The following is a 112720-nucleotide window of genomic DNA, read 5'->3' on the forward strand; positions in this document are numbered from 1 at the left end:
GATCTCTACCTTGCGCCTAGCACGGACAGGGCCGCGACATAGCGAGTGGCAGGGGGAAACACAAGCGGCAGCGGCTCGATGGGTCGCGCAAGAGTGATACGGACCGCTGGTTCACTCGCGGCGCAAGCGGCACTTTGTTCCCGCCCATGCGTTTCAGCGGATATGCAAATCGGGAGAACGAGATGTCGAACATACCCATGGAAAACACCGGCCCGATCCTGCCCGACACCGAAGCGGAAGAACTCGCGGCGAAGCACGGCATCAGCGTGGAGGAAGCCAAGCGCCACATCCAGGACAACGGGCACGATAACGCCAGCAAGGATGGCGCGGCAGAAGCCGCCAAACTCGGCAAGACCAGTTGATATACGCTGTCAAACGCGGTGAACCCTTCCGGATCGCCGCGTTTGGCCATGCGTTGTTGGTCTTGACGCGCGCCTGGGCAGCCAGCGATTACTCTCGGTCCAGCACGCCCGGCCGCAGCGCCATCGATCCAGATCGAACGCGATTCTGAACACGACACGAGAAGATTGGAGCGGGTAGAGGGAATCGAACCCTCGTATTCAGCTTGGAAGGCTGCTGCTCTACCATTGAGCTATACCCGCGCCGGGTGGGTGAATGGTGGAGGGAGTTGGATTTGAACCAACGTAGGCTAAGCCAACGGATTTACAGTCCGTCCCCTTTAACCACTCGGGCATCCCTCCAGGTCACCCTGCGCCCTTTCGGAGCGCGGAAAGCTGCGGGAAGTCCCGTTCGCTTCGAGCGGCGTTATGGCGACAGGGCGTTCCCATGTCAACATGCTGATACCAGCCGAATGACGGGAGTTTCGTGCCGCCGCTTTGCGGCGAACGCGATCTCCGATACATCCCCCTCATGACCGATCATCCCAAAAGCCACACCCCGAAGGACTCGCATTATGCGCGGCTGCGCCGAGCGCATCGCGATCAGGCGGGGGGCGCCGCGCCGCAAGCAACGCGGCCGCAGAAACCGCAGCACGCGGGCAAGCCGACACCCGCCGATCGAGTGCGGCTCTACGGCATCCACACGGTGCAGGCGGCCCTCGCCAATCCGCGCCGCCGTCTGATGCAACTTCACGTGACGCGCAACGCGCTGAACCGGCTGGAACTCGACGAGGCGTCTCCGCCCTGCCCGATCGAGATCGTCGAACCCCGTTTTCTCGACCAGGAACTCGGCTCCGACGCCGTCCATCAGGGCGTGCTTTTGGAGACGGCGCCGCTGCAGGCGGCGCGCCTGACTGATCTGGCGGAAACGGATCTCGTGCTCGTCCTCGATCAGGTGACCGACCCGCATAATGTCGGCGCGATCCTGCGCTCGGCGGTGGCCTTCGGCGCGGGCGCCGTCGTCACGACGTCGCGCCATTCGCCGCAGGAGTCGGGCGTCCTCGCGAAGTCCGCGTCTGGAGCGCTGGAACTCATCGCCTATGTGCAGGTGACGAACCTCGCAGATGCACTTGAGGACCTGAAGGCGCGCGGCTTTCGCACGATCGGCCTTGATTCGGCGGGTGAGGCTGAACTGGAACCGGCGCTCGACGGCGGCAGGCTGGCACTCGTGCTGGGTTCCGAGGGCAAGGGTCTCCGGCAGAAGACGCGCGATACGGTGGATGTGCTCGCGCGGCTCGAGGTGCCCGGGGCCATACGCTCCCTCAACGTCTCGAACGCCGCGGCGGTATCGCTCTACGCCGCACGCCGACACCTCGCGAAATGACGGCCTAGCCGCTATCCGTCTCGCTCCGACGAGCGATCGCCATCGCGTACACCTCGGCAAGTGATGAGAACACCGGTGCGGTATCGCATCTCGGTGCCGACGCGGTCAGGCGGGTCCGCATCCGGTCGAGAAGCAGCAACTCGAATCGAAGCTCGCGCGACAGGCGGGCGACCTTGGCGACCTGCCGCTCGATCCGCACCTCCGTCATTTCGCGTTGCCGCTTCATGCGTCGTCGCCCTTCCCGTCGGGTCCTTCGGCGCAAGGCCAGAAATCTCTGGCCTTGCCAGCATTTGCTGTCATAGGCCACATGGGCGTAGCAAGCCCGCCTTGGAGGGCATGTCCTGCGATCCGATCAAGGGAGGGGTGATGGGATTTCTTCTGACCTTCAGCCGAGCCGTCGATAAGCTCAGCGCCGGTTTTGCCGTGATTGCGGACTACCTTGTGCTGATCGCAGTCCTGATCAGCGCCGGCAACGCGCTTCTTCGCTACACGCTGAACATGAGTTCCAACGGATTGCTGGAAATCCAATGGTACATGTTCGCCGGAATGGTCCTCCTCGGCGCATCCTATACGCTTCGTCTCAACGAACACGTTCGGGTCGACCTGATCTATTCCGTACTGAGCACCAGAGCGCGACTCCTGGTCGACATATTCGGCTTCATCGTGCTGTTCCTGCCCGTCATCGGCTATCTCTTCTCGCTGACCCTTCCGTTCTTCTGGCGCTCGTTCGTCAGTGGCGAGGTTTCGATGAACGCGGGCGGCCTGATCCTATGGCCTGCGAAGGCGACGCTGCCCCTCGGCTTCGGCCTTCTGTTCCTCCAGGGCCTGTCCGAACTCATCAAGCGGTTCGCGGCGCTGGCAGGCCTCATCACGATCGAAACGAAGTACGAAAAACCGTTGCAGTAAGCGGTACGGCGGGGGAAATCGCGAATGTTTGAATACGGGCCGATGCCGCCGCTGATGTTCGGCGGGATGATCGTCTTTCTCATCATGGGTTTTCCGGTCGCCTTCTCCCTGGCGGCTGTCGGACTCCTGTTCGGCGCGCTCGGCGTCTACTTCGAGCACTTCAGTCCGGCGCTGCTCAACGCGCTGCCGCTGCGCTTCTACGGCGTGATTTCCAACGATCTCCTGCTGGCTATTCCGTTCTTCACCTTCATGGGCGCCATCCTGGAGCGTTGCGGGCTCGCGGAGGATCTTCTGGAGGGCTCCGGCCAGCTCTTCGGGCCGACGCCCGGCGGTCTCGCCTACGCGGTCATCCTGGTCGGCGCGGTGCTCGGCGCGATCACGGGAACGGTGGCCGCTTCCGTCATTGCCATGGGGGTGGTCTCGCTGCCCGTCATGATGCGTTACGGCTACGACATGCGTCTGGCGACGGGCGTCATCGCCGCGTCGGGCACGATCACGCAGGTCATCCCGCCGTCGCTCGTCCTGATCATCCTCGCCGACCAGCTCGGCCGTTCGGTCGGCGACATGTATGCCGGCGCGATCGGGCCTTCGCTCCTGCAGATCCTTCTGTTCCTCGGCTTCATCTTCGTGATGTCGAAGCTGCAGCCGCACAAGATGCCGCCGCTGCCGCCTGAAGCCCGCACCAAGAGTGGCCGGGAACTCTGGTGGCAGGTGGCCAAGGGCATGGTGCCCTCGCTGGCGCTGATCTTTCTCGTTCTCGGCACCATGTTCCTCGGCCTCGCCACCCCGACGGAAGCGGGCGCCATGGGATCGGTCGGTGCGATCCTGCTGGCCGCCCTGCATCGGCGCCTGAGCTGGACCCTGACCCGTCAGGCGATGGCGACGACGATGCGCCTGACCGCAATGGTGGTGTTCATCCTGATCGGCTCCACCGTGTTCAGCCTGGTGTTCCAGGGCATGGATGGCGGGCACTGGATCCAGTACCTCCTGTCCCACATCCCGGGCGGAGTGGTCGGCTTCCTGCTCTTCGTCAACATCTTCATTTTCTTCGTCGCGTTCTTCCTCGATTTCTTCGAGATCGCCTTCATCATCGTGCCGCTGCTGGCGCCGGCCGCGCATGCGCTGGGCATCGATCTCGTATGGTTCGGCGTCCTTCTCTGCGTGAACATGCAGACGGCGTTCATGCACCCCCCGTTCGGCTTCGCGCTCTTCTACCTGCGCGGTATCGCGCCGGCCAACGTGAAGAGTTCGGACATCTACCTCGGTGCGATTCCCTGGCTCGGCCTCCAGCTGATCCTCGTCGCCATCCTGATCCTGTGGCCGCAGTCCGTGACCTATTTCCTCAAGGAAGAGCGAGTGGTCGACCCCTCGACCATTCAGCTCAACGTCCCGATGCCGGGCTCGGCCGCCCCGACCTCGGGCGTGAGCGCGCCCCCCTCCTTCGGGATGCCGGCCGCCCCCTCGTTCGGCGCCCCGCCGGCGCCCAGCTTCGGCGCCCCCCCTCCTCCGAGCTTCGGCGCGCCGCCGGCCCCCGCCTCGCCGGCACCGCCAAGCTTCGGCGCGACGACTCCGCAGCAATAGCGACAGCAAAAGGCCGGCGGATCGCTCCGCCGGCCTTCTTCTTACGATGGTTCGTGGTGTCTACTTACCGGCGGCCTGCTGCGTATAGACGTAGGTGTCGTAGGAGTATTCCGCGACGCGGAACCACTCGTAACTCTCCGTCCTGAACTTGGACCAGGGATCGTAGATCGCCTTCCATTTCGGATTGCTCTCGGACAACGAAGCATACAGCTTCATCGCCGAATCGAAGGATGCATCCAGAATGTCGCGCGGCAGCGGGCGCAGCTGCACCCCCTTGCCGACCAGCGAACGGATGGCCTGCATGTTCTTCGCGTCGTAGAGCGCCAGCATGTTGATGTTGGCGGCTTTGGCCGCCGTGTCCAGCGCCGCCTTGTAGGGCGCCGGAAGCTCGTCGTACTTCGCCTTGTTGAACAGGAAGTGGATCGTCAGCCCGCCTTCCCAGAACGCCGGATAGTAGTAGTACGGCGCCACCTGATAGAAGCCGAGTTTCTCGTCGTCGTAGGGTCCGATCCATTCCGTCGCGTCGATCGTGCCCCGCTCCAGCGCCGGGTAGATGTCGCCGCCGGCAAGCTGCTGCGGAACGACGCCGAGCGGCTCGAGGACGCGGCCCGCAAGGCCCGCGATGCGCATCTTGAGGCCCTGCAGGTCCGCGACGGAGTTGATCTCCCGCCGAAACCAGCCGCCCATCTGGACGCCCGTGTTGCCGCCCGGAAGTCCCTTGACGTTGTAGCCCGACAGGAACTCGTCGAACGCCTCGTTGCCGCCGCCATGGTAGAGCCAGGCGTTCTGCTGGCGGGCGTTCAGGCCGAAGGGGATCGTTGCCCCGATCGCGAAGGTCGGATCCTTTCCGACGTAGTAGTAGCAAGCGGTGTGCGCCGCCTCGACCGTCCCGTCCTGCACGGCGTCGAGCGCCTGCAGACCGGGCACGAGTTCGCCGGCGGGGAACACGTCGATCGTGAACTTGCCGCCGGTGATCTCCGAGATCGCCGTGGAGAGCGTCTTGGCGCCGCCGAAGATCGTGTCGAGCGTGTTGGGAAAGCTCGACGTGAGCCGCCAGCGAATGCTCGGCATCTCCTGCGCTATGGCAGGTGCCGCAAGCACCGTACTGGCCGCCGCGCCGCCTGTGACGGCGCCTGCCTTCAAAATGAACTTCCTGCGATCCACGCGATCCCCTCCCATTCGCCTCAAAGCGAAACACGAGCATAGGAAACCACGCGGACATCGGGCGCAAGCGACCGCGGCCGCAAACGAAAAGGCCGGCTCGCAGGGAACCGGCCTTCCACCATCACATGATCTTGAACGTCAGCGGCCCGCGGCCTGCTGGCTGTAGTTGTACGTATCGTTGGTGTACTCGGCGACCCGGAACCACTCGTAGACCTGGGTCCGGAACTGGCTCCAAGGATCGTACATCGCCTTCCACTTCGGATTGGAAGCCGAGAGCTTGGCGTAGAGATCCTGCGAGGAAGCCAAGGCCGCGTCGAGCACGTCTCGCGGCAGCGGGCGAAGCTGCACGCCCTTGCCGACCAACGAGCGGATCGCGCGCATGTTCTTCACGTCGTAGTCGGCGAGCATGCGCGTGTTGCAGACCGCCGCCGCGTTCTCGAGCGCCGCCTTGTAGGCGTCCGGCAGCTCGTCGAACTTCTCCTGGTTGAAGATGTAATGCACTGTCGGACCCGCCTCCCAGAAGGCCGGGTAATAGTAGTACGGCGCGACCTGGTAGAAGCCGAGCTTCTCGTCGTCGTAGGGTCCGACGAACTCGGTCGCGTCCAGGGTCCCGCGCTCCAAGGCAGGATAGACGTCGCCGCCCGCGAGCTGCTGCGCCACGACGCCAAGCGGCGCGAGAACCTGCCCCGCGATGCCCGCGATGCGCATCTTCAGGCCCTTGAGGTCGTTCAGCGAGTTGATTTCCTTGCGGAACCAGCCGCCCATCTGGGTTCCGGTGTTCCCGCCAGGATGAGCGACGACACCGTATGGCGTCAGGAAGTCGTTGATGGCTTCGTTGCCACCGCCGTTATAGAGCCAGGCGTTCTGCTGGCGCGCGTTCAGGCCGAAGGGAATCGAGCTGCCGATCGCGAAGGTCGGATCCTTTCCGACGTAGTAGTAGAGAACGGTATGGGCCGCCTCGACCGTCCCGTCCTGCGTCGCATCGAGCGCCTGCAGCCCAGGGACCAGTTCGCCAGCCGGGAACACATCGATCGTGAACTTGCCGTCGGTGAGCTTGGAGACGATGTCGGAGAACAGGCGCGAGGAGCCGAACAGGGTGTCGAGCGTGTTCGGGAAGCTCGACGTCATCCGCCAGCGCATCGTCGGTGCGCTCTGTGCCAGAGCGGGAGACGCAAGCCCGGCGCCCACGACGCTGCCACCAGCGACGACCCCGGCCTGACGAATGAATTGACGACGATCCATCGGGTTCCTCCCACAGTTCTCACCCGAACCCTATGCCTCGAAATTGCCGGCCGCGAAAGCATCGCGCAATGCTTTTATAGGCCGCCGTCACCCCACCCGGAGCCAACCGAAAAATGCGGATGCGAGCGGGTCCGTCGTGTGCTAGATCGGCACCCGGGCCGGCTTAGCTCAGCGGTAGAGCAGCGGTTTTGTAAACCGAAGGTCGGGGGTTCAATCCCCTCAGCCGGCACCATCGCGATGTTCCCGTCATTCGCCTCAGCCCTTCGCCTTTTCGCCGACGAACGCTCCCTAGGGTTCAGCGCAGCAGCGTCTCCACGCTCACCCCGAAGTAGGCGGCGAGAGCTCTCAAGGATTTAGGGGGCACGGAAAGTCGCCCTCCTTCGATCGCAGACACCAATGCGGGCGGCACCTTTGCCCCGTCCGCGACGTCTTCGATCGTCTTTCCATCGGTGACACGCAGGCGTGCGAGATTGTCGGCTAGAGGCATTCCGTTTCCCGACTAGGGTGATCGTTCCAGCCGATCTCTAGGGCGAGCGTCCCGGCGCGTATAGCCCCGGCTGCAGCGCGCAAGACGCCTCAGCGCGACGGACCGCGCAGGCTTTCCGTGATCGACTTGAGGAGCCCGTCGTATGGCTCACGAAGCGCTGTGGGATAGCGGACGGAAACGGAATGGGTCAGTGCGCCACGGAAGATGTAGCGTTCGTAGAAGATCCGACCGTCAGCCAGAAATCCGGACACGACCGCCCAGTTCTGCCCGGTCTTCTGGTAGGTGACCTGGTCGAGCCCCTTACGCCACTGCACGAGCTCGCGAGGGGTCGACCAGTCCCCGTTCTCGATCGCATACACGACGAGTTCGGCCCCCTCGTCCGAGCGCCAGACCTGTCCTTCGGGGGACGGTGGGTCGATGCGCGGGAACGCGCGCGCCGGAAAGGTGGCGGAGGTCCCATATGTCGGATTGGTGTAGGTGTAGGCGTTGGCAGGAGAGGACGCGAAAAGGCTCGCGGCGATGAAGAGGGTGCCGAGGCTCGGGAACGCGCGGGCCGCGTTGCGTGAAAGCAGTGTGGTCATCGTCGTCTCCACCTTCGGGTTTCTGCAAACCTGGCCTCATGGCGGGCGGACCCGAACCCACGAATTCGGATGTCGCCTCCGCCGCGCTGCCGAAACGAGCAACGCGCTTCGATCGGTAGACCGGAAGCCGAAGCCTTGATGCAAAAAGCAGGCGTCGGAACGCGTCTCGCTGCCTCATCTGGCATCGTCATCCTCCGGCGGGTCGCTCACCTCGCTTTCGACACTGACGGATAGTCGCTGGTAGACGCCGAGGCCGACGAGAAGCAGGACGCCCACGAACAGCAGCAGCGTCGGATAGAGCATCAGCGGCATCGCCTCCTTGCCCGCCTGGAACACCGTCACGACAGCCTCCAGAAGGACGGCGATGACGATGGTCGAGATGAACTTGGTCAGGCTACGCCGCGCCTCGCCGGCGCTGCGCATTTCCCGACCGCGGATCGCCTCTTCCTCCAGTAGATACTTGCCGACGTCGAAGACTGCGATGGCGATGACGGTGAAGCCCACAGCCTCAAGAAGCGACGATCCGACATCGAGGTCGGCCGCGTTGTAGCTCTTCCAGACGCCGTCGACGGCGTAGACGATCAGCCCGCAGGCCAGCAGCATCAATATGAGGCTGGCGAGCCCAAAGGCCGCCCGGGTGAAGAGATCGAACGCGCGCATGCCACCGGACCAGAAAATACCGTCGTCCGCAATCTGCGCCCGATAAGGCGAACGGCAAGGGCGGGCCGGCGTCAAGCGCCTACCCGCCGTTGGGCCTTACTCCTTCACCGCGCCGGTCATCGACGACACGTAGTAGTCGACGAAGAACGAGTAGAGGATCACGACCGGCAACGACCCGATCAACGCGCCTGCCATCAGCGAGCCCCATTCGTAGACGTCGCCGCGTACGAGCTCGGTCAGCACGCCGACCGGCACCGTCTTGTTCTCCGAGGACTGGATGAAGGTCAGCGCGTAGATGAACTCGTTCCAGGCCAGCGTGAAGGCGAAGATGCCGGCCGAGATCAGCCCCGGAACCGCCAGCGGCAGCACGACCTTCGTCAGGATCTGCCAGCGCGAGGCGCCGTCCACCAGCGCGCTCTCCTCCAGCTCGAAGGGGATCGAGCGGAAGTAGCCCATCAGGAGCCAGGTGCAGAACGGGATGAGGAAGGTCGGGTAGGTCAGGATCAGCGCCAGCCGCGAGTCGAACATCCCGAGTTGAAACACGATGAAGGCCAGCGGAATGAAGAGGATCGACGGCGGGATGAGGTAGGCAAGGAACACCATTAGGCCCGTGGCCCGCGCGCCGGTGAACCGCACCCGCTCGATCGCGTAGGCCGCGAAGACCGAAGCCGCGAGCGCGATCACCGTGGAGCACACCGCGACGATCACCGTGTTCCAGAGCCAGCCGGGATAGGAGGTTTCCCAGAGCAGGTACTTGATGTGGTCGAGCGTCGGCCCGACCACCCAGAACGGGCTGTAGACCGAGTAGTTGGTCAGCTGGTCGTTCGGCTTCACCGCCGTGATCGCCATCCAGTAGAACGGGAAGAGCAGCACGAAGATGAAGACGGCGAGCGGCAGGTAGATCACGAGGATCTTGCGCGCCAGCGTATCGTGGTGGGACATGCCGACGACGTCGTCGGTAAGGTGCCCGGCGGTTTCGGTGGTGTTGGCGGTCATTGCTGGTCTCCTCAATCCGTTCCGCCCTGCTGCCACTTGCGGCGCTGAAGGCCGAAGAAGCTGAACAGGATCGCCGCCAGCAGGAACGGCACCATGGCGACCGCGATAGCCGCGCCTTCACCGAGCGCACCGCCGGGAATGCCGCGCTGGAACGACAGCGTCGCCATCAGGTGCGTCGCGTTCACCGGGCCGCCCTTGGTCAGGACGTAGATCAGCTGGAAGTCGGTGAAGGTGAACAGCACCGAGAAGGTCATCACCACGGCGATGATGGGGGTGAGCAGCGGCAGCGTGATGCGCCGGAAGCGCTGCCACGACGTCGCGCCGTCGAGCGCGGCCGCCTCGTGCAGCGAGACGGGGATGGTCTGGAGACCGGCGAGGAGCGAGATTGCGACGAAAGGGATGCCGCGCCAGACGTTGGCGGCGATCACCGAGAGCCGCGCGTTGGTGGCGTCGCCGAGGAAGTTGATCGGCGCATCGATCACGCCCCACTGCATCAGTACCCAGGAGATGATCGAGAACTGCGAATCGAAGATCCACCAGAAGGCGAGCGCCGACAGGACCGTCGGCACGACCCACGGCAGGAGGATGATCGCACGGAAGAAGGTCTTGAAGGGCAGGCTCTCGTTCAGGATGATCGCGAGCCAGAGGCCCAGGGCGAACTTCAGGATCGAGGCCACGGCCGTGTAGACGACCGTGTTGAAGACCGAGAGCCAGAAGACCTTGTCTTCCATCAGGTACTGGTAGTTCTCCAGCCCGATGAAGATGCCGGGCCGCCCGATCCGCGTATCGGTAAAGCCGAGCCACACGCCGAGACCCAGCGGATAGGTCAGGAAGCAGAGCAGGAAGACGGCCGCCGGCAGCATGAACAGGAAGCCGAGCCCGTTCCGACTTTGCGACAGGCGTTCGAAAAAGGACGGTTTGGGCGGCAGTTCGCCCGCCGTGAGGCTGGACATGGCAAATCCCGATCGCGCGAGGGTGCAGGAGCCGCGTCCGCCGGCATGGCGGACGCGGCGACGGGTCGGGCCTAGACGCGGTAGTAGCGGTTGGCGCGACGCTCGGCGTTCTTGATCGCGTCTTCCGGCGAGGACTGGCCGGTCACGGCTTCGGCATACATGTCGACCAGCACGTAGTCGGCCATGACGCCGGCCGATGCCGCGCCGAGCGGTCCTGCATAGCCGTTCGGCCGCAGGCTCGCCGAGGCCTTGGCATAGGCCGCATGGATCGGGTTCGAAGTCCAGACCGGGTTGCTCTCGTACGCCTTCAGCGGCTGGCAGCAGTAGGCGCTGGCGCCCTGGATCCAGGCGTTCATGTTGTCCGGCTGGTACAGGAACTGGAGGTAGGCCTTGGCGGCTTCCGGGAACTTCGTGTGCTTGAAGATCGAGATCGTGGACGCCTGGTGCAGCTCCACCGACTGGCCGACGGGGCCGATCGGCAGGTTCACCGAGCGCATGTCGTCGGCGATCTCCTTCATCGCCGGATCCTTCAGCGCGGCGTAGTAGACCGACACGCCGTTCGCCGTCAGCGACACCTGGCCGGCGAGGAAGGCGCGGTTGTTGTTGACGTCCTGCCAGCTCTCGGTGCCTGGGATGAAGGTCTTGTAGAGCTCCATTGCATACTTGACGGACTCGAGCGTCTCCGGGCTGTTGATGGTGACGGTGCCGTTCTCGTCGACCATCCGGCCGCCGTGGCTCCAGAGCAGCCAGTGGGCGTAGTTGTTGCCGTCGCCGACAGCCTTGCCGTGCGGGAAGCCGGCCGGCGTGCCCTTGGCCTTCAGCGCCTTGCAAAGCTCGAGGAAGCCGGCGGTGTCCTTCGGAAATTCCTGGAAGCCGGCCGCCTTCATGTGGCTGTCGCGGTAGACCACGGCGTTGCCGATGGCGCACAGCGGCAGGGCGATGAAGCTGTCGCCGCGCCGCGCGTAGGATTCGAGGCCTGGATACCAGCCGCCGTTCGCCGCGCCGATCGAGGTGCCGAGATCGGTCACGTCGACGAGCTTGTCCGGATACTGCTGCGGGTCGTCGAACCAGCTCATCACCATGTCGGGGCCCGAGCCGACATTGGCGGCGACGGCCGCCTTCGGACGCACGTCCTCCCAGCTTTCCTTGTCGACGCGCACCTGGACGCCGGTCGCGTCCGTGAACTTCTTGGTGTTGGCGAGGAACGCCTCCTCCTCGGCCGGCACGAACGGCACCCAGCGCAGGAGGCGCAGCGACGCTCCGGCCTCCGGGGTGAAGGTCGGCGCGGCGCCTTGCGCGAAGGCCGGGCCCATGCCGAAGCGGCCGCCCAGCGCGGCGCCGGCGACGATGCCGGCGGTGCCGGCGAGAATCTGTCTACGATTGATCACGGTGTTCCTCCTCAAGGTCGGGGCATTTTATGGTTTCGCGCTGGTCGTGCCCCGTTGCCGCCGCGCCGATACGCCGAACGCTAGAGCCGCTGGCCCGTGGCGGCGTCGAACAGGTGGACCGCTTCCGGATCGATCGAGACGTTGAGCATCTCGCCGGGCCGCAGCGTCACCCGCTCGCGGAAGACGCAGGTCACGGACGTCTTGCCGAGTTCGCCGAGCACCTGGCTTTCGAAGCCGGTCGGCTCGATCACCACGACCTTGATCGCGATCGGGCCGCCGAGGCTGATCGCCTCCGGCCGCACGCCGTAGACGAGGTCCCGCCCCCGCGCCGCCACATGCCGCCCGCTGACCGGCAGCACGACGCCGTCGGAGGTGACGAAGCGGGTCGGGTCGTTCGCGTCGAGACGGCCATGCAGCATGTTCATCGCCGGCGAGCCGATGAAACCGGCCACGAAGAGATTGTTCGGGCGGTCGTAGAGCTCCAGCGGCGCGCCGATCTGCTCGACGACGCCGTCGTGCATGACCACGATCTTGTCGGCCATGGTCATGGCCTCGATCTGGTCGTGCGTCACGTAGACCGTCGTCGTGGTCAGCCGCTGGTGGAGGTTCTTGATCTCCGTGCGCATCGACACGCGCAGCTTGGCGTCGAGGTTTGACAGGGGTTCGTCGAACAGGAAGACCTGCGGATCGCGCACGATGGCGCGCCCCATGGCCACGCGCTGGCGCTGGCCGCCCGAAAGCTGGCGCGGGTAGCGGTCGAGGAGGTGGCTGAGCCCGAGGATCTCGGCCGCCGGCTTCACGCGGCTCTCGATCTCGGTGCGCGATGCGTTCTTCAGCGCCAGCGAGAAGGCCATGTTGTCGGCCACCGTCATGTGCGGGTAGAGCGCGTAGTTCTGGAACACCATGGCGATGTCCCGATCCTTCGGCGGCACGTCGTTGACGACGCGGCTGCCGATGCGGATCTGCCCGCTCGTCACGTGTTCCAGCCCGGCCAACATGCGCAGGAGCGTGGACTTGCCGCAGCCCGACGGGCCGACCAGGATCACGAACTCGCCGTCCTCGATCTGGATGTCCACGCCCTTGATGACGGGGTGCGAGCCGAACGACTTGCGAAGGTCGACGATATCGACTGACGCCATGATGTTTCCTCCCGAAGGCCGGGGCCCGGGCGCGGCTTGTTCCGCCGCTTCGCCCGGGGCCGGGACCCTGATTGTTCCGTTTCGGGCGGGAAACCGCCCGTCGATGTCGTCGGCCCGACCGGGCCGCCCTGGTCTCAGCCGCGCCCGACGAAGGGCATCTTGGTCGCCATGATCGTCATAGTCAGAACGTTCGCCTCGAGCGGCAGCGCCGCCATATGCACCACGGCAGCGCCGACATGCGCAGGGTCCATGGTCGGCTCGGAGGCGATCCGCCCGTCGGCCTGCATCACGCCGGCCGACATGGCGGCGGTCATGTCGCTGGCGGCGTTGCCAATATCGATCTGGCCGCACGCGATGTCGTACTTGCGCCCGTCGAGGGCGGTGGACTTCGTCAGCCCGGCGATCGCATGCTTGGTGGCCGTGTAGGGCGCCGAGTTCGGCCGCGGCGTGGTGGCGGAGATCGAACCGTTGTTGATGATGCGCCCGCCGCGCGGCTCCTGCGCCTTCATCAGCCTGAACGCGGCCTGCGTGCAGAGGAACGCGCCGGTGAGGTTGGCCGACACGACGTTGCTCCACTGCTCGAAGCTGAGATCTTCCAGCGGGATCGCGGGAGCCACGGAGCCGGCATTGTTGACGAGGAGGTCCAGCCGCCCGAACCGCTCGCGGATCCCCTCGAAGAGAGCCGCCACCGACGCGGGATCGCCGATGTCGGCTACCATCGCGACGGTGCCCTGCCCCAGTTCGTTCGCCGTCGTTTCCAGCACCTCCTGTCGGCGCCCGCAGATCACCACCGTCCAGCCCGCGGACGCCAGAGCCTTCGAGATCGCCTTGCCGACTCCAGTTCCGCCGCCCGTCACGAGGGCGATCCGGCTTAGTTCTTCCGTCATGTCCGGACGCTCCCACCGAGCTCATCCTCGATATGCGCGCGCACGATCTCCTCGAAGGAGTCCTCGACCGTGAAACCGAGATCGCGCGCCCGCTTCGCCTCGATGTCCGGCGCCCAGCCATCGACGATGCGGATGATCGTCTCGTCCGGCACGCGCTTGACCAGCGCCAAGGCGCCCTCGCCCGCAACTGCCCGCAGCGCCTCGAGTTCGTCGGCGACGGTTGCCGAGAGGCCGGGCATGTTAAGGTTGCGGCGCGGGCCGATCCGTGAGGTGTCCATGGTCGCGGCGTGCAGGAAGAAGCCCACGGCCGCACGTGGACTGGCGAAGTAGTGGCGCACCGTGTCAGCCACCGGCAGTACGGCTTCCTTGCCCGACATCGGCTCGCGCAGGATGTTGGAGAAGAAGCCGGACGCTGCCTTGTTGGGCGCGCCGGGCCGCACGCAGATCGTGGGCAGCCGGAGGCCCACGCCGTCGAGGAAACCGCGCCGCGTGTAGTCGGCCAGAAGCAGTTCGCCGATCGCCTTTTGCGTGCCGTAGCTTGTCAGCGGCGTCAGGGCGAAATCCTCGGGCACACGATCAGCGAAGGGTGCCCCGAAGACCGCGATGGACGAGGCGAAGACGACCCGTGGCGTGTAGCCGGAGCGGGCGTGCTCGTGCCGGATCGCCTCGAACAGATCGCGCGTCCCGTCGAGATTGATCGTATAGCCCTTGTCGAAGTCCGCCTCGGCCTCGCCCGAGACGATGGCGGCAAGGTGGAACACGACGTCCGGCCGTTCGGCGATCAGCGGTTCGGTTGCCTTGGCAGCCGAAACGTCGATCGCCTGCGTCTTGACGTCGGCGATCCCGCCCGTGGGCCCCTTCGGCTCCACGACGTCCACCAGAACAAGGCGTTCCACGGCCTTGCCCCCGAGCGCACCGTCCCCGGCGATCCGCTCCGCGAGCTTCCGCCCGATCATCCCGGCCGCGCCGATGATGAGCACCTTCATGCGTCGTCTCCCTCCCAGTGTCGTCGGCCCCGCCTCCTCGCGGCGACCGACGCCTAGCCCGTAAGCCGGGACTTTTCTCCCATTGCGGCGACAGGTGGCAGGCCCATCACGCGCAGCGTCGTCTCGTAGATCCTCTGGATGTGCACGTCGAACGCGCGCACCGTCGCCTCGCGGTCACGCCCCTCGAGCGCCCGCACGATCTCCGCATGGTCGGCATGGCTGCGCGCGATCGCGCCCGGTTCAGACACCGCCCGATGCCGCTGCTGCATCATGTAGCCGAACAGGTCGCCGACGAATTCCGCGAGGACGGGATTGGCGCAGCGGCGGTAGATCGCCAGGTGAAACTCGCGATCCATCACGAGGAAGCGCACCGGATCCTCCAGCGCGCTTGCCTGCATCGCCAGCGACTGGCGCAGGAAGCGCAACGTTTCGTCGTCGATCCGCTCGGCAGCGTCGCCCACCACCACGCGCTCGTTGAGCAGCCGCGCCGCATGCACGTCGTCCAGCCCGTAGCTGTTGATGAGACGCGCCTCTCGCGAGCGCCGGAACTCGGGGCCTACATCTTCGGAACGCACCCGAGTCCGTGCCCCGTGCAACACTGCCAGCAGCCCCTTCGCCGCCAGGATCTGCACCCCGCCGCGCACCGACTCCCGGCTCACCTGCAAGGCCGCGGCGAGATCGCGCTCGCTCGGCAGATCGTCGCCGACCTGGAAAATGCCGGAGGCGATCAGCATCGCGATCTTCTCGGCCACCACGTCCCGAACGTTCCGCCGCACGATCGCCTCGCGCAGTTCAGGAGCGTTCTCCAGGACGAATTCCGATAATGACATTGAGCCCCCCGCCCACTGGCACGGCCAGCGGACCAGTTGAGCCTTTCAGTCGCGTAATTGTCTGTCAATTGGCCGAGCGTGCTGCATCGCGATACTCGGGGTTGTGTGGAAGCGTCCGAATTCGGCGAAGCCCTTGCGATCGTTCACCCAAGCCGTCATTGGGAAGGCCATCGTTTCGGCGGAGGAGACCTCCGCACCGCAGACCATCGGAAAGGGCGTGCCATGAGCGCCGCAACGGACATCGCAGCGTCCGCCTCGAAAGGCGATTCGGATAACCCGAAGGGGTTCGCCGCCCGACGGACGTTTGCGATCATCTCGCACCCCGACGCCGGCAAGACGACGCTGACGGAAAAGCTGTTGCTTGCGGGCGGCGCGATCAACATGGCGGGCGCCGTCAAGGCGCGCGGCGAGAACCGGCGCGCACGCTCCGACTGGATGGAGATCGAGCAGTCGCGCGGCATCTCCGTCACCTCCTCGGTGATGACTTTCGAGCGCGAGGGGATCACGTTCAACCTCCTCGACACGCCCGGCCACAGCGACTTTTCCGAAGACACCTACCGGACCCTGACGGCCGTCGACAGCGCCATCATGGTGGTGGACGTCGCCAAGGGCATCGAGAGCCAGACGCGCAAGCTCTTCGAGATCTGCCGCCTGCGCGACATTCCCATCATCACCTTCGCCAACAAGGTGGACCGCGAAGGTCGGAGCGCCTTCGAGGTCATGGACGAGATCGAGGAGGCACTGCAGCTTAGCGTCTCGCCGCAGGTCTGGCCGGTCGGCATGGGCTCCGACTTCCACGGCTGCTACGATCTGGCCACCGACGAGTTCCTGTATTCCTCCCTGCGCGCGGGGGGGCCCTGCGACAGTGTCAAGCAGATGACGGGCATCGAGGACCCGGCGCTGGACGCGATGGTGCCCGAGCACGTTTTGACCCGCTTCCGCGAAGAGGCCGAACTCGCGCGTGAAGGTTACGCTCCCTTCGACGCCGACGACTATCGGCAGGGACATCTGACGCCGGTCGTCTTCGGCAGCGCGCTGCGCGACTTCTCGGTCGATCAGCTGCTGCGCATCGTCTCGCGCTTCGCGCCCCCGCCGCGCTCGCAGCCTTCGGACAAGGGACCCGTCGATCCCCGCGGCAACACCGTCTCGGCCTTCGTGTTCAAGGTCCAGGCGAACATGGACCCGAACCACCGCGACCGCGTCGCCTTCGTCCGCTTCTGCTCCGGCCACTTCAAGCGCGGCATGAAGCTGAACCACGTGCGCTCGGGCAAGCCGCTGGCGGTCAACAACCCGATCTACTTCTTCGCGCAGGAGCGCGACCTCGCCGAGGAAGCCTTCGCCGGCGACGTGATCGGCATCCCGAACCACGGCACCCTGCGCGTCGGCGACACGCTGACGGAGGGCGAGACCTTCCGTTTCACCGGCCTGCCCTCGTTCGCGCCCGAGGTCATGCGTCGCGTTCGCCTTGAAGACACCATGCGGATGAAGCAGTTGCGCCGAGCTCTTGAGGATCTGGCTGAAGAAGGACTCGTCCAGGTGTTCAAGCCGATGATCGGCTCGAACTGGATCGTCGGCGTCGTCGGTCCGCTGCAGCTCGACGTCCTCGCCTCGCGCATCAAGCAGGAATACAAGACGGACATCGGCTTCGAGCCAGTGCCCTATTCCACCGCACGCTGGATCTCGTCGGCGGACGAGAAGAAGCTCAAGACCTTCATCGACGAGAACAAGATGGCGGTGGCGGAGGACCGGGACGGGCGTCCCGTCTTTCTGCCCAAGGGCGACTGGGAACTTCGCTATGCCCGGGAACGCAACCCGGACCTGCGTTTCGACGAGACGCGCGAGCTTGTTGCGACCTGACGGGGAAGGACACAGCGTTCACTGGCGGTAACGGTTGCGTTGCAGCAGAAGCGGCGCACATAAGGGATCACGTTTACAGGAGGTCCCCCATGACAGACGTCGCCGTTCTCGTCGGATCGCTGCGCCGCGATTCGATCAACCGCAAGCTGGCCGTCGCCCTGGGCAAGCTCGCCGCACCGCGCCTGAACTTCCGCATCGTCGATCTCTCCGACGTGCCGATGTACAACGACGACCTCATCCAGAATCTGCCGGAGCCGGTCGCACGCATGAAGCGGGAGATCGAGACCGCCGACGCGGTCATGTTCGTGACGCCCGAATACAACCGCTCCTTCCCGGCCGTCCTGAAGAACGCGATCGACTGGGGCACCCGCCCCTACGGCAAGAACTCGTTCAGCGCCAAGCCCGGCGGCCTCGTCGGCACCTCTCCGGGCGCGACGGGGACCGCAGCCGGACAGAACCATCTGAAGGGTGTCCTCAACGTCGTGGACGTCGTGCTTATGGGTCAGCCCGAGGTCTACCTCACCTGGAAGGCCGACGACTTCGCCGAGGACGGAACGGTCCGCAACGACCACACCCGCGAGTTTCTCCAGCGCTACATCGAACGGTTCGTGAAATGGATCGAGCGCACCTCCGAGCCGAAGACAACGGCTCAGGCCGACGCCAACGGTACGAACTGAAGGGTCGGGGCCTCCGGCTCATTCGAGGTCGGAGGCGCTGATCCGCTGGATGCCTCGACGGGCGAACTCGGCGAACGTGCGCTCCAGCGAGCCGTCGAGATCGATCCCGCGGCAGGCATCTTCCACGACGAACACGGGCCAACCGGCATCCGCCGCGTCGAAGGCCGTCCAGGCGACGCAGAAATCGGTGGCGAGGCCGCAGATGAAGACGCGCTGCGTGCCGCGCTCGCGCAGATAGCCGGCAAGACCCGTCGCGGTCGCTCGGTCTGCCTCGCGAAACCCGGAGTAGCTGTCGATCCCCGGTTGGTAGCCTTTGCGAAGGATGGCCTGGGCATGCGGCACGCGGAGACCGGGATGAAACTCTGCGCCAGCCGTGCCTTGGACGCAGTGATCGGGCCACAGCACCTGGGAACCATAGGCCACGTCGATCGCGGTGAAAGGGTCCGCGCGATGCGTGCTGGCGAAGGAAATGTGCCCCGCGGGGTGCCAGTCCTGCGTCATCGCGACGATCGCGAAGCGCGGGGCGATCTCGTTGACCACAGGAACCACAGCGTCGCCATCGGCCACCGCGAGCGATCCGCCCGGACAGAAGTCGTTCTGGACGTCCACCACGACCAGGGCGTCATGTCCCCCGATGACCTGCCGCATGCGATCGGTTCCTCTTCGCGTTTCCGGTTCCTCAGGTGTACGGGCAGCCGGGGGTCCTTGCCAAGGAACGGCGCGAGCGGCGCGTCGTTGAACGGGTGAATGGAAGGAGGCAGGACCGTGGATTCAGGACTTCTGATACCGATCGTCATGGCGACGACCCTGGCTGCGTCCGGAGCGGGGCTCGACGCGTTGCGTTGGGAAAGCCGGGTGCTCGTGATCTTCTCCTCCGCCGCTGGCGAACGAGAAGCCGCTCGGCAGCTGACCTATTTGACGGGCCGTGAACGCGATCTTGCCGAGCGTCGATTGACGGTGATCACGGTCCGAGACGACGAGGTGCGCGTGTTGTCAGGACAGGACGCGCCGGACGTCACGGCGGCCGATCTCCGTGGGAAGACCGGCGTCGGCGGCGTCGCCTTCGCCGCCGCGCTGATCGGTCTCGACGGCGGCACGAAATGGACGTCGACCGACCCGACGCCGCTCGACGACATCAACGCGGTGATCGATGCGATGCCGATGCGGCGTGCGGGAACCGATCGCTAAGACGCGGCTCAGCCCGACTTCCCGCCCTCCTTTTCCTCGAGGCGCTTCAGCTTGTCGAACTGCTTGGCGATATCCTTGCTGACGGGCTGCGGCTTCAGGTCGACCCCGGCGGACAGGCGCGCGGCAATGTGCTCGAGAACGGTGATGCGCGCGTAGCGCTTGTCGTTCGCGGGCACGACGAGCCAGGGCGCGCAGGCGGTCGACGTCCGCTCCAGCATTTCGTTCGCCGCATCCTCGTAATCCGACCAACGTTCGCGGTTTCGGAAATCCTCGTACGACAGCTTCCACCGCTTGAGCGGATCTTCCATGCGATCCTTGAACCGCTTCAGCTGCTCGTCCGGCGAAATGTAGAGGAAGACCTTGGTCATGCGCGTGCCGGAATCGGTCAGCAGCTTCTCGAAGCCGTTGATCTCGTCGTAGGCCCGCCCCCATTCGGCGGGCTTGGCGAACCCTTCGACCCGTTCGACGAGGACGCGGCCGTACCACGACCGGTCGAAGACGCAGATTTCGCCTTTGCCCGGCAGGCGCTGCCAGAACCGCGAGAGATAGTGGTGGCGCAGGTCCTCGGGCGAAGGTGCGGCAATCGGCCAGACTTTGAAGCCACGCGGGTCCATCACGGCCGCCATGCGTCGGATCGTGCCCCCCTTACCGGCCGCGTCCCAGCCCTCGAACACACAGACGGCCGCGTCGCCCGTATGGAGATAGGCCTGATGGATCTCCATGAAACGCACCTGAACCGCATTCAGCCGGGCGTCGTATTCGTCGCGGTCGATGGTCGTGCGCAAGTCGAGCCGGCCGAGCGGCCGGCGGGCGTTGCGATCGTCGCTTTCCTGATGGGCCATTCGTCACTCCCGTTGCCCGCGATCGCGCAACGTAAAGGGCGAGATCGTTGGCGACACATTGAACCACCTCGGGGCGCGTGAGGATCGGAGATCGCGATCGTGCGTTTCGACCGTGTCCCGGCTCCCGCCGCCATGAGTGTTGCGTAATATGCTTCAGTCCGTCGACCTCGACACCCGCGTCTCGGCTGCCGAGACGATCACGCCCCTGCATCCGGTCGGTGCGACCGCCATCCGCCTCTTGGATCGCAGACGCGACGATGCCCCATCGCCCCTCGTCTTCGTGGCGCAGTCGGCCCGGCGTGCCGCCGACATCGCCGCGATCCTCCGGGCCATGGAGCCGCAGAGGAAGATCGCCTATTTCCCTCCCTGGGATTGCCTCCCCTATGACGGACTGTCGCCGTCCCGCGCGGTGATGGGGCAGCGCATGGGTGTGCTTCGGTGGCTCACCGACAAGGGCAATCTGCCCGAGATCGTCGTGACGACCGCGGAAGCCCTCCTGCACCGCGTGCCCCCGCGCAGCATCTGGAAGACACTGCATCGCGAGTTCCGCGCCGGCGACGCGTTCGATGCGGACGCGATGCGGCCGTTCCTCCAGACCCTCGGCTACCTCTTCGATGATCGGGTGGACGAACCCGGCGAGGCCGCGATCCGAGGCCGCGTCGTGGATTTCTTTCCGGCCGGTGGTGAGCTGCCATGCCGGATCGAGCACGAGGACGGACGCATCACCTCGATCCGCTCGTACGATCCCCTCACCCAACGCACGATCGACGAGATCGAATGCCTCATCGTCGATCCAGCAAGCGAAGTCGTCGGGGACGAGACCGCGCCGGAACCCGTGACCGAAGCGCGCTTGGCACGCAGCCGCCGCAAGCTCGAGACCGTCTTCGATTATCTCGGCGAAACGTCCATCCTCTTGGAAGACGACGCGGACAGTCGCGCCACCGACTTCCTCGAAGCCGTGAATGCGGCTTTCGCGGAAACGCGGGACAGCGCCGACGCGAAGGCGAAGGCGACCATTCCAACACCTCAGAAGATTCTTCTGGGCGAGGCGGAATGGGCGGAAGCCATCGCCGCCCGTCTGGATGCCGTTATCGTCGATGCCGCGGACGACCGGCCCAACGCATCGGCTCATCTGCCGAACTTCGCCGCTGAACCCGCGCCCTGGTCCGCTCTTCGCGCCTTTCTCGGCGAAGGCGGCGAGCCGATGCGCCTGGTTCTTGCCGCTGGCTCGCGGCCGCTCCTGAATGAGTGGCATCGCCGCGCAAGGCGCAATCTCGGGGGTGACTGGGAACGCGCGAGCGAGTGGCAGACCGTCGACACGTCGCCCGCCGGCAGCCGCTGGTCGATGCTCCTGCCGATCGCCGAAGGGTTTGTCCTGCGCGATCTGGGCATCGTGGTCGTGACGCCGTCGGATCTCGGTGGAAGGCGCGAGACCCGTACCTCGGAGCAGGCCTCCGCCGCCTTGCTCGGACATATCGACGACTACGAGATCGGCGACGCCGTGGTGCACATCGACCATGGCGTCGGCATCCTGCGCGGGCTGGAAACGATCGAACGCGACGGGCGCACCCACGATGCCTTGCGCCTCGATTACGCCGACGACGCCTCGTTGCTCGTGCCGGTCGACGAGATCGGCGCGCTTTGGCGTTACGGAGCCGATCCCGGGGATCTGAAGCTGGACCGGCTGAAGGGCGAAGGCTGGATCAACCGGCGCAACGACCTGCTTCAACGCGTGCAGGACACGGCGCGTGGCATGGTCGACCTGATGAGCGTCCGGCGCAAGGCGAAGGCTCCTGCGTTTAAACCCGAACGCCGCACCTTCGACCGGTTCTGCACGGGCTTTCCGCATGCCCTGTCGCCCGATCAGTCCGCAGCGGTGGAGGCGGTGCTTGCGGACCTCGCCTCGGGCCGGCCGATGGATCGTCTCGTTTGCGGCGATGTCGGTTACGGCAAGACCGAGGTCGGCCTGCGTGCCGCAGCGGCCGCGATCTCGGCCGGGCGGCAGGCCGCCATCATCGCGCCGACCACCGTTCTCGCCCAACAGCACACGCGCACGGCGTCGCGCCGTTTTCGAGCGATGGGCGTCGAGGTCGCGCACTTGTCGCGCCTCACCTCGCCGGACGAAGCCAAGCGCATCAAGGCCGGGCTTGAGAGCGGCGACATTCGGCTCGTCGTCGGCACACATGCCCTGTGCGGCGACGGGATCGTCTTCGACGACCTGGCCCTCGTCGTGATCGACGAGGAGCAGAGGTTCGGAGCCAAACACAAGGCGCGGCTGAGAGAGATGGCGGACGGCGGCCATGTCCTGACCATGACGGCCACGCCGATCCCCCGTACGCTCCAGGCGAGTTTCGTCGGCCTCAACGACATCAGCGTCATCGCAACCCCACCGATCCTGCGACGACCCATCCGCACAGTGCTCCAGCCTTTCGCGGACGATGTCGTGCGCGAGGCGCTCCTTCGCGAGAAGCGGCGACAGGGGCAGAGCTTCGTTGTCTGCCCGCGGGTCGAGGACATCGAGCCGATGGCGGAGCGGTTGCAGACGCTCGTGCCCGAACTCGACGTCGCCGTCGTTCACGGGAAGCTGCCGGTCGAAAAAATCGACGAGGTCATGCTGCGCTTCGGCGATGGCGGCGGTGACGTGCTTCTGGCCACCAACATCATCGAGAGCGGGCTGGACGTGCCGGCCGCGAACACAATGATCGTCTGGCGTCCCGACCGGTTCGGCCTCGCCCAGTTGCACCAGTTGCGAGGACGGGTCGGTCGCGGTTCGCGCCGCGGCACGGCCTACCTCCTGACCGATGCCGAAACCGAACTCGCGGAGACGACGGCGCAGCGTCTGCGCACCCTCGAAAGCCTATCGGATCTTGGGGCCGGGTTCGCCATCAGCACGCGCGACCTCGATCTGCGCGGGGCCGGTGAATTGCTCGGAGAGGAACAGGCAGGCCATCTTCAGCTGGTCGGTCTCAGCCTCTACCGCCATCTCATCGAGCGCGCCCTGGCAGTCGCCGAGGGCAAGCCGGTCGCAGACGACTGGACACCCGACGTCGTTCTGGGTGCCAGCGGCTCCATTCCGGCCGACTACGTGCCGGACCCCGCAGCCCGCATCAATCTCTACACCCGGATCGATCGGCTGCGAGAGCGCTCCGCGCTCGAACTCCTGGTGGAAGAGATCGACGATCGCTTCGGCTCCATACCGGCCGAGACCAAGGTGCTCCTGAAGGTCGCCGAGCTTCGTCTGCGGTGCCGCGAGCTTGGGGTCCAGAAGCTCGCCTCCGGTCCCAAGGGTACCGCTGCCACGTTCCGCACGAAGGCGGACGCCGCGCGCTACGAGGGCGCCAAGCTACCGCTTGGGTGGAAATGGACGGACACCAAGCTCGTGACACCGAAGGGCGGCGAGACGATCGCAGAACGCTTCGTCGCCGCACGGGCGCTGCTGGATGCTATCGACCAGCCTGCAACGTAGTGGCCAAAAAAAGGGGCGGCACAGAGGCCGCCCAGTTTGGCTGGAGTATCAGGTCCATGAAAAACCCGATGCCCCTTAATTGGTCGCGGGGACCGATGGTTGCGACGAACCTTACCAAAATTTAAGTCGCGGGACATTCAGCGGTTTTCGCTCGCGGTCGCAACCAAGCTTTCGCGGCGACGTTTAGTCGGCGCCGCGCCCGTCGATCGAGGCGTGTTTCGTCGCGGCACCTTGTTTGTGGATGTAAGGAGAACGAGATGTTCCGCGAGAAGCCTTCGGCCTACGATCGGATGACCGACGCAATCGGCAATCTCGGCGAGCGGCTTTCGGACCTCGAGGCGCAGATCGTGGAGAGGATCCACCCGCGTCCCTCCAAGGCCGAGCGTCTCCGCCGCGCTGTCGAACGCGAGATGAACCGGCTCTATTCCTCCGCCGATCCGTCCTATTCGCGTTACCTGCCGAGCTTCCTCACCGGCTGGTCGCTGCCGTCCGCCGAGGACGCACGCTCGGGTCTTCATCAGGCGCGCCGTTCGCTATCCGACGGTGCGCACGAGGTCGGAGATCAGGTGTCCGGCCTGAGCCGTTACCTGCCGTCCACGTCATCCTTCCTGCCGTCCTGGGGTCACCAGGCGAGCTTCCGCTCGGGCCGCGGCTATCAGCGAAGCAAGGACTACCTGCGCGACAATCCGAACGTCTCGACGGCATTGATCGCCGGCGGCGCGATCCTGGCGATCGGCGGCGCCATCTACATCACCAAGAAGATCGCCGATCACGCCGAGGAGCCGGACTTCGACACCGTGCGCAAGGACGGTGACATCGAGATCCGCGACTACGACGCCCTCGTCGTCGCTGAAACGATCAAGACCGGATACCATGAGAAGGCCCGCCGTCGCGGCTTCGAGAGCCTCTACGACTACATTGCCTCGAACAACCGTTCGGGCAAGAAGATCGCGATGACCGTGCCGGTTCTTCAGCAGCTTTCGGAAGGCGAAGGTCGCACCAAGGGCTGGGCAATCCGCTTCATCATGCCGAAGAAGTACACGAAGGCGAGCCTGCCGACGCCGAATTCGAACGACGTCACGATCCATGAGGTGCCGGCCAAGCGCATGGTCGCGATCCGCTTCAGCGGCAACTTCACGGCGACGGCCGCCTCCAAGAAGCTGATGGCGCTGTACAACTATATCTCGGACGAAAACCTGAAGCAGAAGGGCGATCCGATCTACGCCTTCTACGACGCGCCCTGGACGCCTGGCTTCCTGAAGCGCAACGAGATCCTGATCGAGGTCGAACGGTAAGCTCCGCCCGAGGCCACGACGACGAAGGGCGTCCGCATCAGCGGGCGCCCTTTTTCTGTGCGGGAACTAGACGCGGATGACATAGGTCTTGCGAGTGGTTTCCACCACGCGCCAGGTTCCGCGAAAGCCCGGCTGGATCACCACCGCGTCGCCTGGGCGAAGTGTCCGAGCCTCGCCGTTCTCCTCCGTCAGCACGGAGTGCCCTTCGAGGATCTGGCAGAACTCCCACTCGTCGTAGGAGACGCGCCATTCCCCGGGCGTCGATTCCCATATGCCGGCATAGAGGCCTCCCTCCTGCTCATCGATGTTCCACGTTCGATGCACGGGATCGCCCGCGAGCACCTTCTCCGGAAGAGGTCGTGCCACCTCGGGCGCGACGTCGTCGGTTTGCAAGACGATGGCTTTCGACATCTGGCAAGGCTCCCTGCCGCTCCGGCTTGCGCCCTTCTAGCGACAATCCCCTGGATCAGAAAGATGCGGTAACTCGGCACCGTTTTTGCGGTATCTTGTAACCACATTTCTAAGGCACTGTTTTTGTTGGCTTTCTGTCGCGATATAGGGTTTCGATTGCCACAGCTGTGCCTTGCCGATCCGTTCTCACCTGTGTATGAACGCCGCCAAGGAGTGCGGTTCCGTCCGCGCTTTTATCGCCGCGGGTAGGTTTCTTTCCGTTCCGCGCATCGAACGACCCAAGGATAACCTCATGAAGACTTTCTCGCAGAAGTCCGAGACGGTGGAAAAGAAGTGGATCGTCATCGACGCCGAAGGGCTCGTTGTCGGTCGCCTCGCCTCCCTCGTCGCGCTTCGCCTTCGCGGCAAGCACAAGCCCTCCTTCACCCCGCATGTCGATGATGGCGACAACGTCATCATCGTGAACGCCGACAAGGTCGTGTTCACGGGCAAGAAGTACCAGGACAAGACCTACTACTGGCACACCGGCTATGCCGGCGGCATCAAGGAGCGCAAGGCGCGCGAGATCCTCGAGGGTCGCTTCCCCGAGCGCGTGCTCGAGAAGGCCGTCGAGCGCATGCTGCCCCGTGGTCCTCTCGGCCGTCGCCAGCTCAAGAACCTGCGCGTCTATGCCGGTGCCGAGCACCCGCACACCGCCCAGTCGCCGGAGGCGTTCGACGTCAAGGCGCTGAACTCCAAGAACGCGAGGGCTGCATAATGGCCGATCTCAATTCGCTGCAGGATCTTGGCGCCGCGAACGTCGCCGAGACCTCCGCTCCGGTGCATGTCCAGAAGCTCGACGCCCATGGCCGTGCCTATGCGACCGGCAAGCGCAAGGACGCGGTCGCCCGCGTCTGGGTCAAGCCGGGCTCCGGCAAGATCACGGTCAACGACAAGAACTACGTCGACTACTTCGCCCGTCCGGTTCTCCAGATGGTGCTGCAGCAGCCGATCGTCGCGGCGAGCCGCGACGGCCAGTTCGACATCGTCGTGACCGTTGCCGGTGGCGGCCTTTCGGGTCAGGCCGGCGCCGTCCGTCACGGCATCTCGCGCGCCCTCACCTACTACGAGCCGGGCCTGCGCTCGGTGCTCAAGAAGGGCGGCTTCCTGACGCGCGACTCGCGTACCGTCGAGCGCAAGAAGTACGGCCGCGCCAAGGCCCGTCGTTCGTTCCAGTTCTCGAAGCGTTAATCGCTTCCTCGTCTGGACCGCGTTTCGGAGGGCCCCGGGAAAACCGGGGCCCTTTTTCGTTCTTCAAGCCGTCGCGGTTTCCTCCTATCTGTCGCGCCGATACGGGAGACAGTTTCATGGCCGGCCAGTCCATCGACCACGCCTTCACCGCCCAGGCCCTTCTTGGTGCTGCAGACGATCCGACGTATGCGGGCGCGCTTTCCTTCATGCGGCGGCGGTTCTCGAAGGACGTATCCGGCTCCGACGTCACGGTGTGGGGCATCCCGTTCGACGCCTCGGTCTCCAACAGGCCGGGCACACGCTTCGGCCCGCAAGCGCTGCGCCGCGCGTCCGCGATCTTCGACAACGATCCGCAATACCCGTTCCATGCCGACCTCTTCGAGACCTTGAGTGTCGTGGATCATGGCGACTGCCTTCTCGACTATCGGCTGCCCGAGCGCGCGCACATGGCGATGCGAGCGCAAGCCGAAGCACTGCTGGCGAAGACCGGTTTCCTGCTGACTCTGGGCGGCGACCATTCGATCACCTTTCCCCTGCTGCAGGCGCACGCTGCCCGCCACGGCAAGCTCAGCCTCGTCCACTTCGACGCTCACCAGGATACCTGGCCGCTGGCTTCCGACACGCACGGACGTCCGCGCGTCGATCACGGCTCGTTCCTTTCGGCTGCGCTGCGCGAGGAACTCATCGACCCCGCCACCTCGATCCAGATCGGCATCCGCACCCACGCTCCGGAAACGGGTGGGCTCGAGATCCTGCACGGTTACGAGGTCGAAGACATGTCCTCGGTCGAGATCGCCAAGCGTATCCACGAGCGGACGGCAGGCTCGAACTGCTACCTGACCTTCGATATCGACTGCCTAGACGTCGCCTTCGCGCCCGGCACCGGAACGCCCGTCGCCGGCGGTCCCAGCAGCGCCAAGATGCTGGCGGTGCTCCATCATCTGAAGGACCTGCAGATCGTGGGCGCCGACGTCGTGGAGGTCTCGCCGCCCTACGATCATGCCGACATCACGGCGGTAGCGGGCGCGACGATCGCGATGTACGTCCTCGGCATCCTGGCCGAGAAGAAGGCGCGCTGAGCTCGGCGTGCCTCATCCATTCCAACGACGGAGCGCAGCATGAAGCCCCGCATTTTCATCGACGGCGAGCACGGCACCACGGGTCTCCAGATCCGCTCCCGTATGGAGGGGCGCAGCGACGTCGAACTCCTGTCGATCCCGGAGGCCGAGCGGCGCAACGAGGCGATGCGCGAGGACCTTCTCAACAGCGCCGATATTGCCATCCTTTGCCTGCCGGACGACGCGGCGCGGCAGGCGGTCGCCCTGCTGTCCGGCAACCGGCAAGTACGCATCATCGACACCTCGACCGCGCACCGCACCGCTGACGGATGGGCCTACGGTTTCGCGGAGCTCACGCGCGACCAGCCCGACGCGATCCGCGCCGCGCGCCTCGTTGGCAATCCCGGCTGCTATCCGACTGGCGCGATCGCGCTCCTTCGCCCTCTGCGGGACACCGGGCTTCTGCCGGACGGCCAGACGGTCACGGTCAACGCCGTGTCGGGATACACCGGCGGCGGAAAGCAGATGATCGCGCAGATGGAGGACGCGACGCGCGATGACGTGATCACCGCGCCGCACTTCCTCTACGGCCTCGACCTCGATCACAAGCATCTGCCGGAGATGCGCGTCTACGGCCGCCTGCCGCGCGATCCGTTGTTCGCTCCCTCGGTCGGCAAGTTTCCGCAGGGCATGATCGTGCAGGTCCCGTTGCTGCTCGATGGCACGACCACGGCCGAGGCGCTGCACACGGCGCTGACGGAACATTATGCAGGCAGCGACATCGTTACCGTCACGTCGCTCGCGGAAAGCGCGTCGCTGAAGCGCATCGACGCGACGGAGCTGGCGGGCACCGACCGCATGAAGCTCCATGTCTTCGGCTCGAAGGATGAGGAGCGTGCCAACCTTGTCGCGGTGCTCGACAACCTGGGCAAGGGCGCCTCGGGCGCAGCCGTCCAGAACATGGATCTAATGCTGTCCGCCTGACGCCCCGTCAGGCCGGTGAGGCCACGGGATAGCGACCGAACAGCCCGCGGGCGTGGAACACCGCGCCCGCCAGCACCACAAGCGCGCCGGCCTGATGCATCAGTGCGGCGTCGATCGGCACGTGCAGCAGAAGTGTCGTGATGCCGATCGCCGCCTGCGCGAGAACCGCGGCGGCAAGCCACGTCGCGCCGCGTGCATGACGAGAGCCCGAGGCGATGCGCCGTGCGGCGATCGCATGGCCGATCGCCACCGTGAGCAGAGCATAGGCGCCGAGCCGGTGGACGAACTGCACCGTCATAGGGTTCTCGAAGAAATTGCGCCAAGTGGGCGACATCGCAAGAAGATTGGCCGGGATGACCTGCCCGTCCATGAGCGGCCAGGTGTTGTAGCTGAGGCCCGCGTTGAGGCCCGCGACCAGTCCGCCGAGATAGATCTGGACCAGCACCATGGCGACGATCAGGAACCCGACCAGATAGGAGCTTTGCGTCGGCGCGGGTTCGGTCGGTCGGTTCACGAGGCCCCGCGCGATCCAGAGCGTCGCCGTCAGGATGAAGCAGGCCATCGTAAGGTGCACCGCCAGCCGGTACTGGCTGACATCAGTGCGCTCCACCAGCCCGGAGGCGACCATCCACCAGCCGATCGCCCCCTGGAGGCCGCCGAGCGCCAGCAGTCCGACGAGCCGAGGCTTCAGCCAGGGTTCGATCCGCCCCGTGAGCCAGAAGAACAGGAGAGGCAGCGCGAAGGCGATGCCGACCGAGCGGGCCAGGAAGCGGTGGGACCACTCCCACCAGTAGATCGTCTTGAAGTCCGAGAGCGCCATGCCCCGGTTGATCTGCTGGTACTGAGGGATCTGGCGGTAGAGGTCGAACTCTTCCTGCCACTCCGCCTCGGACAAAGGCGGCACGACCCCGTGGATCGGCTTCCATTCGGTGATCGAAAGGCCCGACTCCGTCAGCCGTGTCGCACCGCCGACGATGACGAGCGCCATGACCATGGCCGCGATGACGTAGAGCCAGACGCGGATGGCGCGCCGATTGTCGGCGGCGCGGGGGGATATGGCGGTCGCGTGGGTGATGCTGGTCATGGTGCCCGCTGGCCGCACGAGGCGCTCCGCCTTCGTGCCGCCCCTTCCCTGAGTGGCGTTGCGGCGAAAGGCCCACCAGGGCGGGCTTCGCCACGCTTCGAAGGGTGGTTTGTTACGAAGCGTCGGGAATGGCAAGGTTCATATTGTCCTACCGGCTTGCCGTGCGCGGCGGAACTTGCGAGGACGGGTTAGTTCCGTCCGATCGAGAAGCGCATGCCCGTTCGTATCAAGAAGCTCATCGGCGTCTTCGTCCTGCTCGCGCTGGTCGTCGTCTATGCCGTCTTCGCAACGGCATTCGCCTCGCTATATCTGGGCGACTCGCCCGGCTGGGTTCACCTCGCCTACTTCCTCGTGACCGGCTTGTTCTGGATCGTGCCGGCGATGTTCGTCATCAGCTGGATGCAGCGCGAACCGAAGGGCAGGCTCTAGGAGGCGAGCTGTCGCCCATCGGCCAGGATCATGTCGGTGAGCCCTGCCTCGCGAAGCCGCCCGACGCCGGCCGCGATCGCGTCGTCGTCCTCGGCTTCGACCGCGACCACCAGTGCAGCGTCCGGCGTCAGCAGGGTCTTGAGCGTGTCGTGCGGGAGACCCGCGGAAAAGATCAGCACCACGTCGTAGTTGCGTTCGATGAACTCGAGGACGTTGCGGCGCTCCATCGCGAAGAAGGCCGCTTCTCCGACGGTCGTGCGCCCGGCCCCGAACGCTTCGGCCTTGGTCGCGAAGTCCCGCCGCGCGATCTCGGCGAAGGTGGCGTCTCCAGCGATCATGTCGGATATTCCGAGCGCATCCCGTTCCACGCCCATGGCGCGCGCGGCGAGTTGCCGTTCGCTGAGATCCACCAAGGCGCCCTGCTTCCCGCGAAGCGCCAGCCGTCGGACGATCTCGACTGCGGCCGGTCGCTCGTCGGTCCCGATCGGGACGATAACGACGCGACTGATCTCGCTGGCGAGGATGCCGCCGATCAGTTCGTCGGCGGGCGTGATGTCGAACGCGCGGGAAGACACACGGGGTTCGACCGCCTCGCGTGCTGTCGGCTCTACGCAGTCCCGTGTGCGCGCCGTCGCTACGCGTTCCGGCGTGGCGACCTCGGATCGGCGGCGCATGGCGCCCAGCACCGCATAGAGCGAGGACCCGAGAAACCCGAAGGCGGCGGAGCCTGCCACGATCGGCCAGATGTTGGGGCGGTACTCGGTTTCGCTGAGGGCGGTCGACACCGCCGGCATCGAGGGCACGGCGCTTACGGAAGGTTGCGGGCCTTCCTCTGCCTGTCCCGCCACACGCCGAGCCTCCTCCAGAGCAGCCAGCGTCTGCCGCGCGGCCTCCGCATCCGCCTGCGCCCCAGTAACGCGAGCCTGCGCTGATGCCTGCTCGCCGCTGGCAGCTTCGCCTTCCGAGACCCGTCGCTCCAGACGACCGACCTCGCGACGCTGCGTGGCGATGCGACGCTCCAACGCGGCTGCGAGACGCGAGCGCGCCGCGCTCGTTTCCTCGTCGAGATCGGCGAGGCGAAGGCGAACCGTCGCCATGCGCGGATGTCCGTCGAGAAGCGTGCGGGAGAGGTCGGCCACTTGCAGGGCGGCTGCCTCGCGACGCGCGACGGCATCGCGCCAGCCGAGCCATTCCTCGCTTGTCCGGATGCCGGCAGGAGCGTCCGAGGGCGCGGCATTGCCGAGGTTGCGCGCGAAGCGGTCGAGGTCCTGCAGATCGCGCCGGGCGCTATCCGCCGCCCGGCGGTCGGCGTCGAGCGTCGATCGACTTCCGGCGTTCAGTTGAGCGGAACCGCGTTGCGCTTCTGCAAGCCGCGCTTCCGCGGCCGAAAGCGCTCCTTGAGCTTTCGAGATGGAATCATCCAGTGCCTGAACGGTGGATGCCGACCGCGCCGGCGCTGGAACGATCGCAGTCGCCTGGACTGGGCCCAGGCGATCGGTCAGCTGGTTTGCGAGGCTCCATGCTCGTCTGCGAGCGTCGTCCGCGTCGTGATCCTCGGCCCACACCACCACCGTGCCGTCGGGCGAACGTTCGGCTCCGACGTCGGGACGCAGGGCTGAAGATTGGTCGATGAGATGGATCCATACGGCGAGGACGCCGGACCGTTCCGGGCGGGTTTGCGCCGCCTCGGTCGCGAGCACGCCCTGCAGCATCGCCTCGTCCCAAACTGCGGACGCGCCGGATGCGGCCGATATTCGGATCGTCGCGCGATGGGACGGCGGGACGAGCGTTCCCGCGAGGAAAGCGGCCAGCCCCAGCGCGGCGGTGGATCCAAGGATGCGAGCACGATTCGACCAAAGCAGGCGCATCACGCCTGTCGGCCGTTCGATCCGTGCCGCTGCATCCGTCATCCGTGTCTCCATGCGAGGCGGAACGGACCGGCCGCCCGTCCCTCCCTCAGAGACACAGGATAAGCGCGGCGGTCTTCGCGGCAATCCAACATGGGTTTTACGGTTAATTAACCACGTTATCGCTAGGTTTTCGCAGGAATTGCGCTGGTGCCCTTCCCATATCGTCAGGCCTCCGGAGACCCACATGCGAGTCGCACGCGCAGCCATCGTGGCGCTCACGGCGAGCCTGCTGACCGGTTGCGTCACCACGCCGCCACCGCCGCAGGCCTTCCATGCGGCCCTCAATCAGGAATACCGGCTGGATGCCGGAGACCGGCTCCGCGTCACCGTGTTCGAGCAGGATAGCCTGTCCGCGATCTACGCCGTCGACAAGGCGGGCTACCTCTCCTTGCCGCTGATCGGCTCCGTGCCGGCGCGCGGCAAGACGCCAGAGGAGGTGCGGGTCGCCGTGGCCAGCGCGCTGCGCAACGGCTACCTGCGCGATCCCGATGTCTCCGTTCAGGTCGAACAGTACCGCCCCTTCTTCGTCATGGGTGAAGTGACCACGGGCGGCCAGTATTCCTACGTGCCCGGCATGACGGTGCAGAATGCCGTGGCGATCGCCGGCGGCTTCTCCCCGCGGGCGGAAAAGCGGACGGCGGACATCACGCGGCAGGTCAACGGAAAGGTGATCACCGGGCGTGTCGTCCTGTCCGACCCGGTACTCCCCGGGGATACGATCACCGTGCGCGAGCGTCTGTTCTGACGGCCGCCGCATTTTCCCGGCGATCCTTCGAATGATAGACGTCGTTGTGAACCTTCATTAGCCTATAGATGGGAGGGTCCAGTTCGGACGCGGCGCAGTTCCGCGACGAATGACAAGGACCTCCGGGATGCTGGCTAAGCGAAGCGAACAGGCACTTTTCGCTCGGGAAGCGATTCGCACCTTCCAACCCGACCAGCAGCCTCGCCTCGTCGAGACCAGTGTGCTCAACCCCCATGCACGGCGGATCGCCGAGCAGTTCAATAAGAACGTCCTGTCTCCACGCCTTCTGTCGGGGCTTTTCGGCCTCTGCGAGCTGTTCACGCTGCTGTTGATCGGGTTCGGAGCCTTTGCCGCCTTCGGGCAAATGAACGATGCCCTGCTCGTTCTGCCGCTCGCGGGACCGGCAGTCGCGGTGCTTGCGCTGCTGCACGGCTACGAACCGTCGCAGCTGCGTTCGCAACGTCGCCAACCCGCTCGCATCGCCCTTGCGCTTGCGGCTGGTCTGTTGGTCAGCGTGGCATGTGCCGGATATGCAGGCGTGCTCGACGCCGACCTTGCGGTGTGTCTTGCGGTTTATGCGGCCATTTCCATGGGGGCCCTCACGCTCGGTCGGCGTGTGCTCGCGCGCCGCATCCGGCACTGGAGCCGCACCGGCCGTCTGGAGCGCCGCGTGGTTCTCGTCGGCGGCGGTGGGGCAGCGGAGCAGTTCATCCGCCAACTCGAAACCTATCCCGACAGCGATATCCGGATCTGCGGTATCTTCGACGACCGTGAGGATGCCCGTTCGCCGCAGCTCGTGGCGGGGTATCCGAAGCTCGGCACCATCGCGGAGCTGACGGAATTCGCGCGCATCGCCAAGATCGACATGCTGGTCGTCACCCTGCCCCTCTCGGCCGAGAAGCGGATACTGACGATCCTCAAGGCGCTGTGGGTGCTGCCCCTGGACATCCGCATCTCCGCGCTGTCGCAGAACCTGCGCTTCCGCTCACGATCCTATTCCTACATGGGCGACGTGCCGATGCTGGACGTGATGGACCGACCGATCGCGGACTGGAACCAGGTCGCAAAGCGCGGCTTCGACATCGTCTTCGGGGTCGCAGCCCTAATCGCCGTGATGCCGATCATGGTGCTGACGGCCATCGCCATCAAGCTGGATACGCCGGGCCCGGTCTTCTTCCGGCAGAAGCGACACGGGTTCAACAACGAGGAGATCCTCGTCTGGAAGTTCCGTTCGCTCCGCCACGACATGGCGGATCCGACGGCACGCAAGCTCGTGACCAAGGGCGATCCCCGCGTGACGCGGGTCGGTCGCTTTATCCGCCGCTCGTCGATCGACGAGTTGCCGCAGCTCTTCAACGTTCTGATCGGCAACCTTTCGCTCGTCGGCCCGCGTCCTCACGCGGTTCACGCGCAGTCGAGCTCCCAGGTCACGTTCACCGAGATCGTGGACGGCTACTTCGGCCGACACAAGGTGAAGCCGGGCATCACCGGCTACGCCCAGCTTCGCGGCTGGCGCGGCGAAATCGACGACGACGTGAAGCTGCAGAAGCGCTTCGAGCACGACCTCTACTATATCGAGAACTGGTCGCTGCTGCTCGACCTCTACATCCTGTTCGCCACGCCCTACAGCCTGATCAACAGCAAGGGCGCCTATTAAGACGCCGCTGCGAATTCCATTGAACCGTCCGTAGCGCCGTTCTCCAACGCGTCCTCCCGTGGCATACCGGAGGGACACGGGAGGAGAAGCGAACGATGAGTGTTCAGGGTTTTGGTGTGCATACGGCCATGTGGTCCATGGAATGGGACCGGGCCGCGGCGGAATTCGCGATCCCGGAAGCGGTGCAATACGGCATCGACTTTCTGGAGATCACGATTCCGGATCCGCGCGTGATCGACGCCGCGCATACGCGCTCGCTTCTGGAAAAGCATGAGGTGGACTGCGTCTGCTCGCTCGGCATGCCGCTCGACCGTCTGCCCACCAACAATCCGGAAGGCGCCTGGGAGTATCTCAAGATCGCGCTCGATCAGTCGAAGGCGATCGGCGCTAAGGCACTGAGCGGCGTCGTCTACGGCGGGATCGGCCAGCGCACGGGCTTTCCGCCGACGCAGGACGAGATCGACGCCACGGCTCGCATCGTTGAGAAAGCGGCCGCCTACGCCAACGACCTCGGCATGCTCTACGGACTCGAAGCCGTGAACCGCTACGAGAATCACATCCTCAACACCGCGCGCCAGGCGGTCGACATGGTGGAACGGGTCGGCGCACCCAACCTCTTCGTTCACCTCGATACCTATCACATGAACATCGAGGAAAAGGGCATCGCCAACGGTATCCTGACCGCACGTGAACACCTGAAATACATCCACCTTTCGGCGAGCGACCGGGGAACGCCGGGCGCCGATACCGTGGCTTGGGATGAGGTCTTCGGCGCCCTTGCCGCCATCGGCTTCAAGGGTGGCATGGCGATGGAAAGCTTCATTACCGTTCCGCCCACGCTAGCGGCGGCGTTGTCGGTGTGGCGCCCCGTGGCGCCGGCGCGCGAGATTGTACTCGGAGAGGGCCTGCCCTTCCTGCGAAACAAGGCGCGCCAGTACGGGCTGATTTCCTAAAACGGGAAGAAGAGACGGAGGCCGTTTGACCTCCGCCCCTCTTTCGTCAGATCGCCGCGACGACGATGATCTCGACGCGGTACTCCGGACCTGCCAGAGCCGACTCACCGGTAGCGCGCGCAGGCGGGTTCGCGGGATCGACCCATGCGTCCCACACCGCGTTCATCGCGCCGAAATCCTTCATGTCGGCGAGCCAGATGGTCGTCGACAGGAGCTTCGACTTGTCCGTGCCGGCCTCGGCCAGCAGTCGGTCGATCTCGGCCAGCACGGTCTGGGTCTGCTGCGTGACGTCATCGCCCGGATTGCCGACCTGGCCGGCAAGATAGACGGTGTTGCCGTGGATCACGGCCGCGCTCATGCGGCGGCCGGGTTCGATGCGACGAATGCTCATGAAACTCTCCGAATCGTTCGGTTCTGCGAGAGCTTCTTAGGACGTGCCGGACCAGTTGGACAGGCGGCGGCGCTCAGCGGCCGGCAAAGCCGCGTACGGCGGAGAATCGTTCGCGAGGCGTCCATCCCCCAGAGCTGGCGCTCTTGTCGTAGAGAGCGTCGAGGTCGTCCACGAGCCCCTGCTCGATCGCCTCGCCGCGCGTGATCAGACCAGCCTCGTAGGCCTCGATGATATCCGTCGTCTTCATGATCCCACCCTTCCTTCATCCAGTTCGCGGAATCCGCAGATCAGGGTTCGGTTCCAACTTTCTTAAGAATTTGAGGCGTCAAAGCGGCGCACCGACGAACGTTCCTGGAACTTCTCGCCCGTCTGCCCCTTGAGATCGGTTCGCCCCACGACAGAATCCGACATGCGCAGAGCCCGCATCGTCGCGGGGTGTAGAAGGAACGGTCGGATCATGCGTCTCCAGTCATTCGCGCTCGCCCTGGCGGCGACGGTTCTCATGTCGCAGTCGGCCCTGGCGGCGCCTGTGGTCGTGTCATCCAAGATCGATACCGAGGGAGGCGTGCTCGGCAACATGATCCTGCTCGTTCTGCAGAATGCTGGCATCGAAACCACCGACCGGATCCAGCTCGGCGGAACGCCCGTGGTGCGAAACGCCATCACCGCGGGTGAGATCGACATCTACCCGGAATACACCGGCAACGCCGCGTTCTTCTTCAACAAGGCCGACGACGCGCTCTGGAAGGATGCCGCGAAGGCCTACGAAGAGGCGAAGAAGCTGGACTACGACGCCAACAAGATCGTTTGGCTGACGCCCTCGCCGGCCAACAACACCTGGGGCATGGCGGCGCGCAAGGACGTCGCCGACGAGAACAAGCTGGTGACGCTCTCGGACTTCGGACGCTGGGTTTCCGGCGGCGGCGGGGCAAAGCTCGCGGCTTCGGCCGAGTTCGTCAATTCAGCTTCGGCGCTGCCGTCGTTCCAGACGGCGTACGGCTTCCAGCTGAAGCCAGACCAGCTTCTGACGCTATCCGGCGGCGACACGGCGGCCACGATCGCCGCTGCCGCTCAGGAGACCAACGGCGTGAACGTCGCAATGGTCTACGGCACCGACGGGGGCATCGCCCCCTCCGGCCTCGTCGTCCTGGAGGACGACAAGAACGTGCAGCCCGTCTATCAACCCGCGCCGATCGTTCGCGAGGCGGTGCTTCAGGCCAATCCGCAGCTGTCCGATCTCCTGAAGCCCGTGTTCGAAGGTCTCGACCTCGTCACGCTGCAGGAGTTGAACGGGCGTGTGCAGGTCGGCGGCGAGCCGGCCAAGGCGGTCGCCGAGGACTACCTGCGCTCGAAGAACCTGATGAAGTAAGGCCGTCAGGCTGCTGACGAGAAACGAAAAGGCCCGGCATCGCTGCCGGGCCTTGTCTTTGTCTACTGGCGGGTTGCCGCCTTTTCCGCCTGCGCTTCGCAGACCTCCACATGCTTTGCCAGTGCCTCGGTCGAGAGCACAGCCGCGATGCTTCGGATGTTGCGCCCCTGCATCTGCGGGAGCTGCTGCACGTTCTGCAGGCGGACGAGGAGTTCGGCTCGGTTCATCGCTGTCTCCTTTTCGCGATGGAGGGTATCGGCCGGCGGCAGACCGCCGGATCGATCAGTGCGCCGTAGCGGTCGCCAGCTGCGGAAGCTCGATGTCGACTTCCAGGGTCGAGATCTGCTCGCCCCGGTCCATCTTCACCTTCACCTTCTCGCGGCTGATCGGCATGTGCTTGGCGATCACGGCGAGGATTTCCTCGCGCAGCACGGCCACGAGATCATTCTGGCCGATCTCCGCGCGCTCGTGCGCCAGGAGGACCTGCAGTCGCTCGCGGGCGGCCGGCGCCGTGGTGGTCGAGCGCCTCTGGAAGAAACCGAACAGGCTCATGCGGCCCTCCGGTTGAAGAACTTCCCGAAGAGGCCCTTCTTGTCGGAGGGAACATTCATCGGAATGGTTTGGCCCATGAGGCGCTTCGCGGCGTCCATGTAGGCGCGAGCCGGCGCGCTGGCGGCGTCGCTCAACGTCACCGGGGTTCCAAGGTTCGAGGCGCGCAAGACTTCCGGGCTCTCCGGCACGATGCCGAGCAGCGGGATCGAAAGAATCTCCAGAACGTCGTCGACCTTCAGCATGTCTCCGCGTTCTGCGCGCGCCGTGTCGTAGCGCGTCAGAAGCAGGTGCTTGTCGATCCGGCCGCCGTTTTCGGCGCGCAGGGTCTTCGAATCGAGGAGGCCGATGATGCGGTCGCTATCGCGAACCGAGGAGACCTCGGGGTTGGTCACGACCACGGCGACATTGGCATGGCGCATCGCCAGCGTCGCGCCGCGCTCGATGCCGGCGGGGCTGTCGCAGATGACCCAGTCGAACATCGACCGGAGCTGGTCCATGACGCGGTCGACGCCGTCCTGCGTGAGATTGTCCTTGTCGCGTGTCTGCGAGGCCGGCAGCAGGCAGAGCGAATCGACGCGCTTGTCGCGGATCAGCGCCTGGTTGAGGTTGGCGTCGCCCTGGACCACGTTGATGAGGTCGTAGACCACGCGGCGCTCGGCGCCCATCACGAGGTCGAGGTTGCGCAGACCGACGTCGAAATCGACGACCACCACCTTCTGGCCGTTCTGTGCCAGAGCGGCGCCGAGCGCGGCTGTTGAGGTCGTCTTTCCGACGCCTCCCTTGCCCGATGTCACCACCATCACTTCAGCCATTGGGGCTCATCCTCTTCCTTGGTTCTTCGTTCCGATCGTCCCGCCGTCGCCGTCATGGCGATCAGTTCGCGAGGGCGACCGTCCTCAGCACGGTATCGTCGAGCCAGACGTGAACTGCCTGACCACGCATCTTGGGGTCGATGTCCTCGGCGGTCTTGTAAAGACCGTCGATCGCGATGAGCTCCGCCTCCAGTTTGCGGCAGAAGATGCGGGCATTGGCGTTGCCTGCCGAGCCCGCCAGCGCACGGCCACGCAGCGCGCCGTAGACGTGGATCGAACCGCCGGCGATCACCTCGGCACCGGAGGAAACGGACCCGAGCACGGTCACGTCGCCTTCCGGAAAGATGATCGACTGGCCCGAGCGGACCGGCTCCTCGATCAGCAGCGAGGGGGTCGTCGCGACATGCGTCGCGCGCACCGCGTCCGGCACCTTGGGGCTCTCGGCCGTCGCCTTGACGTCCAGGCCTTCCCGAGCGGGCGCAGCCCCTGCGGGTGCGTCCGGCACCTCGATGTCGGCGGCGTTGCGGCCACCCTTCATCTCCGGCGGCATGCCGGGCGCCAGGATCGACGGCAGCGCGCCCTCGATGCCCATGACCCGCACGTTGCGCTTGCCGAGCTCCGCGAGAAGATCGGCGAGCTGCTCGCGCGTGATCGGCAGACCAGCCACGTCCAGGACGATCGGACGCCCCAGGAAGAAGCCGGTCGAACGGCGAGCGAGGTCGTCCAGCTGGTGAAGCCAGTCGCCGAAGGGGAGCTCGGGCGACAGCACCAGGGCCAGGAAGGACCGGCCGCGAAGACGGACCGCTTTGCGTGTGGGTAAGGCTTCGGTCATCTTCATTAACGTTTCGTTGCTGGCCGATCTAAACGCCTCAGCCTTAACTGAGGGTTAACTGTCGCAGCACGTGCGAGCCTTGCGTCGGAACCAAAACGAAACGGCCGCCCCTCGGGCGGCCGTCGCGCAGGACCGAAAACCTCGTTGTGGCCTAGAGCGCGCCACCCTCCACCATGAAGTTGTTGGCCGTGCACATCGCCGCGTCGTCCGACGCCAGGAACAGCACCATGCGCGCGACGTAGACCGGCTCGACGGGCACCGGAAGGCACTGGCGCTCGAGCTGGGCATTGAGGCTCTCTTCGGTCACCCAGAGCTCCTTCTGGCGCTCCGTCATGATCCAGCCCGGCACGACCGTATTGACGCGGATCCCATGGGTGCCGAGATCACGCGCGAACGACCGCGTCATGCCGTGCACCGCCGACTTGGCGGTGGTGTAGACCGGCATGCCGCCGCTCGCCTGCATCCAGGAGTTCGAGCCGAAATTGATGATCGAACCACCCTTGGCGGCGATCATGTCCGGCGCCACCGTCTGGATCGCGAAGAACGCATGGCGCAGGTTCGCGGCGATCCGCTCGTCGTAGTAGTCGGGGGTCACCGTCTCCCACCCGTGCCGGTCGTCGCGCGCCGCATTGTTGACGAGGATGTTGGCCGCGCCGACGCGGCCCTTCAGTCGCTCGAACGCCGTCTTGAGCGCGTCGATGTCGCGCAGGTCGCAGGGCTCGAAAGCGACCTCGGGCCCGAACTCGGCAGCCAGCGCCTCGCCGCGTCCGGCGTCGATATCGACGAAACCGACCCGCGAGCCCTGCTCGGCGAAGGCCCGAACCACGTCTCGCCCAATGCCGGACGCGCCGCCGGTGATAAAGGCGGTGCGCCCTTTAAGGCTCGGATAGTTGGCGAAGGTCATGGTCGATTCTTTCAAAAAGCGCTGCGGTTTCGCCTGCGGCTTTGCGCTTCCCCACCGCAACGGGTCAAGCGTTGCGCCGCGATAACGCAGACAAGTTTGCGTTCAAGCGAACACGCCGCGGTGGCGATTGAGCCGCCAGACCGAGAGGTTCAACGCGAACGCGACGCAGACCCAGGCGAGATAGGGCACGAGAATGAGCGCCGCGGTCCCGCTCAAGGGCGCGAAGGCCAGCGCGGTCGCGGCCACCGCCACTGCCAGAAGCCCGATGTCGGCGAGCGCCCAAAGCGGCTTACGCAGGCCGAAGAACAGCCACGACCAAAGGAAATTCAGAACCATCTGAAGCCCGAACAGGGCGAACGGCCCCGCCACCCAGCCGGCGTTGCGCCAGACCAGCCAGCCCGACACGGCGATCATCAGATAAAGGATCGACCAGACGATCGGAAAGGCGCGGTTCGGGGGCGTCCAGCCGGGTTTGCGCAGGCCCGTGTACCACGTCCCCGGCTTGAACAGGATGCCGCTCGAGGCCACTAGGCCCGATAGCGCCAGGAAACCGAGGAGTACCAGACCGTCCAGAAACGTCATGTGCCGAACCCTTTGCCGATTGCGCTTGAGGATAGGGTCCGGTGCCAGCCCTTTCCATTCGCGGCACCGCTCGTTAACTCCTGCCCATCGCCGATCGGGAGCCGCACACCGTTTGCCCAAGCTAGCCTTCATCGTCACCGAGGACTGGTTCTTCGCCTCGCATTTCCTGCCCATGGCCCGAGCGGCCGTCTCGATGGGCCTCGATGTCGTGGTGATCGCGAGGGTCCGTGCCCATGCGCCGGCAATCGAGGTGACCGGCGCGCGCGTGCGCCCGCTGGAGGCCGAGCGGCGGAGCATCAATCCGTTGGCGGCGACCTCCGCCGTCGTCCGGCTGGCGAGAATCCTGCGCGAGGAGCAGCCGGACATCGTCCATTGCATCTCGCTGAAGCCTATCCTCGTCGGCGGCGCTGCCTGCGTGCTCGCGGGTCTGCCCCGCCGCGTCTACGCCCTGACCGGCCTCGGCTTCCTCGGCGCGAAGACGGACCGGACGGGGCGCGCAGCGCGCGCAGCCCTGCGGCGCATCATCCGGGGTCCGCTTTCCTCACCGCAGACGCACTTCGTGTTCGAAAACGAGGACGACCCGAAGCTGCTCGGGCTCGATCCCTGCGCTCCCGATGTCACCATCCTCGGCGGGGCCGGCATTGATCCCGCTGCCTATCCCGCTACGCCGCTACCGTCCGGCAAGAGGCTGCGCGTCGCGGTGGTCTCGCGCATGCTGTGGTCCAAAGGCATCGACACGGCGGTAGACGCCGTTCGCCAGGCACGCGAGCGGGGGGTCGACGTGACGCTTTCACTCTACGGCGCGCCCGACCCTTCGAACCCCAAGGCAATCCCGCTTCAAACCCTTCGGGAGTGGTCGGCGCAGCCCGGCATCACCTGGCATGGCCCGACTGGCTCGGTCGCCACCGTCTGGAACGAACACCATGCTGCCTGCCTGCCGTCGCGCGGCGGCGAAGGCCTGCCCCGCACGCTTCTCGAGTCCGCTGCCTGCGGCCGTCCGTCCCTGACGACCGACGTTCCGGGCTGCCGCACTTTCGTGCGCAACGGGGTGGACGGGCTCGTCGTGCCTGTGGACGACGTCGAGGCGCTGGCCGGTGCCATCGCGCGTCTGGCCGGCGACCGCTCGTTGGTGGACCGCATGGGCATTGAGGCGGCGGCGCGCGTGCGCGATGGGTTCACCGAGGCCGACGTCGCCGCGCAGATACAGGCCGTCTATCGCGATCTCCTGCGTTGACCGTGCCGCGGCTCATCACGTCCCCCGCCGCTGCCGCGCCAAACGTGATGGTGCGATGCGCCAAGTCGCTTGATTTGCCGGCGTGAACGAGTAGCCCTGCATTCCACCCCTTTCACCGACCGCGACCGGCCCTGCGGACATCCATAGCCCCTGGCCCGAAGAGCGCGAACCCGAAGGACACCTATGAGCCAGCCCATCCCCTTCATCGATCTTGCCACGCAGCGCGACCGGATCCGCCCTCGCATCGAGGCGCGGTTCTCGCGCATCATGGACCAGGGCGCCTTCATCATGGGACCCGACGTCGCCGAACTGGAGACCCTGCTCTCGGCCTTCGGCGGCATGGCGCACACGATCGCCTGCGCCTCGGGCACCGACGCGCTGCTGATGCCGCTGATGGCTTGGGGCATCGGCCCCGGCGACGCGGTCTTCGTGCCGAGCTTCACCTTCGCGGCCACGGCCGAAGTCGTCGGCCTGGCGGGCGCATCGCCGGTTTTCGTGGACGTTCTGCCGGGGACGTTCAACATGGACCCCGCGCATCTACGGCGCACGGTCGAGGAGGTGGTCGCCAAAGGCGAGTTGACGCCACGCGCGATCATCGCGGTCGATCTCTTCGGCCAGATCGCGGACTACCCCGCCATCCGCGCCGTGGCCGATGCGTTCGACTTGCGCGTGCTCTCGGACGCAGCACAGGGCTACGGTTCGACGCTGGGTGGCAAGATGGCCGGCCTCTGGGCGGACGCCGTGGCGACGAGCTTCTATCCAGCTAAGCCGCTGGGCTGCTACGGCGACGGCGGCGCGATCCAGACCGACGACGCCGAGCTTGCCGACATTCTCCGCTCGATCCGCATCCACGGCGGCGGCAGCGACAAGTACGACAACGTCCGCCTTGGGCTGACTGCTCGTCTCGATACGTTTCAGGCTGCGGTTCTGATCGAGAAGCTCGCAATCTTCCCGGAGGAGATCGAGGCGCGCATGCGCATCGCCGCGCGCTACAGCGCGGCGCTCGAGGGCATCGTCGCGCCCCAGACGATTGCCGACGATGTCGTGTCGACCTGGGCGCAGTACACGATCCGTGTGCCGGACGGACGCCGCGACGCCTTCATGTCCTCCTTGAAGGAAGCGGGCGTACCGACTGTCATCTACTACGGAAAGCCGCTCCACCGGCAGACCGCCTACAAGCACTGGCCGGTCGGCGGCAACGGACTGCCGGTCACCGACCAGCTCTGCGCCGAGGTCGTCAGCTTACCGATGCACGCCTATCTCGACGAGGCGATGCAGGATCGCGTCATCGCCGCTTCGCTCGCGGCTCTGGCCTGAGACCCCCGCCAGCGCAGACTGGAATTGGAATAATTATCATCTGAATTCAGCATCTTGCGCTGGATAGCTCACGTGATACCACCACCCGTGCGATACATTCCACGGGGGTCAGCGATGAGCGTCGTCACACCGGTCGAAGTGCTGGCCGTCCTCGGACCGGTCAGCGCGGTGGTGGTTCACGAGATGGTCCGCAATCGCGTCTCCGTCGCCGAACTGCGCGAGGCGTTACGCCGTCTCCGACATGGGGAGATGGACGACTTCCAGTCCTATGCCGGTCTCGACAAGCGTACGCGCCGTGTGGTCGATCTCGTCGGTGCGGCCGAGCACCCGGACGCGCGTCCATGAGCGCGCGCACTCCGGCCGAGATCCTGGCCCGCGACCACGAGATCCGGGAGGGAACGGCGCGCCTGTTCGAACGGGCGATGCGTGACAGGCGCACCCCGCCGCTTGCGGCTCTCGAGACCTTGGCCCGCGCGCTCGGCGCGGTCTATCGCGACATCGCCCGAGCCCATCTCGATCCGGCAGGGTGTCCCTGCGGCTGGACGCCGGGCGAAGGTGACCTGCGGGCCTTGATCGAGGCGCTGCGAAACGGTGCGCGGCCCGCCCAACCCGTTCTGCCGAGCCTGCAAGGCATGGAGCCCGTCGGGCGGGCCTGACGACCCTGCCGATGCGGTCCCTGAAATCGCGTTGCGTCGGACGGCTTTCCGGCAGCATGCCCTTCCTTGTCTCGCTGGGTGCCGCACCTTACCGTCTGCCACAGACGAATCCGGCTGCCAGGACACCATGCCCAGATACAACGCCGTCATCGACGCCATCGGCAACACGCCGCTGATCCGCCTTGCCAAGGCCTCGGAGCTGACCGGCTGCGAGATCTACGGCAAGGCCGAGTTCATGAACCCCGGGCAGTCCGTGAAGGATCGCGCCGCGCTCTTCATCATCCGGGACGCCGAGGCGAAGGGTCTGCTGCAGCCCGGCGGGACGATCGTCGAAGGCACGGCAGGCAACACCGGGATCGGCCTCGCGATGGTGGCCGATGCGCTCGGCTACAAGACCGTAATCGTGATCCCCGAGACGCAGAGCCAGGAGAAGAAGGACGCGCTGCGCCTATGGGGCGCCGAGTTGATCGAGGTTCCGGCCGTCCCCTACAAGAACCCGAACAACTACGTGAAGCTGTCCGGGCGGCTCGCCGAGCAACTGGCCGGGACTGCGCCCGGCGGCGCGATCTGGGCCAACCAGTTCGACAACACGGCCAACCGCGACGGGCATGTCGTCACGACCGCCGAGGAGATCTGGCACCAGACCGACGGGCAGGTCGACGGCTTCGTCTGCGCCGTGGGCACCGGCGGAACGCTGGCCGGAACCGCGATGGGTCTCAAGCGCCATTCGGGTCACATCAAGATCGGCATCGCCGACCCGATGGGCGCCGCGCTCTACAGCTACTACACGTCCGGCAAGTTCGCCTCGGAGGGCACGTCGATCACGGAAGGCATCGGCCAGGGGCGCGTGACGGCCAATCTCGAGGGCTTCGCGCCCGACTTCGCCTACCAGATCCCGGACGAGGAGGCGCTGCCGATCATCTTCGACCTGATCGCAGAGGAAGGCCTGTGCCTCGGCGGCTCGTCGGGGGTCAATATTGCGGGCGCGATCCGCATGGCGCGCGAGATGGGGCCGGGCCATACGATCGTGACGATCCTGTGCGACTACGGCAACCGCTACCAGTCGAAGCTCTTCAATCCCGCGTTCCTGCGCGAGAAGAACCTGCCGGTGCCAGGTTGGCTTGAGCGAAAGCCCGCCTTCGCGATCCCCTACGAGGCGGCTTGACCATGGCGCGCACCGAGGCAGCCTATCTCGACGATGCCTATCTTTCGACGCTGGAAGCGCGGGTCCTCGCGCACGAGGGCGAACGCGGGATCGTGGTTGATCGCTGCAATTTCTACCCGGCGGGCGGCGGCCAGCCGGGTGACACCGGCTCGATCGAACTCGGCGACGGGCGGCAGATCGCGGTCACCGACACGCGCTACGGCGAGGACCGTGCCGCCATCGTCCTGCATCTCGGCGACGGCGACCTGCCCGCACCGGGCGAAACGGTGGTGCTGCATGTCGACTGGCCGCGCCGTTACAAGATGATGCGCATGCACACGGCGCTGCACCTCCTGACGGTGGTCTGCCCCTATCCCGTCACCGGCGCGGCGGTCGGCGAGGACGAGAGCCGGCTCGACTTCGACCTGCCGGACGCCGACACGGACAAGGACGAGGTGACGAAGGCTCTCGCCAGGCTCGTCGCGGAGAACCACAAGGTCTTCACGCGCTGGATCACCGACGAGGAGCTGGATGCCAACCCAGGCCTGGTGAAGTCCGCCAACGTGCGCCCGCCGCGCGGCACCGGACGCGTGCGCGTGGTGGCGATCGGCGAGGACGGCGGGGTCGATTCCCAGCCCTGCGGCGGAACGCATGTCGGCGAGACGCAGGAGATCGGCGAGATCCACGTCGCCAAGATCGAAAAGAAGGGGCGTACCAACCGCCGCTTCCGCCTGCGTTTCGGCCGGCTCCCAGCCTGAAACCTCTCTTTGCGAGGCCTCCGATGAGCAGCAACCCGTTCCTGATCTCCGCCGAGCAGCTGGCGGACGAGATCGGCCGCCCCGGCCTTTCGATCGTCGATGCCTCCTGGTATCTGCCGGCGCAGAAGCGCTTCGGGCACCCTGAATTCCTGGCCGGTCATATCCCGGGCGCCGTCTTCTTCGATCAGGACGCGGTGGTGGACCGGACATCGGACCTGCCGCACACCCTGCCCTCCGCCGAGACCTTCGCAGCGGCGGCCGGTGCGCTCGGGATCAGCCACAGCGACACGATCGTGGTCTACGACGGCATGGGACTGTTCAGCGCGCCGCGCGTCTGGTGGATGTTCCGCACCTTCGGCGCCAGAGACGTGCGCATCCTCGACGGCGGCTATCCCGCCTGGATCTCCGGGAGCCGGCCGGTGGAAACGGGCGAGCCCGAGGTGAAGCCCGCGCGGTTCGAGGCGCACTTGGACGCCGCGGCCGTGGCCTCCCTGGAAGAGATGCGCGCCATCGTGAAGGACGGTTCGCGCCAGATCGCGGACGCCCGCCCCGCTGGGCGCTTCTCGGCGGACGTGCCCGAGCCGCGGCCCGGCGTTCGTGGTGGCCATATGCCCGGCGCTCGCTCCCTGCCCGCCTCGGACCTCGCCGCCGATGGTCGCCTGAAGTCGCCCGACGCGCTGCAACGCCTTTTCGAGGAAGCCGGCATCGATACGGACGCACCGATCGTCACCTCCTGCGGCTCGGGCGTGACCGCGGCCACTATCAATTTCGCTCTCGCCTCGCTCCACAAGAGCGACGTGAAGCTCTATGACGGCTCCTGGACCGAATGGGGCTCGCGCCCCGACACGCCTGCCGAAGGCGGACCAGCCGGTAAGCTTCCCCTGAACCGCAGTTCCCGGGACGCTCGCTAGCCTCCTGTTTGCCCGCGTTCGCAGGTGAAGCGGTCCCGCTTCGCCCGGAATTGCTTCAGCCCAAGGACTTGAACCGACCTCCATGCGCATTCTGAGGACCACCGTCACGCAGCTCGTGATGCACCAGCCTCCCGAGCAGCCTTCGCCCGCGCCCCGAAACGGCCGGGCCTACGAGGTCCTGAAGGTTCGCCAGATCCCACTCGCCTACTATCGCTTCCTCTATGCGGCAGTCGGCCGCGGCCATCACTGGACCTCGCGCAATCTCAGCGACGAAGCGCTGGCGCGAGAGATCCACGCGCCCAACGTGCGCATGCGCATCCTCTACTGCGACGGTGCGCCGGCCGGCTGGTTCGAGCTCGACGCCGGTCGCGCGCCGCGCGAGACGCGCCTTGTCCATTTCGGCATCATGCCGGAGTTCCGCGGACAGGGGCTCGCGCGCCACCTTCTCGGCCACGCGATATCGGCCGGCTTCGAGGAGATGCCGAGCGCCTTGACGGTGGAGACCAACACGCTCGATCACCCGGCCGCCCTGCCGCTTTATCGCAAAATGGGCTTTCGCCCGGTTTCCACCCGCGAAGTCACGACGGCCGCCCATGACGACGACTGAACCCGCTCCGAAGCCCGCCGCCGCGCCGAGCCCCAAGCGCGGACGCCGCATCCTGGTGCGCGTGCTGCTCGTGATCGTCGGCGTGGCGCTGGTCGCGTTGGCGCTCGCCTGGGTGTTAGGACCCCGCGAACCCGTGCGATTGACGTCGGACTTCGATCCGGCGGCGATCGGCTCCGATCCCGCGCGCTATCTCGCGGGCGAGGAGGCGAACGTCCCGAACCTTCGGCCCGAGGCGGAAAAGGAGATCGTCTGGGCCTATCCGACCTCGCGAGCCAAGACCCCGCTCGCGATCGTCTACATCCACGGCTTCTCGGCCTCGAAAGGCGAGACCCGGCCGCTGGCCGATCTCGTGGCGCGAGAACTCGGCGCCAACCTCTTCTACACCCGTCTGTCGGGTCATGGGCGCGACGCCGCGGCGATGACGCAGACGAGCGTTGGCGACTGGATCGACGACTACGCCGAGGCGATGGCGATCGGCCGGTCGATCGGCGAGCGCGTCGTCGTCATCGGCACCTCGACGGGCGGCGCATTGGCGACCGTCGGCGCCAGCCGGCCCGAGCTTTCCGAGGGGCTGGCCGCCCTGGTGGAGATCTCGCCGAACTTCGGACTGCGGAACTGGCGCTCGTTCCTGTTGACGGTCCCCTTCGCGCGGGACCTCCTGCCTTACCTCGGTCCCGAAACCTACGGTTCGGATGAGCCGGGAACCGGAGCGAACTCCGTCTGGACCGAGACCTATCCGACGGCGGCACTCCTGCCGATGGCGCGACTTACGGAGATCGCGGACCGACTCGACGTCTCGGCGATCGCGACACCGGCGCTCTTCGTCTACTCGCCGCGCGACGAGGTCGTGCGCCCCGAGCGGACCGAAGCGATCGCATCGCGGTGGGGCGGGCCGCACGAGACGATCCTCGTGGACGACAGCACCGACGCCTCGCAGCACGTGATCGCGGGCGACATCCGCTCGCCTGCGACGACGCAACGTCTGGCCACGCAGATTGCCGACTGGCTCCGCCGGACCCTGCGGCTCTGAACGAGGCAGGTCCCGGCCGGCCGTGAACCGCCTCCGCCGTCAGATCAGGAGATCGGACATGATCTGGTTTTCAGTGATGTCCTGATAGCGGATGCCGGCCTCGGCGAAGCGAGCGAGCAGCGCGTCGAAGTTTGCGGCATGACGGGTCTCGATGCCGAGCAGGATCGAGCCGAAATCGCGTGCCGACTTCTTCAGATACTCGAAGCGCGCAACGTCGTCCTCGGGTCCCAGGAGGTCGAGGAAGTCGCGCAGTGCGCCGGGGCGCTGGGCGAGGCGCAGGATGAAGTACTTCTTCAGGCCTTCGAAGCGCAGCGCGCGCTCCTTGACGTCCGGCAGGCGCTCGAAGTCGAAATTGCCGCCCGACACCACGAGCACGACCGTCTTCCCGCGCACCTCGGGCCCGAGCGCACGCAGGGCGTCGATGGCGAGCGCCCCGGCCGGCTCGACCACGATGCCCTCGACATTGAGCATCTCGATCATCGTCTGACAGATACGGCCCTCTGGGCTAAGCAGCACATGCTCGGGCGTGAACCGGCTGAGGATCTCGAAGGGCAGCGCACCGATCTCGGCCACGGCCGCGCCGTCGACGAACCCGTCGACCTGTTCGAGGCGAACTCGCCGCCCCTCGATCAGGCTGGTGCGCAGGCTCGGCGCGCCGAGCGGTTCCACCAAGCGGATGTCGGGCGAACCCTCGCCCTCGAACACCTTTGTGAGGCCCGAGGCGAGACCACCGCCGCCGACCGGCAGGATCAGCATCTCGGGATGCTCATGTCCGAGCTGGCTCATGATCTCGAGCCCGACCGTCGCCTGGCCTTCCACGATGTCGAGATGATCGAACGGCGGTACCATCGCCGCGCCGCTCTCCTCGGCAAAACGACGGGCGGCGGCGTAGCTCTCGTCGAAGATGTCGCCGACGAGCTCGATCTCGATCGCGTCGCCCCCGAACATGCGCGTCTTGGCGATCTTCTGCTGAGGGGTCGTCACCGGCATGAAGACCCGCCCCTTGAGGCCGAAATGCTTGCAGGCGAAGGCGAAACCCTGCGCATGATTACCGGCCGAGGCGCAGGTGAAGCTGGCCGCCGTCTCGCCGGCTTCGATGCGCTTGCGCATGAAATTGAAGGCGCCGCGGATCTTGTAGGAGCGGACCGGCGTCAGGTCCTCGCGCTTGAGGAAGATGCGCGCGCCGTAGCGGTGGGACAGGTGCTCGTTGAGCTGCAGCGGCGTTTCGGGGAAGAGGTCGCGCAGCGCGGTCAGCGCCGCCTCGACGCCCCTATGGAAATCGGCGTTCGGCATGGGAAATCTTCTATCTCGGAACGGCGCTCGGGCCTGATCGGCGCGCCTGGAACTCATACGGGGCCAAGGCCCTGTCGGACGCGATGGGACGACGCGCATCGAAAGCGCCTGTCGTCTCCGCCGGACGTGCTTTCCGTGACCGTGCTTATCGGGCGGCGGTCAGCGTGAAAGGACGCCGGCGCCGATAATCGAGGAATGGACTCCGCCGATCGAAGCAACAAAGGACATCGCGCGCTCCCTTCCCGGTGGTTTCCGCGACCCGCTCCATGCGGCAACGAAGCGGACTTGTAAAGCCGCACTTGTCCCCTTCCGCCAGTGGCATGCTCGGACTAGAAGCGGACGGTGCTCGGCAGGCGACGCCGGACACGAGGCAGGCGTGGCGAAATGGTATACGCGACGGACTTAAAATCCGTTGTCCCAGTGGCATGCGGGTTCGAGTCCCGCCGCCTGCACCAATGGTTCTTTTGTTCCAATTGGAAAATCTTCGGACCACACGTTCGCTGTTGCGTCAGGTACTCCCAACCCAAAACTCAGACCAAACGCCGGGTGCTATTGGTTAGCCGGCAGTGCGACTTCCCTGCGATCCTTCGTCGTGCGGCAGATGCGTAAGTGTCGCAAGCAATGACCGATCTTTAATTTGTTTTTGCACCGACCGCGTGCTCTTCTCATCACGTGGATGGAACATCGGAGGCGGTTCGAGGAGGATCGGTCATTGGTCGAGATCAAACGCATCCCCTTGTCGTCGTCCATCGTTGCCGATCCCTGGTTGGATCTGCAGGATGAACAGGCGTCGGACATGCTGCAGCATCTGCAAAGCGACAATCTCGCCCTGCGATGCCTGCGCGATGCTCTTTCCGCCGATATCGAACCTACCCCGTTTTCCGAACCGAGGCGTTCCTGAACGACGCGGGACGCGAAAGCGCCCGGCCGTTCGCGACGAACGGGCCGGGCCCAGACGATCAGGCGACGAGCTTAGTTGCGATCTCAGCGATGTGACGGCCCTGGAAGCGGGCGCCATCCAACTCGATCGGGCTCGGTTGACGTGAGCCGTCGCCGTTGGCGATCGTGGTGGCGCCGTACGGCGAACCGCCGACGATCTGGTCCGAGGCCATCTGCCCCTGGAACGAATACGGCAGACCGACGATCACCAGACCATGGTGCAGCAGCGTCTTGTGGACCGAGAGGATGGTCGCCTCGTTGCCGCCATGCTGGGTGGCGGACGACGAGAACGCACCGCCGACCTTGCCGATCAGCTTGCCCTGCGCCCAGAGACCACCGGTCCGATCCCAGAAGGATGCCATCTGCGAAGCCATGTTGCCGTACCGTGTCGGCACGCCGACGATGATCGCGTCGTACTGCGCGAGTTCGTCGGGCTGCGCCTCGGGAAAGTCGTGGTTGGCCTTGAAGCCAGCGGCCTTCACCACTTCGGCTGGCGCGGTCTCCGGCACGCGCTTGATGTCCACCTCGGCGCCCCCCTCGCGCGCGCCCTCTGCCACGGCCTTCGCCATGGTCTCGATGTGGCCGTAGCTCGAATAGTAGAGAACCAGTACCTTCGCCATCGTATCCTCGTGTGCTGCCGGAGACATCCGAGCGGCGTCCGGGCTCGCCGTGCGCTGCACTTAGAGCGCCCGGATCACAGGAATACGAGGGGTGCGCGACGTGACGCACCGTTTACCGATCCGGTGAAGTGCACACCCCCTTCCCTTGGCGGTGGTCCGCCCCAAACCTTCTCCATTGGCGGAGGGGTTCCATGACGGACGCGGCGAAGGTTCATACGGCGGCGATGCTGGCGATCGGAGACGAACTCCTGTCCGGACGCACCAAGGATCGCAACATCGCGCACCTCGCACAGGTCCTCACGCTCGCAGGCCTCGATCTTCGCGAGGTGCGCATCGTTCCCGACGTCGAGGACGAGATCGTCTCGGCGCTCGACGCGCTTCGCAAGCGCTACGATTTCGTCTTCACATCCGGCGGCATCGGACCGACCCACGACGACATCACCGCCGATGCGATCGGCAAGGCGTTCGGGCTGCCGGTCGAGCCGCATCCGGAGGCCGAACGGCTGCTCGCCAGCTATTACGAAGGCCGCTCGCTGCCCTTCACCGAGGCCCGCCAGCGGATGACCCGCATGCCGCGCGGCTCCACGCTGATCGACAACCCCGTATCGGTCGCCCCTGGTTTTCGCATCGGCAATGTCTTCGTGATGGCCGGCGTACCGGGCATCTTCACCGCGATGCTCGACAACGTCCTGCCGACCCTGCCCACGGGACCCGTGATGACGAGCCTTGCCATTGCGTGCCCCGTCGGCGAAGGCGACATCGGCGGGCCGCTCGGACAGATCCAGAAACGGCATCCCGAGACCGCGATCGGGTCCTACCCGAAGTTCGACGGGCATCGCTACACGACCGAACTCGTGGTGCGCTCGCGCAGCGAGGCGGCCCGGGATGCGGCGGCCACGGACATCCGCGCGATGATCGAGGAGTCGACGACGGCGGGCGCTAGGCCTGCCTGACCATCCGGCTTGCCGCCCCGGCCCCGAAGCGATAACGGAAACGTCCCGCCGACGGAGTCGCCCGCCATGTCCACGCCCGAGAAGTCCTTTCCCGTTTCCTGGGAGCAGTTCCATCGCGACGCCCGCGCGCTCGCCTGGCGTCTGGCCGGACAAAGAGCGGAGTGGAAGGCGATCGTCTGCATCACGCGCGGCGGGCTGGTGCCGGCGGCGATCATCGCGCGAGAACTCGGCACGCGGCTGATCGAGACGGTGTGCATCGCCTCCTACCACGAGTACGACACGCAAGGGGAACTGCGCGTGCTCAAGGACATCGCGCCGGCCCTGCGCGAGGACGACGGCGACGGCATCCTGATCGTCGACGACCTGACCGACACCGGCAAGACGGCGGCCCTCGTGCGTGCCATGCTGCCGAAGGCGCATTTCGCCACGGTCTACGCCAAGCCCAAGGGACGGCCGCTGGTCGACACCTTCATCACCGAGGTCAGCCAGGACACCTGGATCTTCTTCCCCTGGGATCTCGGCCTCTCCTTCCAGGCGCCGATCGCCAAGGGCTCGGCGGGCTGAGCCCGTCCGGGGCCGCAGGCTGAGCGTCCGAACCGCTCGCCTGCTTTATCCCCAGCTTCCACACTCGTCCCGTAGCCTTTTTCGCGCCTGCTGGTGCCGTCATCCACGCGCCATTAACGTCGCCCGTGGAACCGGTTCCCTCCGGCCTGCGCACCATCCTGTGGATAAGCGTTTCGCTCGGGAACCGATGGTTCCATCGAGTTTTGAATCGCGAGACACGGATCGTCGGACTTCGTTCCAATTTTAACCATCCGACGAGATGTGGATATCCTACCCCTAGAATTGGTAGTCGCTCGAAAGCGACACACCATATATGGTAGGGTCAACAAATAGAGAATCATCTGCCACGGGCATGTCCGGGTCCGGCATCGACACGTCAGTCGATGAACGGCCTCGCGCGTCCATTCGTGGCGACAGGCACCGGAGAAGACCATGGGCATGAAGATCGATCGCCGGTACACGCGTGCGGACCAAGGCGCCTACGACGCCGTCGAGTTCCGGAAGGCCACGAGCGAAATCCGCAACCCGGACGGCTCGGTCGTGTTCCGGCTGGCGGACATCGACGTCCCCGCGCAGTTCAGCCAGGTCGCCAGCGATATCCTGGCCCAAAAGTATTTCCGCAAGGCGGGTGTGCCGAAGGCCCTTCGCAAGGTGGAGGAGAACGACGTTCCCTCCTGGCTCTGGCGCTCGGTCGCCGACGAAGAGGCTCTTGCCCATCTGCCCGAGGCCGAGCGCACCGGCTCCGAGATGGACGCCCGGCAAGTCTTCGACCGCCTCTCGGGCACCTGGACCTATTGGGGCTGGAAGGGCGGCTACTTCAACTCCGAGGAGGACGCGGGCGCCTTCCGCGACGAGCTGGCCTACATGCTCGCGACCCAGAAGGTCGCGCCAAACTCGCCGCAATGGTTCAACACCGGGCTTCACTGGGCCTACGGCATCGACGGCCCCGGCCAGGGCCACTTCTATGTCGACTACCGGACGGGTGAGCTGACGCGCTCGGCCTCGTCCTACGAGCATCCGCAGCCGCACGCCTGCTTCATCCAGTCCGTGGCCGACGACCTCGTCAACGAGGGCGGCATCATGGACCTGTGGGTGCGCGAGGCGCGCCTCTTCAAGTACGGCTCGGGCACCGGCTCCAACTTCTCGGCGCTTCGCGGCGAAGGCGAGAAGCTCGCCGGCGGCGGCAAGTCGTCCGGCCTCATGAGCTTCCTCAAGATCGGCGACCGCGCGGCGGGCGCGATCAAGTCGGGCGGCACGACGCGTCGCGCCGCCAAGATGGTCGTGGTCGATATCGACCACCCCGACATCGAGAACTACGTGATGTGGAAGGTGCGCGAGGAGGAGAAGGTCGCCGCCCTCGTCACCGGTTCCAAGACCGTCTCCAAGCACCTGAAGAGCATCCTGTCGGCCTGCGTCAACTGCGAGGGCGGCACGGGCGACGAATGCTTCGACCCGAACGTCAACCCGGCTCTCAAGCGCGCGGTGAAGGACGCCAAGCGCGCCCAAGTGCCGGAGAACTACGTCAAGCGCGTCATCCAGTTCGCTCGCCAGGGCTACACGGACATCGACTTCCCCGTCTACAACACGGACTGGGATAGCGAGGCCTACCTCACCGTCGCCGGCCAGAACTCGAACAACTCGGTGCGTGTTTCGGACGAGTTCCTTCAGGCGGTGGAGCAGGACGGCGAGCACAAGCTGATCGGCCGCACCACCGGCAAGGTCACGAAGACCCTCAAGGCGCGCGAGTTGTGGGACCAGATCGGTTACGCCGCCTGGGCCTCGGCCGATCCCGGCATCCAGTTCCACACCACGATCAATGACTGGCACACCTGTGCGGCGGCCGGCGCGATCAACGCGTCGAACCCCTGCTCGGAATACATGTTCCTGGACGACACGGCCTGCAACCTGGCCTCCATGAACCTCCTGCAGTTCCGCGAGCCAAACGGTCGCTTCGACGTCGACGCCTACGAGCACGCCACCCGTCTCTGGACGGTCGTGCTCGAGATCTCGGTGCTGATGGCGCAGTTTCCCTCAAAGGAGATCGCGCAGCGCTCCTACGACTACCGCACGCTCGGCCTCGGCTTCGCCAATATCGGCGGCCTGCTGATGACCGCCGGCATCCCCTACTCCTCGGCCGAAGGCCGGGCGATCTGCGGCGCGCTGTCGGCGATCATGACCGGCGTCTCCTACGCCACCTCGGCCGAGATGGCGCGTGAGCTTGGCCCCTTCCCGGACTACGAGCGCAACGCCGCCGGCATGCTGCGAGTCATCCGCAACCATGCGCGCGCCGCTCAAGGGCTCGCCAACGGCTACGAGGGTCTCGCGGTCGATCCGGTGCCGCTCGACCATGCCTCGATCAAGGACAAGCGCCTCTCGGCCCGCGCCAAGCAAGCCTGGGTCCTGGCGCAGGAGCTCGGCGAGAAGCACGGCTATCGCAACGCGCAGGTCTCGGTGATCGCGCCGACTGGCACGATCGGTCTCGTGATGGACTGCGACACGACGGGCATCGAGCCGGACTTCGCGCTGGTGAAGTTCAAGAAGCTGGCCGGCGGCGGCTACTTCAAGATCATCAACCGCGCCGTGCCGGAGGCTTTGCGCACGCTCGGCTACTCCGAAGCGCAGATCGCCGAGATCGAGGCCTATGCCGTCGGCCACGGCAACCTGAACCAGGCGCCCGCCATCAACCCCGGCTCGCTGCGGGCCAAGGGCTTTGGCGACGAGCAGATCGCGGCGCTGAACGAGGGCCTGAAGAGCGCCTTCGACATCAAGTTCGCCGTCAACAAGTGGACGCTCGGCGAAGCCTTCTGCAAGGACGTGCTCGGCTTCACCGACGAACAGCTCAACGACTTCTCGTTCGAGTTCCTGCCCGCCCTCGGCTTCAGCCGCAAGGACATCGAAGCCGCCAACATCCACGTCTGCGGCGCGATGACCCTCGAAGGCGCGCCGTTCCTGAAGGCCGAGCATCTGCCGGTGTTCGACTGCGCCTCGCCGTGCGGACGGATCGGCAAGCGCTCGCTCTCGGTGGAATCGCACATCCGCATGATGGCGGCTTCGCAGCCCTTCATCTCGGGCGCGATCTCCAAGACCATCAACATGCCGAACGACGCGACGGTGGAGGACTGCAACAGCGCCTACATGCTGTCGTGGAAGCTCGCGCTGAAGGCGAACGCCCTCTACCGCGACGGCTCCAAGCTTTCTCAGCCGCTCAACGCCTCGCTGATCGCGGACGAGGACGACGAGGACGACCTGATCGAGGAGACCGCTGCCGCGATCGCCGCCGCTCCGGCCGCCGTCCAGGCGACGGAGATCGCCGAGCGGATCGTCGAGCGCGTCATCGAGAAGGTGATCCGCGAACGCGAGAAGCTGCCGAACCGCCGCAAGGGCTACACCCAGAAGGCCATCGTCGGCGGTCACAAGGTCTATCTGCGCACCGGCGAGTTCGACGACGGGCGCCTCGGCGAGATCTTCATCGACATGCACAAGGAGGGCGCAGCCTTCCGTGCGATGATGAACAACTTCGCCATCGCCATCTCGCTCGGCCTTCAGTTCGGCGTGCCGCTCGACGAATACGTGGAGGCCTTCACCTTCACGCGCTTCGAGCCGGCCGGCATGGTCCAGGGCAACGAGGCGATCAAGAACGCAACGTCGATCCTCGACTACGTGTTCCGGGAACTCGCGGTGTCCTATCTCGGCCGCCACGACCTCGCCCACGTGCAGCCCGAGGACTTCGGCGCCTCGACGATCGGCCGCGGCGTGGAAGGCGACAAACCGGCGCCCCTGCCGATCTCCAGCGGCATGGTGCGCGGCCAGACGGCGAAGTTCCGCCTCGTCTCGTCCGACGCGCAAGGGTCTGCGGCTCCCGCAGGTCAGGCGAAGCCGGCCGGCGTGTCGGCGGTCGGCCGCCCCGTGACCGTTGCCGCAGCGACGGCTGCGGCACGGGTGCCCGCCACCCTCGGCGGCAGCCAAGCGACGGCGTTCAAGCGCGACTACGAGACGACCCCGCTCGACGAACCAGCCCCCACCGCCGACGCATCGCCGGCCCAGGGCCTGTTCGACAGCCCCCTCGCCTACGCCGCCTCGCCGCGCGACGTGTCCCGCGTCGAAGCGCCCGCGAAGGCGACGAGCGCGGAACGCCGGGCCCAGGCCCTGATGAAAGGCTACACCGGCGATTCCTGCTCCGAGTGCTCGAACTTCACGATGGTCCGAAACGGCACCTGCCTGAAGTGCGACACCTGCGGTTCGACCAGCGGCTGCTCGTAAGCTTGGGTGGCAGGTGGTGACACTATGACGGGCAGTTTGGTTTGCCTCAGGGCTCTCTAGAACACCCATCGTGGCACGTTAGCCCTGCCGCAGTTCTCCGGAGTCCGTAACTCAGGGCTTCTGATCTCGGTCGAGCAGAGCAAGCCTCAGGGCAGAAAAGACGAAAGCAAATGGCCCAGGCGCGCTACGATCCGCCTGGGCCTTTCGATTCCGGGACCGCTTCACCGCATGGGGGTAGAGCCCATGACGCTGCACCGAGGGCAAGCTGAAGCTCGGCAAGACGCCTTAACCTGACCGCTGAATTATTTGTCAGACAGCCCCGACACCGACACGCGAGGCGTTTCACGGTCGGGGCTGCCTGTCATTCGACGCTTGGCGTTTAATCCTCACCATCCCAGCATGTGTCGCTGTCGCCTGATCGCACGAGTAATGGCTTGAATGGTCATCGTGCGCTACGTTCATGGTTTGATCCGGAGGGGCCCATCTCATGAAAACCGTGACCGATAACCAGATCAACGGCGAATTCGGCGAGTCGATGGTTCGGACGCGTGTGCTTTCGATGGGGCAGGTCTTCGAACCGAACGGGCGCCTTGAGACAGGGATCGACGGCATGATCCACCTCCGCGATCCGAAAACCGGAGTGGCGCTCGGCAAGATGATAGGCGTCCAGGTCAAGACGACGGCCGCAGGAGCCTATTCGGGTGAAACGGAGCACGGTTTCGACTATCTGCTGAAGTCCGACGATCTCGCATTCTGGCGAACGACGAATGTGCCAGTCATCATCGTGCTGCTGCGCCGGGCGGACGAAAGCTTTTTCTGGAAGAGCGTGGACGCCGGATTGCCTGGGGAGGAGCGCCGGCTCCGGTTCGACAAGAAGCAGGACCTATTCGACAAGTCGGCGGTTGATCGGATCGCCTCACTATCAATCGATCGCTCCACGCATGGAGCACATCTGCCGCCTCTGCAGTCGGGTGAAGAAGCGCATCTGAACCTCGTCGAGGTTTTGCCTCCGTCCGAGATCTTCGTCGCGACCTCCCCGTTCAAGCACGCCCGACCTGCCATCGCCGAGATGCTTCGACACGACGATCGAGAGTTCGATTGGGTCCTTCGCGGTGGGCGCTTCCTCTCGTTTCGGGATCCTCGAACCAATGCAGCGGCTTGTCTGGTGGATGATGAGAGCGTCGAAGCCGTGGAGACGTCCATCATCGCCGATAGCGAAGATCGGGACGACGAGATCTCCTTCGTCGAACTTCTCAGGCGGACGATGGGCCGCCAACTCGAACCTGACATTGGTTTCGACAAGGACGGGCGTAGCTACTACTTCCGTGCCCCCGAACGTAAGAAGGGCCGTTCCTACGCCTACACGGCAACCAAAAACCAGGCGAAGGCCGACGTCGTCAAAGTGTACGTGGACAAGAAGGACAAGACGCGGATCAGCAGCGTCCGGCATCATGCGTTTATCCCACGCTTCCTGCCGATCGGTGGACGCTGGTTCGTGTCGATCAGTCCTACCTTCGTATTCACCGAAGACGGGTCTCGGACCCACCGGTTCTCATCTACGCTCCTGACCGGCAAGAAGAAGCTTGAGCGCAACGACGCCATTCGCGGACAGTTCGTGATGTGGCGTCACCTCCTAATGGAAAGTGGCAGGCCAACAGCACCGAGTCTCTTCGGGACGGGCAGCGAGGTCGAGCCTGGAAAACTGAGGTTCGCCACGGTGCGTCCGATCGAGATGGAGCGGTCGGTGCCAGAGGAGTCATGGAAGGTCCAGGATCCCAATGCAGATCGGCTGAGATCGAACGAACCGGGGTTGTTCTAATGGACTTCCGCTCGAAGGTTTTGGACGAACCACTGCTTGAGTTCGGTGACAAGCAGATAGCTGTCGATCCACGTTACGGACTGACGGAGTTTGGCCCCCTGCAGCCAGCTCTTGGCGACAGGATACGGATTGGGGTCATCGGCACTGCAGAAACGATGGAAGGTTTCTCAGCTTTTCTCGAGCGCGCCATGGCGGGCATTCCTAACGAAAGCCGCTACGTAAATCTCAATCCAAGCTTCCCCGGTCTGGGAAACAGAAACCCCTTCCGATGCTCGTTCGAGGTGGACAAAGAAGGGTCGCGGGTGCTCCCGAACCGCGACATCAAGACGGTTCTCGCGGTGCCACGGCATGACGATGCGGTCAGATCCGCAGTCGATGTCTTCATCGACCAAGCTCGTTCGCTGCTCGAAGGATCAAGTCGACCGGACGTCATCGTTCTCGCTCTTCCAAAGGCTCTCATCGAGAAGGTCGCAAACGCGAAATTGAGCGATGAGGATGATGGCGAGGACCAAGAGGAACCGAAATCGGCGTCCCCGATCGACTTCAGAGACCTTTTCAAGGCTCGCGCACTGTCCCTCAACGTTCCCACGCAGATCGTCTGGCCGACGCTGTGGGATGACAATGCAACCATAGGACGGAAGTTCAGAGGAACTAGGACGGTGCAGGCGCCCTCGGTACGAGCCTGGAACCTCCTGAACGCGCTGTTCTACAAGGCTGGCAAAGCCCCTTGGCGGCTTCCGGTCAAGGACGATGAGTATCGAACGAGCTATCTTGGGATCGGCTTCTACCGCGACCTCGACGGGCAGCGACTTTGGACAAGCACGGCCCAGATGTTCGACGAACGTGGAAAGGGCATCATCCTGCGTGGAGCGCGTGCCCACACCGACCGCCCAGGCAACCACCCCTATCTCACTCGAGAAGACGCATACGCCTTACTCCGCAAGTCGGCCGACGCGTACCGGATGCAGCATAGGCATTATCCGGCGAGGGTCGTTATCCTCAAGACATCGCGCTTCGAGACCAGCGAAGTCGATGGTTTCGAGGCCGCGCTTGACGAAGTGGGCGTCGACATCTCCGATATGATCTGGGTGCAGGAATCTACGCCGCTGGCGCTCATGAGAGAGGGAGATTACCCAGCACTTCGGGGTAGCTTTGTCGATCTCGGGCGGAGCGCCATTCTCTACAGCCGCGGAAGCGTTCCCTACTACGGCACCTACCCTGGTGCACGTGTGCCCCGACCATTGGAGCTACGTCCTGCCATCGGAAGCGACACGCCGTTGACACAACTCGCCGAGGAGATCCTCGCGCTGACGAAGATGAACTGGAACTCGACGCAGTTCGACCAATCCCTCCCGATCCCCATCCGAGCCGCCCGTCAGGTGGGGCGGATCCTGAAACATGTCAGCTATGGGGACAGAGATCAGAGCGACTATCGCTACTACATCTGAGCTTGACGGGCTGCCTTGGAGGATGGGTTACGTCCGCACCCCGATCGGCCGCTTCGGCGGTCCGCTCTCGTCCGTGCGCGCCGACGATCTCGGTGCCGTGCCCCTCAGAGCGCGGATGGAGCGAACAGATACTGCCGGGTCACGCACCAGAGCACGTTAACCTTCGTACGCGCGGCGACCCCGGCGGCGAAAAGAGCCGCCGCGGCCCCGTCGACGGCACCGTTCCCGCCACCCGCGACCTCGTGCAGGGCGCCGAGAGCCAAGCCACCCCCCGGCAGACGACCATCGATCTCCTGGACACCGAAGGGGAGCGGCAGTCGAACCCGTGCACCCCTCCCTTCCAGGCGCTGGACGCGCCCGCGAAGGTCGTCGAGAACGGATCTATCTGGAACTCTCTGCATCGACTGACTGCGGACCTGATTCCTACGAGCGTCTCGGACGGAGAATATGTTCCCGTTCTGTTCTGAGGGTAGGGTGGAGTCAATCGATGCCGTCAGGTTCTCCACCGTCGTCCGGCATTCCGTGGTCGGCAACCGCAGTCTCAACATGCCTGAACTCGTATTTCACACCGCCCTGCATGAATTGACCCACCTAAGTCACTGACCGCGTTTCGATTTTTCGCACAATCGACATTGCTGCATGAAAGCTGCATGAAATCGCAGGCGGAACGCGCAACGTCGTGCATTGGAGCGAGACTCAGGACTTGAGTGGCAGCATCGTCGATCGCCTCCGCACGGGTCATGCAGGCATGGCCGATCTCGCCGACAAGCTGCACAACCTGTCCAACTGTCTCCTCGTCGATCGCCATCGTAGGCGAACCCGCGTCCTGGCATGCCCATTCATGAGGGGCGTTTCTGACAGCTAGCGCCAACCGCGAGCTAATACGGTGTCAGCCGTACCTGTATCGTTCGACCGGTTTGCGAACTCCCACTGTCGAATGCAGGATGGACCTGGTCCATCGGTGGGAGGTTCGTCCCCCTGCCCGAAAGGCTCCGACAGACATGGTACTCGACGAAACCTACACTCTATCCGACGGCGTCAGGATCCCGAAGCTCGGTCTCGGCACCTGGCGAATCGACGATGCGAAGGTCGCGCAGGCCGTTCGCGATGCGATCCGGATCGGTTACCGACACATCGACACGGCGCAGGCCTACGGCAACGAGCGTGGTGTCGGCGAAGGTGTCCGGACCTCCGGCGTCGCACGCGATGAGATCTTCGTCACGACGAAGGTCGCGGCCGAGATCAAGGATTACGAGAGCGCCCAGGCAAGCATCGACGGCTCGCTCAGGACGCTCGGCCTGGAACACGTAGACCTGATGATCATCCATAGCCCGCAGCCCTGGGCCAGTTTCCGCGACGGCGACCATCGCTTCGAGGGGAACCTGGAGGTCTGGCGGGCCCTGGAGGATGCCCGGCGCGCCGGAAAGCTCCGGGCGATCGGTGTCTCGAACTTCGAAAGGGCTGACCTCGACAACATCATCCAGAACGGCAGTGTGAAGCCGGCGGTCAACCAGATCCTCGCGCATGTCGGGAACACGCCGTTCGATCTCATCGATCGTGCGCGGCGCAACGACATTCTCGTAGAGGCCTATTCGCCCGTCGCCCACGGCAACCTCCTGCGGAATTCCGACATGGCCGCCATGGCGGATCGGTATGGCGTGAGCATCGCGCAGATCTGCATCCGCTACTGCCTCCAGCTCGGCCTTCTTCCTCTGCCGAAGACCGCGAACCCCGATCATATGCGCTCGAACGCGACCCTCGACTTCGAGATCTCCGTGGCCGACATGGAGACCCTGAAGAGCGCCGAAAGCATTCAGGACTACGGGGATGCAGATCACTTTCCGGTCTTCGGCATCAGGTACTGAGCCCGCTTCTCGCGGACCCGGACCCCACCTCCGTCCGGATCGGTCCGACCTACGGCTCCGCTCTTATCCAGCAAGGAGAACACCATGAAATACGTCAAGCTCGGCAGAACCGGTCTGGACGTCTCCCGTCTGTGCCTCGGCTGCATGACCTACGGAGATCCGAAGCGCGGGAACCACGAGTGGACCCTGGACGAGGAGGCGAGCCGTCCCCTCATCCGGCAGGCCGTCGAGGCGGGCGTCAACTTCTTCGACACCGCCAACGGGTACTCCGACGGCACATCCGAGGAGATCGTCGGCCGTGCTCTCAAGGAGTTCACGCGGCGGGAGGAGGTGGTCATCGCCACGAAGGTCTTCCTGCCGATGCGACCGGGCCCGAACGGTGGCGGCCTCAGCCGCAAGGCGATCATGCAGGAGATCGACGCGAGCCTTCGACGCCTCGGCACCGACTACGTCGACCTCTATCAGATCCATCGTTTCGATCCGCAGACACCGATCGAGGAGACGCTCGAGGCGCTCCACGACGTCGTGAAGGCTGGAAAGGCCCGCTACATCGGAGCCTCCTCGATGTACGCCTGGCAGTTCGCGACCATGCTTCACACGGCGGAGGCGAATGGCTGGACGCGGTTCGTCACGATGCAGAACTACGTGAACCTCCTCTACCGCGAGGAGGAACGCGAGATGCTTCCCTTGTGCGAGGCCGCGGGAATCGGTGTCATGCCATGGAGTCCGCTCGCTCGTGGTCGCCTCACCCGCGGCTGGGACGAGGCGACGGGTCGGTCGCGCACGGACAACTTCGCGCATACGCTCTACGACCGGACCGCGGACGCCGATCGCAAGGTCGTCGAGACGGTCGCCGAAGTCGCGTCGGAACGTGGCATTCCCCGCGCACAGGTCGCGCTGGCCTGGGTACTGGCGAAGCCCGTCGTGTCCTCGCCGATCGTCGGCGCGTCGAAGCCGCAGCACCTTCAGGACGCGCTGGCGGCACTGGATGTCATCTTGAGCGAAGCGGAGATCGCCCGTCTCGAGGCTCCATACGTACCGCATGCCATCGTCGGCTTCGGCTGAACCCGGCGTCCTGCAGGACACTTGGAATCGAGCGGCGAGCGGAAAGCGATGATCTCGGCTAACATACGAAGGGGATGGCATCTCCCCTTCAACAGATTTGATGCCGAACGGCCGAAGAAGCAGCGATGATGGACGGTGAGGACGTCTACCGAGCCCGGCTCGCCGACTGCCTTGCTGCGGCGAAGGCTGAACGCTGCCGCAGGTCAAGGAAAGGCACCTCGCGGCTGCCCGCTCCTGGCAGATCCTACTCGATGACGCCGTCGAACTGAGACGGAACGACCGGCCTACCATTGACGTGCCGCCCCCTCGGCCTGACGCAGGCTGACCATCGAGGCCGGTGATCGACGTTGTGACTCGGCGGAAGGCTGACCCATGGCTTCCGAGGTCCCTGAGCGCAGTCTCCTGTCCTCCACCGAGATCCCATTCCTTCCGCAGCGTCCTGAGGATGCGTCCGACGGCTCGCATCGGCTCAAGCCCTGCTTCGATCCCTCGGGGCATCAGCGCTCGGAGCGCTCGATCCGAACCGATACCCGACCCGGCCGATCGAAGATTGCGACATCTCCCTCGGCGTGGCCGAGCACGACGATACCGGGCCAAGGCACCTCGCCCTCGCGATAGTAGACCACGAAGTCGTTCGAACCCCACAGGCCGATGGTGCCGGGTGAGAAGTCCAGCCGACGTTCGCTTCGCGGAAGCGAAATGGGCAGTTTTCCGGTCTTCTCCTGACGGAGGTGATCGCGCATGTCGAGGGTGATCGGCAGGAGGTCGAGAAGGGCCGAGGCGGCCTCGTTGTCCGTGAGAACCGCGTCGACGGTGCCCCAGTCCGACGAGATCGTGATCCTATCCTGGGCGATCGCATAGTCCATCGTAGCCATCGATACCGTCAGGGTCAGTGCGAAGCGAAGCATGATCGATCTCCCGATGCCCGACGGGCGAGGTCCAAACCTCGCCCGCATCCGCTTGTCTCAGTTCTCGGAAAGAGCCGCGGCTCGTTCGGCAAGGCTACCCTGGAAGAACGTATCCAGCCGGTCGAACGGAATGAGATCGACCCGATCGTAGAGATCGACGTGGCCGGCCCCCTTGACCCAGACAAGCTCCTTCGGCTCGGAAGCGAGTTCGTAGGCCTTCTCCGAGAATTCCTTCGAGTGCGCCTGATCGCCCGAGATGAACATCATCGGTCGCCCGATCGTCTCGATGTCGTTGAACGGGTAGAAGTTCATGAACTTCACGTTGGACGTCAGGGTCGGCATCGTGGTGCGCTCCGCAGACGCGCCTTCGGGCGTGAACCGGCCTCGCTCCGTGCGGTAGAAGTCGTAGAACTCGCGCTGGATCGGGTGCGTGTCCGCCGTCAGTTCCAGCGTGGTGCCGCCGGTGACCGCCGTCTCGGCTCCGTCGACTTCGGCCCAACGCTGCTCGGCCGCAGCCGCGATCACGGCCTTACGGTCCTCCACGGACAGCGAGTTCTGCAGGGCGTTCCGGTTGGCGGCGCCCATGTCGTACATCGAGACCGTCGCGATCGACCGGATGCGCGGGTCGATTTTGGCGGCGGAGACGACGAACGAGCCGCTGCCGCAGATACCGATCGCCCCGATCCGGTCACGGTCCACGAAGTCCTGCCTGCCAAGATAGTCGACCGCGGCACTGAAGGCTTCGGCATAGAGTTCTGGCGCCACGGCATTGCGCGGCTCACCACTGCTGCCACCCCAGTACGGCAGGTCGAGCGAGACGGTCACGAAGCCACGCTCCGCCATCTTCGTGGCGTAGAGGTTGGCGCTCTGCTCCTTCACGGCACCCATCGGATGGCCGACGACGATCGCGGCATGGTCGACGCTGCGGTCGAGATCCTTCGGGATGAAGATGTTGCCGGCGACCATCGTCCGGTACTGGGTCTGGAAGGTGATCGGCTGTACCGTCACCGCATCGCTGACATAGAAGTTGGCGGCTCCGTTCGACAGATCCTGCGCTAGGCTCTTCGAAGTCGTGGCGACCGTGGCGAGCCCCATCGCCATCGCGCCGGCGGCGGCCATCCTCAGGAAGCCGCCGAGGGATGCGACGGTGGATCGATCGGTCTGCGTCTGGTCGAGGTTGGTCATTCCTGCTTCTCCGTTCTCGTCGGGCCGGCGTCGACGCCGCCCCTGTCCATGGCTGGAGAGTTAAAGCATCCGGCCGCCGAGGATTATCCACCCGCCCTCGCTTGTCGTCATGAATGTCCTTCATGAGTCGTAACGCGTCCGTGAGAATTCGTGATGAGTTCGTTTGGGAGAGACGTCCCCTCTGGACCCGGAAGATCATAGGGTGCCGGCATCGTCGATGGACCAACCTGACCCATGGCGTGCGGGTATGGCGCCAGCAGGAAACGACCTGCCGGCCTTCATGCACGGTACAGGTGGCGGCGTTCCTCTGGTACGCATGGTCGGATCGCGCTTTGCGTCAAATGTCGGAGTCCGGGCCGTTCGATGCCACGCCAGAACCTGAACGACCTGCTTGCCTTCGTCGCCGTGGCGCGGGAACAGAGCTTCACGCGGGCGGCGGCGAAGACAGGCGTATCCCAGTCCGCCCTCAGCCACACGATCCGGCAACTGGAAGCACGCCTCGGCGTGCGACTTCTCACACGGACCACACGCGCCGTGTCGCCTACGGAAGCCGGCGAGCGCCTCCTTGCCGGCATCGGTCCGCGGTTCGACGAGATCGACGCCCAGATCGAGGCGTTGAGCGAACTCCGCGACAAGCCGGCAGGCACGATCCGCATCGCCGCCGCCGACTATGCGATCGAGCATGTCCTCTGGCCGAAGCTACGGCAGTTCCTTCGGAACTATCCGGACATCTCGGTCGAACTGATCCTCGACAACGGCCTGACCGATATCGTGTCCGAACGCTACGACGCCGGCGTCCGCATGGGAGAGCAGGTCTCGAAGGACATGATCTCGGCCCGGATCGGTCCCGACTTCCGACTGTCGGTCGTCGGATCGCCCTCGTACTTCGAGGGCCGCTCGAGGCCGGCGCACCCCCGCGAACTCGTCGAACACCGCTGCATCAACTTCCGGCTTCCCTCCTCGGGCGGCCTGTACGCCTGGGAGTTCGAGGAGGATGGACGGGAGATCCGGATCCGCGTCGAAGGTCAGTTGGCGTTCAACAACATCTTTCACGCGCTCGACGCCACGCTGGACGGGTTCGGGTTGGCCTACATTCCCGAGGAGATCGTCCTGCCGCTCGTCGCCGAAGGACGGCTGATCCGCGTACTCGAGGACTTCTCGCCGTTCTGGGACGGGTATCACCTGTATTATCCGAGCCGGCGTCAGGCCTCCCCCGCGTTCGTCGCCCTGGTCGAGGCGTTGCGTCACAGAACCTAGGCGCAACCGCCGTCGGCTCTCCTATCACTGCGGGGTATAACGTTTGCCGCATCCAGGCGACCGATCGGGTTGCCAGGCATTGGCACGCGAACCTATCCTGCCGCCACGACCAACCTCAGCCGGCGATCGACGCCGCCCTCCGACGGGTCTCCATCTCGTCTTCCCCGACAAGGCCGAAGATTGTCCGACCGCCCTTCCCTCGCGGCTCCGTTCCGCAGCCTCGACTTTCGCTTTCTCTGGTCTGCAGTCCTCGTCTCGAACCTCGGAGGTCTAATCCAGGCCGTCGGCGCCGGTTGGATGATGGCGACCATCGGTGCGTCCGACGACACGGTCGCGCTCGTGCAGGCCGCCACCACGCTTCCCATCGTCCTCTTCTCGCTCATGGCCGGGGCACTGGCGGACAACTTCGACCGGCGTCGTGTTCTCCTGGCCGCACAGACCCTCATGATGACAGCGTCGGTGATCTTGGCGACGCTCGCGTTCGTCGGCGAGGTGACACCGTGGCTACTTCTCGGTTTCACCTTCATGATCGGTTGCGGGACGGCGCTCCACAACCCGTCCTGGCAGGCGTCGATCGGGGACCTCGTGCCACGGCGCGACATCCCGGCCGCCGTTACGCTCAACAGCATGGCGTTCAACCTCATGCGGAGCATCGGACCGGCCGTCGGCGGCTTCGTGGTCGCCTCCGCCGGAGCGGCCGGTGCCTTCGCGATCAACGCCCTGAGTTACGTTCCGATCATCCTCACGCTGAGACGATGGCAGCATCGCCGGCCCGTTTCCGATCTGCCACGGGAGACGCTGGGCGACGCGATGTTCGCGGGACTGAGCTTCGTCGCCATGTCCCCGAACCTCCTGACCGTCATCCTGCGTTCGGCCTCCTTCGGCATCGGAGCCGTCGCGATTCTCGCGTTGCTCCCGCTCGTGGCCCGCGATCTGGTACAGGGGCAGGCGACCACCTTCGGCCTCCTCCTCGGAAGTTTCGGCATCGGAGGCATCGGAGGCGCACTCCTGAACACGCGGTTGCGGGAGGCGTTCGCGAGCGAGACGATCACCAGGGTCGCCTATATGGGCTTCGCCGTCGGAACCGTCGTCGTCGCCCTGAGCCGGGACGCGTGGCTGAGTTGCCTGGGTCTCGTTCCGGCCGGTGCCTGCTGGGTTCTGGCTCTGTCGCTGTTCAACGTCACGGTGCAGCTCTCCACGCCGCGATGGGTGGTGGGCCGAGCCCTCTCGATCTACCAGATGGCGACCTTCGGAGGCATGGCCGCGGGCAGTTGGGTTTGGGGTATCCTCGCCAGGGACTACGGACCGACCCTCGCACTCCTATGCGCCGGGGGTGTGCTGACCCTCGGAGCCTTCGTCGGGCTGCGGTTCCCGCTGCCACCGCTCGTCTCCCTCGACCTCGATCCGCTCGATCAGTTCAAGGAACCCGAAGTCCGCCTGGATCTGCGTTCGCGTAGCGGTCCGATCATGGTGCTCGTCGACTACGAGATCGCACAGGCGGACGTTCCGGCCTTCCTCGCGACGATGAGCGAGCGCCGACGCGTGCGCATCCGCGACGGAGCACGGCAATGGTCGCTCCTGCGCGATCTCGAGAACCCTGAGATCTGGACCGAGACCTATCACGTCGCGACGTGGGTCGAGTACGTGCGCCACAACACGCGGCGGACCAAGGCCGATGCCGAGATCAACGATCGGCTTCGGGAACTGCATAAGGGGCCCGATCGCCCGCGGGTCCACCGGATGATCGAACGGCAGACCGTCCCACTCCGGGACGACATGCCGATCAAGGAATATCCGGAGGTCTCGTGAAGCCCACCGCTCGTGGGCCGGAGATTTTGCACCGGCGTCCAGTTCGGACACCGGTGCACCGCTGCCTACCCGTCGAGCTTGATGTCGAGGCTCTTGATCAGCGGCTGCCACAGAGCCTTGTCGTCGTCCCACCGTCTCCGGAACGTCTCAGGATCGCTGGCGGGCATGTCGAGCCCGAGTTCTGCGTAGCGGGTCTTCACCAGCGGATCGGTCAGGGCCGTGGCAAGACCTTTGGAAAGCCGATCCACGACTTCGTCCGACGTGCCGCTCGGCACTATCAGGCCGTGCCATGCACCGGCGGTGAAGCCCGGAAGTCCTTGCTCCGCGATAGTCGGGACGTCCGGAAGGACGGCGAGGCGTGCCTCGGAGAAGACCGCCAACGGCCTGACACTACCCCCTTTGATGGCAGGACCGGCCGTTGTGTAGTCGATCACGATGCTGTCGACGACGCCTGCCATGAGGTCGTTGAGGGCCGGCGCCATTCCCTTGTAGGCCACGTGCTTGAGCGGCACCTTCGCGTCGCGGGCCAGACGCTCCATCGCCAGGTGCAGGGGCGTTCCGATACCGGGGCTGGCGTAGAGGAGCGGCTGCGAGGCGGAACCCGCCTTCTCGAGATACTCGGCACCGGTCCGGATCGGAGAGTCCGTGCGAACGCAGAGCAGAAGATTGATCCCCGCGTACAGCCCCACGGGCCGGAAGTCGCGGTCGGGATCGTACTGGAGGTTGCGGTAGACGACCGGATTGATGATCAGCGTACCGTTGTCCGCGCTCGCGACGGTGTAGCCGTCCTTGGGCGATGCCGCCAGCGCCGAGGCGCCGACGGAACTGCCTGCTCCCGGCCGATTGTCGACGATGATCGGCTGGGCCAGCGACGTCGACATCGGACGACCGATGAGACGGGCGATCGCATCCGTCGCGCCGCCGGGCGGGTAGCCGACGATCCAACGGACCGGCTTGTCGGGATAGGCGGCGTGGGCACTCCGTGCGAACGCACAACTGGCCAGACCGGCCACGATGAAGCTCCGCCTCGTCAGACTGAATTCGGTCATCTGCATTCCTCCCGTTTCTGGACGTCGTGGATCGTTCGATCGTGGAATCCGGGCCGAGGCTTCTTAACCCGATCCCGTCCATCGCTCGTCTGCTACCGGCCACCTCGTCGACGACGAAGGCCGCTCTTGGTTCGTCGGTGCCCAACCTTCCCGGAGCGGCCCACCGTCAGGCAAGCAGCCTCAGGAGCGTGGAGATGCTCCCGCAGGTCTCGAGGTCGCGGATCGTCTTCTGTGTGTCGGCGATGGTCGCTTCCGGGAGTGGCCGTGCGGCGGCTACCGCGCAGTCGCGGAACTTGTCGAACAGCTCGTCCCACGTCATCGGGCGATCCGCGCTTCCAGGCACCATGGAGCCGAGGCGCTCCAAGCGGCGCCCGTCGCGGGTCACGACGACGACCTTTCCGTCCGGCAGCTTGGCCGTCCAGTCGTAGCTGCTGTCGGGAACGGGCACGACCTTGCGAGCCAGGGCGAGGACGACGGGATCCTTCAGGGCCTCCGTCGAGAAGTCGGAGATACGCATGCTGCCCTTGGCGAGGGAGAGACCCACGAGGAACGGCAGACTGAACTTGGCGTCGACCAGCGTTCCGGGCGCCTGGCGCTGGTCCAGCGGCGAGCACATGCGCTGCTGGAAGTCTCCGACATGGACGAGGACCTCCTCCACGTCGTCGGGGATCAGTCCATTCTCGCGCATAAGTTCGATGGAGGCGTGGATGTACGTGTGCGCGTTCCCGACGGCGGGCCAGTACTTGTAGAGCATCCCACCGCTGTGGAACTCGCGTCCGAGCCCCTGCAGCATCTTCTCCCGGTCGAACTCGCCCTTGAAGTAGACGCGGAAGTGACCGGCCTCGCCCTCGAACAGGTTCCGGATGCCCGTCATTCCACGCTGGGCGAGAAGCACGGCGGTGACACAGGCCTGCGAGGTGAAGCCCGCGTACATGCCTCGCAGATCGCTTCCGGTGCCGAAGATCAGTTCCATGGTGCCACCGGACTGCATGCTCGCGATGCCCAAGGCATGCGCGGTCTGCTCGACCGACAGCTTCATCACCGACGCTCCTGCCGTGGCAGCCGAGAAGCAGCCCACCACGGTGGAGAGGTTCCAGTCCATGTGCCAGCCGACGTTGCGCCGAAGGCGGATGAACAGCTCCTGTCCGACGGCGACCGCTGCGATCAGTTCCTCGCCGGTCACGTCGCCCTTGAGTTCGGCGAGAGCGAGGACGGTCGGGACGACCGAGCTGTCGGGATGGGCGCCCCACGGCGTCTGGTCGTCGAAGTCGAGGGCGTGAGCGAGCGCCCCGTTCGCGAGGGCCGCGGCCGACGCCGGCACCCGCCCCCCGAACCCGAGGATGGAGCATTCCTCCCTGCCGCCGTTGCCCTGAACGAGTTCGATCAGCGGCCTCACGGCCGGCTCCGTACCGCTTGCCGCGAGGATGACGCCGATCGTGTCGAGTAGGCTCTTCTTCGCGGCATCGACGACGTCGGGCGGGAGATCGGAGAACCGGGTCGTCGCGGCGAAGCGGGCGAGATCGGTGGAGAGGTCGGCGGCAGGCGTCATGGTGCGCATCGTCCTTGGCAGGAAGGTCTTCTTCGATGGATGTCGGGAGGCGGTAGTCAGCCGGCGAAGCGGGGCTCGGGAATGCCGGTCACGCCCAGCCCGCGGATTGCGAAGAGACCACCGGCACCGGCCTGGCGCGGCGGGATGCCCCGCATGGGACGCCCCATGCTCGTGAAGTACAGGACATCGAGGTCCGGGCCGCCGAACGTGATGCTCGTGACGTTGCGTACGGGGACTTCGATCGTTCGGTCGATGGACCCGTCGGGTGCATGGCGGACGATGCGCCCGCCCAGGACCTTCGCGTTCCAGAGAAAGCCCTCCGAATCCACAGTCGCGCCGTCGACCGCTCTCGAGAACCCGCGATCGGACAGGAATTCCCGCTTGTTCGAGACCGCTCCGGTCGCGATGTCGTAGTCGTAGGCCCAGATCACGTTGTGCTCGGAGTCGCCGCAGTAGAAGGTTCGATCGTCGGGGCTCCAACAGGGCGCGTTGGCACAGACGAAGCCCGTGTCGATCTCGTGCATGGTGAGATCGGGATCGAGGCGATAAAGCGAACCGTCGCGGGCCGGACGCCGGGCGATCGTGACGTCGAGCGGATCGAAGTCGTAGCCCATGCTGCCCGCGAAGAATCGACCGGCCCGATCGACCTTTCCGTCGTTGAACCGGTATTCGGAACCGGGTCCGAACGGACCGGCGACCGGCGTCACCTCCTGAGTGTCGAAGTCGTAGAGGGCGAAGCCGCTGGCGAGCGCCAGCACCGCCCCGCCCCGTTCCCGCAGGGCCATCGACCCGACGAAGGTCGGGACGTACCAGGTTCGGACGTCGCTGCCGTCGGCACGGCAGCTCCATACCTCCGCGGACGTGGAGTCGACCCAGTAGACCCGCTGCTCACGAGCATCCCAGATCGGTCCTTCGCCGAGGTCGTTCCTGCAATCGACGAGAAGTCTGATCGTATGCATCGTGGCCCCTCCCGGCCATTCGGCTCGGCGGCGCGAGTCGCCGCGTTCAAAGACAGGCGGTCTGGCCGCCGTCCACGGACACGATGGATCCCGTCATGAAGCTCGCGTCGCTGGTCAGCAGGAAGACGATCACCGCCGCGATCTCTTCGGGCTCGCCCATCCGTCCAATCGGATGGGCGGCCTTGACCCGTTCGACGGCTGCGGGATCCTGCAGCATGTATTCGGTGAAGGGCGTCCGGGTCATCCCCGGCGCGATGGCGTTCACGCGGATGCCGAAGGGTCCGAGTTCCGGCGACATGGACTTGGTGATGCCGGTGACGCCAAACTTCGACGCCACGTAGGGAAGTCGGTTGGCGACGCCCAGGATGCCCGCCCCGGACGAGATGTTGACGATGGCGCGGGGGTAGGAGTCATCCCGTACGACCTGGGCGAACGCCTGGCACATGTTGATCGTGCCGTCGAGATTTACGGCCATCACACGCGTGTAGTTCTCGGGATCGACGTCGAAGACGTTCCCGACACCCTTGATCCCGGCGCAGTTCACCAGGCCATGGATCGCACCGTGCCTCTCGCGGACCTTCCGCATGAGTTCGAGGGATCCGGCGTGGTCGCAGACGTCGAGCTCAACGCCCTCGATGCGATCGCTGTCCTCAAAACCGGCGATCATCCGGTCGACGGACTCGCGGGTCACGTCGGCCGCTACCACGGTCGCTCCCTCCGCGTGCAACCGACGCACGGTCGCGGCACCGATGCCGCTTCCGGCACCCGTGACGACGACCACCTGACCCTCGAAACGCTGCGACATGAAAGCCTCCCACTGCACACATGAGGTCCGTTGGCCGCCCTGCCCTACGGCAACGGCGCCTCCCACGAGACCATCATTATTTGATGTGTGAAAGACACTTTCATATATGCATGATGGCGTCAACGACGATTCGATCGGGGATTACGTCGAAGATCGGAACGCGGATCGCTCATTACGCTGGCGCGTGAGCGCTGACGGCGGAACCGGCCGCGCCATGCGGTGTGCCGTGCCCGTTCTTGAGCCCTTCCGGCAATAGTGACCGGCGACCGGCGCGACTTCTACTACTTGTGGTTACGCGCGTTCTCGCCTTGCAACGGGCTCGGCGGCTGGCAGTATGGAGATCGCCACCACGTCGTCGGAACCCGAATGAAGCTCCTGAGATATCGTGTGAAGAAGTTCAGATCGGTCGACGACAGCGGCTGGATCGAAGCGTCCGACGTGACCGCGCTGATTGGCGAGAACGAGGCCGGGAAGACCAATCTCCTTCTACCGCTCTGGAAGCTGAACCCATCCGGAAACGGGAAGCTGAACCTTCTCGATGACATGCCTAGAGCGCGCTACGCCGAGATGCGTAAGGCACCGGCGGAGCACCAGTTCATCGAGTGCATCTTCGAACTGAACGATCGCGAGCGTGACCTCTGCGAGCGCTGGGGCGCGGATAGGACGAAGACGCAGACCATCCGGGTCGTTCGGGATTTCGCCGGTCGGTATGGCTTCTGGTTCCCGAACTACCAGTTCGAGCCGATCAATGCGTTCGAGACCGCTCGGCTTGTCAAGCTCGAAGAGGATGGAGCGGAGGCCGGGACAGAGGACGCCAAGGGACCATCGCTGTTCGCCATGCTGCGCGCCTACCTACCGAAGTTCGTGTACTATTCGAACTACGGGAATCTCGACGCGCAGATCTACCTTCCGCACGCCGTGGAAAACCTCGCACGCACGGATCTGGGCGCCAGGGAAGCGGCTAAGGCACGGACCCTGAAGGTCCTCTTCGAACTCGTCAGCCTCAGCCCTCAGGAGATCCTTGAACTCGCCAAGGCGACCGGTGTCACCGAGCGGGTGAACCAATACGGCCAGAAGACCATCGACGAGAAGTCCGAGGAGCAGATTGTACTCGACGACGAACAGCTCCGCACTCGTGCCGCACTCCTGCAGTCGGCGTCGGCAAAGCTGACGCGCACCTTCCGAGACTGGTGGAAGCAGGGCGACTACCGATTCCGCCTGCAGGCAGATGGAAACTACTTCCGCATCTGGGTTGCGGACGATCGCCGAACCGAGGAGATCGAGCTGGAGAACCGCAGTACAGGCCTGCAGTGGTTCCTGAGCTTCTTCCTGGTCTTCACCTACGAGAGCGAGGACGCGCACGAGAACGCGATCATTCTGCTCGACGAGCCGGGGCATTCGCTGCATCCGCTTGCCCAGAGGGATCTGACGCGGTTCTTCGACAATCTGGCGGAGTCCCATCAGCTCCTGTTCACGACGCATTCGCCCTTCATGATCGACGCGGACCGCCTGGACCGTGTGAGGAAGGTGTTCGTCGACGAAGCGGGCGGGACCAAGTCGTCGGGTAATCTCGCCGAGGGAACGCGTGGGAGTGGTGCGTCCTACGCCGTCCACTCGGCCCTCAATCTGTCGGTCGCGGAAAGCCTTCTCCTCGGCTGTACGCCTGTCATCGTCGAAGGCCCGTCGGACCAGCACTACCTTTCGGCGATCAAGACCATCCTCATCAGGAAGGGAAAGATTAAGCCGAGCAGGGAACTCGTCTTCCCTCCCTCGGGCGGAGCCAAGACCGCACGGCTCATCGCAGGTATCCTGATGGGGCGCGACGACACCCTGCCCGTCGTCCTCCTCGACGGCGACGCTCAGGGGGCGCAGGCTGCGAAGAACCTGCAGGAAACCCTCTATCAGGGCTCCGAGAAGCTCGTCCTGACGACTGATCAGTTCCTTCCGGAGATGAAGGGGACGGAGATCGAGGACCTTCTTCCCGTGGAACTTCTGATCGGTGTCCTCGACAAGATGGAGCGTCGACCTCGGGACGAGTTCGAGGATGTCTACAAGACGGGCTCGCCGATCGTTCCGCAGATCAAGTCGTGGGCGGCATCCAACGGCATCGGCCTTCCGGAGGGCTGGAAGGTCGAGTTGTCTCTCGGCGTGAAGAACAGGCTTCTGGCCAACCCCGATCGGTTCGTCGACGACGCCTTGCTGAAGCGTTGGGTCGAACTGTTTCGAAAGTTCGCCTGAGTGTGAGAGGGGTGTCCTCTTCGGGAGCCGGACCGGCAGTTTGGGTCGTGTTCCGCGAGCTGCATAGGGTGAATCCGCTGCGTCGTCGGCGTATCGACGAAGACCAGGCACGGGAACGGCGAACCCTAGACGCATCCGGCGCTCGCGGCGTTCGCGACATTCGATCGGCTCGACGGAAGGGGGTCAGAACCGATCCTCGTCCACATCCGGCAACGACAGCACGTCGTCGGACAGGACATTCTGCACCGCGATGGAATAGGTCGCGGAACGCACCGTCACGAGTTCGATCGAGCCATCGACATACTCCAATCCGGGGTTGTCGCGTGGGGTCAGCGGAGACACGAAGTCGAGATAGTCCAGATCGTCGCTCTCCGCGGGCCGGTTATCTCCATGCTCCCCACCGGCGCTCGTCGCTCCGAGGACCTTTGCGGCATCCCCCATGATGGCGATGTTCCGACCGCCATCGCGTTGCGCGGATCGGAACATGACAGCGTCGGGCGTCACTTCGTTTCCCCGCCAACGGATAGGCTGGGACGTCAGATACTCTGCGACCACCTGCGGCGGGACATACTCGAGATGTTCGTCGCCCGGCAGGATCGGCTTGCTGATCTCGAGCGCGAAGCTCTGCATGAATGCCCATTGCGTAGTGCGCTTGGCATGATTCTTCGAGAGTATGTCCAGCCGCTTGCCCGGTCGGTCGAAGCGGGTCAGATCGAGAACGTGGAGCGGTCGCCGGGATCTAAACGCCGCGACGGCGATCCGGGCTCCCACCGCCGGACGGAGTTCGGCGACCGCGGTGTCGCGTTCTGTCGCTCCGTAGAAGACCGGGATTCCCGCGGCGTTCATCCGCCCCTGCCGACGCAACGCCGGAGGAGGCGTGCCCATCTGCCCTGACGGATTCTCCGAGATTTGACGGAAGGCTGCCTCGTCCGCGACGACCCGCGCTCGATAGAGGATCGTCCCATCCTCCGGAGCCGTCCGATAGAAGGTCGGTCGACCCGAGACGTCGGCCTGATGCTGGATCCCGTCGAAGATCTCGTCGAGGAACCCCTTGGCGCGGTCGTTGAAGAAGCGTTGGCGATGCAGGATCGCCTCCCGGAACCGCTCCCAAAGGATGCTATGTCGCCATCCATCCAAGGGGATCGGCACGTAGTTGCGGTCGGTCGCGTAGAAGGCCTCCTCGCCGTCGGGAGGCCAATAGGAATCGTTCTCAACGAGCCAGTCTACCAGCGAATCGACGACAGCCTCTTCCGTCGCACCGGTCATGTCCTGGATGATGAAGCGGAGATCGTCGCCTTCCTCCTGGTCGAACATCCATCTCCCGAAGCCGTAGTTCGCCCTGAACGCCGGATCGACGATGGCCCCGACCTCGCCGAGAGGCACAGCCTTCAATGTCGGATGGAACCGGCACTTCTCGCTGGATGGGAAGCGAGGGCGGATCTCGACGAGCCGCCGCTTCAACGTCTCGTTCTGGAAGCACTCCGGGCAGACATTCATCGGGACGCGCCCATGCGCTCGCACCCATCCATCGTCGTCCCGGCCTTGCTACCGATGTCCCTGAGGAGATCGTCGCTTAAGCACCGGCTCCTCGAGATGAGGTGGAAGACCGGAGCGGTGCTCATGCGCGAGCTTCCAGGAACCGAACGAGACGAACCGCGCTCGTCGATGCGTGAAAGCTTCCTACTCACCGAGCAGCACCGGATCCCATGCGGGTGGAAAGGTCACGGCAGGTGGCGACGATCTCCTCGCGTGCCTCCTGAACCGAAACGTTCGAACTTCCCGTCAGACGCCGTATGAACGGGGTGGTGACGGCGGCGACAGCCTTCCCGGAGAAGTCGAAGACCGGGGCGGAAAGATTGACGACGCCTTGGATCGTAAGCGACTCGCCTTCGCAGTAACCCGAACGTCGAACACCTTCGAGATCGGCCAGGAACCTAGCTCTGCGATCCTTCGGTTCGTCGCCCGCGAGCACCAAGAGGTTGGCGAGCGCGTCGTCGTCCATGAAGGATGCCAGCACACGCCCGGATGCGCTGTCGTAGATCGGGATCTGGGCACCGAGCCGCACCGAATTGAGGTTGTTGTCCGGACAGTCGACCTGCGCGATCACGAGCAGCTTACCCGAGTTCAGGATGCACATGTGGATCGACTGGTTGATGCGGTTGGCGAGCTTCTGCATGGCATCGCCGGCGATCGACGTCAGGCGCCGGATCGGAGGATGGCGGTGCGCCACCTCGAACATCTTGGTGGTCAGTCGGTAGGTGTCGGAGCCACCGAGTTCGACGTAGCCACGCTCGCATAGGACGACCAGCATCCGGAAGATCTCGGATGTCGTCCGCTCGAGCATGCGGGCTATCTCGACCTGGGAAAGCCCCTCCTCGGCCGAGGCCAGGAGTTCGAGGATATCGAGGCCCTTCGTCAGAGCTGGCGCACGGTACTTGCCGCCCGCAGTCTCGTCCGGATCGTTCGTCATGCACGCCTGCCGTTCGCATTCGGCCATCCACGAACAGGGTGACCGTCTCGAGTTTTATATATGAAACTCTATTGCGAAAACAGGTCCCGATGGGACGAAGATTCGAGTTTGCTACACGGTGACGAGATTTCCCACCTCCGCGAGCACTTCGTCCTCCGCGATCCGTGCCCCCCTGGAACGGGCTCCCCACGTCGCACCGCCGATGTGGGGCGTGATCGCTAGGTTCCCCAGGACCGCCAACCTCGACGAAACCGCCGGTTCGCCCTCGACGACGTCGAGACCAGCCCCGTAGATCGTCCCCGCCTCCAAGGCGGCGATGAGGGCGGATGTGTCGACGAGATCGCCCCTGCCGACGTTCACCAGACGCCCCTTCGGCCCGAGGGCCCGCAGTTCGACCTCGCCTACGACGTGCTTCAGCTTTGGGGTGCCCGGCACGGCGAGGACGAGGACGTCGCTCGCCTCGGCGAGAGCTAGCATGTCAGGATAGAGGGCGGCAGACAGGCCGACGTTCGACGGGCGATCGAGGCCAGCGACCTTCATGCAGGATGCCTCCGCCCGACGGGCGATGGCACGACCAATCCTGCCACTGAGACCAGCGATGCCGATCGTGGCGTCCACGAGACTAAGGCCCGGCTCGTATCGTTTCTCCTTCCAGTCGCCGCTGCGTGCGAACCGGTCCGCCTGAACGAGACGACGGGACGACATCTGGACGAGCGACATCGCGAGATCGGCCACGTCCTCGGTCAACGCCTCGCCGACGTTGCGAAGGCGGATGCCACGCGCGTCGATCGACGGAAGGTCGAACTTGTCGCGTCCGGCTCCCTGGGACACGATGAAGCGCAGGTTCGGCAGGGCTTCGACGATGGAGGCACTACAACCGAGGCTGGTGCTGGTCATCAGGACGCGGACGCCGGCCCGCCGCTCGGGTGGTAGCGCGAGGATCGCCGCCGCGTCGGCGACGACGTCGACGAGGTCCGCGGCGTCGAGCCGCGGATAGTCCATCCCTGTCATCATGGGATAACGGAGCACGGGCTTCAAATTTCGCTCCTTGGCATTAACGGACGATCGGGTCGGGCCACGACGTCACGAGACTTCGAGATGGTCGCCGGACGCATCTCGTCGCGCCGACGGCGGCGGCCGGCCCGACGAGATGCGTCCTTCCGCAGGGAAGGACGCGGAAGGACGCGAGGATGGGCGGCAGGGAGGTCTGCGCCGCCCGTCCGGGAGGCTCAGAACTTCGGAAGGGTCACCGTGAAGAAGAGGGACTCCTCGTTTGCCTTGATGTCCACGGGTGCATCGCTGGGGAGCAGCTCGATGGCCGTCTTCTCGCCGTAGGTCTTGCCGTCGACGGTGATGCTGCCCTTGCTCATGAAGAGCACTTCGATCTGGGACCGGGTACCGGTGTTGTAGGTCGCGCCCGCATCGACCTTCAAAAAGCCGATCTGGGTGTGGCGTTCCGTAAAGACCCCGAGAACCTTCGCGGAGACACCTTCGGTGCCGGTTCCGACCCAGGCATATGCCTCGGGGTCCATCATCATGATGTCGTCGTAGCGGGGCGGATGGAAGACGAGCTTCTTACCGGTCGCTTCCTCGAAGCAGGCCGCCGAGCCGTCCATGTTGTGCTTCCCACCCTTCTCGTCGAACCAGGTGAAGATGCCGTTCTTGAACTCGCCCTTGGCCTTGAGCGCCTCGTTGGCGGCTTCGCGCTTGGGCGTGGACAGGAAGCCATCGCCGCTCGAGCCACCGAACTGGATGACCATCATCTCGAGGCCTTCCGGACGGTCCTGCGGGCCGTAGTGCACGCTCTCCGGGAAGTAGGCCACGGAACCCTCGCCCATGATCTTGTGCGGGGAGGCCGGGTACTTGCCCTTCAGGACATAGCGGATCTGGTCGAAGTTGTGCCGGTGGCGCGGCGTGCCCCATCCGCCGGAGCCCGTCAGACCGACGTTCAGGAGGTAGTTGTTCGGGGAGTCGTCGTCGCCCTGCAGCAGGAACTTCTGGTCCAGCTTGCCGTCGCGCATAGACCCAACCTGGCCGCCTTCGGCAGTCGATGCTTCAGAAATACGCATATTCGGTCCTCATATGACGTCGGAGCAAATGATTTGGCAGGATCGACTATAGATCAGGGCCTCCGCGCATTCCTATGGGCGTAGCAGCGGGGCTATAACCCTCCTTTATACGGAATGACGACGGCAACTCCTTGCCGCTTGCTAAGCTTGGGAGCGGGTAGCATTCAATTGCCCCATGCTCGCCGCATCCAGCGACAACATGGCCGAACCGGCCGCGAGGGGGCCGTTTATTATGTCTACGATCGAGATTCCGTTGAAGAACGCCATGAAGGCCAAGATGGACGCCGGCGGGCTCGCGGTCGGCATGATCGTGCGCCTCATGCGCAACGTCGAGATCGCGGCGATCGCCAAGAGCGCGGGGTTCGACAGTCTCTACATCGACCTGGAACACTGCAGCTTCTCCCTCGAGACGGTCAGTCAGATCAGCCTGACGGCCGCAGCCCTAGGCGTGACGCCGCTCGTTCGCGTCGCCGGCATCGACCCCGCCGAGATCGGTCGGGTTCTTGAGTCCGGCGCGCAGGGCGTCATCATCCCCCACATGGAGAGCAAGGCGGACGCCGAGACGGTCGTCGAGGCGGCGAAGTTCCCGCCTCGTGGCCAAAGGTCCCTTCTCGGCATCAACCCGCACACCCTCTTCCGGGGCGGACCGGCCGCGGAGATCATGGAGAAGATGAACGCGGCGACCCTGGTGGTCGGAATGATCGAGTCGGTCGGCGCCATCGAGCGGGCCGACGAGATCGCCTCGGTCGAAGGGCTCGACATGCTTCATGTCGGCACCAACGATCTCTGCAACTCGCTCGGAGTGCCGGGCCAGATCGACCATCCCAGCGTCTGCGAGGCGTACGCACAAATCGCATCCGTCTGCCGAGCCCATGGAAAGCACCTTGGCGTCGGCGGGCTGAACTCCAGACCCGACATCGCACGGGAGATCATCGGGTTGGGCGCCCGATACGTCTCTGCCGGAAGCGACACCGGCTTCCTGATGAACGCCGCCACCGCGGCGGCCCGCTCCTTCGCATGACCGCCGTCCTGCCTCCCCGAACTCCTAGGCACGACCTCGGAGGCGGAGCCGACAGGACGCCATCCAATCCACCGCTTTGTCACACCGATCGGAGAGACACCGTGAACTTCCCCGCCACGCAGACCAAGAAGAACGCCGATCTGTCGGCGGACGCCCGGAACTTCGGCGTGCAGGACCGCGTGGTCCTCGTCACCGGTTCCGGTCAGGGGATCGGGCGCGAACTCGCCCGTCAGTTCGCTGCCGCGGGCGCGAAGCTCGTCGTCGCGGATCTCGCCATCGACAAAGCAGGAGCCGTCGCCGAGGAGATCGAGGCAGCCGGTGGCGCCGCGATCTCGCTCTCGGTGGACGTCTCACGCCGCGAGGCGGTCGAGGAGATGGTCGCGGCCACGATCGGGCACTACGGCCAGATCGACGTCCTGATCAACAACGCCTCGATCTTCTCCGCCCTGATCAAGCGCCCGTTCGACGAGATTCCGACGGACGAGTGGCAGAGCGTGATGAACATCAACGTCAACGGGGTCTTCTACTGCGCCAGCGCGGTGGCGAAGCCGATGAAGGAACGTGGCTTCGGCCGCATCATCAACATCTCGTCCGCCTCGGTCCATCGCGGCACCAAGAACTACCTCCACTACGTCACGTCGAAGTCCGCCCTCATCGGGATGACGAACTCGATGGCACGCGAACTCGGACCGCACGGCGTCACGGTGAACTGCATCCGTCCGGGCACCGTCGCGACGGAGGTCCCTGCCCGCGTAGCCAGCCTGACCCCCGAGATACTCCAGCGCAACATCGATCTGCAGTGCATCCCGCGCACGCTTGTCCCCTCGGATCTGGTCGGGCTCTCGATGTTCCTGAGCACCCCGGCGTCGGGCTTCATCACCGGTCAGACGATCGCCTGCGACGGCGGCTACACGCACAGCTTCTGAGCCTACGACAGGACGGACCCCATGATCTCCTACGAGAACCACTTCATCGACGGACAGTGGGTGAAACCGTCGAACGCTCACCTCAAGCCGTCGATCGACCCCTACACCGAGACGCCGTTCGCGATGGTCACGTCCGGGGGGACGGCGGACGACGTCGATCGGGCCGTGACGGCGGCCCGACGAGCGTTCGCGTCGTTCTCGCGCACCAGTCTCGGCGAGCGGATCGCGCTGCTCGATCGCATCGCGGCGGCCTACGAGGAACGGGTCGACGAGATCTCGCTCCTGATGGCCCGCGAGGTCGGCATTCCCGTGAGCGCCCGCGCCCAGGCCACCGGACCGCTGGGTCATGTCAAGGTCGCTCGAGATCTCCTCCGCACCTACGGGTTCGAGAAGCAGATGGACGGCACGATCGTACGCCGGGAGCCGATCGGCGTCTGTGCCCTGATCTCTCCGTGGAACTGGCCCATGCAGACGCCCGTGATCAAGGCAATCTACGGCATCGCCGCAGGCTGCACGGTCGTCCTGAAGCCGTCGGACGCCTCCCCGATAACAGCGATCGTCATGGCCGAGATCTTCGAGAAGGCCGGCGTGCCGAAGGGCGTCTTCAACCTGGTCCTGGGCAAGGGACGCGAGGTCGGAGCGGCTCTCTCGATCCACCCCGACGTGGACATGATCTCCTTCACCGGATCGACCGGTGCCGGAGCGAAGGTCGGCGAGGCTGCTGCCCGGACCGTCAAGCGCGTCTCGCTGGAACTCGGCGGCAAGTCGGCGAACATCGTCCTCCAGGATGCCGACCTCGAGAAGGCGGCCCGCTGGAACATCCAGCGCTGCTTCTTCAACGCCGGACAGTCGTGCCATGCACCGAGCCGCATGCTCGTGCACAAGGACCAGATGGATCAGGCGCTTTCCTTCCTCGTGGACGAGGCCTCCCGATACCGCCTTGGAGACCCGAAGGAGACCGAGACGACCATGGGGCCGGTCGTCAACCGGGCGCAGTTCGACAGCATCCAGCGATACATCCAGATCGGCATCGACGAGGGAGCGACGCTCGCCTGCGGCGGAACCGGCAAGCCGGACGGCCGGAACCAGGGCTACTTTGTCAAGCCGACGGTGTTCGGCGACGTCGCGCCGGATTCGGTGATCGCGAGGGAGGAGATCTTCGGTCCCGTGCTCGCCGTGATCCCCTACTCGACGGAGGCCGAGGCGTTGGAGATCGCGAACGACAGCCCGTACGGTCTGGGTGGATACGTGTTCGGCGGCGACCGCGAGCGCTCCTACGAGTTCGCCGCCCGCCTGCGTGCCGGACGCATCTGCTTCAACGGGGCCGCGACGAACTCCGTCACGCCGATGGGCGGCTACAAGCAGTCCGGGATCGGACGCTCCATGGGCTCGGTCGGGCTCGAGGAGTACCTCGAGATCAAGTCGATCTATGGTTTCGAAGAGGAGGCGGAGAGCCTTCCTCAGTTCGCGGCCTAGGCCCCCGGCATTCCACCGATCTCGGGAGGGGCCACGAAGCCGAGACGTTCGCCTGCGGTCCCCCTTCACGGCACCGTCGAACGCTCACCCGTCGCCGGCTGACCCGTTCCGGTTCACCTGCGACCACGTCCACAGTCTCGACGTTCGACAGCCAAGCCTTCGATGGACCCGGATCCCGGCAGCGTCGGGGTCCACCCTCACGTCGTTCGATCGTTCCCAGCCCCTACTCCACACAGGATTCAGACGATGCAGACCTACAGGATCGCCGCCATTCCCGCCGACGGCATCGGACCCGAGGTGATCGACGCCGGGCTCCAGGCCTTGGAGGCGCTCGAGCGACGGGACGGAGGCTTCAAGCTGGAGGTCACCCAGTTCGACTGGGGCTCGGACTACTACAAGAAGCACGGTGTGATGATGCCGGCCGATGGCACGCAGCAACTGAAGGGCTTCGACGCGATCTTCTTCGGCGCGGTCGGGGCGCCCGATGTGCCCGACCACATCACCCTGTGGGGGCTGCGGCTGCCGATCTGCCAGGGCTTCGACCAGTACGCGAACGTGCGGCCGACCAAGATTCTGCCGGGCATCGTCTCGCCGCTGGCGGGCGTGAAGCCCGGCGATCTCGACTGGGTCATCGTGCGCGAGAATTCAGAAGGCGAGTATTCCGGTCATGGCGGGCGCGCCCATCGCGGCCTGCCGGAGGAGGTCGGCACCGAGGTCGCGATCTTCACCCGCGTCGGCGTCACGCGCATCATGCGCTACGCCTTCAAGCTCGCTCAGTCGCGGCCCCGCAAGCTTCTCACCGTCGTGACCAAATCCAACGCCCAGCGCTTCGGTATGGTGATGTGGGACGAGATCGCGGCGGAGGTGGCCATCGAGTTCCCGGACGTGACCTGGGACAAGATGCTCGTCGACGCGATGACCGTGCGCATGACGCTCAAGCCCCAGAGCCTCGACACGATCGTCGCGACCAATCTCCACGCCGACATCCTGTCGGACCTCGCAGGCGCGCTGGCCGGCAGCCTCGGCGTCGCGCCGACGGCCAACATCGACCCGGAGCGGCGCTTCCCGTCCATGTTCGAGCCGATCCACGGTTCGGCCTTCGACATCACCGGCAAGGGCATCGCCAATCCCGTCGCGACCTTCTGGACCGCGGCGCAGATGCTGGAGCATCTCGGCCAGCCGAAGGCGGCCCGACGGCTGATGCACGCCGTGGAGGCCGTCACGGGTAGCGGCGTGACCACACCTGACGTCGGCGGCACCGCCACGACCAAGGACGTCACGAACGCCGTCTGCGAGGCGATCCGCGGTTCCAACATCGTTCTCTGAAATGGATCGAACGGCGGGCTCCGACATGGCGCACCTCGATCTGGGAACCTGGAAGCCACGAGAGATCCTTCTCGATCTGTTCGAGGCCGCGGTCGCGAGCGCGGATCCCATGAAGGTGCTCGCACGTCATCTCCCCGAACGACCACGGGGACGATGCGTCGTGGTCGGGGCCGGCAAGTCGGCGGCCCTGATGGCTCGTGCCGTCGAGGTGGCCTGGCCGGACGTCGAACTCTCCGGTGTCGTGGTCACTCGCTACGGCCATGCGATCCCCACGGATCGCATCGAGGTCCTCGAGGCCTCGCATCCCGTCCCTGATCAGGCCAGCGAGGCGGCCGGCAGGCGGATCCTCGATGCCGTCTCGGACCTTGGGACGCACGATCTCGTGCTGGCGCTCGTCTCCGGTGGTGGATCGTCGTTGATGGCTTTCCCCGCGGACGGGATTTCGCTCGAGGACAAGCGGACGGCCAACCGCATGTTGCTCGCATCCGGCCTCGGCATCGGCGACATGAACCGGATCAGGCGTCGACTGTCCGCGATCAAGGGCGGACGTCTCGCCGCCGCCGCAAGTCCGGCGCGGGTCGTGACCCTCGCGATGTCGGACGTACCGGGAGACGATCCTTCCGCGATCGCGTCCGGCCCGACGGTATTCGACCCCGACGCCGGCAGCGACCTGTCGTCCCTGGTGGACCGTCTCGGTCCCGGCCTTCCGGAGAGCGTTCGGAACAGGCTCGTCCAGAGGGCGGCGACGATGCCTACGTTCGCCTCGGACTTCCGGATGATCGCGACGCCCAGGATGGCTCTCGATTCCGCCGCCGCAGTCGCCCGACGACATGGCCTTACCCCACTCGTCCTCGGGGATGCCCTCGAGGGCGAGGCGCGGGAGGCAGGGATCCTGATGGCCGGGATCGCAAGATCCGTCCTACGACATGGAACACCGGTCGCCGGGCCGGCCGTCCTGCTGTCCGGGGGCGAGACGACCGTCACCATCGGCGCCGATGCGCCCGGACGTGGGGGTAGGAACACGGAGTTCCTGCTCTCCCTGGCGAACGCTCTCGACGGCGAGGCGCACGTCCATGCCATTTCCGCGGATACCGACGGCATCGACGGAAGCGAGGATGCCGCCGGGGCCCTCGTGACGCCCGATACGCTCTCGAGAGCGCGCTCCGCCGGGCTCGATCCGGCCTCCGTCCTCCGGCGACACGACAGCTATACCCTGTTCGAAAGCATCGGCGATCTTGTCGTGACGGGCCCTACCCTCGTCAACGTCAACGACTTCAGGGCGATCCTGATCACCGGTCCGGCGAATGTCCGGCCCTGAGGGACCGAACTCACACCGCCTAGCGTCAATGAAGACACTTCTGCCGGTCGAGGATTGCGCTACCGCACCGTGCACCTGATCCACCGGCGCCACCACACTGTCCCCGTCGCCGATGGCGACGCGGGGACGCCGTCGGTCTCACGACCAACATGATGCCCCTCGGAGCTTGACATGCAGACCTTCGAACACTGGATCGCCGGCACCTACGCCCCGTCTCGGAGCGGCGAATGGATCGAGAGCGTCGATCCGTACAGCGGGAAGGCCTGGGCCCGAATCCCACGTGGAAACCGCGAGGACGCAGACCATGCGGTCTCCGTCGCGAAGGACGCGATGACCAGCGGTCCTTGGGCCAGCTTCACCGCGACCCAGCGCGGCAAGGTCCTGCGGAAGATCGGTGACCTCGTCCTCGAACACGCTCGCGATCTGGCGGAGCTTGAGGTGCGGGACAACGGAAAGCTCCTGGCGGAGATGCTGGGATCGCTGAAGTACAAGGCCGAGTACTGGCACTACTATGCGGGCCTCGCAGACAAGATCGAGGGGTCGGTCATGCCCATCGACAAGCCCGACCTGTTCGGGTTCACGCTGAGGGAGCCGGTGGGCGTCGTCCTCGCGCTGACGGCGTGGAACTCGCCCCTGACGTTCCTCGCCATCAAATGCGCTCCGGCCCTCGCGGCAGGCTGCTCGGTCGTCGTGAAGCCGTCGGAGTTCTCGTCGTCCAGCTCGCTCGCCTTCGCCAGGCTGACGAAGGAAGCCGGCCTACCGGACGGCGTTCTCAACGTCGTCACGGGCTACGGGGCGGACATCGGCGCTCCGCTGGTCGAACATCGCGACATCGCCCACGTGACCTTCACGGGCTCCGACACGACGGGCGCCAAGGTCTACGAGGCCGCCGCGAGGCACATGAAGCGCGTGGCGATGGAGCTTGGAGGAAAGTCCCCGAACGTCGTCTTCGACGACGCGGATCTCGACAGGGCCGCCGCCGGGGTCGTCTCCGGCATCTTCGGTGCGGCCGGCCAGATGTGCACGGCGGGCTCCCGGCTCCTCGTCCAGAACTCCATCAAGGAGGCCTTCACCGATCGCCTGCTCGCCATGGCCCGGACCGTGAAGGTCGGTGATCCGATGGACGCCGCGACGCAGATGGGGCCGATCTCGACGGCCCCGCAGTTCCGCAAGGTGCTCGACTACATCGACATCGCCAGGTCCGAGGGTGCCCGTTGCATCCTGGGCGGAAAGCCGGCCGAGGGGCCCGGCGTCGGCGCCGGCCAGTTCGTGGAGCCGACGATCTTCACGGACGTCACGAACGACATGAGGATCGCGCAGGAGGAGGTGTTCGGTCCCGTCCTCTCCATCATCGGGTTCGACGACGAGGCGCAGGCGATCGAACTCGCGAACGGCGTGGCGTACGGCCTCGCTGCTGGCGTCTGGACGAAGGATGTCGGACGACTCATCCGGATGTCGAAGGCGTTGGAGGTCGGAACAGTGTGGGGCAACACCTACCGGACCTACAGTTTCATGATGCCGTTCGGCGGCATGAAGCGTTCCGGCGTCGGTCGGGAGAACGGGATCGAGGCCATCGAGGAATTCCTAGAGACCAAGAGCGTCATGATCTCGACCGCGGCGGATGCCGGCCCGGCAAACAACTTCGTTCCGCGGTAGATCGACGACTTACCGCACGCCACTTTCCGATCGAACTGGAGGAGCTGCCGATCATCCGATCCAACCCCGCGTGAAGCGATAGGTTGAGTCGGCGCCGGGCGCTCGGTCCGGTCGCCAACGGCCCCTAGGTCTGACACGCTCTGTCGTCGGAAGGACGTTAAGGACGGAAAGCATGAGTAGCAGCGAGAGATTGGGTGGTACCGAATGGTTCGATCCCAGCAGGCGAACCTTCTGGCTTCTGCTGCTTGCGTTCTGCTGGATCCTGCTGGGTCTGATCGTACGCCACCTTCCGGAATTGGCCGGCCCCGCCGTGGGGGCTGGCGTAGGCGCCACGATATCGGTTGCGGTCTTACTCGCGAACCGTGACCAGTCACGCCGGCAGACGACGCTTGACCTGCTGACCGAATATTACACACCCGAATTCGCGCTGAACCGCCGCGCTGCAGAACGCTTCATGGCGACTCACTCCGCTGCCGACTGGTCCCAAGACGACCCCTACATCCTGGGTGACGGCGACCCCGACCTAGCGGGCTATGGCGCGGTCGTACGCTACTGGCAGCGGGTCGCCATACTCGATCTCGAGGGAGAACTTCGATCGAGGCTCGCGTACAGACTTCTGGCACGGGAGGTCGGATACTGGAACGCGATCCTCTTCGACCCGATGGCCGTCCGACCCAACATGTATGTCCGGGGACTGCTGAACGAACTCGTCGAAAGGTTTTCGAAGGGTCAGGCGGATTCGTTCGAATTCGGCCAGACGGCAGGTCGAGTCCAGGTCGCGAAAGCCGAAGCCCGGAAGTCCTCAACGACCTGACGCACACGAACGACGCTGACAGTCGATGCCGGATTTACGACTGCCGTCGATCCGGTTCAGTCAGCTCAGCGCCTGACCGGCAGCCTCGATCGCCTCGACCAGACGACGCCCCGCGTCCGTCAGTGGCGTTCTCTCGCGGAACATGACCGCGATGTCCCGGTGAAGCATGGGATCCGGGATGTCGATGGAACGCAGGCGACCTTCGGCGATGTCGGCATTCACGGCGGAGGCCGGAAGCAGAGCGATGTTGTCGCTTTCGGCCACCATCGTCTTGATGCAGGCGACCGAGCCGCATTCCGTCAGGTCCGTGGGAAGGCCGAGCCCCTCCTGCGCGAAGAGCTGCTCGACGAGGGTCCGCTGCTTTCCCAGCATCTGTAGGATCCAGGGGTATTCGGCGAGATCGGACCAGGTCAGCCCCTCGCGGGGAACGGCGGGATGGTCGGGTCTCGCGATCACGTGCAGCTTGTCCCGGAACAGGACGCGTTGCCGAAGACCGTCGATGAAGCCGTACGATTCGGACATCCCGACGATGAACGAGACCTCCCCACGGATGAGACCGAGGAGCAGGTCGATCTGGACCTTCTCGACGATACACAAGGTGGGCGTCTCGTTCTGAGCCTGCCATCGGCACACGGCTTTGGGAACGATCGCCGCGGCGAGGCTCGGCAACGTCCCAAACGTCAGCGTCCCCTCCTCCTGGTCGTCCCGCCTCGTCATCCGACGTTCGGCGAGATCGAGTTCGTCCCGTATGAGCCTCGCGTGGGCGTAGATGAGTTCGCCGGTCGGGGTCAGCGTGACGCCGGTCGGACTGCGATCGAGGAGCTTCTCCCCCAGTTCACGCTCGAGACGGTCCATCGACGTCGACAAGGCGGGCTGGGAGACCTCGAGCTGCCTGGCCGCCTTCTTGAAGCTGCCGTTCTCCGCGATGCAGGCGAAGTAGAGAAGCTTTCTCGGGTCCATCCGATCCTCCGTACCGCGGAGGCGATGTCATTCCTCCCTGCCTCCTCCCACGGTCGGCAGTCGCGCTTCTCCCTCTGTGACACCCTGGGCCGCTCAAGTCGATCCTCCTCGATGCGGGTCGCCATGGGAATGGGATCACTGCCTGATCGGCGCGACTCGAGGCGGCTATAACCCAAGCTTATCGGCCGAAGTCTAGAGGCGTTGCAGTCGGAAGACTTGGCGCTTTAAATCGCAGTCACGAGAGACGACGGCAACCGGTCTTGGGAAGACCAGGATGCCACTCACCTGAAAGCTTCTACCGGGAACCTGCCGGTTGGACTTGCGCGATCTATCGCGCCGACGTGCATGCGCATCCGCGCAACACATTGCCCCCTGAACTAGAACTACTCGGCCCATTGGGATTAGAGAGATGCTGGATACCGCAACGCGCCTTCCCCTCGAAGATACCGGTCTATTCCGTCAGAGCAACTTCATCGACGGTAGCTGGACCCAGGCCGACGGAGGTGCGACGCTCGAGGTTCGCAATCCATCGACGGGACAGATCGTCGGCACGGTCCCGGCGATGGGAGCGGCGGAGACGCGTCGGGCGATCGAGGCGGCCTACCGGGCCCTGCCGGCCTGGCGCGGGATGCTGGCGAAGGAGCGGGGTGCGATCATCCGGCGGATCGCCGAACTCATGCATCAGAACGTCGACGACCTCGCGATCATCATGACCGCCGAGCAGGGCAAGCCGCTTGCCGAAGCCAAGGGCGAGATCGCTTACTCGGCGAGCTTCCTCGAGTGGTTCGCCGAGGAAGGTCGACGCGTCTACGGCGAGACCGTACCGCCCCATGCGCATGGACGCCGCGTGCTCGTCACGAAGGAACCGATCGGCGTCTTTGCCGCCATCACGCCCTGGAACTTCCCGTCCGCCATGATCACCCGCAAGGCAGGCCCAGGGTGGGCGGCCGGTTGCGCCGGCGTCATCCGGCCCGCGTCGCAGACACCGTTCTCGGCCCTCGCCCTGGCGGTCCTCGCCGAACGCGCCGGGATGCCGGCGGGCGTCTGCAACGTCGTGACCGGCCCCTCCGGAGCGACCGGTGGCGAGCTGACCGGTAATCCGCTCGTCCGAAAGCTCTCGTTCACGGGCTCCACCGAAGTCGGAAGGACGCTCCTCGAGCAGTGTGCGAGGACGATCAAGAAGACATCGATGGAACTCGGCGGGAACGCGCCGTTCATCGTCTTCGACGACGCGGACCTCGACGAGGCCGTCAAAGGCGCCCTGGCTTCCAAGTACCGCAATACGGGGCAGACCTGCGTCTGCGCCAACAGGCTCCTGGTTCAGGACGGTGTCTTCGACGCGTTCGCCGCGAAGCTGAAGGCCGCGGTCGAAAAGTTCCAGGTCGGCGACGGCATGGAGCCGGGAACGACCCAGGGGCCTCTGATCAATTCCGCGGCCGTCCGAAAGGTCCAGGAGCATATCGACGACGCCGTCGCCAAGGGCGCCTCGATCGTCACCGGAGGAAAGCCCCATGCGCGGGGCGGCAACTTCTTCGAGCCGACGATCCTGGCCGACGTTCCGAAGGACGCCGTCGTGTTCCGCGAGGAGACGTTCGGACCGGTCGCTCCCCTCTTCCGCTTCCACACCGAGAAGGAGGCGGTCGACCTGGCCAACGACACGCCGTTCGGGCTCGCGGGCTACTTCTACACCCGCGACATCGGCCGCATCTTCCGGGTCTCCGAAGCCCTCGAGTTCGGCATTCTCGGAGTGAACGAAGGCATCATCTCCGCCGCGGAGGTTCCGTTCGGCGGCGTCAAGGAGAGCGGTCTCGGACGCGAGGGCGGAAGCCACGGGATCGACGAGTACCTGGAGACGAAGTACGTCGCGCTGGGAGGCATCTGAGATGTGCGGCTCCCTGGACCGATCTCTGTCCTCCGGCCCCGAAGTCCCTCGCGGCTACGCGGCCCATTTCCACGGGGGAGTCCACGCGACGTCGTTCCGCGCTCGGCCGCTGACGAACGACGGCCGGGCACACGAGCCGGCGAGGTCCGGAGCGGACGCTGCCCTCGGCATCTCCCGCGCCAGCCCCTGTCCGAAGGAGGACTGTCCTCTGGCCCACAGATGTCGCCACCAGATCCGGTCCGCCTCGTCCGCGTGCTCCAAGAAGGATCTCTGGTAGCTCGATCGATGCATCCGACCGACGACCGACGGGAGAACGGCGCCGGTACGACGACCTCGGGAACCGCGACTTACGTCGCGTGACCGCACCGCCGAGAAGGCGATCCGAACAAGACTCAATCCAACGGGAGGTTTCCAATGCTCACACGTCGCGAACTGCTGGCCGGCGCCGCAGCCCTGGCCGGTTCCACTCTGCTTCTCTCCGGCATGGCGTTCGGCCAGTCCGCGTGGCCGACTCGTCCGATCACCATCACGATCGGCAACGCGCCGGGTGGCGACGACGACACGCTCAGCCGCTTCCTCGCCCCCTCGCTCACCCAGACGCTGGGCCAGTCCGTCGTGGTCGAGAACCGCGTCGGGGGGTCGACGACCGTCGCCGGCAACACCGTGGCGTCCGCCAAACCGGACGGGTACACCCTCCTCTGCCTCATCACGGCCGGCGTCGTGCAGACCCAACTGCGCAAGAACCTGACCTACAACCTCGACAGCTTCGTGCCGATCGCCAAGATCGGTGGGTATCCGCTCGCCCTGATCGTGTCGGCGAAGATGGGCATCGACTCGGTCGACGAACTCATCGCCGCCTCCAAGACGGCGGACGGTGTCACGTTCGCCAGTGGCGGCGTCGGCACGGTGGGACACCTCACGTCCACGATGTTCCTGAAGGAGATAGGCGGAAAGGGCGTCCACGTCTCCTACAAGAACAACCCGGAGGGCATCCAGGCCCTCGCCGGCGGCTTCACGCAGATGATCTTCGCCTCGGCCCGCGAGGGCGGTGTCCTGAAGGACGATCCGAACCTCAAGGTCCTCGCGGTCACCTCGCCCGAGCGCACGGCCAACCTGCCGGACGTGCCGACGCTCAAGGAACTTGGCTACGGGGATATCGACCAGAGCGTCTGGTACAGCTACGCGGCTCCAGCCGGGACGCCCAACGACGTCGTCCAGAAGCTCAAGGACGCGATCGTCAAGGGCGTCGAGGATCCGGCGTTCGAGGAGCGCTTCGGTGCGATGGCGTTCCAGACCGACATCCGGACGGGCGAAGACCTGAAGACCTACATCGCCAGCGAGGCGAACCGGTTCAAGCAGGTCATCGCAGCGAACGATATCCAGCTCAGCAACTGACGCTCGCCGAGCGGTCGGGTGGGTCGCCCCGCCCGACCGTCTCGCAGCTCCACCGGCTCACGACGATCGTCGAATTACCGATCCGGCCATGCTCCGTCCCGTGGGCAGGCAGGGCTCGTGTGCGGTGCACTCGTCGATCGTTGCGTGCGCGCCGGACCGTCGCTCGAAGAACAGCAAACCGACCGAGGCATTCACGATGGAAGATCTCACTCGCACGCGCACGTCAGCCGATCCTGGTCGGGTTCCAGGCCGTCTGGCCGGACGGCGGATCGTGGTCACGGGGGCGGCCTCCGGGATAGGACGCACGACCGCTCGTCTGTTCACGCAGGAAGGCGCCCGCGTCGCCCTCTTCGACCGTGATGCGGGTGGGCTGCAGCGAACCTTGGAAGCCACGGCTGGCGTGACCTTCCAGGTCGACATCACCGACGAGGACGCCGTTCAGGCGGCGGTCGACGAGGCCGCGGCTGCGATGGGAGGGATCGACGGCGTCGTCAACGCGGCGGGCATCATGACGAAGGGCCTAGCGGCGGACGTCCGCGCCGCCGACTGGAGACGCGTGCTCGAGGTCAACCTGACGGGGACCTACATCGTGAGCCGCTGCTGCGTTCCCTACCTCCTGGAGGCCGAGAGCGCGACGATCGTCAACATCGCCTCGGCCCAGGGACTTCTGCCGAATGCACCCGGCCACACGGCATATGCGGCCTCGAAGGGGGGCGTCGTCAACCTGACGCGAGCCCTCGCCGCCGAACTCGCGCCGAAGGTCCGGGTCAACAGCATCTGCCCCGGAATGGTCGACACCCCGATGGCCGACGGCTACCGCGCCAACGTCGGCAACTACGCCCTGAAGCGCGTGGCCGACCCTAGCGAGATCGCCGAGGCGATCCTGTTCCTGACGAGTTCGCAGGCCTCCTACGTCACAGGTGCCGCGCTGGCCGTGGATGGGGGCCGCTCCTACCACTGAGACAGAAGACGAAACGCATCGACGGGTCAGGGAGGCCGAAGACATGCACGAAGACAACCAGACGGCAGGAACGACGACCACGGTCAACGCACGCGACGTCGCGACGGGCATCGTCCTGATAGGCGTCTCGGCGCTCGGCCTGTACATGAACACCGCCTACCAGGTCGGATCGTCGTCGCAGATGGGGCCGGGCTACATGCCCCTGGTCGTCTTCACGATCGTTCTAGCCCTAGGTGTCGCGATCCTCCTCACCGGCTTGCGCAACGGGCCGGATCCGTTGGAGGCCTGGGCGATCAGAGAACTCGGGCTGATCCTAGGTGCGATGACCGTGTTCGGCCTCCTGCTCGAGAGGACCGGTCTTGCGGTTTCGATCATCCTTCTGGTCGTGATCAGCGGCTTGGCCGACAGGTCCCAGACCGTGAAGGGCATCGCAGGGCTTGCCGTGTTCCTTGTCGCGCTGTGCTGGGTCGTGTTCATCCTCGGCCTCGGTCTGAACGTACCGTTCCTGCCACCCGCGCTGGCGAACTGAGGAGGACCCGATGTTCGACAATCTCGCACTCGGCCTCTCGGTCGCCTTCACGTCACACAATCTTCTGTTCGCGTTCCTCGGATGCACGATCGGGACGGCCATCGGCGTGCTGCCCGGCATCGGTCCTCTCGCGACGATCGCCCTCCTCCTGCCCCTGACATTCACCCTCGATCCCGTCACGGCTCTCATCACGCTGTCGGGCATCTACTACGGTGCGCAGTACGGCGGCTCCACGTCGGCCATTCTCCTGAACCTTCCTGGCGAGGTCACGGCGGTCGTTACCTCGCTGGAGGGCCACAAGATGGCACGGCGGGGTCGGGCCGGCGCCGCCCTCGCCGTCTCGGCGATCGGGTCGTTCTTCGCAGGAACGGTCGCGACGTTCGTCGTGGCGGCCTCGGGGCCGGTGCTGACGACCTTCGCCCTGTCGTTCGGCCCGGCGGAGTACTTCTCGCTGATCCTCCTCGGTCTCGTCATTGCGACGGTCCTCGTGAGCGGAAACATCTTCAAGTCGCTCGCCATGCTCATGTTCGGCCTCGCCATGGGACTGGTCGGGACGGACATCCAGAGCGGCGAGATCCGGTTCACCTTCGGCTTTCCGCAGCTCTTCGAGGGCGTCAACTTCGTCGCCGTCGCGATGGGCATCTTCGGGCTCGCCGAGATCGCGAGGAACCTCGAGAACCCGGAACATCGGAGTGGAACCGTCGCGAAGGTCGGAAGCCTCTGGCTGAACCGTGAGGAGATCCGGCGGGCCACACCCTCCGTCCTGCGTGGAACCGCCGTGGGTTCCGTCCTCGGGCTGCTGCCGGGAGGCGGTCTGGCCCTGTCGACGTTCGCCTCGTACATGATGGAGAAGAGAATCTCGAAGTATCGTCACGAGTTCGGCCAGGGTGCGATTGAAGGCGTCGCAGGCCCGGAGAGTGCCAACAACGCCGCTTCGCAGACGTCCTTCATTCCCATGCTGACCCTGGGCATCCCCGCGAACGCAGTGATGGCGCTCATGATCGGCGGCCTCATGATCCACGGCATCCAGCCCGGTCCGGGCGTGATGCAGGCACAGCCCGAACTCTTCTGGGGCCTCATCGCCAGCATGTGGATCGGCAACCTGATGCTGCTTGTCATCAACCTGCCGCTGATCGGCATCTGGGTGTCGCTGCTGCGCGTTCCGTACCGCTTCCTGTACCCGACCATCCTCGCGTTCTGCGCGGTGGGCGTCTACTCGGTGAACTACGCCACCTTCGACATCTACCAGACCGTCTTCTTCGGTTTCGTCGGCTACCTCCTCTACAAGCTGAGCTGCGAGCCAGCCCCTCTCCTGATCGGGTTCGTCCTTGGGCCGCTGCTGGAGGAGTACCTGCGGCGGGCGATGGTGATCTCACGCGGCGATCCGATGGTGTTCCTCGAGCGTCCCGTCAGCGCCGTCCTCATCGCACTCTCGGTGCTGGCGCTCGCGGCGATGATCCTGCCGACGATCCGCCGGCGCAAGGATCAGGCTCTGGAGGAATGAGCCTCGTACGCTACGAAGACACGACCACGAAGACCTGGGAGGAACGCATGCTGAAGACCCTCACGATCGCATCCGTCGCCCTGTTGACCACATTGGGTGCGGCACGGTCGGAAGCCTGGCCGAGCGGAACGGTGACGATCATCGTCCCGTTCGCGCCCGGCGGCAACACGGACATCACTGGGCGCCACCTCGCCCGCTTCCTGGAGCAGAAGACGGGCAAGACGTTCCTCGTGGAGAACCGTCCGGGAGGTGGTGGAGCGGTCGGGACCATGGCGGCGGTGGCCGCGAAGCCCGACGGCCAGACGCTCCTCCTCGGAAGCAACGGGACGTTCACGGTCAACCAGAACCTCTATGCAGTTCCCTACGACACGTTGCGCGACCTCGCGCCCGTCACCCAGGTGACGGAGAACACGCACGTCGTCTTCGTTTCCGCCTCATCGGAGTTCGAGACGATCCAGCAGCTCTTCGATGCGATCCGGAGCCGCGGCGAGGACGTGGCGTTCAGTTCGGCCGGGATCGGCAGCGGAACCCACATCTCGACCGAGTTCATGGTCGCGAAGGCGGGATCGAAGGCGCTTCACGTTCCTTATCCCGGTGCCGGCCCGGCCAACATCGCCGTCGTCTCCGGCGAGGTCGACTTCGGCGTGGACGCGATCGCATCCGCCCTGCCCCTGATCCAGAACGGCAGCGTCCGCCCTCTCGCCGTCCAGTCGTCGGCACGCGATCCGATGCTTCCGGATGTCCCCACGCTCTCCGAGACCGTGCTTGCAGGCTTCCAGACAGGTGGATGGCTCGCGCTCCTCGCGCCGGCCGCGACGCCCCGCGAGACCATCGACACGATCAATCGCGACCTCGCGGAAGTGATCGCGTCGCCCGAAGCCGTCAAGACCTTCTCGCAGCAGGGCATTAAGGTTTCGGTCCCAGGTCCGGACGAGCTGGCCGAGCGGATCGCCAAGGAAACCGGGGAGGTGAAGTCCCTCATTGAGGAGGCAGGCATATCCGTGAATTAGGGCTCGGTGTCCGGTGTCGCGGTCTTCTAAGATTTCGCACCGCGTCGTCCGACGGATGAAATCGTCCGTCGGACGACGCGGCCATAGATAAATTCACCATCATCCCATTGAGTACCCTGATGTGAGAGGGACATCAGTACCCATATCCGTTGACCATAATCAGCGCCTCCATGAGAGCGCCGTTAATGGACGAACTCCATCCGACCCCATATTGAAACAACGCCGCATACAGATATATGTATCTGATGGAGGCGTGATGGGTCAGTTTACGTTCTTGATCGATGAAGATCTGAGACGGGCAGCAAAGATCTATGCTGCTGAGCGTGGTACCACCCTCAGCGATCTCATCCGCGACCTCCTCACGTCCAAAATCGGTTGGAAGGTAATCATGAGTGCGGAACCGGATGACGCGACCCTTCGGGCCGTTCTAGCTGCTTATGGTGACGGGCTGATCGAGAGGAGCGACGCTCTGCAGCGATTGGGTCGCGATCCATCAGAGGTGCTCTGGTTGCGTGAGCGAATGAATGAACTGGGAGTGGCTTGGCCGCAGCAGGCACGGGAGGCTGCCGAGTCTCAATCTGACGGATTTGTCGAGTTGTTGACGGAGGAAGGCCAGTGAGCGAGCGCCAAGCCCAACTGCTCTTGACCGATGCGAGCCCCCTGTTCTCGTTCGCGGCCATCGATCAGTTGGACCTTATGTTCGGCGCGGGACTTCCGATAGTTCTCACCGATTACATCGAATGGGAGGCGACGCGCTCGAGCAGTGTGACGGCCATCAGGATATCGGACTGGTTAGGGCGCAATAAGCCGTTCGTATCGATTGTGGAAACGGAAACTGGTCAGGCTAGAATCAAGAAAGAAAAAGAAGGCAGATCCGATCCTAGAAAAAACATCGGAGAGCAGACTATATTCGAAGCCATCAGCAGCGAGTATATCGGCGAAGGGCCATATGTCTTCCTCTACGAAGACGAGAAAGCAATCGCTCAGGTCGGCCCAGACTTCTTCGGTAGATACCCCGTCCATCGCCTAACGACCTATGCCTACCTCGTTGGCTTGGAACGGAGTGGGGTCATTCCCAGCGCCGATGAGGTGTTGGATTGGATCCGCGGAATCGGGGAGCCGTCGTACACGTTTGATTTGGGCGTTCATCCGCGTCCAGGCCTGAAAAAAGTTGCGGTCGACCTACCTCATCGCTCACGAGATGGGACAGATACGAAGTGGCGACCTTAGGGTCGGGTTTAAGGATGCTTGCAACGCGGAGGGAACGGATGTGGTCCGAACCTTTCGCATAGCCTGGATCCTGTGCGGAGTTCGTCCGCAAGCCTTGTCGTCCCCTCTCCGGTTCGCATTCGAACTGCGCACCAGAGTGGGCTAGAAACGACCTTGGCTTCGTGTGCAGACCCTGGTGAACTCCGTTCTGCCTTGCATCCAGACAGGTGGCTGGCTCGCACTCAGAGAGCCGGAGAAGTCGCGTCTCGAGACGATCGACACGATCAACCCTGACCTTCTGGAGGTAGTCGCGTCACCCGAAGCTGCCGCGACTACCTCGCAGCAGGGCATGAGGGTGTCTGTTCCGGAGCCGCACGAACTATCCCGGCGCATCCCATCGGATATTGGGCCGTGAAGGCCCTTACCGGGAAGACGGACATATCCGGGTAGTAGGGCTTCGTGTGCGATGTCGAGCGCTTCAATCAGTATCTAGTTCTCCATCGTCTTGCGGCCGAGCAGGCGCTCAAGGTCGTGGCCCTGCCACCCCAGAGCGGTGACCCTCGACGTGCCGGCGACGTGTTCGTCAACTTGAACGGCGGAATGGCCGCTCTCCTACATTCGGCGCTTACAGGCAAAGATCTGCGACGGGGAGACGCCCCTCTGCTGCGCCACGAATGACACGCTCCTGCCCGACGGCATCGCCTCCCCGACGAGGCGGACCTTCTCGGCGGTGGACCAGCGCCGCCGTTGCACCGAGGTGACCATTTCGACGCGGTTGATCGGGCCGTCGGACGCTTCCGGCATATTTGTACTCTAGATGGATGCCCATGCCCTATCGGCTATGCCGGCCGTCGGGTCAGAACGGGGTGCGCTCCAGGTCCGACATATACCGATCCAAAGCCGAACTGGGAGTTTGCGTCAGACGCAATATGTTGGATTTGGAAAAGAGGTCAGAATGAGCGTCGACAATCTGATTCGCTGATGACCTCGCGCTACGTTGGATCGAAAACGTCATGATTAACGCCTTCTCAATGGATGACGGTTTCCGTAGTCATTTTGCACGCCTGCATCAGGTATTCATGTATATAACTGACAGGTGCAATCTCGAATGCGAGCAATGCATCTACAAGCCTAGCATCTCCCATTTCATCAACGAAGAGATTCATCTAACCAACGCACTCGGCTTGCTGAAGTCCTTTCGTGATTTGGGTGCCTCGAAGGTGACCTTTCTCGGAGGCGAGCCCACACTCTACGGACATCGCAGCGGTGGGAGGCCACTTCTTGACCTCATCGACGGTACTCGTGCCTTGGGGTACGAGTACATGCGCATCGACACGAACGGACAGAGGGTCGCAAAACTTCTGCGCGAACCGTCCTTCCAGAAGATGGATGAGATCGCATTCAGTCTGGATGGCTTCTCGGCGGACACAAACGATCCCCTTCGGGGAAAGGGAACCTTCCTGCGCGTCGTGGACGCGATTAAAACCGCACTCGAAGGGGGTTACTTCGTCACCATCACCTGCTGCGTCCAAAAGCTGTTCCTAGAAAGGGACGCGGACGGCGTTCTTGCCCTGGAGCGTATGATCCGTTTCGCGCAGGAACTCGGGGTCCATCAGATCAACTTCCACGACCTCTTCAAGGTCGGCATCCCTATGGACACATGGACCGGGTCGTTCGCGCCGGAGCCCGTGGACTGGATTCCGGTGTACAGAGAGCTGCGCGAGAAAATCGACGCGGGCACCTTCTCCATCGCGATACGTCTGCCGCAGTGCTTCGTCACCAAGGCTGAGTTCGCAAGAAATCCCGGCTACTACGGCTACTGTCCAGTGAAGTTGGGTGAGCGGGTGATGGTTCATCCCAACGGGACGATCCGCATTTGCTCGAACCTCATCTGCACGGCATTTGGCGTCGCCCGCTACGCCGATGGTCACATTCATTGGGACAGGACGGGCGCCAACGAACTGGCCGGTCACGACATGGGCCGCCTCACCCCCTGCACGAACCGGAGCAGGCACCGGAAGTACGGCGACCTCGTCCCGGTCTGCTTCTCGTTCAAGCCTGGACAGGAGGAGTACGTCTGGAACCACCGTCTCGAGTGGGAGACCAATCGAATCCCAGCGTCGGGGAGCCAGTACGCATGAGGAGCGACGACGAAGAGGATCTGCTGCGCCTGACACTTTCAAATGCAGGGTTGAAGGATGTCGATTTGCGCGACTTCACGATTCTTGCCCACGCAGGTGCCGTTCGAGCGGAGAACGCCCGCGTCCATGCGATGACGAATCGGACGCTTTCGGACACGTTGGACCGTGACAGCCTCGGCGTCTGCATTCATGTGACGGGGGGTGCGAGGGCGCTGACCGATCCGAATCATCGGCGCATCTGCGAGACGATCCAGATGCTGGATCGGGAGCCCTTTCAGGTGCTCTACCACGAACCTTTGCCGGAGGTGGCTGATGAACCTTGGGGAACCGTCGCGTGGAACATGGAGCGATGGCATAGAAAGGGGTTCACCGACTGGCGACAGAAGCTGCTGACCCTCAACATGATCGGGGCCGAAGCCGTCAATCTGAAGGCTTACGACGAACGCGAGCGGCTGCAGTTCTCGGTCTTCGGCGGGCGTTACTCCCAGGTGCAGTCCGCCCACGCCGACGAAGCCGACGCGAAGCACGTGTGGCTGGTCGAGTCCGAGGCCATCAACGGATGTCTTACGGAGTTCGCGCTGGCTGATCTCGCCAAGGCACGCGAGGTCGAGGAGCGGATATTCGACGAGTTCGTGTCTACGTTGTACGGAAACTCCGCAAGGCGAATGCTCATGCTGCTGATGGAGCATGGTTCTAGAAACGTCGAGCAACTGCTCGAGGACCGGATCGTGAGATTCGTGGATCCCGATCCCGCCAGGACGCTTTCCGCATTGAGGATCATGTCGTTTATGAACGGCGACGAATCACACGCGTACTCTCCCACCACGGATGGAAGAGCGTTCCTGGAGTCGGCGTGAGCGAGCCGTCCCTGGATCAATGCTGCTGTTTCATCGACGGCTTCCTTGACGATCTGAGGATCGCCGGGCACCCCCTCGAGGGGGTCGCCATCCATGTCAGGAATTCCAGGCAACAGCCCTACGAGGGCTACGGCCGACTGATACGATCGGTGATCGAGAAATACGGTGGTGTCGTCAAACACGTCCCCGACCTGTCCGTCGTCCTCGACATGGAGGACGCCTACAGCCCGCTCGACGACGTCGATACGTTTCTCATGCTGGCGTGCACCGTCTCGGTATCGGCGGAAACGCTCGAACTCACGCATCACGGGCGTACCGGTCCAAGCAGCCTGCGGGACAGGCTCCATGTTCTCATGCCCAACGACTATCGTTCCGGCTTCGTGTATCGCCGTCTGCGCAAGCACAAGGTACACGTGGACCTGTTCGACCGCTGGGACGCGAACGCCCATGAGATCATGATGGCCATCATGAACAGGCTGGTCGAACGGAAGCGGAAGGCCGAGGCGATCGAGAAGGCAAAATCGATGGAGTTCTCACCCAGGATCGGCATCGTGACGGCGTTGCCCGTGGAATGGACCGCGATGCACACGCTTCTGAGCGACGTTCGCGACGAGAAGCATCGACCGAGGGCAGGCGTGCTACACGAGTACAAGCACGGTCGGATCGAGGCGCTCGGCGGGGGCGTGCACGAGGTCGTCGTTGCGCGATCCGGCGCCGGAAACAATCAGGCGGCCATCACCGCCGAACGGTTGTTCTCGCGTTATAGTCTGGACGAAGTCTTCGTCGTCGGCATCGCTGGCGGTCTACCCGCCATCGCCGATCGGCAGGACGACATCCGTCTCGGCGACGTGGTCCTCTCCGGTAGGAAAGGCGTCGTGCAGTACGACAGGATCAAGGCGACTACCGACGGAAGCGAATCCGCCCACCATCCCCGACCTCCGTCCGAGGCATGGCTTGGAAGGGCGGAGACCTTCCTGGAAGACGAGAGCGAGACAGGTGGGTTTCGAACGCATCTCGCTTCGGTGGCCACCGGACGGTTCGTCAGACCGGACGCCGCATCCGATGTCCTCCGTCAGGACCAGCACGACCCAAGTTCGCTTGTCCTCGATCGCCCGTGGCGTCATCCGGATCGGGTTTCGCACGAGCCGATGGTTTTCCATGGTACGATCGGAAGTGCGAACTCCGTGGTGAAGGACCAGGACGTGCGGGAGGACATCCGCAAGAGATGCGGAGCGATCGCCGTCGAGATGGAGGCGAGCGGCGTCGCCGATGCTGCCACGGCGAACGGGAAGCCCTTCTTCGTCGTGCGAGGCATCTGCGACTACGCCAGCAAGAGCAAGAACGACGAGTGGCATTCCTACGCCGCGAGAGCTGCGGCATCGTTTACCTACTCCTTGATTCGCAGCATGCCTCTTCCCGAAGAACGCTGACCGATGACGTCGTCCGATCGGCTGGTTCTGACGAGCTGGAACGTGAACGGGCTCCGATCCGTCGTTCGGAGGGACTTTGAGACATGGCTGACGTCGACGAGACCCGATGTCGTGTGCCTGCAGGAGGTCAAGACCGAAGCGGACCTGCTGACCAGACACTGGTTTCCAGGATACGTAGCCCACTGGAACGGATCTCAGCGCCCCGGCTACGGCGGGGTCGCGACGCTGGTCCGCGAGAACCTGCGGGCGGACGAGTTCATGGTCGGGATCGCTGATCCCGTGTCGGATCCGGAAGGACGCGTGCTGACGATGGACGTTGAGGGTCTCAGGATCGTCAACGTCTACGCGCCACACAGCCACCGGAAGCTCCTGCGACTTGAGGCCAAGATGCAATTCCTGGAGGCGTTGTCCCGGCATGTCGCCTTTTGTCGCCGCGACGGAATCCCGATCGTGGTGATGGGGGACATGAACATCGCCCATCAGAAGATCGACCTCGCCAATCCGAAGGCAAACGAGAGGAATGCGGGATACAGACCGGAGGAGCGGGCTTGGCTCGACGGCTTCTTGGCCGATGGTTTCGTCGACGCATTTCGTTACGGGACGTCGGACGGTGGCCACTACACTTGGTGGAGCATGCGCGCTGGAGTTAGGGACCGCAACATCGGCTGGAGAATCGACTACGCCTTGGTGGAACGCAGCATCGTGGACCGGGTCGTCGAATGCCGGCATCTGCCGGACAGGGCAGGGTCGGACCACTGCCCCGTACGATTGGTCGTGTCGACATGAGTTCAGATATGTCCGTGCGGTAGCCTGGGATCTCGGAGTACCCAGTCACTTCCAGTAGGGATGTCGTGACTACGTTTCGCCATCAGACGCATTCGCAGGTGATGCGCGCTGCCGTATTGACGGGCCTCTGGCAATTCTCCAGCCGGACCGTCAAAAATCAGGGGCGAGCCAACTCGCGCAGAGGGAGATCGACGACATGAGCATCACGATCGACGTAGCCGACATACCGGTTCTGCGCGAGCCCATCGACCGGGCTGCCCGTGAGGGTCTGGAGCAGGGCCTCGAGCAGGGACGTTCGGAAGGGATGGCGAAGCTCTTCGTCGCACAGCTTTCCACGGCGCTCGGTGAACTGCCCGACGATGTCACGACGCGGATAGGTGATCTGCCGACTGATCACCTGATGGAACTCGCCCTCGGCGTTGCAGAAATCGGGTCGCTGGACCAACTGCGAGCGTGTCTGGATCTTCCCGTCGACGTCGTTCCATCCACCGTACCGACGCCCTGATCCAGGACACGACTCGACCTGCCCGAATCCCCAGTTGGACGGGTTCAGGGCGTCTTGCCTAACCCTCTGTCGGAGCTGCACCACCCTGCGCTCGCTTCTGCATTCGTTCTTCTCGAGCCCTTCGATCTCGGATCGCCGATCGAACGGTGAGGCGCATCCCATCCTAGCGAGGTTGGGACCGGCAACCCCACCGTTCCCTGCTTCAAGAAGATGCCTATCGGCTTCGTAGCTGAGGTCGTCATCCTCGACTGCGATCCAAGGATCGCTTGAGAGCGGCATTCTCGGATAACGCGAAATTATAGCCCCGCGACAGCGTGGTCTTCCGGGCCCTGTATGAAGGCGCATGGGCGTGTTAGCCAGTTGGACATCGAAAGATCAGTTTTCGGGCACGGCGGACAATACAGACGTACATGCAATTCAAGTAGCTCCACGACCGTGAGGGCAACGAGGCATCTACGTTACAAGTCCAGGCAAAGAGTTCCGCCGGCACGATACATGAGGCCGGGCGACGCATTCACTCCTGGATGGGCCGCCTTCGCTCGAAACCGACTTCGCGTCCAAAGGGAGGAAAGCATGCGTGAACTGAAGTCTCGTGCCCCGATCGTCGGGTTCTGCCGCATGGCGCTCTTGGGAGCGTCGGCCCTCGCAGTCGCGACGGTGTCCATGTCGGGAGCGGCGCTCTCGAAGGATCTGACGTTCGGCTACGTCCCGGCCAGTCTCGAATACCCCTACAACGTCATGACGGCCCAGGGCTTCGAGAAGGCAGCCAAGGAAGCCGGCGTGAAGACGGTCGTGCTTGATCCTCGCGGCAGCGTGGAGAAGCAGGGCAATGCCCTAGACGACCTGATCAACCAGCAGGTCGACGCCATCGGCTTCCTACCGCTGGACTCCGTCGTCGCCGAGTCCTTCGTGGACAAGGTCAACGACGCCGACATTCCGATCGTCGCCATCGCGCTCCAGGTCGGCGACTCGGCGAAGCGTCAGGTCACCGATCCGTATCCGGGCCTCTCCGCGCTCGTCGCGACCGACAACTACAAGTCGGGCGAAGTCGCGGGCGAGATGGCCGCCGGTCTTCTGCCGAAGGATCGCAAGGCGAAGATCGGCATCGTGATGGGCGACCCTGCCTACACCATCGTCAAGCTCGACACGGACGGTTTCAAGGCCGCGCTCGACAAGGCCGGCGCCAACTACGAGATCGTCGCCGAGCAGCCGACGAACTGGACGCCCGACGAGGGCGAGGCGGTCTGCCAGAACTTCCTGACCGCGCATCCCGACATGGATCTGATCTACAGCCACGCCGACGACATGGCGATCGGCTGCGCCAGGGCGATCGATTCCGCCGGCTCCAAGGTCCAGCTCGTGGCGACGGGCGGCGGGTCCAAGCTCGGCACCGACGCGATCGCCGCCGGAGAGATGTACGGCTCCGTCTGCACGCGGCCCGAACTTCTCGGCACGCTGATGTTCCAGTCGATGTACGAGGCCGTCACCAAGCCCGAGACGCCGAAGGCCCGCTTTGTCACCTACGACATGCCGGCCATCACCAAGGCCACCATCGACGCCTGCCCCGAGAAGTGGTGAGCCGGATCGGGATCCCGACTTCCGGATAGCAGGGGAGATCGAGCCGATGCCGTCATCCGAACCCATCATGCAGTTGCGGGGCGTCGTGAAGGCGTTTCCCAATGGGACGCTGGCCCTTCGCGGTGTCGATCTCGACATCGAGAAGGGAAAGGTGCACGGCCTGCTCGGCGCCAACGGCGCCGGCAAGTCGACCCTGATCAAGATCCTCTCGGGAGCCTACTGGGCGACGCTCGGTGAGATCACCTGGCGGGGCGAGCAGGTGAAGTGGGACAGCCCGAAGGCGGCGAACGACATGGGCGTCGCCACGGTGCATCAGCACATCCCCCTCGCCCCGACCCTCTCGATCCTCGAGAACGTGTTCCTCGGCAAAGGTGGATGGTGGCGTCGCTCGTCCTCGATCCGGACGCAGTTCGACGAACTCTGCGAACGCGTCGGCTACTCGCTCGACCCGGATGCACTGGTCGAGAACCTCTCGATCGGCGAACGACAGATGGTGTCGATCTTCCAGGCCCTTGCGACCGGGGCCGACCTCATCGTCATGGACGAGCCGACCGCATCGTTGGCGTCGGACGAGCGCGAACTCGTCTACGAGACAGTGCGGCGCCTGACGAGGATCGAGAACAAGGCGATCCTCTTCGTCTCCCACTTCCTCGACGAGGTCATCGCCCTGACGGACCAGGTGACGGTGCTTCGAGACGGGATGGCCGTTCTCCGGGCCGAGACCCGTGATCTCGACGAGGGAAAGCTCGCCGAGGCCATCGTCGGCAAGCAGGTGATCGCACTCGAGCGGGAGGCCGCCTTGCGCCGGCCTGTGAAGACGGACGATGTCGCACCACGGCTTCGCCTCCGCGACCTCGCGTCGGCCGGACGACTTCATCCCATCTCCCTCGATGTCGCGCCCGGCGAGGTCGTCGGCGTCGCGGGTCTTCTCGGCTCGGGCCGAAGCGAACTGCTGCATGCGATCTACGGGTCGGACCGCTTCGCGACCGGCACGGTGACCCTGGACGGCGTCCAGCTCGCACGGAGCCCGAGAGCTGCCGTCGCGGCGGGCATCGGGCTCGTCCCGGAAGATCGAATGGGCCAGGGCCTCGTCCCCGACTTCGAGATCTGGCGCAACACAACCCTTCCGGCTCTCGGTGGCGTGTCCGCCTTCAACTCCCTCCCCGTCTCCGAGCGCGAGAGACGGAGAGGCTGGGATGCGATCGAGAAGCTGTCCATCAAGGCGAGTTCGCCCGAGATCCTGGTGAGCGAACTCAGCGGCGGCAACGCCCAAAAGGTCACGATCGCGAAGTGGCTCTTCAGCGACGTCAAGCTGTTCCTGCTCGACGAGCCGACCGCCGGCATCGACATCGGCGCGAAGACCGACATCCTGCGTCTCGTTCGCGAACTAGCGGCAGGCGGCAAGTCCGTCATCGTGGTCTCCTCGGAGTTCGAGGAGCTTCTCGCGGTCTGCGACCGCATCCTCGTCATGCGGGACGGCAAGTGCATCGCGGAGAGGAGCTTCGACGAGACGTCGGAGCACGAACTCCTTCTCCTCGCGGGCGGTCAGTCCGCGACCATCACCTCCGTCCCCGCCGCAGCGGCAACTCATTCCGTAGTGGGCCCTCACTCATGACCATCGCAGCACAGGACCACGTCCAGCCGACACCTCCCTCGCCCTCGGGGTCGCGGGTGTCCGCCTCGACGAACTGGGGACGCGTCTTCGGCCTCCGCGAGAAGGGCGTCTACTACGCCCTCCTCCTGCTGATCGCCCTGATCACGCTGGCGACCACCTACATCGGCCAGTCGAACTACCTCAGCATTCAGAACTTCTCGAACGTCGTCTACCAGTCGTCCCTCATGGCGATGATGGCCGTGGCGATGACGGTGGTCCTCATCAGCGGGAACTTCGATCTCTCGGTCGCGTCCGTCGCGGCCCTGGCCGCCGCGGTCCTCATCGGCAACGCCGACGCCGTCGGCTTCTGGCCTGCCGCGGCCCTCGCGATGGCGGTGGCGATGGGCATCGGCCTGATCAACGGCTCGATCGTCCAGTTCGTCGGCATCAACGCCTTCATCGTGACGCTGGGCACCATGACGGCGGTGCGGGGCCTCGTCCTGATCTACACGGACGGACGGTCGCTCTCGGTGTCGGATCCGGGCGTCATCGCGACAATGCGTGCCTTCGAGGGAGGACGTCACGAAGGCTTCTGGCTCGTCCTGGCGGGCGGGGTCGCACTGTTCGCCGCCGGTATCGTCGGGGCTCTCAGAAACAAGTCGTCGGGTCGATCCCTGCAGCCCGGCCCGGTCGGCATGACCATCGGCGGCATCGCCCTTCTTCTTCTCGCCTGGGGCTCGGGTGGGGAACTCCCGCTGCGCAATCCCGTCATCTACCTCGGCATCTTCACGGCCGTCGTCTGGTTCGTCCTCGGCTACACGATGGTGGGACGGCGCCTGTATGCGGTCGGTGGCAATTCGGAGGCATCCCGGCTCTCCGGCATCGCGGTGACCCGGTACAAGATCATGGCCTTCGTGTTCTCAAGCGCGACCGCCGGTTTCGCCGGCATCCTGTTCGCCAGCCGACTGCGCTCGATCAACCCAGCCGGCCTCCAGGGGGCCGAACTGACCGTCATCGCCGCGGCGATCCTCGGAGGCACGTCCCTCTTCGGCGGTGCGGGCAGCGTCATCAAGACCCTGGCCGGCGCGTTGCTCCTGTTCTCCCTGACCAACGGCTTCAACATCCTGAACCTGGGAGCGAACTGGCAGGGCCTGATCGAGGGCATCGTGGTTGTCGTCGCCGCGGCGATCTACACGGTCGGCAACAAGAAGGCGAAGTCGAAGACAGGCGGCTGATCCCCTTCCCAGGTCGACCGCATCGTCGCTCGGCGCCGCATCGAGATTCGGGCGGCCCCCACATTCCACTCATATCCGCACGTAGAGAGTTCCCATGAGCACGACCGCCGCCATCGACTACACGGGTAAGGTCGCCTTCGTGACCGGTGCCGGCAGCGGCATCGGCCGGGCGACGGCCATCGCCTTCGCCAAGGCAGGCGCCTCGGTCGCCGCCGTCGACATCGGCGAGAAGGGTCTCGCGGAGACCGTGGCCCAGATCGAGGGAATGGGTGGCAAGGCCCTCACTCTGGTCTGCGACGTGACCCAGGGGGCTGACGTGAAGGCGGCACTCGACAGGACCGTCGAGACGTTCGGTCGCCTGGACGCCGCGTTTAACAACGCGGGTATCGAGCAGCCGGCGCAGCCTATGGCAGACCTGTCCGAGGAAGTCTGGGACCGCGTCATCGCGGTGAACCTCAAGAGCGTCTTCCTCTGCATGAAGTACCAGATCGAGATCATGCTTCGGCAGGGAAGCGGAGCGATCGTCAACACGTCGTCCGGCGCGGGTGTCCTCGCGATCCGCGGCCAGTCGAGCTACTGCGCATCCAAGTTCGGCGTCGTGGCGACGAGCAAGGTCGCGGCGCTCGAATACGCCGACAAGGGTATTCGCGTGAATGCGATCTGTCCGGGCATTATCGATACGCCGATGATCGCACGCTACACCGGGGATACAGACGAGGGTCGTGCCCGTATCATCTCGCAGGAGCCGGTCGGGCGCATGGGGCGACCGGAGGAGATCGCCGGGACCGTCCTCTGGCTCTGCTCGGATGCCGGCGGCTTCGTCACAGGGCACGCCATGGTCGTCGATGGCGGTCAGACGGCGGGCATCTGAGAGCTTGGACGACGACTGACTCGTTGGCGGGATCGGCGCGGGCGCGGTCCTGCGTCGCCCGGTTTCGGTCGGACATCGTCGAACACCGGTCCTTGAGCCGGTGCATGTTTCGACCAGATATTGATAGAGGCGCGCCGCCAGAGCCGAGGAAACGTTCGCCCGTTCCGATCCTGCGAGAGACACAGGGCGTATCGGCTCCCTGGATGGATTCGGTCCCGCGTCGACGAGGGATCATGACCAGGAACGATGTCCGCTTCGACCTTTCGCCGTTTCTGATCCACTTCTTTCGCAAGGTCAGGTACGAAGACGCGGACATGACCTTCTACCCGGACGACTGGGGGCCGGGGGCGATTACCGAGGACGATCACGTCCCTCCATTCTTCCTGCTTCGCAACGCGATCCGGTTGAATAGGCTTTGGGCGACCTGGTCCCAACGCAAGGGGAAGAGGACGATCCACGGCCCCGATCCGGCCGTCTGCTTCACGGACATGCCCATCGCGGCATTCATCGAAGCCGGCGAGGCCAGAGCTGCCAAGGATGAGGCGATGAGTCCGATCGCCCTCGTGCTGCCGAAAGCCGAACTCCTGGCAGCCGGAGCCATTCCTGCGATCTACGGTCGATCCGGAACGCGTTCCGGCCCGAGGACCGGTCGGGACGGCCGTCGCACGTTCCCAGAAGCCGAACTTCCGCCTATCGAGCAGTTTCGCTACGTGACGCTCTCCGCGGACGGTAGGATCGACTGGACCCACGAGCGCGAGTGGCGCTGGCCGTTCCGCGGAACCTTTCCCGAACAGGATGGCATCCCCTCTCCCGACGGGCGTGCGCTCCCTGGTCTCGATCTGGAGTTCGAAGGAAAGGGCGTGATCGTACAGTCGCGTTCTCAGGCCGAGCGGGTGAGACACGACATTCTGGTCCAGCACGATCGCGGTACGCGAGGCAGTTATCGGTTCGTGATCGTTCGCGACGACATTCCGTCGATGACGCACCTACGGGAGCCCGACGGTGTACAGGAGGCGCTTCGGGCTGCCGCGATGGACCTGTCGGATCTGCTGTCGATGCAGAGGTCACGACGAAACCGACTGATCTCCGCTTTCGGACAGGCGATCGATGGAGTGGATGCCACCAGGCTGCCGAATACCGGCCGGCAGGATGGCGGTTGCTGGCTGTGGCTGACGGATATCGCTCATGAAATGACCCGAGCACTCGTGTCCGGGAACATGGTTCATGTCGATCAGGAGGGACGATACCTGATCGACACCCAGATCGGGCGCCGCCTTTCGCTTGCCCGACGCGAGGAGCTGACCCGAAGATTGGCCGACGTCCTCCTGGAGCGTCACGAACTGAGGGCGACGTACCATTCGGTACAAGGGTCCTGCGATCCGGATGCAATGCCCAATTACTCCAAACCTCCGCTCCACGATCGAAAAATCTACAACTACGCCACGGACGGATGATGCGTGGCTCATCGCAGCTTCCTCGTCTCGTACGCTGGCTCTCGGATTCCGTGCCTGCACGCCTCCAAGCATGACTTCCCCTTCGTCGGGCGCTTACCTCGCCAAGCGTCAGGGTCGTGTTTCGGTATCCATTGGCCCTGCACTCCGCTCCTCCCCCAGGTCCGGCAGAATGAGCCCGACCTGGAAGCCGAAGATGCGCCCGATCCTCTTGATCGTCTCCAGCGTCGGGTTGCCGGCGCCGCTCTCGATCTCCGATAGCTGGCGCCGGGTAAGACCCGTCAGGGCCGCGAAGCGATCCTGCGTCATGCCGAGCGAACGCCGGATCTCCGGTAGGTCCTCCGGGAACCTCAGGTTCCCTTTCCTCGCTCGATCCGCGATCCCACGGCGCAGGACGCGGATCTCGTCCGGAGTGGGCGGTTTCCATCGCGCCATCAGGGACGTGGCCCCACATGGACCGGCTTCTCCGGTGCGGCCTCCTCGGGACCTAGGATTCCGGCCACGATCTCCTCGCAGTTGGCGAGCGCCCGTCGCTGCACCATGTCGGGCAGTCCGTAGTCTCCCACCCAGCGGGGAACATCGGCCAGCCGCTCGGCGAAGGCGCGGATCTCCCCCATCAGGTCCTCCGGATCGACCCCGAGGGGAGCAAGCGCGTCGCAGACGATCTCCCAGTCAGGAGAGTATTCACCGCCGCTGGCCCGCATGCATTCCCACTTGGTTGATCGCATGATGGTCTGACGGGACAGCTTCATGGGCGCGAAGTCGAACAGCGGGGACAGACGCACCGTCCCGTCTGCCTTCTTGGTGATCGCGGTGTTGCGCCCGTGATTGTCCGAGTTGCCCATCGCAAGGTTTGCGACATCACGCAGGACATATTCCACGACGTCGTCACGTGGGGAGGTAGAGACCTCGACGAGGCGACGCAGGTAGTTCTCGTGTGTGTCCGTCCAACCGAACTCGCTGACGCCGAGGGCGGAGACCATGCTTTCCTGGCCGTGACGTTCGACCCGTCCGTTCATGGTCGTCCTGTCGAAACGTGGGATAACCGCGACGCCCGGCGCGTACGTGGATGGACGATGGACGTTCAGTCCCAGATCATGAGCGATGTGCGAGTAGGCGACCTCGGCCTCCAGGATCGCGGCATCCTCCTCGTTCGGCTCACGTTGGAGTTTCACGATGACATGCTCGACCGCCTCGTCGTCGGTGACGAACGGATCCGGATAGAAGAGCCCGTCCGAGGACAACGTCATCGCCACCTTCGGCCACTCACCCTGGAGACCGCTCGATCCGGAAGCGAGCATGGCGTGACGGTTCACGACCTCCATGAAGCGGTCGGTTCGACCCAGTATCTCCTCGAGTTCGACGCCGATCGGATCGAAACCGTCCAGCCGGCGGCGTTCCTCTTCCCAGGCCTCCTTGATCCTGATGTTTCCGATCGTGGATCCCCCTGCCCTGACGAGCAGCGGCAGGTCCGAGGAACGACTGTGCTCGTCGAGGTTCAGATCGCGGAGAAGCGCCCTGCGAGCGTGACCCTGAGGCATCAGATCCAGGAGGAACGCGGGCCAGCGCCGTAGCTGGTAATCGGCGAAGTCGACCGGGAAGTTGACGGACAGGGCCCGCCTATCGGTCACGGCGATGCCCTGGGCCATCTCGGACGCGGTCGTCTCCACGACGTAGTCCATCTCGTAGGACAGATGCGCACTACCTTCGAACCCACGCCGGGGCTCGTCGAAGACGATTGTTGCAGCGTCCAACCACCGCTGGTCGTGCCAGATCTGAAACGTAAGCATATGACCCTCTATGATGGGTCATATAACGCCGCCCTGAGTGACTATCAACCCATCTCAGTGGGTCATATCTGAGCCGGAGCCGCTCTGGCGCCAAGAAGTGCCGCTTCCACGCCGGGGGCCAGGACCGGTCAGTAGGCTCGAAACTCACTAGATACCCGTCCTGCTCAAGGTCGGTATCGATGGCCATCGCAAGGGAGGTCGTGGCCTCTCGGAATCGTCGCGATACGCTGCCGCCAAGAGCACCGTCACCCTCCCACCAACCGCTTGAACCAGGCAACGGATCGGCTCGTGGCACGAGAACGATGATCCGAGTACCGCCTCAGGACGGCGGAAGGGCGGAAGGAATGGCCAATCGGCGGACCAGGCAGGTCGCATCCTCGATCCGGTCCAGTTCGCCGACCAACCCTATCGTGTCCGAGAGGGCCTCCGGAGATATCCGGGCGAAGGCGACGGACCCGCATTCCGTGAACTTGGTCGCGATGTCGTCCCAGCTCATGGGATTATCGCCGTTCCCTGGAACATGGTGCCCCTCGACGAGCCAGCGCCGTCCGTCGCGGGTCAGGATCTCGACGCGGCCGGGAGGCATCTCGAGCTTCCAGTCGAGACTGGGATCGGAGACGAGTGTCATCTTCCGTCCGATGGCGAGCACGACCTCGTCACGCAGGCCGGCTTCCGAGAAGTCGGAGACGCTCATGCCGCGCCGGGCGATCGCCACCGAGACCAGGAACGGTAGACTGAACTTGGCGTCGGCTAGGGTGGCGGGGGCACGTCGCTCGTCGAGCGGCTGGCACATCAGGTCGTGGTAGTCGCCGACGTGCAGCCGGATCTCCTGGATGTCGTCAAGCCGCAGGTCGTTCTCCTGGACGATGTCGATGGCGGCCTTCATGTGGCTGTGGGCCGTGCCGACGCAGGGCCAACGCTTGTACAGCGTGCCGCTCCCGAGAAACGCCCGGCCGAGGCCGTC

General features: G+C 64.9%; 107 protein-coding genes, 4 tRNA genes and 2 pseudogenes (1 of these 113 cut by a window edge). 66 read left to right on the forward strand and 47 right to left on the reverse strand.

What is annotated here, in order from left to right; all coding sequences use genetic code 11:
• Positions 1-182: 182 nt before the first annotated feature.
• The gene (locus AUL34_RS22295; protein WP_156420918.1) at positions 183-362 is read left to right on the forward strand and encodes a hypothetical protein; all 180 of its coding nucleotides are present in this window, start codon (positions 183-185) and stop codon (positions 360-362) included.
• Positions 363-528: 166 nt separating this feature from the next.
• On the opposite strand, the gene AUL34_RS13115 is transcribed toward AUL34_RS22295, so the two are convergent.
• Both AUL34_RS13115 and AUL34_RS13120 read right to left on the reverse strand, forming a co-directional pair.
• Positions 529-602 (reverse strand) — tRNA-Gly (locus AUL34_RS13115).
• Positions 603-616: 14 nt separating this feature from the next.
• A tRNA-Tyr gene (locus AUL34_RS13120) sits at positions 617-701 on the reverse strand.
• A 169-nt stretch (positions 702-870) separates the two neighbouring features.
• On the opposite strand from AUL34_RS13120, the gene rlmB reads away from it, so the two are divergent.
• Positions 871-1722 (forward strand): 23S rRNA (guanosine(2251)-2'-O)-methyltransferase RlmB, encoded by an 852-nt coding sequence (gene rlmB, locus AUL34_RS13125; RefSeq protein WP_061934518.1) that lies wholly within the window; start codon positions 871-873, stop codon positions 1720-1722.
• Positions 1723-1726: 4 nt separating this feature from the next.
• On the opposite strand, the gene AUL34_RS13130 is transcribed toward rlmB, so the two are convergent.
• A complete protein-coding gene (locus AUL34_RS13130; RefSeq protein ID WP_061934520.1) occupies positions 1727-1948 on the reverse strand; it encodes a hypothetical protein in 222 nt (73 codons plus the stop codon).
• 140 nt (positions 1949-2088) lie between these two features.
• Between AUL34_RS13130 and AUL34_RS13135 the strand changes: the two genes are divergently transcribed.
• Positions 2089-2628, forward strand: a complete 540-nt coding sequence (locus AUL34_RS13135; RefSeq protein ID WP_061934705.1) for a TRAP transporter small permease subunit — start codon at positions 2089-2091, stop codon at positions 2626-2628.
• Between the two features lie 24 nt (positions 2629-2652).
• Positions 2653-4209, forward strand: coding sequence for a TRAP transporter large permease subunit (locus tag AUL34_RS13140; RefSeq protein ID WP_061934522.1), 1557 nt, complete (start codon positions 2653-2655; stop codon positions 4207-4209).
• A gap of 60 nt (positions 4210-4269) precedes the next feature.
• On the opposite strand, the gene AUL34_RS13145 is transcribed toward AUL34_RS13140, so the two are convergent.
• Complete coding sequence (locus AUL34_RS13145; protein WP_061934524.1) at positions 4270-5388, reverse strand: TRAP transporter substrate-binding protein; 1119 nt, start codon at positions 5386-5388, stop codon at positions 4270-4272.
• Positions 5389-5511: 123 nt separating this feature from the next.
• Entirely contained in the window at positions 5512-6615 is a 1104-nt protein-coding gene (locus AUL34_RS13150) for a TRAP transporter substrate-binding protein (RefSeq protein WP_061934526.1), read from the reverse strand.
• Positions 6616-6772: 157 nt separating this feature from the next.
• Here AUL34_RS13150 and AUL34_RS13155 point away from each other — a divergent pair.
• A tRNA-Thr gene (locus AUL34_RS13155) sits at positions 6773-6847 on the forward strand.
• 63 nt (positions 6848-6910) lie between these two features.
• Here the strand turns inward: AUL34_RS13155 and AUL34_RS21915 are convergent.
• From AUL34_RS21915 to AUL34_RS13200, 10 genes are all read right to left on the reverse strand, one after another.
• Positions 6911-7102 carry a helix-turn-helix domain-containing protein gene (locus AUL34_RS21915; RefSeq protein WP_082653362.1) on the reverse strand — a complete coding sequence of 64 codons (192 nt, stop codon included), beginning with the start codon at positions 7100-7102 and terminating at the stop codon, positions 6911-6913.
• Between the two features lie 89 nt (positions 7103-7191).
• Positions 7192-7683 carry a hypothetical protein gene (locus tag AUL34_RS13160; protein ID WP_244492556.1) on the reverse strand — a complete coding sequence of 164 codons (492 nt, stop codon included), beginning with the start codon at positions 7681-7683 and terminating at the stop codon, positions 7192-7194.
• A 174-nt stretch (positions 7684-7857) separates the two neighbouring features.
• Positions 7858-8418, reverse strand: a complete 561-nt coding sequence (locus AUL34_RS13165) for a GNAT family acetyltransferase (protein ID WP_244492557.1) — start codon at positions 8416-8418, stop codon at positions 7858-7860.
• A gap of 21 nt (positions 8419-8439) precedes the next feature.
• On the reverse strand, positions 8440-9339 hold the full coding sequence (locus AUL34_RS13170; protein ID WP_061934530.1) for a carbohydrate ABC transporter permease: 900 nt from the start codon (positions 9337-9339) through the stop codon (positions 8440-8442).
• Positions 9340-9350: 11 nt separating this feature from the next.
• Positions 9351-10292, reverse strand: a complete 942-nt coding sequence (locus AUL34_RS13175; RefSeq protein WP_061934532.1) for a carbohydrate ABC transporter permease — start codon at positions 10290-10292, stop codon at positions 9351-9353.
• A gap of 71 nt (positions 10293-10363) precedes the next feature.
• Positions 10364-11680 (reverse strand): ABC transporter substrate-binding protein, encoded by a 1317-nt coding sequence (locus AUL34_RS13180; protein ID WP_061934534.1) that lies wholly within the window; start codon positions 11678-11680, stop codon positions 10364-10366.
• An 80-nt stretch (positions 11681-11760) separates the two neighbouring features.
• Entirely contained in the window at positions 11761-12819 is a 1059-nt protein-coding gene (locus tag AUL34_RS13185; protein WP_061934536.1) for an ABC transporter ATP-binding protein, read from the reverse strand.
• 134 nt (positions 12820-12953) lie between these two features.
• Entirely contained in the window at positions 12954-13706 is a 753-nt protein-coding gene (locus AUL34_RS13190; protein WP_061934538.1) for an SDR family oxidoreductase, read from the reverse strand.
• Complete coding sequence (denD, locus tag AUL34_RS13195; protein WP_061934540.1) at positions 13703-14692, reverse strand: D-erythronate dehydrogenase; 990 nt, start codon at positions 14690-14692, stop codon at positions 13703-13705. The genes AUL34_RS13190 and denD overlap by 4 nt, the downstream gene beginning before the upstream one ends.
• A gap of 53 nt (positions 14693-14745) precedes the next feature.
• Positions 14746-15522: an FCD domain-containing protein gene (locus AUL34_RS13200; protein WP_061934542.1), complete on the reverse strand. Its 777-nt coding sequence runs from the start codon at positions 15520-15522 to the stop codon at positions 14746-14748.
• A 222-nt stretch (positions 15523-15744) separates the two neighbouring features.
• On the opposite strand from AUL34_RS13200, the gene AUL34_RS13205 reads away from it, so the two are divergent.
• Both AUL34_RS13205 and AUL34_RS13210 read left to right on the forward strand, forming a co-directional pair.
• The gene (locus tag AUL34_RS13205; protein WP_082653364.1) at positions 15745-17379 is read left to right on the forward strand and encodes a peptide chain release factor 3; all 1635 of its coding nucleotides are present in this window, start codon (positions 15745-15747) and stop codon (positions 17377-17379) included.
• Between the two features lie 89 nt (positions 17380-17468).
• Complete coding sequence (locus tag AUL34_RS13210; RefSeq protein WP_061934544.1) at positions 17469-18056, forward strand: NADPH-dependent FMN reductase; 588 nt, start codon at positions 17469-17471, stop codon at positions 18054-18056.
• 18 nt (positions 18057-18074) lie between these two features.
• Here the strand turns inward: AUL34_RS13210 and pncA are convergent, their stop codons facing one another.
• Complete coding sequence (pncA, locus tag AUL34_RS13215; RefSeq protein ID WP_061934546.1) at positions 18075-18704, reverse strand: bifunctional nicotinamidase/pyrazinamidase; 630 nt, start codon at positions 18702-18704, stop codon at positions 18075-18077.
• A gap of 117 nt (positions 18705-18821) precedes the next feature.
• Here pncA and AUL34_RS13220 point away from each other — a divergent pair, with 117 nt between their 5' ends.
• The gene (locus AUL34_RS13220) at positions 18822-19244 is read left to right on the forward strand and encodes a DUF4174 domain-containing protein (RefSeq protein ID WP_192845748.1); all 423 of its coding nucleotides are present in this window, start codon (positions 18822-18824) and stop codon (positions 19242-19244) included.
• A gap of 8 nt (positions 19245-19252) precedes the next feature.
• Here the strand turns inward: AUL34_RS13220 and AUL34_RS13225 are convergent, their stop codons facing one another.
• The gene (locus AUL34_RS13225; protein WP_061934551.1) at positions 19253-20086 is read right to left on the reverse strand and encodes a polyphosphate kinase 2 family protein; all 834 of its coding nucleotides are present in this window, start codon (positions 20084-20086) and stop codon (positions 19253-19255) included.
• 148 nt (positions 20087-20234) lie between these two features.
• Here AUL34_RS13225 and AUL34_RS13230 point away from each other — a divergent pair, with 148 nt between their 5' ends.
• Together AUL34_RS13230 and AUL34_RS13235 are read left to right on the forward strand one after the other, a co-directional pair.
• A complete protein-coding gene (locus tag AUL34_RS13230; RefSeq protein ID WP_061934553.1) occupies positions 20235-23552 on the forward strand; it encodes a DEAD/DEAH box helicase in 3318 nt (1105 codons plus the stop codon).
• A gap of 257 nt (positions 23553-23809) precedes the next feature.
• On the forward strand, positions 23810-24847 hold the full coding sequence (locus AUL34_RS13235) for a heme-binding protein (RefSeq protein WP_061934555.1): 1038 nt from the start codon (positions 23810-23812) through the stop codon (positions 24845-24847).
• Positions 24848-24913: 66 nt separating this feature from the next.
• On the opposite strand, the gene AUL34_RS13240 is transcribed toward AUL34_RS13235, so the two are convergent.
• Positions 24914-25258 carry a cupin domain-containing protein gene (locus AUL34_RS13240; protein ID WP_061934556.1) on the reverse strand — a complete coding sequence of 115 codons (345 nt, stop codon included), beginning with the start codon at positions 25256-25258 and terminating at the stop codon, positions 24914-24916.
• A 292-nt stretch (positions 25259-25550) separates the two neighbouring features.
• On the opposite strand from AUL34_RS13240, the gene rplM reads away from it, so the two are divergent.
• The 4 genes from rplM (at position 25551) to argC (ending at position 28530) form a co-directional block, all read left to right on the forward strand.
• On the forward strand, positions 25551-26015 hold the full coding sequence (gene rplM / locus AUL34_RS13245; RefSeq protein WP_061934558.1) for a 50S ribosomal protein L13: 465 nt from the start codon (positions 25551-25553) through the stop codon (positions 26013-26015).
• Positions 26015-26488, forward strand: a complete 474-nt coding sequence (rpsI, locus tag AUL34_RS13250) for a 30S ribosomal protein S9 (protein WP_061934560.1) — start codon at positions 26015-26017, stop codon at positions 26486-26488. Before rplM ends, rpsI begins: the two co-directional genes overlap by 1 nt.
• A gap of 116 nt (positions 26489-26604) precedes the next feature.
• The gene (gene speB, locus AUL34_RS13255; protein ID WP_061934562.1) at positions 26605-27567 is read left to right on the forward strand and encodes an agmatinase; all 963 of its coding nucleotides are present in this window, start codon (positions 26605-26607) and stop codon (positions 27565-27567) included.
• 39 nt (positions 27568-27606) lie between these two features.
• A complete protein-coding gene (argC, locus tag AUL34_RS13260) occupies positions 27607-28530 on the forward strand; it encodes an N-acetyl-gamma-glutamyl-phosphate reductase (protein WP_061934564.1) in 924 nt (307 codons plus the stop codon).
• A 7-nt stretch (positions 28531-28537) separates the two neighbouring features.
• Here argC and AUL34_RS13265 read toward each other — a convergent pair whose 3' ends face one another.
• Positions 28538-29614, reverse strand: coding sequence for a COX15/CtaA family protein (locus AUL34_RS13265; RefSeq protein WP_061934566.1), 1077 nt, complete (start codon positions 29612-29614; stop codon positions 28538-28540).
• A 213-nt stretch (positions 29615-29827) separates the two neighbouring features.
• Between AUL34_RS13265 and AUL34_RS13270 the strand changes: the two genes are divergently transcribed.
• The gene (locus tag AUL34_RS13270) at positions 29828-30043 is read left to right on the forward strand and encodes a DUF2842 domain-containing protein (protein WP_061934567.1); all 216 of its coding nucleotides are present in this window, start codon (positions 29828-29830) and stop codon (positions 30041-30043) included.
• Here AUL34_RS13270 and AUL34_RS13275 read toward each other — a convergent pair.
• Positions 30040-31953 carry a hypothetical protein gene (locus AUL34_RS13275; RefSeq protein WP_061934569.1) on the reverse strand — a complete coding sequence of 638 codons (1914 nt, stop codon included), beginning with the start codon at positions 31951-31953 and terminating at the stop codon, positions 30040-30042. The genes AUL34_RS13270 and AUL34_RS13275 overlap by 4 nt on opposite strands.
• A 184-nt stretch (positions 31954-32137) precedes the next feature.
• On the opposite strand from AUL34_RS13275, the gene AUL34_RS13280 reads away from it, so the two are divergent.
• From AUL34_RS13280 to AUL34_RS13290, 3 genes are all read left to right on the forward strand, one after another.
• Positions 32138-32698, forward strand: a complete 561-nt coding sequence (locus AUL34_RS13280) for a polysaccharide biosynthesis/export family protein (protein WP_061934571.1) — start codon at positions 32138-32140, stop codon at positions 32696-32698.
• 127 nt (positions 32699-32825) lie between these two features.
• Positions 32826-34355, forward strand: coding sequence for an undecaprenyl-phosphate glucose phosphotransferase (locus AUL34_RS13285; RefSeq protein ID WP_061934573.1), 1530 nt, complete (start codon positions 32826-32828; stop codon positions 34353-34355).
• A gap of 95 nt (positions 34356-34450) precedes the next feature.
• Positions 34451-35308, forward strand: a complete 858-nt coding sequence (locus AUL34_RS13290; RefSeq protein ID WP_061934574.1) for a sugar phosphate isomerase/epimerase — start codon at positions 34451-34453, stop codon at positions 35306-35308.
• A gap of 46 nt (positions 35309-35354) precedes the next feature.
• Here the strand turns inward: AUL34_RS13290 and AUL34_RS13295 are convergent, their stop codons facing one another.
• Together AUL34_RS13295 and AUL34_RS22300 are read right to left on the reverse strand one after the other, a co-directional pair.
• Positions 35355-35699, reverse strand: a complete 345-nt coding sequence (locus AUL34_RS13295; RefSeq protein WP_061934576.1) for a RidA family protein — start codon at positions 35697-35699, stop codon at positions 35355-35357.
• 73 nt (positions 35700-35772) lie between these two features.
• On the reverse strand, positions 35773-35946 hold the full coding sequence (locus AUL34_RS22300) for a hypothetical protein (RefSeq protein ID WP_156420919.1): 174 nt from the start codon (positions 35944-35946) through the stop codon (positions 35773-35775).
• A 210-nt stretch (positions 35947-36156) separates the two neighbouring features.
• On the opposite strand from AUL34_RS22300, the gene AUL34_RS13300 reads away from it, so the two are divergent.
• Positions 36157-37068, forward strand: coding sequence for an ABC transporter substrate-binding protein (locus tag AUL34_RS13300; protein WP_061934578.1), 912 nt, complete (start codon positions 36157-36159; stop codon positions 37066-37068).
• Positions 37069-37130: 62 nt separating this feature from the next.
• Here the strand turns inward: AUL34_RS13300 and AUL34_RS22600 are convergent, their stop codons facing one another.
• The 6 genes from AUL34_RS22600 to AUL34_RS13325 all read right to left on the reverse strand — a co-directional run bounded on the left by AUL34_RS22600 (position 37131) and on the right by AUL34_RS13325 (position 40750).
• A complete protein-coding gene (locus tag AUL34_RS22600) occupies positions 37131-37295 on the reverse strand; it encodes a hypothetical protein (RefSeq protein WP_192845749.1) in 165 nt (54 codons plus the stop codon).
• A gap of 55 nt (positions 37296-37350) precedes the next feature.
• Positions 37351-37620 (reverse strand): cell division topological specificity factor MinE, encoded by a 270-nt coding sequence (minE, locus tag AUL34_RS13305; RefSeq protein WP_061934580.1) that lies wholly within the window; start codon positions 37618-37620, stop codon positions 37351-37353.
• Positions 37617-38432: a septum site-determining protein MinD gene (gene minD, locus AUL34_RS13310; protein WP_061934582.1), complete on the reverse strand. Its 816-nt coding sequence runs from the start codon at positions 38430-38432 to the stop codon at positions 37617-37619. The genes minE and minD overlap by 4 nt, the downstream gene beginning before the upstream one ends.
• Before the next feature lie 61 nt (positions 38433-38493).
• The gene (gene minC, locus AUL34_RS13315; RefSeq protein WP_061934708.1) at positions 38494-39264 is read right to left on the reverse strand and encodes a septum site-determining protein MinC; all 771 of its coding nucleotides are present in this window, start codon (positions 39262-39264) and stop codon (positions 38494-38496) included.
• A 151-nt stretch (positions 39265-39415) separates the two neighbouring features.
• Entirely contained in the window at positions 39416-40168 is a 753-nt protein-coding gene (locus AUL34_RS13320; protein ID WP_061934584.1) for an SDR family NAD(P)-dependent oxidoreductase, read from the reverse strand.
• Positions 40169-40270: 102 nt separating this feature from the next.
• On the reverse strand, positions 40271-40750 hold the full coding sequence (locus tag AUL34_RS13325) for a TspO/MBR family protein (protein ID WP_061934586.1): 480 nt from the start codon (positions 40748-40750) through the stop codon (positions 40271-40273).
• A 112-nt stretch (positions 40751-40862) separates the two neighbouring features.
• On the opposite strand from AUL34_RS13325, the gene AUL34_RS13330 reads away from it, so the two are divergent.
• From AUL34_RS13330 to AUL34_RS13370, 9 genes are all read left to right on the forward strand, one after another.
• Positions 40863-41984: a glycosyltransferase family 4 protein gene (locus AUL34_RS13330; RefSeq protein WP_061934588.1), complete on the forward strand. Its 1122-nt coding sequence runs from the start codon at positions 40863-40865 to the stop codon at positions 41982-41984.
• Between the two features lie 183 nt (positions 41985-42167).
• Positions 42168-43301: a DegT/DnrJ/EryC1/StrS aminotransferase family protein gene (locus AUL34_RS13335; protein WP_061934590.1), complete on the forward strand. Its 1134-nt coding sequence runs from the start codon at positions 42168-42170 to the stop codon at positions 43299-43301.
• A 114-nt stretch (positions 43302-43415) separates the two neighbouring features.
• Positions 43416-43646, forward strand: coding sequence for a hypothetical protein (locus AUL34_RS13340; protein ID WP_061934592.1), 231 nt, complete (start codon positions 43416-43418; stop codon positions 43644-43646).
• Positions 43643-43957, forward strand: a complete 315-nt coding sequence (locus AUL34_RS13345; protein WP_061934594.1) for a hypothetical protein — start codon at positions 43643-43645, stop codon at positions 43955-43957. Before AUL34_RS13340 ends, AUL34_RS13345 begins: the two co-directional genes overlap by 4 nt.
• 127 nt (positions 43958-44084) lie before the next feature.
• Positions 44085-45122: a cysteine synthase A gene (locus AUL34_RS13350; protein ID WP_061934596.1), complete on the forward strand. Its 1038-nt coding sequence runs from the start codon at positions 44085-44087 to the stop codon at positions 45120-45122.
• A 2-nt stretch (positions 45123-45124) separates the two neighbouring features.
• A complete protein-coding gene (locus tag AUL34_RS13355) occupies positions 45125-45859 on the forward strand; it encodes an alanyl-tRNA editing protein (protein WP_061934598.1) in 735 nt (244 codons plus the stop codon).
• Between the two features lie 23 nt (positions 45860-45882).
• Entirely contained in the window at positions 45883-46770 is an 888-nt protein-coding gene (gene sseA, locus AUL34_RS13360; protein ID WP_061934600.1) for a 3-mercaptopyruvate sulfurtransferase, read from the forward strand.
• A gap of 82 nt (positions 46771-46852) precedes the next feature.
• Positions 46853-47377: a GNAT family N-acetyltransferase gene (locus AUL34_RS13365; protein ID WP_061934602.1), complete on the forward strand. Its 525-nt coding sequence runs from the start codon at positions 46853-46855 to the stop codon at positions 47375-47377.
• Positions 47364-48407, forward strand: a complete 1044-nt coding sequence (locus AUL34_RS13370) for a carboxylesterase (RefSeq protein WP_061934604.1) — start codon at positions 47364-47366, stop codon at positions 48405-48407. Before AUL34_RS13365 ends, AUL34_RS13370 begins: the two co-directional genes overlap by 14 nt.
• A 39-nt stretch (positions 48408-48446) precedes the next feature.
• On the opposite strand, the gene ilvA is transcribed toward AUL34_RS13370, so the two are convergent.
• The gene (gene ilvA / locus AUL34_RS13375; RefSeq protein ID WP_061934606.1) at positions 48447-49700 is read right to left on the reverse strand and encodes a threonine ammonia-lyase IlvA; all 1254 of its coding nucleotides are present in this window, start codon (positions 49698-49700) and stop codon (positions 48447-48449) included.
• 370 nt (positions 49701-50070) lie between these two features.
• On the opposite strand from ilvA, the gene AUL34_RS13380 reads away from it, so the two are divergent.
• Both AUL34_RS13380 and AUL34_RS13385 read left to right on the forward strand, forming a co-directional pair.
• Positions 50071-50155: transfer RNA gene (locus tag AUL34_RS13380), tRNA-Leu, on the forward strand.
• Positions 50156-50412: 257 nt separating this feature from the next.
• Positions 50413-50601, forward strand: a complete 189-nt coding sequence (locus tag AUL34_RS13385; protein ID WP_061934608.1) for a hypothetical protein — start codon at positions 50413-50415, stop codon at positions 50599-50601.
• Between the two features lie 58 nt (positions 50602-50659).
• Here AUL34_RS13385 and wrbA read toward each other — a convergent pair whose 3' ends face one another.
• Complete coding sequence (gene wrbA / locus AUL34_RS13390) at positions 50660-51259, reverse strand: NAD(P)H:quinone oxidoreductase (RefSeq protein ID WP_061934610.1); 600 nt, start codon at positions 51257-51259, stop codon at positions 50660-50662.
• 191 nt (positions 51260-51450) lie between these two features.
• Between wrbA and AUL34_RS13395 the strand changes: the two genes are divergently transcribed.
• From AUL34_RS13395 to AUL34_RS23020, 6 genes and pseudogenes are all read left to right on the forward strand, one after another.
• Positions 51451-52212, forward strand: coding sequence for a competence/damage-inducible protein A (locus AUL34_RS13395; protein ID WP_061934612.1), 762 nt, complete (start codon positions 51451-51453; stop codon positions 52210-52212).
• 66 nt (positions 52213-52278) lie between these two features.
• A complete protein-coding gene (gene gpt / locus AUL34_RS13400) occupies positions 52279-52776 on the forward strand; it encodes a xanthine phosphoribosyltransferase (RefSeq protein ID WP_061934614.1) in 498 nt (165 codons plus the stop codon).
• Between the two features lie 438 nt (positions 52777-53214).
• The gene (locus tag AUL34_RS13405; protein ID WP_061934709.1) at positions 53215-57036 is read left to right on the forward strand and encodes a vitamin B12-dependent ribonucleotide reductase; all 3822 of its coding nucleotides are present in this window, start codon (positions 53215-53217) and stop codon (positions 57034-57036) included.
• A gap of 487 nt (positions 57037-57523) precedes the next feature.
• Entirely contained in the window at positions 57524-58855 is a 1332-nt protein-coding gene (locus AUL34_RS13410; protein WP_061934617.1) for a DUF4365 domain-containing protein, read from the forward strand.
• Positions 58855-60303 (forward strand): hypothetical protein, encoded by a 1449-nt coding sequence (locus AUL34_RS13415; protein WP_061934618.1) that lies wholly within the window; start codon positions 58855-58857, stop codon positions 60301-60303. The genes AUL34_RS13410 and AUL34_RS13415 overlap by 1 nt, the downstream gene beginning before the upstream one ends.
• A gap of 22 nt (positions 60304-60325) precedes the next feature.
• Positions 60326-60427, forward strand: a pseudogene (locus AUL34_RS23020) (acetyl-CoA acetyltransferase); the annotation flags it as partial.
• Here the strand turns inward: AUL34_RS23020 and AUL34_RS13420 are convergent.
• Together AUL34_RS13420 and AUL34_RS22310 are read right to left on the reverse strand one after the other, a co-directional pair.
• Positions 60417-60704 (reverse strand): annotated as a pseudogene (locus AUL34_RS13420) (damage-inducible protein); the annotation flags it as partial. The pseudogenes AUL34_RS23020 and AUL34_RS13420 overlap by 11 nt on opposite strands.
• Positions 60705-60844: 140 nt before the next feature.
• Entirely contained in the window at positions 60845-61111 is a 267-nt protein-coding gene (locus AUL34_RS22310; protein WP_156420920.1) for a hypothetical protein, read from the reverse strand.
• A gap of 193 nt (positions 61112-61304) precedes the next feature.
• Here AUL34_RS22310 and AUL34_RS13425 point away from each other — a divergent pair, with 193 nt between their 5' ends.
• Both AUL34_RS13425 and AUL34_RS13430 read left to right on the forward strand, forming a co-directional pair.
• Positions 61305-62168 carry an aldo/keto reductase gene (locus AUL34_RS13425; protein ID WP_061934620.1) on the forward strand — a complete coding sequence of 288 codons (864 nt, stop codon included), beginning with the start codon at positions 61305-61307 and terminating at the stop codon, positions 62166-62168.
• Between the two features lie 84 nt (positions 62169-62252).
• Positions 62253-63233, forward strand: coding sequence for an aldo/keto reductase (locus AUL34_RS13430; RefSeq protein ID WP_061934622.1), 981 nt, complete (start codon positions 62253-62255; stop codon positions 63231-63233).
• A gap of 497 nt (positions 63234-63730) precedes the next feature.
• Here the strand turns inward: AUL34_RS13430 and AUL34_RS13435 are convergent, their stop codons facing one another.
• Together AUL34_RS13435 and AUL34_RS13440 are read right to left on the reverse strand one after the other, a co-directional pair.
• Entirely contained in the window at positions 63731-64141 is a 411-nt protein-coding gene (locus AUL34_RS13435) for a cyclophilin-like fold protein (RefSeq protein WP_061934624.1), read from the reverse strand.
• A 57-nt stretch (positions 64142-64198) separates the two neighbouring features.
• Positions 64199-65326 (reverse strand): alpha/beta hydrolase, encoded by a 1128-nt coding sequence (locus tag AUL34_RS13440; protein ID WP_202814953.1) that lies wholly within the window; start codon positions 65324-65326, stop codon positions 64199-64201.
• Between the two features lie 363 nt (positions 65327-65689).
• Here AUL34_RS13440 and AUL34_RS13445 point away from each other — a divergent pair, with 363 nt between their 5' ends.
• Both AUL34_RS13445 and AUL34_RS13450 read left to right on the forward strand, forming a co-directional pair.
• A complete protein-coding gene (locus AUL34_RS13445) occupies positions 65690-66583 on the forward strand; it encodes a LysR family transcriptional regulator (protein ID WP_061934626.1) in 894 nt (297 codons plus the stop codon).
• Between the two features lie 180 nt (positions 66584-66763).
• The gene (locus AUL34_RS13450) at positions 66764-68392 is read left to right on the forward strand and encodes an MFS transporter (protein WP_061934628.1); all 1629 of its coding nucleotides are present in this window, start codon (positions 66764-66766) and stop codon (positions 68390-68392) included.
• A 65-nt stretch (positions 68393-68457) separates the two neighbouring features.
• On the opposite strand, the gene AUL34_RS13455 is transcribed toward AUL34_RS13450, so the two are convergent.
• The 4 genes from AUL34_RS13455 to AUL34_RS13470 all read right to left on the reverse strand — a co-directional run bounded on the left by AUL34_RS13455 (position 68458) and on the right by AUL34_RS13470 (position 72754).
• Positions 68458-69441 (reverse strand): tripartite tricarboxylate transporter substrate binding protein, encoded by a 984-nt coding sequence (locus AUL34_RS13455; protein ID WP_061934713.1) that lies wholly within the window; start codon positions 69439-69441, stop codon positions 68458-68460.
• Between the two features lie 166 nt (positions 69442-69607).
• The gene (locus AUL34_RS13460; RefSeq protein WP_061934715.1) at positions 69608-70990 is read right to left on the reverse strand and encodes an MmgE/PrpD family protein; all 1383 of its coding nucleotides are present in this window, start codon (positions 70988-70990) and stop codon (positions 69608-69610) included.
• A 56-nt stretch (positions 70991-71046) separates the two neighbouring features.
• Entirely contained in the window at positions 71047-71949 is a 903-nt protein-coding gene (locus AUL34_RS13465; protein WP_061934631.1) for an SMP-30/gluconolactonase/LRE family protein, read from the reverse strand.
• 46 nt (positions 71950-71995) lie between these two features.
• Complete coding sequence (locus tag AUL34_RS13470; protein ID WP_061934633.1) at positions 71996-72754, reverse strand: SDR family NAD(P)-dependent oxidoreductase; 759 nt, start codon at positions 72752-72754, stop codon at positions 71996-71998.
• Between the two features lie 366 nt (positions 72755-73120).
• Between AUL34_RS13470 and AUL34_RS13475 the strand changes: the two genes are divergently transcribed.
• Positions 73121-74992 carry an AAA family ATPase gene (locus AUL34_RS13475; protein WP_061934635.1) on the forward strand — a complete coding sequence of 624 codons (1872 nt, stop codon included), beginning with the start codon at positions 73121-73123 and terminating at the stop codon, positions 74990-74992.
• A gap of 183 nt (positions 74993-75175) precedes the next feature.
• Here AUL34_RS13475 and AUL34_RS13480 read toward each other — a convergent pair whose 3' ends face one another.
• From AUL34_RS13480 to AUL34_RS13495, 4 genes are all read right to left on the reverse strand, one after another.
• Positions 75176-76489 (reverse strand): RES family NAD+ phosphorylase, encoded by a 1314-nt coding sequence (locus tag AUL34_RS13480; protein ID WP_061934637.1) that lies wholly within the window; start codon positions 76487-76489, stop codon positions 75176-75178.
• A 187-nt stretch (positions 76490-76676) separates the two neighbouring features.
• Positions 76677-77462, reverse strand: coding sequence for an IclR family transcriptional regulator (locus tag AUL34_RS13485; RefSeq protein ID WP_061934717.1), 786 nt, complete (start codon positions 77460-77462; stop codon positions 76677-76679).
• A 111-nt stretch (positions 77463-77573) separates the two neighbouring features.
• Entirely contained in the window at positions 77574-78491 is a 918-nt protein-coding gene (locus AUL34_RS13490; protein WP_244492568.1) for an NAD(P)-dependent oxidoreductase, read from the reverse strand.
• Between the two features lie 200 nt (positions 78492-78691).
• Positions 78692-79483 (reverse strand): cupin domain-containing protein, encoded by a 792-nt coding sequence (locus AUL34_RS13495; RefSeq protein WP_244492561.1) that lies wholly within the window; start codon positions 79481-79483, stop codon positions 78692-78694.
• 280 nt (positions 79484-79763) lie between these two features.
• On the opposite strand from AUL34_RS13495, the gene AUL34_RS13500 reads away from it, so the two are divergent.
• The 7 genes from AUL34_RS13500 to AUL34_RS13530 all read left to right on the forward strand — a co-directional run bounded on the left by AUL34_RS13500 (position 79764) and on the right by AUL34_RS13530 (position 88068).
• Positions 79764-80552 carry an HpcH/HpaI aldolase/citrate lyase family protein gene (locus AUL34_RS13500; protein WP_061934642.1) on the forward strand — a complete coding sequence of 263 codons (789 nt, stop codon included), beginning with the start codon at positions 79764-79766 and terminating at the stop codon, positions 80550-80552.
• A gap of 101 nt (positions 80553-80653) precedes the next feature.
• Positions 80654-81478: an SDR family NAD(P)-dependent oxidoreductase gene (locus tag AUL34_RS13505; protein ID WP_061934644.1), complete on the forward strand. Its 825-nt coding sequence runs from the start codon at positions 80654-80656 to the stop codon at positions 81476-81478.
• 21 nt (positions 81479-81499) lie between these two features.
• Positions 81500-82954 (forward strand): aldehyde dehydrogenase family protein, encoded by a 1455-nt coding sequence (locus AUL34_RS13510; RefSeq protein WP_061934646.1) that lies wholly within the window; start codon positions 81500-81502, stop codon positions 82952-82954.
• Between the two features lie 246 nt (positions 82955-83200).
• Positions 83201-84280 (forward strand): tartrate dehydrogenase, encoded by a 1080-nt coding sequence (locus AUL34_RS13515; RefSeq protein WP_061934648.1) that lies wholly within the window; start codon positions 83201-83203, stop codon positions 84278-84280.
• Between the two features lie 25 nt (positions 84281-84305).
• Complete coding sequence (locus AUL34_RS13520; protein WP_061934721.1) at positions 84306-85598, forward strand: glycerate kinase; 1293 nt, start codon at positions 84306-84308, stop codon at positions 85596-85598.
• A gap of 171 nt (positions 85599-85769) precedes the next feature.
• On the forward strand, positions 85770-87254 hold the full coding sequence (locus AUL34_RS13525) for an aldehyde dehydrogenase (RefSeq protein WP_061934650.1): 1485 nt from the start codon (positions 85770-85772) through the stop codon (positions 87252-87254).
• A 172-nt stretch (positions 87255-87426) separates the two neighbouring features.
• Entirely contained in the window at positions 87427-88068 is a 642-nt protein-coding gene (locus tag AUL34_RS13530) for a hypothetical protein (protein WP_061934652.1), read from the forward strand.
• 60 nt (positions 88069-88128) lie between these two features.
• On the opposite strand, the gene AUL34_RS13535 is transcribed toward AUL34_RS13530, so the two are convergent.
• Complete coding sequence (locus tag AUL34_RS13535) at positions 88129-89028, reverse strand: LysR family transcriptional regulator (protein WP_061934654.1); 900 nt, start codon at positions 89026-89028, stop codon at positions 88129-88131.
• Positions 89029-89437: 409 nt separating this feature from the next.
• Between AUL34_RS13535 and AUL34_RS13540 the strand changes: the two genes are divergently transcribed.
• The 8 genes from AUL34_RS13540 (at position 89438) to AUL34_RS13575 (ending at position 97539) form a co-directional block, all read left to right on the forward strand.
• A complete protein-coding gene (locus tag AUL34_RS13540; protein ID WP_061934656.1) occupies positions 89438-90910 on the forward strand; it encodes an NAD-dependent succinate-semialdehyde dehydrogenase in 1473 nt (490 codons plus the stop codon).
• Between the two features lie 414 nt (positions 90911-91324).
• Positions 91325-92305, forward strand: a complete 981-nt coding sequence (locus AUL34_RS13545; protein WP_061934658.1) for a tripartite tricarboxylate transporter substrate binding protein — start codon at positions 91325-91327, stop codon at positions 92303-92305.
• Between the two features lie 196 nt (positions 92306-92501).
• Positions 92502-93266 (forward strand): SDR family NAD(P)-dependent oxidoreductase, encoded by a 765-nt coding sequence (locus AUL34_RS13550; protein ID WP_061934723.1) that lies wholly within the window; start codon positions 92502-92504, stop codon positions 93264-93266.
• A gap of 43 nt (positions 93267-93309) precedes the next feature.
• Positions 93310-93795 (forward strand): tripartite tricarboxylate transporter TctB family protein, encoded by a 486-nt coding sequence (locus AUL34_RS13555; RefSeq protein ID WP_061934660.1) that lies wholly within the window; start codon positions 93310-93312, stop codon positions 93793-93795.
• Between the two features lie 10 nt (positions 93796-93805).
• The gene (locus AUL34_RS13560; RefSeq protein WP_061934662.1) at positions 93806-95299 is read left to right on the forward strand and encodes a tripartite tricarboxylate transporter permease; all 1494 of its coding nucleotides are present in this window, start codon (positions 93806-93808) and stop codon (positions 95297-95299) included.
• Positions 95296-96309 (forward strand): tripartite tricarboxylate transporter substrate binding protein, encoded by a 1014-nt coding sequence (locus tag AUL34_RS13565; RefSeq protein WP_061934664.1) that lies wholly within the window; start codon positions 95296-95298, stop codon positions 96307-96309. Before AUL34_RS13560 ends, AUL34_RS13565 begins: the two co-directional genes overlap by 4 nt.
• A 256-nt stretch (positions 96310-96565) precedes the next feature.
• A complete protein-coding gene (locus AUL34_RS13570) occupies positions 96566-96928 on the forward strand; it encodes a hypothetical protein (protein ID WP_061934666.1) in 363 nt (120 codons plus the stop codon).
• Complete coding sequence (locus AUL34_RS13575) at positions 96925-97539, forward strand: hypothetical protein (protein ID WP_061934668.1); 615 nt, start codon at positions 96925-96927, stop codon at positions 97537-97539. Before AUL34_RS13570 ends, AUL34_RS13575 begins: the two co-directional genes overlap by 4 nt.
• Before the next feature lie 591 nt (positions 97540-98130).
• Here AUL34_RS13575 and AUL34_RS23095 read toward each other — a convergent pair.
• Positions 98131-98322: a transposase gene (locus tag AUL34_RS23095; protein ID WP_082653368.1), complete on the reverse strand. Its 192-nt coding sequence runs from the start codon at positions 98320-98322 to the stop codon at positions 98131-98133.
• 209 nt (positions 98323-98531) lie between these two features.
• Here AUL34_RS23095 and AUL34_RS13585 point away from each other — a divergent pair, with 209 nt between their 5' ends.
• The 10 genes from AUL34_RS13585 (at position 98532) to AUL34_RS13630 (ending at position 109969) form a co-directional block, all read left to right on the forward strand.
• A complete protein-coding gene (locus AUL34_RS13585; RefSeq protein WP_061934670.1) occupies positions 98532-99659 on the forward strand; it encodes a radical SAM protein in 1128 nt (375 codons plus the stop codon).
• Positions 99656-100516 (forward strand): hypothetical protein, encoded by an 861-nt coding sequence (locus AUL34_RS13590; protein ID WP_061934672.1) that lies wholly within the window; start codon positions 99656-99658, stop codon positions 100514-100516. The genes AUL34_RS13585 and AUL34_RS13590 overlap by 4 nt, the downstream gene beginning before the upstream one ends.
• The gene (locus AUL34_RS13595; protein ID WP_061934674.1) at positions 100513-101946 is read left to right on the forward strand and encodes a 5'-methylthioadenosine/S-adenosylhomocysteine nucleosidase; all 1434 of its coding nucleotides are present in this window, start codon (positions 100513-100515) and stop codon (positions 101944-101946) included. Before AUL34_RS13590 ends, AUL34_RS13595 begins: the two co-directional genes overlap by 4 nt.
• 3 nt (positions 101947-101949) lie before the next feature.
• A complete protein-coding gene (locus tag AUL34_RS13600) occupies positions 101950-102732 on the forward strand; it encodes an exodeoxyribonuclease III (RefSeq protein ID WP_061934676.1) in 783 nt (260 codons plus the stop codon).
• A 196-nt stretch (positions 102733-102928) separates the two neighbouring features.
• Positions 102929-103237, forward strand: coding sequence for a DUF4351 domain-containing protein (locus AUL34_RS22315; protein WP_156420921.1), 309 nt, complete (start codon positions 102929-102931; stop codon positions 103235-103237).
• A gap of 573 nt (positions 103238-103810) precedes the next feature.
• Positions 103811-104815, forward strand: coding sequence for a sugar ABC transporter substrate-binding protein (locus AUL34_RS13610; protein ID WP_061934680.1), 1005 nt, complete (start codon positions 103811-103813; stop codon positions 104813-104815).
• A 46-nt stretch (positions 104816-104861) separates the two neighbouring features.
• Complete coding sequence (locus tag AUL34_RS13615) at positions 104862-106430, forward strand: sugar ABC transporter ATP-binding protein (protein WP_061934682.1); 1569 nt, start codon at positions 104862-104864, stop codon at positions 106428-106430.
• The gene (locus AUL34_RS13620; RefSeq protein ID WP_061934684.1) at positions 106427-107644 is read left to right on the forward strand and encodes an ABC transporter permease; all 1218 of its coding nucleotides are present in this window, start codon (positions 106427-106429) and stop codon (positions 107642-107644) included. Before AUL34_RS13615 ends, AUL34_RS13620 begins: the two co-directional genes overlap by 4 nt.
• A gap of 94 nt (positions 107645-107738) precedes the next feature.
• On the forward strand, positions 107739-108515 hold the full coding sequence (locus AUL34_RS13625; RefSeq protein WP_061934686.1) for a glucose 1-dehydrogenase: 777 nt from the start codon (positions 107739-107741) through the stop codon (positions 108513-108515).
• Positions 108516-108829: 314 nt separating this feature from the next.
• A complete protein-coding gene (locus AUL34_RS13630; protein WP_192845751.1) occupies positions 108830-109969 on the forward strand; it encodes a DUF4427 domain-containing protein in 1140 nt (379 codons plus the stop codon).
• A gap of 108 nt (positions 109970-110077) precedes the next feature.
• On the opposite strand, the gene AUL34_RS13635 is transcribed toward AUL34_RS13630, so the two are convergent.
• From AUL34_RS13635 to AUL34_RS13645, 3 genes are all read right to left on the reverse strand, one after another.
• Positions 110078-110401 carry a helix-turn-helix transcriptional regulator gene (locus AUL34_RS13635; RefSeq protein ID WP_061934690.1) on the reverse strand — a complete coding sequence of 108 codons (324 nt, stop codon included), beginning with the start codon at positions 110399-110401 and terminating at the stop codon, positions 110078-110080.
• Positions 110401-111720: a type II toxin-antitoxin system HipA family toxin gene (locus tag AUL34_RS13640; protein ID WP_192845752.1), complete on the reverse strand. Its 1320-nt coding sequence runs from the start codon at positions 111718-111720 to the stop codon at positions 110401-110403. The genes AUL34_RS13635 and AUL34_RS13640 overlap by 1 nt, the downstream gene beginning before the upstream one ends.
• A gap of 355 nt (positions 111721-112075) precedes the next feature.
• A protein-coding gene (locus tag AUL34_RS13645) for an MmgE/PrpD family protein (protein ID WP_061934725.1) crosses the window boundary here: on the reverse strand, positions 112076-112720 show its end. The gene runs 762 nt beyond the window's last position; the window shows 645 of its 1407 coding nt (coding positions 763-1407); the start codon falls outside the window, past its right edge — the gene reads right to left on this strand; the stop codon is at positions 112076-112078.

It is taken from the genome of Aureimonas sp. AU22, assembly GCF_001463745.1.
In the GTDB taxonomy this organism is placed as follows: Bacteria; Pseudomonadota; Alphaproteobacteria; order Rhizobiales; family Rhizobiaceae; genus Aureimonas.

Bases quoted from the DNA above. Each gene is read 5' to 3' on its own strand.
- AUL34_RS13395 (WP_061934612.1), top strand. From the start codon at position 51,451: ATGACGGACGCGGCGAAGGTTCATACGGCGGCGATGCTGGCGATCGGA.
- sseA (WP_061934600.1), top strand. From the start codon at position 45,883: ATGAGCAGCAACCCGTTCCTGATCTCCGCCGAGCAGCTGGCGGACGAG.
- AUL34_RS22600 (WP_192845749.1), bottom strand. From the start codon at position 37,295: ATGAACCGAGCCGAACTCCTCGTCCGCCTGCAGAACGTGCAGCAGCTC.
- AUL34_RS13130 (WP_061934520.1), bottom strand. From the start codon at position 1,948: ATGAAGCGGCAACGCGAAATGACGGAGGTGCGGATCGAGCGGCAGGTC.
- AUL34_RS13485 (WP_061934717.1), bottom strand. From the start codon at position 77,462: ATGACGAACGATCCGGACGAGACTGCGGGCGGCAAGTACCGTGCGCCA.
- AUL34_RS22300 (WP_156420919.1), bottom strand. From the start codon at position 35,946: ATGAAGACGACGGATATCATCGAGGCCTACGAGGCTGGTCTGATCACG.
- AUL34_RS13475 (WP_061934635.1), top strand. From the start codon at position 73,121: ATGAAGCTCCTGAGATATCGTGTGAAGAAGTTCAGATCGGTCGACGAC.
- argC (WP_061934564.1), top strand. From the start codon at position 27,607: ATGAAGCCCCGCATTTTCATCGACGGCGAGCACGGCACCACGGGTCTC.
- AUL34_RS13525 (WP_061934650.1), top strand. From the start codon at position 85,770: ATGCAGACCTTCGAACACTGGATCGCCGGCACCTACGCCCCGTCTCGG.
- AUL34_RS13170 (WP_061934530.1), bottom strand. From the start codon at position 9,339: ATGACCGCCAACACCACCGAAACCGCCGGGCACCTTACCGACGACGTC.
- AUL34_RS13465 (WP_061934631.1), bottom strand. From the start codon at position 71,949: ATGCATACGATCAGACTTCTCGTCGATTGCAGGAACGACCTCGGCGAA.
- AUL34_RS13530 (WP_061934652.1), top strand. From the start codon at position 87,427: ATGAGTAGCAGCGAGAGATTGGGTGGTACCGAATGGTTCGATCCCAGC.
- AUL34_RS13410 (WP_061934617.1), top strand. From the start codon at position 57,524: ATGAAAACCGTGACCGATAACCAGATCAACGGCGAATTCGGCGAGTCG.
- AUL34_RS13405 (WP_061934709.1), top strand. From the start codon at position 53,215: ATGAAGATCGATCGCCGGTACACGCGTGCGGACCAAGGCGCCTACGAC.
- AUL34_RS13445 (WP_061934626.1), top strand. From the start codon at position 65,690: ATGCCACGCCAGAACCTGAACGACCTGCTTGCCTTCGTCGCCGTGGCG.
- AUL34_RS22310 (WP_156420920.1), bottom strand. From the start codon at position 61,111: ATGGCGATCGACGAGGAGACAGTTGGACAGGTTGTGCAGCTTGTCGGC.
- AUL34_RS13440 (WP_202814953.1), bottom strand. From the start codon at position 65,326: ATGACCAACCTCGACCAGACGCAGACCGATCGATCCACCGTCGCATCC.
- rlmB (WP_061934518.1), top strand. From the start codon at position 871: ATGACCGATCATCCCAAAAGCCACACCCCGAAGGACTCGCATTATGCG.
- AUL34_RS13270 (WP_061934567.1), top strand. From the start codon at position 29,828: ATGCCCGTTCGTATCAAGAAGCTCATCGGCGTCTTCGTCCTGCTCGCG.
- AUL34_RS13320 (WP_061934584.1), bottom strand. From the start codon at position 40,168: ATGACCTTCGCCAACTATCCGAGCCTTAAAGGGCGCACCGCCTTTATC.
- AUL34_RS13560 (WP_061934662.1), top strand. From the start codon at position 93,806: ATGTTCGACAATCTCGCACTCGGCCTCTCGGTCGCCTTCACGTCACAC.
- AUL34_RS13235 (WP_061934555.1), top strand. From the start codon at position 23,810: ATGTTCCGCGAGAAGCCTTCGGCCTACGATCGGATGACCGACGCAATC.
- wrbA (WP_061934610.1), bottom strand. From the start codon at position 51,259: ATGGCGAAGGTACTGGTTCTCTACTATTCGAGCTACGGCCACATCGAG.
- AUL34_RS13290 (WP_061934574.1), top strand. From the start codon at position 34,451: ATGAGTGTTCAGGGTTTTGGTGTGCATACGGCCATGTGGTCCATGGAA.
- AUL34_RS13585 (WP_061934670.1), top strand. From the start codon at position 98,532: ATGATTAACGCCTTCTCAATGGATGACGGTTTCCGTAGTCATTTTGCA.
- AUL34_RS13630 (WP_192845751.1), top strand. From the start codon at position 108,830: ATGACCTTCTACCCGGACGACTGGGGGCCGGGGGCGATTACCGAGGAC.
- AUL34_RS13515 (WP_061934648.1), top strand. From the start codon at position 83,201: ATGCAGACCTACAGGATCGCCGCCATTCCCGCCGACGGCATCGGACCC.
- minE (WP_061934580.1), bottom strand. From the start codon at position 37,620: ATGAGCCTGTTCGGTTTCTTCCAGAGGCGCTCGACCACCACGGCGCCG.
- AUL34_RS13590 (WP_061934672.1), top strand. From the start codon at position 99,656: ATGAGGAGCGACGACGAAGAGGATCTGCTGCGCCTGACACTTTCAAAT.
- AUL34_RS13145 (WP_061934524.1), bottom strand. From the start codon at position 5,388: ATGGGAGGGGATCGCGTGGATCGCAGGAAGTTCATTTTGAAGGCAGGC.
- AUL34_RS13415 (WP_061934618.1), top strand. From the start codon at position 58,855: ATGGACTTCCGCTCGAAGGTTTTGGACGAACCACTGCTTGAGTTCGGT.
- AUL34_RS13280 (WP_061934571.1), top strand. From the start codon at position 32,138: ATGCGAGTCGCACGCGCAGCCATCGTGGCGCTCACGGCGAGCCTGCTG.
- minC (WP_061934708.1), bottom strand. From the start codon at position 39,264: ATGACCGAAGCCTTACCCACACGCAAAGCGGTCCGTCTTCGCGGCCGG.
- AUL34_RS13570 (WP_061934666.1), top strand. From the start codon at position 96,566: ATGGGTCAGTTTACGTTCTTGATCGATGAAGATCTGAGACGGGCAGCA.
- AUL34_RS13430 (WP_061934622.1), top strand. From the start codon at position 62,253: ATGAAATACGTCAAGCTCGGCAGAACCGGTCTGGACGTCTCCCGTCTG.
- AUL34_RS13140 (WP_061934522.1), top strand. From the start codon at position 2,653: ATGTTTGAATACGGGCCGATGCCGCCGCTGATGTTCGGCGGGATGATC.
- AUL34_RS22315 (WP_156420921.1), top strand. From the start codon at position 102,929: ATGAGCATCACGATCGACGTAGCCGACATACCGGTTCTGCGCGAGCCC.
- AUL34_RS13520 (WP_061934721.1), top strand. From the start codon at position 84,306: ATGGCGCACCTCGATCTGGGAACCTGGAAGCCACGAGAGATCCTTCTC.
- AUL34_RS13625 (WP_061934686.1), top strand. From the start codon at position 107,739: ATGAGCACGACCGCCGCCATCGACTACACGGGTAAGGTCGCCTTCGTG.
- AUL34_RS13470 (WP_061934633.1), bottom strand. From the start codon at position 72,754: ATGTCGCAGCGTTTCGAGGGTCAGGTGGTCGTCGTCACGGGTGCCGGA.
- AUL34_RS13545 (WP_061934658.1), top strand. From the start codon at position 91,325: ATGCTCACACGTCGCGAACTGCTGGCCGGCGCCGCAGCCCTGGCCGGT.
- AUL34_RS13200 (WP_061934542.1), bottom strand. From the start codon at position 15,522: ATGTCATTATCGGAATTCGTCCTGGAGAACGCTCCTGAACTGCGCGAG.
- AUL34_RS13225 (WP_061934551.1), bottom strand. From the start codon at position 20,086: ATGGCCCATCAGGAAAGCGACGATCGCAACGCCCGCCGGCCGCTCGGC.
- AUL34_RS13210 (WP_061934544.1), top strand. From the start codon at position 17,469: ATGACAGACGTCGCCGTTCTCGTCGGATCGCTGCGCCGCGATTCGATC.
- AUL34_RS13460 (WP_061934715.1), bottom strand. From the start codon at position 70,990: ATGACGCCTGCCGCCGACCTCTCCACCGATCTCGCCCGCTTCGCCGCG.
- AUL34_RS13555 (WP_061934660.1), top strand. From the start codon at position 93,310: ATGCACGAAGACAACCAGACGGCAGGAACGACGACCACGGTCAACGCA.
- AUL34_RS13190 (WP_061934538.1), bottom strand. From the start codon at position 13,706: ATGACGGAAGAACTAAGCCGGATCGCCCTCGTGACGGGCGGCGGAACT.
- AUL34_RS13345 (WP_061934594.1), top strand. From the start codon at position 43,643: ATGAGCGCGCGCACTCCGGCCGAGATCCTGGCCCGCGACCACGAGATC.
- AUL34_RS13355 (WP_061934598.1), top strand. From the start codon at position 45,125: ATGGCGCGCACCGAGGCAGCCTATCTCGACGATGCCTATCTTTCGACG.
- AUL34_RS22295 (WP_156420918.1), top strand. From the start codon at position 183: ATGTCGAACATACCCATGGAAAACACCGGCCCGATCCTGCCCGACACC.
- AUL34_RS13620 (WP_061934684.1), top strand. From the start codon at position 106,427: ATGACCATCGCAGCACAGGACCACGTCCAGCCGACACCTCCCTCGCCC.
- AUL34_RS13635 (WP_061934690.1), bottom strand. From the start codon at position 110,401: ATGGCGCGATGGAAACCGCCCACTCCGGACGAGATCCGCGTCCTGCGC.
- AUL34_RS13480 (WP_061934637.1), bottom strand. From the start codon at position 76,489: ATGAATGTCTGCCCGGAGTGCTTCCAGAACGAGACGTTGAAGCGGCGG.
- AUL34_RS13365 (WP_061934602.1), top strand. From the start codon at position 46,853: ATGCGCATTCTGAGGACCACCGTCACGCAGCTCGTGATGCACCAGCCT.
- AUL34_RS13205 (WP_082653364.1), top strand. From the start codon at position 15,745: ATGAGCGCCGCAACGGACATCGCAGCGTCCGCCTCGAAAGGCGATTCG.
- AUL34_RS13265 (WP_061934566.1), bottom strand. From the start codon at position 29,614: ATGACCAGCATCACCCACGCGACCGCCATATCCCCCCGCGCCGCCGAC.
- AUL34_RS13535 (WP_061934654.1), bottom strand. From the start codon at position 89,028: ATGGACCCGAGAAAGCTTCTCTACTTCGCCTGCATCGCGGAGAACGGC.
- AUL34_RS13600 (WP_061934676.1), top strand. From the start codon at position 101,950: ATGACGTCGTCCGATCGGCTGGTTCTGACGAGCTGGAACGTGAACGGG.
- denD (WP_061934540.1), bottom strand. From the start codon at position 14,692: ATGAAGGTGCTCATCATCGGCGCGGCCGGGATGATCGGGCGGAAGCTC.
- speB (WP_061934562.1), top strand. From the start codon at position 26,605: ATGGCCGGCCAGTCCATCGACCACGCCTTCACCGCCCAGGCCCTTCTT.
- AUL34_RS13275 (WP_061934569.1), bottom strand. From the start codon at position 31,953: ATGACGGATGCAGCGGCACGGATCGAACGGCCGACAGGCGTGATGCGC.
- AUL34_RS13565 (WP_061934664.1), top strand. From the start codon at position 95,296: ATGAGCCTCGTACGCTACGAAGACACGACCACGAAGACCTGGGAGGAA.
- AUL34_RS13175 (WP_061934532.1), bottom strand. From the start codon at position 10,292: ATGTCCAGCCTCACGGCGGGCGAACTGCCGCCCAAACCGTCCTTTTTC.
- gpt (WP_061934614.1), top strand. From the start codon at position 52,279: ATGTCCACGCCCGAGAAGTCCTTTCCCGTTTCCTGGGAGCAGTTCCAT.
- AUL34_RS13350 (WP_061934596.1), top strand. From the start codon at position 44,085: ATGCCCAGATACAACGCCGTCATCGACGCCATCGGCAACACGCCGCTG.
- AUL34_RS13135 (WP_061934705.1), top strand. From the start codon at position 2,089: ATGGGATTTCTTCTGACCTTCAGCCGAGCCGTCGATAAGCTCAGCGCC.
- AUL34_RS13325 (WP_061934586.1), bottom strand. From the start codon at position 40,750: ATGACGTTTCTGGACGGTCTGGTACTCCTCGGTTTCCTGGCGCTATCG.
- AUL34_RS13340 (WP_061934592.1), top strand. From the start codon at position 43,416: ATGAGCGTCGTCACACCGGTCGAAGTGCTGGCCGTCCTCGGACCGGTC.
- AUL34_RS13540 (WP_061934656.1), top strand. From the start codon at position 89,438: ATGCTGGATACCGCAACGCGCCTTCCCCTCGAAGATACCGGTCTATTC.
- AUL34_RS23095 (WP_082653368.1), bottom strand. From the start codon at position 98,322: ATGCCGGAAGCGTCCGACGGCCCGATCAACCGCGTCGAAATGGTCACC.
- ilvA (WP_061934606.1), bottom strand. From the start codon at position 49,700: ATGCCGAACGCCGATTTCCATAGGGGCGTCGAGGCGGCGCTGACCGCG.
- AUL34_RS13185 (WP_061934536.1), bottom strand. From the start codon at position 12,819: ATGGCGTCAGTCGATATCGTCGACCTTCGCAAGTCGTTCGGCTCGCAC.
- AUL34_RS13370 (WP_061934604.1), top strand. From the start codon at position 47,364: ATGACGACGACTGAACCCGCTCCGAAGCCCGCCGCCGCGCCGAGCCCC.
- AUL34_RS13495 (WP_244492561.1), bottom strand. From the start codon at position 79,483: ATGCGCGACGGCAAGCTGGACCAGAAGTTCCTGCTGCAGGGCGACGAC.
- AUL34_RS13455 (WP_061934713.1), bottom strand. From the start codon at position 69,441: ATGACCGAATTCAGTCTGACGAGGCGGAGCTTCATCGTGGCCGGTCTG.
- rpsI (WP_061934560.1), top strand. From the start codon at position 26,015: ATGGCCGATCTCAATTCGCTGCAGGATCTTGGCGCCGCGAACGTCGCC.
- AUL34_RS13335 (WP_061934590.1), top strand. From the start codon at position 42,168: ATGAGCCAGCCCATCCCCTTCATCGATCTTGCCACGCAGCGCGACCGG.
- AUL34_RS13435 (WP_061934624.1), bottom strand. From the start codon at position 64,141: ATGCTTCGCTTCGCACTGACCCTGACGGTATCGATGGCTACGATGGAC.
- AUL34_RS13150 (WP_061934526.1), bottom strand. From the start codon at position 6,615: ATGGATCGTCGTCAATTCATTCGTCAGGCCGGGGTCGTCGCTGGTGGC.
- rplM (WP_061934558.1), top strand. From the start codon at position 25,551: ATGAAGACTTTCTCGCAGAAGTCCGAGACGGTGGAAAAGAAGTGGATC.
- AUL34_RS13610 (WP_061934680.1), top strand. From the start codon at position 103,811: ATGCGTGAACTGAAGTCTCGTGCCCCGATCGTCGGGTTCTGCCGCATG.
- AUL34_RS13500 (WP_061934642.1), top strand. From the start codon at position 79,764: ATGTCTACGATCGAGATTCCGTTGAAGAACGCCATGAAGGCCAAGATG.
- AUL34_RS13160 (WP_244492556.1), bottom strand. From the start codon at position 7,683: ATGACCACACTGCTTTCACGCAACGCGGCCCGCGCGTTCCCGAGCCTC.
- AUL34_RS21915 (WP_082653362.1), bottom strand. From the start codon at position 7,102: ATGCCTCTAGCCGACAATCTCGCACGCCTGCGTGTCACCGATGGAAAG.
- AUL34_RS13615 (WP_061934682.1), top strand. From the start codon at position 104,862: ATGCCGTCATCCGAACCCATCATGCAGTTGCGGGGCGTCGTGAAGGCG.
- AUL34_RS13550 (WP_061934723.1), top strand. From the start codon at position 92,502: ATGGAAGATCTCACTCGCACGCGCACGTCAGCCGATCCTGGTCGGGTT.
- AUL34_RS13240 (WP_061934556.1), bottom strand. From the start codon at position 25,258: ATGTCGAAAGCCATCGTCTTGCAAACCGACGACGTCGCGCCCGAGGTG.
- AUL34_RS13230 (WP_061934553.1), top strand. From the start codon at position 20,235: ATGCTTCAGTCCGTCGACCTCGACACCCGCGTCTCGGCTGCCGAGACG.
- AUL34_RS13510 (WP_061934646.1), top strand. From the start codon at position 81,500: ATGATCTCCTACGAGAACCACTTCATCGACGGACAGTGGGTGAAACCG.
- AUL34_RS13300 (WP_061934578.1), top strand. From the start codon at position 36,157: ATGCGTCTCCAGTCATTCGCGCTCGCCCTGGCGGCGACGGTTCTCATG.
- AUL34_RS13425 (WP_061934620.1), top strand. From the start codon at position 61,305: ATGGTACTCGACGAAACCTACACTCTATCCGACGGCGTCAGGATCCCG.
- pncA (WP_061934546.1), bottom strand. From the start codon at position 18,704: ATGCGGCAGGTCATCGGGGGACATGACGCCCTGGTCGTGGTGGACGTC.
- AUL34_RS13295 (WP_061934576.1), bottom strand. From the start codon at position 35,699: ATGAGCATTCGTCGCATCGAACCCGGCCGCCGCATGAGCGCGGCCGTG.
- minD (WP_061934582.1), bottom strand. From the start codon at position 38,432: ATGGCTGAAGTGATGGTGGTGACATCGGGCAAGGGAGGCGTCGGAAAG.
- AUL34_RS13285 (WP_061934573.1), top strand. From the start codon at position 32,826: ATGCTGGCTAAGCGAAGCGAACAGGCACTTTTCGCTCGGGAAGCGATT.